At 58.7% G+C, this 94202-nt stretch carries 78 protein-coding genes and 3 pseudogenes; 50 read left to right on the top strand and 31 right to left on the bottom strand.

Going from position 1 to position 94202, the window contains the following annotated elements; all coding sequences use genetic code 11:
• Window positions 1–105 precede the first annotated feature (105 nt).
• The 9 genes from KDX37_RS19710 (at window position 106) to KDX37_RS19670 (ending at window position 5607) form a co-directional block, all read left to right on the top strand.
• On the top strand, window positions 106–552 hold the full coding sequence (locus KDX37_RS19710) for a hypothetical protein (RefSeq protein ID WP_231654380.1): 447 nt from the start codon (window positions 106–108) through the stop codon (window positions 550–552).
• A gap of 622 nt (window positions 553–1174) precedes the next feature.
• Window positions 1175–1510 carry an LbetaH domain-containing protein gene (locus KDX37_RS29815; RefSeq protein WP_406646041.1) on the top strand — a complete coding sequence of 112 codons (336 nt, stop codon included), beginning with the start codon at window positions 1175–1177 and terminating at the stop codon, window positions 1508–1510.
• 259 nt (window positions 1511–1769) lie between these two features.
• Window positions 1770–2471: a DUF3053 domain-containing protein gene (locus tag KDX37_RS19700; protein ID WP_231654378.1), complete on the top strand. Its 702-nt coding sequence runs from the start codon at window positions 1770–1772 to the stop codon at window positions 2469–2471.
• A gap of 170 nt (window positions 2472–2641) precedes the next feature.
• Window positions 2642–2839: a hypothetical protein gene (locus KDX37_RS19695; RefSeq protein ID WP_231654377.1), complete on the top strand. Its 198-nt coding sequence runs from the start codon at window positions 2642–2644 to the stop codon at window positions 2837–2839.
• A gap of 105 nt (window positions 2840–2944) precedes the next feature.
• A complete protein-coding gene (locus tag KDX37_RS19690; RefSeq protein WP_231654384.1) occupies window positions 2945–3511 on the top strand; it encodes a GNAT family N-acetyltransferase in 567 nt (188 codons plus the stop codon).
• 9 nt (window positions 3512–3520) lie between these two features.
• Entirely contained in the window at window positions 3521–4144 is a 624-nt protein-coding gene (locus KDX37_RS19685; protein WP_231654376.1) for a glutathione S-transferase family protein, read from the top strand.
• A gap of 64 nt (window positions 4145–4208) precedes the next feature.
• Complete coding sequence (locus KDX37_RS19680; protein ID WP_231654375.1) at window positions 4209–4634, top strand: DUF3830 family protein; 426 nt, start codon at window positions 4209–4211, stop codon at window positions 4632–4634.
• Window positions 4635–4758: 124 nt separating this feature from the next.
• Complete coding sequence (locus KDX37_RS19675; RefSeq protein WP_231654374.1) at window positions 4759–5202, top strand: hemerythrin domain-containing protein; 444 nt, start codon at window positions 4759–4761, stop codon at window positions 5200–5202.
• Window positions 5203–5250: 48 nt separating this feature from the next.
• On the top strand, window positions 5251–5607 hold the full coding sequence (locus KDX37_RS19670; RefSeq protein ID WP_231654373.1) for a 2-oxoacid ferredoxin oxidoreductase: 357 nt from the start codon (window positions 5251–5253) through the stop codon (window positions 5605–5607).
• Between the two features lie 86 nt (window positions 5608–5693).
• Here the strand turns inward: KDX37_RS19670 and KDX37_RS19665 are convergent, their stop codons facing one another.
• The gene (locus KDX37_RS19665) at window positions 5694–6281 is read right to left on the bottom strand and encodes a hypothetical protein (protein WP_231654372.1); all 588 of its coding nucleotides are present in this window, start codon (window positions 6279–6281) and stop codon (window positions 5694–5696) included.
• Window positions 6282–6629: 348 nt separating this feature from the next.
• On the opposite strand from KDX37_RS19665, the gene KDX37_RS19660 reads away from it, so the two are divergent.
• The 9 genes from KDX37_RS19660 (at window position 6630) to KDX37_RS19620 (ending at window position 15757) form a co-directional block, all read left to right on the top strand.
• Entirely contained in the window at window positions 6630–7481 is an 852-nt protein-coding gene (locus tag KDX37_RS19660; protein ID WP_231654371.1) for a transporter substrate-binding domain-containing protein, read from the top strand.
• A 64-nt stretch (window positions 7482–7545) separates the two neighbouring features.
• Window positions 7546–8208 carry an amino acid ABC transporter permease gene (locus tag KDX37_RS19655; protein WP_231654370.1) on the top strand — a complete coding sequence of 221 codons (663 nt, stop codon included), beginning with the start codon at window positions 7546–7548 and terminating at the stop codon, window positions 8206–8208.
• Window positions 8209–8220: 12 nt separating this feature from the next.
• Entirely contained in the window at window positions 8221–8883 is a 663-nt protein-coding gene (locus KDX37_RS19650) for an amino acid ABC transporter permease (RefSeq protein ID WP_231654369.1), read from the top strand.
• Window positions 8880–9689, top strand: a complete 810-nt coding sequence (locus KDX37_RS19645) for an amino acid ABC transporter ATP-binding protein (RefSeq protein ID WP_231654368.1) — start codon at window positions 8880–8882, stop codon at window positions 9687–9689. Before KDX37_RS19650 ends, KDX37_RS19645 begins: the two co-directional genes overlap by 4 nt.
• A 22-nt stretch (window positions 9690–9711) precedes the next feature.
• A complete protein-coding gene (locus KDX37_RS19640; protein ID WP_231654367.1) occupies window positions 9712–10098 on the top strand; it encodes a RidA family protein in 387 nt (128 codons plus the stop codon).
• 73 nt (window positions 10099–10171) lie between these two features.
• Window positions 10172–10936 (top strand): IclR family transcriptional regulator, encoded by a 765-nt coding sequence (locus tag KDX37_RS19635; protein WP_231654366.1) that lies wholly within the window; start codon window positions 10172–10174, stop codon window positions 10934–10936.
• A 15-nt stretch (window positions 10937–10951) separates the two neighbouring features.
• Window positions 10952–12157: an amino acid deaminase gene (locus KDX37_RS19630; protein ID WP_231654365.1), complete on the top strand. Its 1206-nt coding sequence runs from the start codon at window positions 10952–10954 to the stop codon at window positions 12155–12157.
• 28 nt (window positions 12158–12185) lie between these two features.
• Window positions 12186–13109 carry a 2-dehydro-3-deoxygluconokinase gene (locus KDX37_RS19625; protein ID WP_231654364.1) on the top strand — a complete coding sequence of 308 codons (924 nt, stop codon included), beginning with the start codon at window positions 12186–12188 and terminating at the stop codon, window positions 13107–13109.
• A gap of 128 nt (window positions 13110–13237) precedes the next feature.
• On the top strand, window positions 13238–15757 hold the full coding sequence (locus KDX37_RS19620) for a UvrD-helicase domain-containing protein (protein ID WP_231654363.1): 2520 nt from the start codon (window positions 13238–13240) through the stop codon (window positions 15755–15757).
• On the opposite strand, the gene KDX37_RS19615 is transcribed toward KDX37_RS19620, so the two are convergent.
• Entirely contained in the window at window positions 15736–15996 is a 261-nt protein-coding gene (locus KDX37_RS19615; protein WP_231654362.1) for a DUF1652 domain-containing protein, read from the bottom strand. The genes KDX37_RS19620 and KDX37_RS19615 overlap by 22 nt on opposite strands.
• A gap of 337 nt (window positions 15997–16333) precedes the next feature.
• On the opposite strand from KDX37_RS19615, the gene KDX37_RS19610 reads away from it, so the two are divergent.
• Entirely contained in the window at window positions 16334–17413 is a 1080-nt protein-coding gene (locus tag KDX37_RS19610; protein WP_231654361.1) for a polyamine ABC transporter substrate-binding protein, read from the top strand.
• A 23-nt stretch (window positions 17414–17436) separates the two neighbouring features.
• On the opposite strand, the gene KDX37_RS19605 is transcribed toward KDX37_RS19610, so the two are convergent.
• Genes KDX37_RS19605 through KDX37_RS19595 form a run of 3 tightly spaced genes read right to left on the bottom strand, consistent with a single transcriptional unit; the run spans window position 17437 to window position 20009 of the window.
• The gene (locus tag KDX37_RS19605; RefSeq protein WP_231654360.1) at window positions 17437–18150 is read right to left on the bottom strand and encodes an ABC transporter ATP-binding protein; all 714 of its coding nucleotides are present in this window, start codon (window positions 18148–18150) and stop codon (window positions 17437–17439) included.
• A 3-nt stretch (window positions 18151–18153) separates the two neighbouring features.
• Window positions 18154–19002 (bottom strand): ABC transporter permease, encoded by an 849-nt coding sequence (locus tag KDX37_RS19600; RefSeq protein ID WP_231654359.1) that lies wholly within the window; start codon window positions 19000–19002, stop codon window positions 18154–18156.
• Window positions 18999–20009 carry an aliphatic sulfonate ABC transporter substrate-binding protein gene (locus tag KDX37_RS19595; RefSeq protein ID WP_231654358.1) on the bottom strand — a complete coding sequence of 337 codons (1011 nt, stop codon included), beginning with the start codon at window positions 20007–20009 and terminating at the stop codon, window positions 18999–19001. Before KDX37_RS19595 ends, KDX37_RS19600 begins: the two co-directional genes overlap by 4 nt.
• A 486-nt stretch (window positions 20010–20495) precedes the next feature.
• On the opposite strand from KDX37_RS19595, the gene KDX37_RS19590 reads away from it, so the two are divergent.
• The 3 genes from KDX37_RS19590 (at window position 20496) to KDX37_RS19580 (ending at window position 26269) form a co-directional block, all read left to right on the top strand.
• Window positions 20496–21182, top strand: coding sequence for a hypothetical protein (locus KDX37_RS19590; RefSeq protein ID WP_231654357.1), 687 nt, complete (start codon window positions 20496–20498; stop codon window positions 21180–21182).
• Window positions 21183–21640: 458 nt separating this feature from the next.
• Window positions 21641–25681, top strand: a complete 4041-nt coding sequence (locus KDX37_RS19585) for a Pls/PosA family non-ribosomal peptide synthetase (RefSeq protein ID WP_231654356.1) — start codon at window positions 21641–21643, stop codon at window positions 25679–25681.
• A 6-nt stretch (window positions 25682–25687) separates the two neighbouring features.
• Window positions 25688–26269: a 4'-phosphopantetheinyl transferase family protein gene (locus tag KDX37_RS19580; protein WP_231654355.1), complete on the top strand. Its 582-nt coding sequence runs from the start codon at window positions 25688–25690 to the stop codon at window positions 26267–26269.
• Between the two features lie 61 nt (window positions 26270–26330).
• Here KDX37_RS19580 and KDX37_RS19575 read toward each other — a convergent pair whose 3' ends face one another.
• Window positions 26331–27326, bottom strand: coding sequence for an aldo/keto reductase (locus tag KDX37_RS19575; protein ID WP_231654383.1), 996 nt, complete (start codon window positions 27324–27326; stop codon window positions 26331–26333).
• A 207-nt stretch (window positions 27327–27533) separates the two neighbouring features.
• On the opposite strand from KDX37_RS19575, the gene lexA reads away from it, so the two are divergent.
• The 5 genes and pseudogenes from lexA to KDX37_RS19550 all read left to right on the top strand — a co-directional run bounded on the left by lexA (window position 27534) and on the right by KDX37_RS19550 (window position 34216).
• Entirely contained in the window at window positions 27534–28151 is a 618-nt protein-coding gene (lexA, locus tag KDX37_RS19570) for a transcriptional repressor LexA (protein ID WP_231654354.1), read from the top strand.
• On the top strand, window positions 28151–28768 hold the full coding sequence (gene imuA / locus KDX37_RS19565; RefSeq protein WP_231654353.1) for a translesion DNA synthesis-associated protein ImuA: 618 nt from the start codon (window positions 28151–28153) through the stop codon (window positions 28766–28768). Before lexA ends, imuA begins: the two co-directional genes overlap by 1 nt.
• A gap of 7 nt (window positions 28769–28775) precedes the next feature.
• Window positions 28776–30191: pseudogene (locus tag KDX37_RS19560) on the top strand (Y-family DNA polymerase).
• Window positions 30188–33283 carry an error-prone DNA polymerase gene (locus KDX37_RS19555; protein ID WP_231654352.1) on the top strand — a complete coding sequence of 1032 codons (3096 nt, stop codon included), beginning with the start codon at window positions 30188–30190 and terminating at the stop codon, window positions 33281–33283. The pseudogene KDX37_RS19560 and the gene KDX37_RS19555 overlap by 4 nt, the downstream one beginning before the upstream one ends.
• A gap of 81 nt (window positions 33284–33364) precedes the next feature.
• Window positions 33365–34216: an urea carboxylase-associated family protein gene (locus tag KDX37_RS19550; RefSeq protein ID WP_231654351.1), complete on the top strand. Its 852-nt coding sequence runs from the start codon at window positions 33365–33367 to the stop codon at window positions 34214–34216.
• A gap of 4 nt (window positions 34217–34220) precedes the next feature.
• On the opposite strand, the gene KDX37_RS19545 is transcribed toward KDX37_RS19550, so the two are convergent.
• Both KDX37_RS19545 and KDX37_RS19540 read right to left on the bottom strand, forming a co-directional pair.
• Complete coding sequence (locus KDX37_RS19545) at window positions 34221–35150, bottom strand: magnesium transporter CorA family protein (protein ID WP_231654350.1); 930 nt, start codon at window positions 35148–35150, stop codon at window positions 34221–34223.
• Between the two features lie 4 nt (window positions 35151–35154).
• A complete protein-coding gene (locus KDX37_RS19540) occupies window positions 35155–36741 on the bottom strand; it encodes a RimK family protein (protein WP_231654349.1) in 1587 nt (528 codons plus the stop codon).
• Window positions 36742–36833: 92 nt separating this feature from the next.
• Here KDX37_RS19540 and KDX37_RS19535 point away from each other — a divergent pair, with 92 nt between their 5' ends.
• Both KDX37_RS19535 and KDX37_RS19530 read left to right on the top strand, forming a co-directional pair.
• Window positions 36834–37937 carry a GNAT family N-acetyltransferase/peptidase C39 family protein gene (locus KDX37_RS19535; RefSeq protein ID WP_231654348.1) on the top strand — a complete coding sequence of 368 codons (1104 nt, stop codon included), beginning with the start codon at window positions 36834–36836 and terminating at the stop codon, window positions 37935–37937.
• 114 nt (window positions 37938–38051) lie between these two features.
• Window positions 38052–38951, top strand: a complete 900-nt coding sequence (locus KDX37_RS19530; protein WP_231654347.1) for a polysaccharide deacetylase family protein — start codon at window positions 38052–38054, stop codon at window positions 38949–38951.
• Between the two features lie 12 nt (window positions 38952–38963).
• Here KDX37_RS19530 and KDX37_RS19525 read toward each other — a convergent pair whose 3' ends face one another.
• The 4 genes from KDX37_RS19525 to KDX37_RS19510 form a co-directional block, all read right to left on the bottom strand.
• Window positions 38964–40223, bottom strand: a complete 1260-nt coding sequence (locus KDX37_RS19525; protein ID WP_231654346.1) for a metal-dependent hydrolase family protein — start codon at window positions 40221–40223, stop codon at window positions 38964–38966.
• Window positions 40220–41530: an MFS transporter gene (locus KDX37_RS19520; protein WP_231654345.1), complete on the bottom strand. Its 1311-nt coding sequence runs from the start codon at window positions 41528–41530 to the stop codon at window positions 40220–40222. The genes KDX37_RS19525 and KDX37_RS19520 overlap by 4 nt, the downstream gene beginning before the upstream one ends.
• A gap of 188 nt (window positions 41531–41718) precedes the next feature.
• Window positions 41719–42621, bottom strand: coding sequence for a LysR substrate-binding domain-containing protein (locus tag KDX37_RS19515; RefSeq protein WP_231654344.1), 903 nt, complete (start codon window positions 42619–42621; stop codon window positions 41719–41721).
• 12 nt (window positions 42622–42633) lie between these two features.
• On the bottom strand, window positions 42634–43539 hold the full coding sequence (locus KDX37_RS19510; RefSeq protein WP_231654343.1) for a LysR substrate-binding domain-containing protein: 906 nt from the start codon (window positions 43537–43539) through the stop codon (window positions 42634–42636).
• A 153-nt stretch (window positions 43540–43692) separates the two neighbouring features.
• Between KDX37_RS19510 and ydiJ the strand changes: the two genes are divergently transcribed.
• Entirely contained in the window at window positions 43693–46740 is a 3048-nt protein-coding gene (ydiJ, locus tag KDX37_RS19505) for a D-2-hydroxyglutarate dehydrogenase YdiJ (protein WP_231654342.1), read from the top strand.
• Window positions 46741–46826: 86 nt separating this feature from the next.
• Here the strand turns inward: ydiJ and KDX37_RS19500 are convergent, their stop codons facing one another.
• Entirely contained in the window at window positions 46827–47417 is a 591-nt protein-coding gene (locus KDX37_RS19500; RefSeq protein ID WP_231654341.1) for a TetR/AcrR family transcriptional regulator, read from the bottom strand.
• 166 nt (window positions 47418–47583) lie between these two features.
• Here KDX37_RS19500 and KDX37_RS19495 point away from each other — a divergent pair.
• Window positions 47584–48654: pseudogene (locus KDX37_RS19495) on the top strand (alkene reductase); the annotation flags it as partial.
• Between the two features lie 141 nt (window positions 48655–48795).
• Window positions 48796–49020, top strand: coding sequence for a hypothetical protein (locus KDX37_RS19490; RefSeq protein ID WP_231654340.1), 225 nt, complete (start codon window positions 48796–48798; stop codon window positions 49018–49020).
• 127 nt (window positions 49021–49147) lie between these two features.
• Here the strand turns inward: KDX37_RS19490 and yghX are convergent, their stop codons facing one another.
• Complete coding sequence (gene yghX / locus KDX37_RS19485) at window positions 49148–50035, bottom strand: YghX family hydrolase (protein ID WP_231654339.1); 888 nt, start codon at window positions 50033–50035, stop codon at window positions 49148–49150.
• 207 nt (window positions 50036–50242) lie between these two features.
• On the opposite strand from yghX, the gene KDX37_RS19480 reads away from it, so the two are divergent.
• Window positions 50243–51316 (top strand): GGDEF domain-containing protein, encoded by a 1074-nt coding sequence (locus tag KDX37_RS19480; RefSeq protein WP_231654338.1) that lies wholly within the window; start codon window positions 50243–50245, stop codon window positions 51314–51316.
• A gap of 29 nt (window positions 51317–51345) precedes the next feature.
• On the opposite strand, the gene KDX37_RS19475 is transcribed toward KDX37_RS19480, so the two are convergent.
• Window positions 51346–52272 carry a polyprenyl synthetase family protein gene (locus tag KDX37_RS19475; protein WP_231654337.1) on the bottom strand — a complete coding sequence of 309 codons (927 nt, stop codon included), beginning with the start codon at window positions 52270–52272 and terminating at the stop codon, window positions 51346–51348.
• Between the two features lie 158 nt (window positions 52273–52430).
• Here KDX37_RS19475 and fni point away from each other — a divergent pair, with 158 nt between their 5' ends.
• The 5 genes from fni to KDX37_RS19450 are packed head-to-tail and all read left to right on the top strand — an operon-like array spanning window position 52431 to window position 58350.
• The gene (fni, locus tag KDX37_RS19470) at window positions 52431–53480 is read left to right on the top strand and encodes a type 2 isopentenyl-diphosphate Delta-isomerase (RefSeq protein WP_231654336.1); all 1050 of its coding nucleotides are present in this window, start codon (window positions 52431–52433) and stop codon (window positions 53478–53480) included.
• On the top strand, window positions 53477–54757 hold the full coding sequence (locus KDX37_RS19465) for a glycosyltransferase (protein WP_231654335.1): 1281 nt from the start codon (window positions 53477–53479) through the stop codon (window positions 54755–54757). The genes fni and KDX37_RS19465 overlap by 4 nt, the downstream gene beginning before the upstream one ends.
• Window positions 54747–55913 (top strand): lycopene beta-cyclase CrtY, encoded by a 1167-nt coding sequence (gene crtY / locus KDX37_RS19460; protein ID WP_231654334.1) that lies wholly within the window; start codon window positions 54747–54749, stop codon window positions 55911–55913. Before KDX37_RS19465 ends, crtY begins: the two co-directional genes overlap by 11 nt.
• Entirely contained in the window at window positions 55910–57400 is a 1491-nt protein-coding gene (locus KDX37_RS19455) for a phytoene desaturase (protein ID WP_231654333.1), read from the top strand. The genes crtY and KDX37_RS19455 overlap by 4 nt, the downstream gene beginning before the upstream one ends.
• A gap of 11 nt (window positions 57401–57411) precedes the next feature.
• Window positions 57412–58350 (top strand): phytoene/squalene synthase family protein, encoded by a 939-nt coding sequence (locus KDX37_RS19450; protein WP_231654382.1) that lies wholly within the window; start codon window positions 57412–57414, stop codon window positions 58348–58350.
• On the opposite strand, the gene KDX37_RS19445 is transcribed toward KDX37_RS19450, so the two are convergent.
• From KDX37_RS19445 to KDX37_RS19395, 11 genes are all read right to left on the bottom strand, one after another.
• Window positions 58280–58816, bottom strand: coding sequence for a sterol desaturase family protein (locus tag KDX37_RS19445; protein ID WP_231654332.1), 537 nt, complete (start codon window positions 58814–58816; stop codon window positions 58280–58282). The two genes, KDX37_RS19450 and KDX37_RS19445, sit on opposite strands and share 71 nt — an antisense overlap.
• A gap of 129 nt (window positions 58817–58945) precedes the next feature.
• Complete coding sequence (gene codA / locus KDX37_RS19440) at window positions 58946–60196, bottom strand: cytosine deaminase (protein ID WP_231654331.1); 1251 nt, start codon at window positions 60194–60196, stop codon at window positions 58946–58948.
• A gap of 3 nt (window positions 60197–60199) precedes the next feature.
• Entirely contained in the window at window positions 60200–61417 is a 1218-nt protein-coding gene (locus KDX37_RS19435) for a PucR family transcriptional regulator (protein WP_231654330.1), read from the bottom strand.
• Window positions 61414–62679, bottom strand: coding sequence for a cytosine permease (gene codB, locus KDX37_RS19430; RefSeq protein ID WP_231654329.1), 1266 nt, complete (start codon window positions 62677–62679; stop codon window positions 61414–61416). The genes KDX37_RS19435 and codB overlap by 4 nt, the downstream gene beginning before the upstream one ends.
• An 834-nt stretch (window positions 62680–63513) precedes the next feature.
• Window positions 63514–64164, bottom strand: a complete 651-nt coding sequence (gene dhaL / locus KDX37_RS19425) for a dihydroxyacetone kinase subunit DhaL (RefSeq protein WP_231654328.1) — start codon at window positions 64162–64164, stop codon at window positions 63514–63516.
• Between the two features lie 3 nt (window positions 64165–64167).
• Window positions 64168–65169: a dihydroxyacetone kinase subunit DhaK gene (locus KDX37_RS19420; RefSeq protein ID WP_231654327.1), complete on the bottom strand. Its 1002-nt coding sequence runs from the start codon at window positions 65167–65169 to the stop codon at window positions 64168–64170.
• A 51-nt stretch (window positions 65170–65220) separates the two neighbouring features.
• Window positions 65221–66336, bottom strand: a complete 1116-nt coding sequence (locus KDX37_RS19415) for an MDR/zinc-dependent alcohol dehydrogenase-like family protein (protein ID WP_231654326.1) — start codon at window positions 66334–66336, stop codon at window positions 65221–65223.
• A gap of 29 nt (window positions 66337–66365) precedes the next feature.
• Window positions 66366–67121 (bottom strand): SDR family oxidoreductase, encoded by a 756-nt coding sequence (locus tag KDX37_RS19410; RefSeq protein WP_231654325.1) that lies wholly within the window; start codon window positions 67119–67121, stop codon window positions 66366–66368.
• 91 nt (window positions 67122–67212) lie between these two features.
• On the bottom strand, window positions 67213–68223 hold the full coding sequence (locus tag KDX37_RS19405) for a substrate-binding domain-containing protein (protein WP_231654324.1): 1011 nt from the start codon (window positions 68221–68223) through the stop codon (window positions 67213–67215).
• Between the two features lie 63 nt (window positions 68224–68286).
• Window positions 68287–69264 (bottom strand): ABC transporter permease, encoded by a 978-nt coding sequence (locus tag KDX37_RS19400; RefSeq protein ID WP_231654323.1) that lies wholly within the window; start codon window positions 69262–69264, stop codon window positions 68287–68289.
• The gene (locus tag KDX37_RS19395) at window positions 69261–70748 is read right to left on the bottom strand and encodes a sugar ABC transporter ATP-binding protein (RefSeq protein WP_231654322.1); all 1488 of its coding nucleotides are present in this window, start codon (window positions 70746–70748) and stop codon (window positions 69261–69263) included. Before KDX37_RS19395 ends, KDX37_RS19400 begins: the two co-directional genes overlap by 4 nt.
• 282 nt (window positions 70749–71030) lie before the next feature.
• Here KDX37_RS19395 and rpiB point away from each other — a divergent pair, with 282 nt between their 5' ends.
• From rpiB to KDX37_RS19360, 7 genes are all read left to right on the top strand, one after another.
• Window positions 71031–71492 carry a ribose 5-phosphate isomerase B gene (rpiB, locus tag KDX37_RS19390; protein ID WP_231654321.1) on the top strand — a complete coding sequence of 154 codons (462 nt, stop codon included), beginning with the start codon at window positions 71031–71033 and terminating at the stop codon, window positions 71490–71492.
• Window positions 71493–71555: 63 nt separating this feature from the next.
• Entirely contained in the window at window positions 71556–72536 is a 981-nt protein-coding gene (locus KDX37_RS19385) for a sugar-binding transcriptional regulator (protein ID WP_231654320.1), read from the top strand.
• A 255-nt stretch (window positions 72537–72791) separates the two neighbouring features.
• The gene (locus tag KDX37_RS19380; RefSeq protein WP_231654319.1) at window positions 72792–75158 is read left to right on the top strand and encodes a membrane-bound PQQ-dependent dehydrogenase, glucose/quinate/shikimate family; all 2367 of its coding nucleotides are present in this window, start codon (window positions 72792–72794) and stop codon (window positions 75156–75158) included.
• Window positions 75159–75389: 231 nt separating this feature from the next.
• Window positions 75390–76955, top strand: a complete 1566-nt coding sequence (locus KDX37_RS19375; protein WP_231654318.1) for a sugar ABC transporter ATP-binding protein — start codon at window positions 75390–75392, stop codon at window positions 76953–76955.
• 1 nt (window position 76956) lies between these two features.
• Window positions 76957–77973, top strand: a complete 1017-nt coding sequence (locus KDX37_RS19370; protein ID WP_231654381.1) for an ABC transporter permease — start codon at window positions 76957–76959, stop codon at window positions 77971–77973.
• Between the two features lie 32 nt (window positions 77974–78005).
• Entirely contained in the window at window positions 78006–79079 is a 1074-nt protein-coding gene (locus KDX37_RS19365; RefSeq protein WP_231654317.1) for a substrate-binding domain-containing protein, read from the top strand.
• A 524-nt stretch (window positions 79080–79603) separates the two neighbouring features.
• On the top strand, window positions 79604–81991 hold the full coding sequence (locus tag KDX37_RS19360) for a TonB-dependent receptor plug domain-containing protein (RefSeq protein ID WP_231654316.1): 2388 nt from the start codon (window positions 79604–79606) through the stop codon (window positions 81989–81991).
• A 67-nt stretch (window positions 81992–82058) separates the two neighbouring features.
• On the opposite strand, the gene KDX37_RS19355 is transcribed toward KDX37_RS19360, so the two are convergent.
• The 3 genes from KDX37_RS19355 to KDX37_RS19345 all read right to left on the bottom strand — a co-directional run bounded on the left by KDX37_RS19355 (window position 82059) and on the right by KDX37_RS19345 (window position 85963).
• Window positions 82059–82523 (bottom strand): DUF3574 domain-containing protein, encoded by a 465-nt coding sequence (locus KDX37_RS19355; RefSeq protein WP_231654315.1) that lies wholly within the window; start codon window positions 82521–82523, stop codon window positions 82059–82061.
• A gap of 126 nt (window positions 82524–82649) precedes the next feature.
• Window positions 82650–84728 (bottom strand): hybrid sensor histidine kinase/response regulator, encoded by a 2079-nt coding sequence (locus tag KDX37_RS19350; RefSeq protein WP_231654314.1) that lies wholly within the window; start codon window positions 84726–84728, stop codon window positions 82650–82652.
• 173 nt (window positions 84729–84901) lie between these two features.
• A complete protein-coding gene (locus KDX37_RS19345) occupies window positions 84902–85963 on the bottom strand; it encodes an SDR family oxidoreductase (protein WP_231654313.1) in 1062 nt (353 codons plus the stop codon).
• Window positions 85964–86252: 289 nt separating this feature from the next.
• On the opposite strand from KDX37_RS19345, the gene KDX37_RS19340 reads away from it, so the two are divergent.
• From KDX37_RS19340 to KDX37_RS19330, 3 genes are all read left to right on the top strand, one after another.
• Complete coding sequence (locus tag KDX37_RS19340; protein ID WP_231654312.1) at window positions 86253–86762, top strand: sigma-70 family RNA polymerase sigma factor; 510 nt, start codon at window positions 86253–86255, stop codon at window positions 86760–86762.
• The gene (locus KDX37_RS19335) at window positions 86759–87724 is read left to right on the top strand and encodes a FecR domain-containing protein (RefSeq protein WP_231654311.1); all 966 of its coding nucleotides are present in this window, start codon (window positions 86759–86761) and stop codon (window positions 87722–87724) included. The genes KDX37_RS19340 and KDX37_RS19335 overlap by 4 nt, the downstream gene beginning before the upstream one ends.
• A 68-nt stretch (window positions 87725–87792) precedes the next feature.
• Entirely contained in the window at window positions 87793–90195 is a 2403-nt protein-coding gene (locus KDX37_RS19330; protein ID WP_231654310.1) for a TonB-dependent receptor, read from the top strand.
• 70 nt (window positions 90196–90265) lie between these two features.
• Here KDX37_RS19330 and KDX37_RS19325 read toward each other — a convergent pair whose 3' ends face one another.
• Window positions 90266–90703 carry a response regulator gene (locus KDX37_RS19325; protein WP_231654309.1) on the bottom strand — a complete coding sequence of 146 codons (438 nt, stop codon included), beginning with the start codon at window positions 90701–90703 and terminating at the stop codon, window positions 90266–90268.
• 607 nt (window positions 90704–91310) lie between these two features.
• Here KDX37_RS19325 and KDX37_RS19320 point away from each other — a divergent pair.
• Window positions 91311–92711: an LLM class flavin-dependent oxidoreductase gene (locus tag KDX37_RS19320; RefSeq protein WP_231654308.1), complete on the top strand. Its 1401-nt coding sequence runs from the start codon at window positions 91311–91313 to the stop codon at window positions 92709–92711.
• On the opposite strand, the gene KDX37_RS19315 is transcribed toward KDX37_RS19320, so the two are convergent.
• Window positions 92678–93223, bottom strand: coding sequence for an ATP-binding protein (locus tag KDX37_RS19315; RefSeq protein ID WP_231654307.1), 546 nt, complete (start codon window positions 93221–93223; stop codon window positions 92678–92680). The genes KDX37_RS19320 and KDX37_RS19315 overlap by 34 nt on opposite strands.
• Before the next feature lie 321 nt (window positions 93224–93544).
• Here KDX37_RS19315 and KDX37_RS19310 point away from each other — a divergent pair.
• Window positions 93545–94102, top strand: a pseudogene (locus KDX37_RS19310) (ABC transporter substrate-binding protein); the annotation flags it as partial.
• Between the last annotated feature and the right edge of the window lie 100 nt (window positions 94103–94202).

Below are 94202 nucleotides of genomic sequence, written 5' to 3'. Positions count from 1 at the left end.
GAGGATTACGAAGCCTTGCTGCCGTGGAACTGCGAACCTCGACTTCACAGCTAAGCGCTTTACCTATCTTTTGCCAGGTGGGGTTTATGGAGCGCTTACAATGTAATGAGCTATCGCGAGCAAAGCGACGAACATGAAGAGCAATTCCAGCAGGCAATTGCAGCTCAGCTTGGTCTTACTGTGGAAGAACTGGACGAGTGGGTGATATCGGAGGAAGAGGAGTTTACTGATGACGGCGTGTTGGTCAGTCATTTCGTTGAATTCGACAAGAAGACCCCCTCGAGTATTCTGGCTCGGGTTGGCTTGGCGCCGGATGGCCCGAAAGTGAAGTACTTGGCACCCTGCATTATTCCGGATGATAACGTTCCTCGCCCGCGAACTGCAGAGGCCCCAGCACCTTTGAAAGAAAACAGCGTAACGCAGCAGTATCCCTCGTCGTTTCCCAAAATCATGAAGTGGCTGCTGGTCAGTTTGTTAGTCGCCGTGGGGGCAGGCGTGGCAACGGTTGCATGGATCATGCATACGTTGGGGCCGATGCCTTCTTTTGGCTGACTGTATGTGGCAGTAAGGCAACGTGTTATGCCGCTTCCTGATCTGACCAGCAGCAGATCCATCTCGTTACTGCTGTCACTGAAAGAGCAGCGAGACTTCATCGGGCAGGTATTAGCGTCCATGAAGCGGTTGGGACAGGAATAAAAAGCCTGACGTTTGGCCGGGTTGTTCTTACTTGCAGGTTCCGCCTTTATGGTGGGAACCGGTGCCCCCGGTCGGATGTGTGCCCTTCGGGCATGCCGAAGCAGAAACTGAAACGATCGAAAGCAGTGCGACAAGTCCAGCGATAGCTATCTTTTTCATGGAGCCTCCTTGCGCTGCGGGATGCAGATACCAGGCTATCGGCTACAAGCTGGCCCTCTTTAGGGAGGCGAAGCCAATCACCAATGGCTGCGCTACCAGAGAGCACGTCGTCACTCGACGGTTCAGTACCATTGGCGATTGATTTCTATGTCCATACGGCGAAGTTGTCTACACAGTTAAATGCATCCAGGCATGCATTAGCTGCGTGGACCCACCCGCAACTTAATGGTGCCGGGAGAATTCAATGAACTCACCTGAGCTCAGCACGTTTGTTGCTCGGTAGCCCTTGCCGGGGCTGTTACCCGATGCCGCATGGTGGATGTATCGAGACTGCGAAAACCAAACTTTGAGCTTGCTGTCAGGCCTGGGTGCGGATTATCGACGCCATGGAAACTGTGCCGTCCACGAAAGTGCGTTGTGGAGCATGGAACTGTATCGAAGGGGTACGATTATCACTGGAGATGGACCATTTGTGGCAGCGGGAGCGTACCTGCGTGGAGGGCTTTATCTCGGAACCAATTGCATCGTGGGCCCAAACTGCGAAATAAAGAACAGCGTCATACTCAGCGAAAGCAAGCTGGAACACGTTGATTTTGTAGGCGAGTCCTTGATTGGCCATATTTCCTCCTCAGCCTTGTGGCTTACCTGCAGCTAAACACTTCTAGATAACCTCGGATCGTTCCCATTGTAGCTGCGCGCACCCACAAACGTTTTTCTTCAAAACGATGCATCGGTTTTTCCAGCCTTGCCTGATAACTGTTACTCATGTGTCGGTCTGAACGATACCTGCTGACTGTCCGCAGTTTTCCATCCCCATCACGGAACTACACGATGTCATTACGAGCCTATAAGGCCTCGTTCAGCACGGCTCGGCCGGTGAACGTGCATCCCTATGGTTTTTGGAGTTTTATGACATGAAGTCTTTTTTTCATCCTGGCTTGCTGCTGGCGATTGCTTTTCCCTTGGTGTTGGCCGGTTGCGGTGACAAGGAGCCGGAGCAGCGCGCTGCGTTTACCCAGTTTCTGCAGACTCGTATCGTCGACAAGCCTGGCGTGCGCGTTCCGACGCTCACGGACGACGAGAAAAAGTCGTTTGGCGACTACACCACGCATTACGCAGTGATCTCCGATTTCAATTCAGGTATGGACGCTTCGGTTCAGCCGTTGAACGGGCTGATGCAGAAGGGCTCTATTCGCTCCCTGAATGATGTCATTCAACATCGTGCAGACCTCAAGGCGGTGCAGGTCGGGCTTGACGAGATGGGCGCGAAACTGACCACCGAACAGGCCAAGGCGGACGCTGCACACGGTCAATTGAAGCAGCCTGATGATCTGAAAACTGTTTACGACAAGGCCTATGACAAGACGGTCAGTGTGCCAGCCAATACCTTTCGTGAAGTGCTGCCGCAGATCAACAGCACCTTCGAAAGCAGTTTGAAAATTGCGGACTACGTGGAAGCCCACAAGACGCAGATTGATATCTCGGGCTCTGTGGTGACCGTGAAAGACCCGGTCGTGCAGACTGAGCTCAACAAGATGCTGCAAGACCTGAACACTCAGGCCAGGAATCTGCAGCAGGCCCAGACCCGTCTGCAGTCTGTGATGTTGGGTCGATAACGCCAGCCGGCGAGCCCAATCGTCTGACAGCGCTGGTCTCAGGCCAGTGCTTCAGGCTAGGCCTGACGCGTTGCCTTGCTCTCAGATGGGGCACCGGTTGCGATTTCCTTTCTTCGGCCTAGTCTTCTTGTGGTGCTGACGTCTGTGTCAGGCCCTGAAGGAGGTGTGAAATGTCGAACGTCCCCCCGTTGTTTATTGATGAAGTGCTTGCCTGGGACAGCTTTGCTGCTGCAGCGCTGGGTGCGGCGATCAAGCAGGCCTCGTCGCCGGAGCAGGCGGTTGAAGCGGCTGCTGACATGGCTGACAAGCTGGTCAAGGAACGTGCGAAGCGTATCAAAGCAGCGAAAGAGCAGCTTTTTCAGCATTGAGCGGGGCGCTGGCCGGGCCAGGTTGATGGGCTGTCACCATCACGACCGGTGTAGGGTATGATCCGCCTCCCATTCTGGCGCACCCCGAGCGCCTGGCCGAATAAAATGACGGACCCTGACGCGCTGATAGTCGTGCTTCGCGACGCCTTGCCCGAAGATGCTTTGTGTCTGGGAGCGCTGGGTGCCCAGGTTTTTCTCGACACGTACGCGACGCAAGGTATTCGCGAAGCCATTGCGCATGAAGTGTTCGATGTGTTTTCGCCACAGGCGATGACACAGGCCATCACTCGACCCGCATGCATCCTGCTGATCGCCGAGTCGCGTGGGCATCTGCTGGGTTTCGCGCAGGTTGCGTTGGATACGGACCACGATATGCTGTGCACGCCCGGCGCAGCAGAGTTGCAGCGCCTCTATGTACAGGAACGCTTTACCGGAAAGGGCATAGGCCATCGCTTGCTTGAGGCCGCTGAACGACGTGCGGCCGACGCAGGTGCGATTGGTCTTTGGGCAACGGTCTGGGAGGACAACGTCAGGGCACTGGAATTTTATCCTCGTAAAGGCTACGTACTGAAAGGCGTGCCCCAGTATCTGTTTCAGGGCGAAATAGTTGGGAACTGTTTATTTTTCAAAACGCTGGTTGGCTCCGGCGCAAAAGACGTTGCTCTGCTATAAGGACGCTGAATGCTGCGCATACTTGGAAGAAGCTCATCAATCAACGTCAGAAAAGTGCTGTGGGCGTGTGAGGAGTTGTCGGTAACTTTCGATCAGGAAAACTGGGGCAGCGGCTTCAGGCCAACCGACTCTGCCGAGTTTGTCGGGTTGAATCCCAATACCATGGTCCCGGTAATCGTCGACGGCGGGTTTGTGCTCTGGGAGTCGAACAGCATCATTCGCTACTTGGCGAATCGCTATGATGGCGGTCATCTTTACCCGGTCGAGCCTCGCGCCAGAGCGCAAGTCGATCAGTGGATCGACTGGCAGAGCACCGAGCTGAATCGCTCGTGGAGTTATGCCTTCATGTCGCTGGTCCGCCGTTCCGTCGACTTCCAAGACCCTGGGGCGCTGGCCGAATCGTGTGCCGGCTGGACGCAAAACATGCAGATTCTGGATCGACAGCTAGAGCGCACTGGCGGGTACGTGAGTGCCGAGCACTTTACGCTGGCGGATATACCCATTGGGCTTTCGGTCAATCGCTGGTTTGAAACGCCGCTTGAACATCCTGATCTACCTGCTGTGAATGCCTATTACGAGCGCCTTAGCAACCGGCCTGGCTATTTGCTTTATGGCAGAAACGGAACCCCGTGACTTCTCCCGGTCCGCCCCAGTCTGTTTCACCATCCATTCCTGAATACCCGTAGGAGTCGTTGCCTTGACCACGATCAGAATTACCGCTGGCGGATACACGTTTCTGGCCGAAACCAACCCTGAAGCTCCGAAGACAGTCGCAGCTTTTCTGACGTTGTTGCCTTATCGGCAGAAGTTCATCCATGTTCGGTGGAGCGGAGAGGGCTGTTGGGTGCCGCTGGACGACTATCAACTGAAATTGGACGACATCTTGATCGGGTTCGAAAACGCGACCAGTCACCCTTCAGTGGGTGACATCCTGTTTTATCCGGGCGGTTACAGCGAAACCGAGATCATTCTGGCCTATGGTTCATGCTGCTTCGCCAGCAAGATGGGGCAACTGGCAGGCAATCACTTCCTGACCATCACCGAGGGTAAGGAGAACCTTCGCAAGCTGGGGGTCAAGACCTTGTGGGAAGGCGCTCAGGATGTGGTCTTCGACCTGGCGTGACTGTGCAGACAGCGGGCACTGATCAGGCAGTAGTAGTTTGCCAGTATTTTGGAACTGCTGATCTCCGTCGCGGGTCTAGTCAACAATGCTTCCAGCTCCTGGAAGCCGATCTGGAGACCCGTCCTTGAATATTTTCGAAGCATTACGCGAAAGTCATGACCGTCAACGCGGCTATGCCGATGCGTTGATCAAGACCAGCGGTGACTCAGAAGAACGCGCGCAGGCTTACAAACAGCTCAAGGAGGAGTTGCAGGCGCACGAGACTGCCGAAGAGCGCTTTTTCTACATTCCGTTGATGGCGCACGACAATGGCGTCGATTTGAGCCGCCATGCCATTTCCGAGCATCACGAAATGGACGAGATGATGGAAACGCTGGACGAAACCGAAATGTCGAGCCCGGCCTGGTTGGCCACGGCGAAGAAACTGTCGGAAAAAGTGCATCACCATTTGAAAGAAGAGGAACAAAAGTTCTTTCAGATGGCAGGCAAGCTGCTTGATGAAAAACAGAAGCAGGCGTTGGCCAGCGATTACGTCAAGGAATACGAAGAGCAATTGGCTGAGGGATGACATGCTGCGGCAATGCTAGAATCGAATTTTTATCGGCGAAGGCATGACATGAAGGTTCCGTTCTGGTTGATCGCAGCAGGGGTTTCGACAGCATTGGTGGGTTGCGCTGCACCCTCCAGTTCGGCCAGGTCGGCCGGGCCATTCAAGGTGCTGTCCAGCGCCAAGCAGGACGCTGCCGTTGCTCAATGCATCCAGGTGACCTGGCAGAACGAAGCCATGTTTGGCACGACTTCGGATGTGTTCATGCACAAGCTGTCGGGCGGTGGGTTTACTGTATTCACCACCGAAGCGCGTTACTTCGTCGACGTACACCAGCAAGGCCCGGCAACTGCCGTTGAGTTCTACGCGCCGCAGGGTGATCCGCAATCGTCGTTGCGCTCAGCGGCCATTGCAACCTGTCTTTGATGCATGATTGCTGATGCACGACAAAAGGCCCCGATCATTCGGGGCCTTTTGCCTTTCGGCGGTGATGTTCTATGGCACATGGGTGATCAAGGATTGGCAGTCAATGCTCTGATGATCTGCGGAGAGGCCAGCAAGTCTTTCAGGGCCTGCTTCCCGGAATCCTGAAAGTTTTGAATCTGCTCATCGTTCCTGGCGTGCTGCGTGCCCAGTACCTTGCCGTTCTCGTCGATGACCGAGGCATTCATGTCATAAACGAACTGCGTACTGAAGTAGGTATCGGTTTTCCATTCGTTGATCTTCAGCACCAGCAAGCGCTGGTTAGAGCTGCCGGCCTTGAGGGGCGGGTCGAACGTTTTGGCGCTGGCGACGATGTTGGAGTTGGCCAGCGCACTCAGCACTGAACGTTGAAGATCTGTTGCCAGTGCACTGCCGCTGACAGTACTCATGTCGAACGAGTTGTAGTAGGTGCCGCGCGTTACGCCAACGAAGGTGTTTTTCTTTTCTTCGGAGAGAACATAAGGGCGCATGTCATACACGGCAACGGCAACCGACTTGTCAGTCTTGATGTGCAGTTCTGGGCCCAGGGATGAGTAATCGACCTTGTTGCGTCCAAACGTACAGCCCGTAAGCGTCAGCACCAGAGCGGTGAGCAGAAGGGTTTTGATCTTGAACATCGTGTCTTCCTTGAGTGCTTGAAAGATGCCTCGTGCGAACGAGCGAATGCCCGCCTATCGGCTGTGATGCTGAAAACTGAAGATTCGTGTACCGGTATGGTTCAGCAATGTGCGCGTACGCACACTGTTGAGGCTTTGGCACCCATATGAGGTGATCCTTGGCTGCGATCCCGCAACTGCAAAGCGTTTTGGCAGATTCGCTGATTTTTCAGTTCATTGATTTGAATCGTCTTTTTTGGCCGGTGTTTTTCACTTGGCTTCTGTGGCACACTTTCTGCTGTCTATTCCGCTGTTACAAACCATTATCCGCTATAGCGGAATAACGAAAATATCAGCGGGGTTTATGTCATGCATCGCGGACCGTCTTTTCTGAAAATGTGTGCGTTTGTTCTTGCCGCTACTGCCGCGTTGGCCACTGCTGCGCAGGCGGCCGATGCGAGCAAGCTGGACGCCGTATTGAAACGTGGAAATCTCGTGGTAGGGACGGGTAGCACCAACGCGCCTTGGCACTTTCAGGGTGCCGACGGCAAATTGCAGGGTTTTGATATCGACATCGGCAGAATCATTGCCAAGGGGCTCTTCAACGATCCAGGCAAGGTTGAGTTCGTGGTGCAGTCTTCAGACGCCCGTATTCCCAACCTGCTGACTGACAAGGTCGACATCAGTTGCCAGTTCATCACGGTCACTGCCAGCCGCGCACAACAGGTTGCGTTTACCTTGCCGTACTACCGTGAAGGTGTTGCGCTGTTGTTGCCCGCCAACAGCAAGTACAAGGAAATCGACGACATCAAGGCCGCAGGCGACGGCGTTACCGTGGCAGTGCTGCAGAACGTGTACGCCGAAGAATTGGTGCATCAGGCGCTGCCCAAGGCCAAGGTCGATCAGTACGACAGCGTTGACCTGATGTATCAGGCCATTAACTCAGGCCGCGCCGACACCGCTGCGACCGATCAATCGTCCGTCAAATACCTGATGGTGCAGAACCCGGGCCGCTATCGTTCGCCGGCCTTTGCCTGGAGCCCGCAGACATACGCCTGCGCCGTCAAACGAGGCGACCAGGATTGGCTGAACTTCGTCAACACCGCTTTGCACGAGGCAATGACCGGCGTCGAGTTCCCCACCTATGCAGCCTCGTTCAAGCAATGGTTCGGTGTGGACCTGCCGGTGCCGTCGATTGGTTTCCCGATGGAATACAAGTAAGTCGAATCTGGCCTCTTCAAGGGCAGGGCAGGTCGAGAGGCCAGCCTTGCCAGGTACGCGAATCATGAATTATCAGCTGAACTTTGATGCCGTGTGGCGCGATTTTCCCAGTTTGCTGGCCGGGCTGGGCCTGGGACTTGAGCTGGCGTTGTTCTCGATTGCCATCGGTTGCGTAATCGGTTTGATGAATGCGTTTGCCTTGTTGTCGCGTTACAAAGCACTGCGCATCGTTGCGTCAATTTACGTGACGGTTGTACGTAACACGCCGATTCTGGTGCTTATCCTGTTGATCTATTTTGCGTTGCCCAGTCTGGGTATCCGCATGGACAAGCTGGCGTCATTCGTCGTCACACTGTCGTTATACGCTGGCGCTTATCTGACAGAAGTCTTCCGCGCCGGTCTGTTGAGTATTCACAAGGGGCAGCGAGAGGCCGGCCTGGCCATTGGTCTGGGCGAGTGGCAGGTCAGGGCGTACATCATCGTGCCGGTCATGCTGCGCAACGTATTACCTGCGCTGTCCAACAACTTCATCTCACTGTTCAAGGACACCTCGCTGGCGGCCGCGATTGCTGTGCCGGAGCTGACCTATTACGCACGCAAGATCAACGTCGAGAGCTACCGGGTGATCGAAACCTGGCTGGCGACCACCGCGCTGTATGTGGTCGCCTGTTATTTGATCGCCATGTTCTTGCGTGCCCTCGAACAACGTTTGGCCATTCGCCGCTAGGAGTTTGCCCCTATGTATCAAGCCCCTGGCTGGTTTCAGGAACTGTGGACGGCCCGTGAAGTGCTGTGGTCCGGTTTTTTGACCAGCATCCAGTGTTCGGCGCTGGCGATCGTGTTCGGCACGCTGATCGGTATGCTGGCCGGTCTGGTTCTGACCTATGGCGGATTTTTCGCCCGTCTGCCGATCCGGCTCTACGTTGATCTGATTCGTGGCACACCGGTGTTCGTGCTGGTGCTTGCAGTGTTTTACATGGTGCCGGCGCTGGGTTGGCAGATTAGTGCCTTTCAAGCAGGCGCCGTTAGCCTGACGCTGTTCTGTGGTTCTCACGTGTCGGAGATCGTGCGAGGTGCGCTGCAGGCCATTCCCAGCGGTCAGCTGGAAGCTGGCAAGGCCATCGGCTTGCGGTTCGGGCAGTCACTGCGCTACGTGCTGCTGCCACAGGCAATGCGCCAGATTCTGCCGACCTGGGTCAATTCGTCGACCGAGATCGTCAAGGCGTCGACACTGCTCTCGGTGATTGGCGTCGCGGAGCTGTTGCTCAGCACTCAGCAGGTCATTGCGCGTACGTTCATGACGCTGGAGTTCTACCTGTTTGCCGGTTTTCTGTTCTTTCTCATCAACTACGCCATTGAGCTGCTTGGGCGTCAAATCGAAAAACGGGTGGCCCTGCCATGACATCGACTCACACTGCGACCTCAACCCAGACCCGCACCGCAGGCCCTGCGCTGCTCAGCATTGAAGGGCTGCACAAGTCCTACGGCGCGGTAGAGGTGCTCAAAGGCGTCGATTTGCGCATGCAAAAGGGCAATGTCGTGACGCTGATCGGCTCAAGCGGATCAGGCAAGACCACCTTGCTGCGTTGCGTGAACCTGCTGGAAGAGTTTCAGGGCGGGCACATACGCCTTGACGGTCAGGACATCGGTTACAGCGATATCGATGGCAAGCGTACACGGCATCCTGAGCGCTTGATCGCTCAGCACCGCGCGATGACGGGCATGGCGTTTCAGCAGTTCAATCTGTTCCCGCACCTCAGTGCGCTGCAGAATGTCACGCTCGGCCTGTTGAAGGTCAAAAAAATGCCTAGGCATCAGGCGGTTGCACTGGCTGAAAAATGGCTGGAGCGGGTCGGTCTGTTGGCACGGCGCGACCACTTCCCCGGTCAGTTGTCAGGCGGGCAGCAGCAACGCGTAGCGATCGCACGGGCCATTGCCATGAACCCCAGCCTGATGTTGTTCGATGAAGTCACGTCGGCTCTTGATCCGGAACTGGTCGGTGAAGTGCTCAACGTGATCAAGGACCTCGCAGAAGAAGGCATGACTATGTTGCTGGTGACCCACGAGATGCGCTTCGCCTACGAGGTGTCCGACCAGATCGTGTTCATGAATCAGGGGCGTATAGAAGAGCAGGGCGCTCCCAAAACCCTGTTCGAGCAGCCGAAATCGGCGCGTTTGAGTGAATTTCTCAAAAACATTCGTTTCTAGATTTTTTCAAAAGGAGAACCCCATGAGTATTACCCGTTATGGCGCAGGCAGCACCGCTGGTGGTGGTCAGCCACGTCCATTTGCCCGTGCAGTCGAGGCCGATGGCTGGTTGCACGTGTCAGGTCAGGTACCGGCGCAGGACGGCGAGATCATCGTCGGCGGTATTGTCGAACAGACCCATCAGACGATGCGCAACCTGGTTGCGATTCTCGAAGAGGCCGGTTACGAGCTCAAGGACGTGGTGCGTGTAGGCGTGTGGCTTGAAGACCCTCGCGACTTCTGGAGTTTCAATAAGGTGTTCGGCGAATACTTCATGCCCGAGCACGCACCGGCGCGTGCTTGCGTGCAGGCCAGCATGATGGTCGACTGCAAGGTAGAAATCGACTGTATTGCTTACCGACGCAAGTAGCCGTTTCAGGCAATCCTGCGACAGCAGAGGGGTAAGCGTGCGGCGTGCAGTTTTCAACCAAGGACAGCATCACATGACTGAAGACACGATCAAGCGCCGGGCGCGTGGTCTGGACCGGGCGTTCGATATTCTGGATTTCCTCAAGGAAAAGGCCACGCCCATGCGGCCCAACGAAATTGCCAGCGGCATCGGCAGCCCCAAATCGACGGTGTATGAACTGGTCGCCTCGTTGCTGGAACGCAGGATTCTGGAGTCAGTGGGCAAGGACGGGCATGTCTATCTGGGCCGTCAGTTGTACTTTCTGGGCCAGGCGCATTTGCGGCATTTCGACTTTACCCGCGAGGCGGAAATCTGCCTGGGCGATATCGTCAGCCAAACGCGGGAAACCGCGCAGATGTGTCTGCTCAACGGGCGCAAGTATACGGTCGCGCTGATGAAGGAAGGCGAGCGGCATTTCCGGATTTCTTCGGACATTGGTGAAAACGCCCCGATTCCCTGGACGGCTTCCGGACGGCTGTTGCTCAGTCACCTGAGCGATCAGGAAATCGTCGACCTTATCGATCCCGAGGACTTCATCCTGCCAGGCGGCGAGCGTTTGCCGCTGGATACTTTCCTCCGCGAAATCCGCAACGCTGGCGAAGAGGGCTTCTTTTCCTTCGACAGTGTGGCGGACACCTTTACCCATTGCTTTGCCGCGCCGGTCAAGGACGAGCAGGGACGCTGTATTGCAACGCTGTGCATTGTCGCTCCGCGCGCCGATGCCAAGGCTCATTACTGCGACTATCGCCGAGTGCTGATCAACAGTGCCAATGGCCTGGCTCGCCGAATCAACGAATAACAGCTGGAGGTACTGATGAGTATTGCCGTCATGGACAAGGGATCTGCACAGCCGGGTGACAGCCTGGTCAGTGAGGTGAGCCTGCCCGCCCTGGTCATTCACCGCAAGGCGCTGGACCACAACATTCGCTGGATGCAGAGGTTCGTCACCCAGAGTGGCGCCGAGCTGGCTCCGCATGGCAAGACCAGCATGGTGCCAGCACTGTTTCGGCGTCAGCTGGAAGAGGGCGCATGGGGCATGACGCTGGCTACTGCCGTACAAACCCAGGCAGCTTATGCCTATGGCGTTCGACGGGTGTTGATGGCCAATCAGCTGGTGGGTGCGCCGAACATGGCTGTGATTGCCGGTCTTCTGGCTGATCCCATGTTCGAGTTCCACTGCATGGTCGACCACCCTGACAACGTCGCTGCATTGGGTGAATATTTCGGTGCTCGCGGGTTGCGCCTTAACGTGATGATCGAATATGGCGTGCCCGGCGGGCGTTGTGGCTGCCGTACAGAGGCTCAGGTGCTGTCCCTGGCGGACGCCGTGCTGGCACAGCCCGCCCTGGCGCTGACCGGCATTGAAGGCTACGAGGGCGTTATCCACGGCGACCACGCCGTCGACGGCATCAAGGCGTTTGCGGCTTCTCTGGTGCGACTGGCAGTCGAATTGCAGGACAAAGGCTCCTTTGCGCTTGAAAGGCCTATCGTCACGGCCTCGGGTTCAGCGTGGTACGACCTGATTGCCGAGGCGTTCGACGCGCAGGCAGTACGTGAGCGTTTTCTCAGCGTCCTGCGGCCCGGCAGCTATGTGGTTCATGACCACGGTATCTACAAGGACGCGCAATGCTGCGTACTGGATCGGCGTGCCGAGCTCAGCGAGGGCCTGCGCCCGGCGCTGGAGGTCTGGGCACACGTGCAGTCCATGCCCGAGCCCGGGTTTGCGGTGATCGCGATGGGCAAACGTGATGTGGCCTATGACGCTGGTCTGCCCAATCCGCTGCTGCGTTACAAAGCGGGCGTGTTGCCAGCCGCAGGCAAGGACGTCAGCGCCTGCAAGGTCACGGCGGTCATGGACCAGCACGCGTTCATGACGGTGGCACCTGATTGTGAATTGAACGTTGGCGACATTATCTCGTTCGGCACTTCGCACCCGTGCCTGACGTTCGACAAGTGGCGCTCAGGCTGTCTGGTGGATGATGAGCTGCACGTGATCGAGTCATTCAATACCTGTTTCTAGGCTTTGCCCCCCCCAGAGGAAATCCCCCATGAGCCTTCCACGTATCGCCCTGATCGGCGAATGCATGATCGAATTACAGCAGGCTGCTGACGGCAGCCTGCGTCAGGCTTTCGGCGGTGACACGCTGAACACGGCGGTCTATCTGTCCCGTCTGCTGGGCGATGCCGGTCAAGTGGATTACGTCACGGCGTTGGGCGACGACAGTTTCAGCGATGCCATGTGCCAGGCCTGGTCAGACGAAGGCATCGGCCTTGGCAACGTGCAGCGCTTGCCGGGCCGATTGCCGGGGCTGTACTGCATACAGACGGATGCCAGTGGCGAACGGCGCTTTCTGTACTGGCGCAACGAAGCGGCGGTGCGCGCTTGCTTCACGACGCCTGCAGCTGAACCCATTCTTGCGGCGCTTATGGGCTACGACGTACTGTATTTCAGTGGCATCACGCTGGCGGTGCTGGGTGAGCAGGGGCGCGCCAGGCTGTTTGAAGTGCTCAAGGGCGCCCGTGACCGAGGCGCAATGATTGCTTTTGACAATAACTATCGGCCCAGGCTTTGGGGCAGTGTCGAGCAGGCGCGGGAGGCCTATCTGGAGTGTCTGCCTTATGTGACGCTGGCATTGCTGACTGAAGACGATGAACAAGCGCTGTATGGGTACACCGACAGCGAGCAATTGCTCAGTGCTTATCGCCAGCGTGGTATCGAGGAAGTGGTGATCAAGCGCGGCGCGCAAAGTTGCCTGATAGAAACCGGTGGTGAGCGCTTCGAGGTTGCGGCGCAACCCGTGAAACGCGTGGTTGACACCACTGCTGCCGGGGATTCATTCAGCGCCGCCTATCTCGCTGCCAGGCTCAAGAGCAAGCTGGCGCAGCAGGCCGCTGAGGCTGCTCACCGACTGGCCAGTGTGGTCATTCAACATCCCGGCGCGCTGGTACCAAAATCGGTCATGCCGCGTTGATATCATCTTCCAGATAACATGCAGTGATCGGCTAACGTCCTGACAGCAAAGCATTTCGCTGGAACCCGGACGAGAATCCGGCCACCATAGGCGTCTTTTATGCCTGCGAGCTACTTTCCGGAGTCTGCGTGCCTGACGACCTGCCTTCTGCGCTTCCTCATGACCTGGATGTCGACCTCAATCCGCCTGACCAGCTACCGTTTTTCAAACGTGTGCTTGCACGCCTGATCGCAAAAAGCTTGAACGCGCTGGGTTCGCAGCATACGCCGTCGTGGTTTCAGGGGCATGCCGATGGCTACCTGAACGGGCACATCGAGGGCGTCAGGGAGGGCTATGCCGACGGCTATCTGGACGGTCAGGAGCAAGGTCGTCAGGTTCTGCTGATCAACGATACTCGCCCGGCACAGCACCGTGGCCCGAAGGTTGATGACCATCTGTTCGATGACTGGCGCCTGGCATTGACGCCAGAACTCAAGAAGCGCATCAAGGCCGACGTCGCCGAGAAACTGCCCGCTCACTCGCAGCCCAGCGCGGCGCAGTGGAAGATGATCTTCAGCGATACGCCGTCCACCTATGTCATTGCCGGGGCCGGAGCAGGCAAGTCAACCTCGCTGGTGCTGCGCATATTGTTGTTGCATCACTATCTGGGCCATGAGCTGGATGCCATGACTGTGGTGACCTTCACTCGTGAATCGCGCAAGGACTTCATCAGCAAACTGATCGATGTCATGGCTCTGTGGGGGCATACCCTCGGCGCCAGACAGGCCAGAGAACTGGTCCGTACCTTCCACTCACGCATTTTGCCACTGGTGCGCAGCCTGCCGGGCTACGAGCAATTGCGTGCTTTCGAGAACCTGACCAGTCAGACGCTCGTTCCGGACGACCCTGACAGCAACCCGTTTGATTTGCGCATCAACGATGCGCAGCGCGAGCAACTGAATTTCTGCTATCGCGATCTTTACGCCAGCAACGAACGCTTTCGTGAAGTCATGATGCCGTTGTACCGGCATGCGTTGCAGCTCAAGGAGCTGGACCGTGACCATCCGGATGTGCAAAAGCGCGTCGCTGTCACCGAGTTATCCTCGAAACGGGATGAAGAGTGGTGCGACACCGTCGAGGATTTGTGGATACGCGCCGGTGCCTGGCCTATAAAAGGCATTGAGCCTATGCGCCAAGCCATTGAAATAAATGGTTTTTCTTTTAACTTTCATGGCTATATTGCCGAGCTGGACGCCTGGGTTGTCTTGGGTCTCGACCCCAGCGAAGACCAGCAGCTCAAACGTCCCGGTGCGAAACTGCCGGTCTGGGCCGAAGGAGTCATAAAGCGCACCCTGTTTCAAGCTTTCTGCAATAAGCCTTTGATATGGATGGATAATTACTCAAAATCCAAGGGGCTTCTGCAATCGTTGGCTGGCACATCTGCAGCCGGTCCCGGCTTTGAATATCGGGTCAAGGGTGAGCTGGGCGCAGCGCCTCTGCTGGACGGTTTCGTCACAGCAGCCAGCTTCATCGAGAACCTTGGCCTGGACGTTCCGAGTGCCGTCGCCGAAATGAGCTTTGCCAGCGACGACCCGGATCGGTATTTCTTCGAAGCGCTGAGCCTGTTCTGGAAAGCGTTCGAGCATCACCTGTTGGCTCAGTCACCTCCCATCATGACCTACAACCGGATGTTCGCCCTGTTTGGCGAAACCAGCCCGGAAAACCTCAGGCATGTCAGTGATCCGATGTTGCGGCCTTTGTCCCACTTGATGATCGACGAGTTTCAAGATGTTTCACCGCAGATCGTTTCGTGGCTGCGCGCCAGTCTGCGCGAGATCAGGCGCCGTGGCCCGGCCATGCATGTCGGTCGGATCGCCCAGCATTCATCGCTGCTGTGCGTGGGCGATGACTGGCAGTCGATCTACGGCTGGCGTGGCAGTTCGCCCAAGTATTTCATGGAGTTTGCCAAGGAATTCTCGTCGCCTGCTACGACCAAAGTCATGCTCAGCGAAAACTTCCGCAGCCATCAACACATCATTGATGCAGCCGAGCACATCGTGCGTGCAGCACCCGCCATCCCCGGTAAAAAAGCCAGGGCCGGCGGTGCACCTCAAGAACTGTTGCCTGTGACAGTGCTTGATCGCGACGAGGATGAATTGGCTGCGCGTGTGGCCGAGCATTACAACGACGGTGATTCGATCCTGTTGCTCTATAGAAAGGGCAGCGAAAAGGCCAGGTTTTCGGAGCGACTGCAGGCACTCATCGAGGCTGATGGGGCCTCTCAGGCCCGACGCATCAAGACGCTGACGTATCACAGTTCGAAAGGCTTGCAGGCGGACGCTGTGTTTTTGCTGGGTGACTGCCAGCATCTGACAGTCTCGCCCTACAAGAATCAGGTCTATCGCCTGGCAGAACTTGGGGATGCAAACGATCTTCAGCCGTTCGATACGGCGCAGAAAGACGAGGTGCTGCGTCTGGCTTACGTTGCGATCACTCGTGCTGCTCGGCACTGCCATTGGTACATTGATGAAAATACCTCAGGCGGGGATGCGGCGAGCCAGCCCAGGGCTTCTGACCGCGTCGCGTCAGACAAGCCGTTCTTTGAAGACCTGCGCAAACAGCCACAACGAGGGCGGGCAGACGTGGTTCAGGAAAAGCTGACCACCTGACCGCGAGTGCCAAACAGCTCCAGTTCGTCTTCGATGGCCTCGATGATCCGCTCGACGTCAGTGGCGTTCATGACGGTTGCACAGGGGAGCCCGGCAATGGCCAGGACGGTTTCACCACTGGCTCGGTCGAACAGGCGCGCGATCATGCTGCTGGGCGCATCCATGCTGGCTTCGAAGCCTACCGGATGAAAGTGCCAGCGCATCAATTGGCATGCGTTCGGGAACGTGACTTTGTTCATAGAGATGGCCCACCTTGTTCAAACGAGCACTTGCCTGCTCCAAGAGGTAGGGAGACCTTCGAGACGCGACCGACAAAAGCCAGTGACACTGACCAAGAGTGGGCTAAAACTCTTTTGTGCCGTGGTGCTTTCCTGCGATGTTATCCGAGCGGTCTGACCAAGTTTAAAAATAGCACCGGGCAACGCCGAGCTGGAAAAATTTTTCATGACAGCGAAAGAAAATATCAATTATTTGATCTGCGTCATGATCGTGTATTTGTTAAGCGCATTCTGTGCAGGTATTGATGCCTTGTCATGGACTAGGGCAAGCTGCGGTCATTGACCTGAGGAAATAACAATGCTTAAAAAATCCCTTGCTGCGCTGATGTTGCTGGCCACCACCAGCCATGCAGCAGAGACGGTCAATATCTACAACTGGACGGACTATATTGCTGCCGACACGTTGAAGAATTTCGAGGCGACGACGGGTATTAAAACCAGCTACAAGACCTACGAGGACAACGAGAATCTCAACGAAACGCTCATTGCGGGTCATTCAGGCAACGATATTGTCTTTCCTTCGGTGCACTTCATGGGGCGGCAGATTGAAAAGGGCCTGCTCAAGCCCCTGGACAGGAGCCAGTTACCGAACTGGAAGAACCTGAATCCGGTACTGCTCAAGGCGCTTGAGGCCAGCGACCCCGGTAATGAGCATGGTTTTCCCTATCTGTGGGGGAGCACCGGGATTGGCTATAACGTCGGTCAGGTCAAGGCACTGCTTGGGAATGATGTGCGGCTGGACTCATGGGACCTTGTCCTGAAGCCTGAGAACATGAAAAAACTCGCGCAGTGTGGTGTTGCGTTTTTGGACAGTGCACCAGCTTTGCTGCCCATTACCCTGAATTATATGGGGCTGGCGCCGCACAGCGAGCAGCCGGAAGACTATACCAAGGCGCAGGCAGTCTTGAGCGCGGTGCGCCCTTACGTTCGCTATTTCAGTTCAACACGCTATATCGAGGACTTGGCCTCGGGCAAGATTTGTGTGGCTGTCGGCTATTCGGGAGATATTTCCCAGGCAAAAGCGCTGGCCGAGAAAGCGGGCAAGGGCGTCAATATCGGTTATACCGTCCCGATGGAAGGCGCGCCAATGTGGTTCGACATGGTAGCCATGCCTGTTGATACTCCAGATCCGAAAGCGGCGTACGCCTTCATGAATTACCTGTTGCGGCCAGAAGTCATCGCGGGCATTACCAACGAGGTTCATTATGCCAATGGCAACGAGAAGGCCGACGCACTGATCAACCCGGGGCTGTGGTCCGACACGAATATCTACCCCGATGCTGACATGCTGGGTCGTTTGTTCGCGATGACGCCGGTTCCGGTAAAGATTGACGAACTGCGCATTGGGATCTGGAACGCTATCAAGGCAGGAAAGTAACCTGCCTGCCGGTCACTGGTTTCTCAGATAATGTGCGCCTGATGCAACTCGGTCAGAGCCTCAGCCTTGAGTCTGGCCAGAACCGGATCACGCCGGTCCCTTGGGCGTGGGACGTCCACAGCCACCTCATGCACGACCGTGCCGGGCCGGCTGCCCATCACCAGCACGCGGTCGCTCAAATATAACGCCTCGTCCACGTCATGCGTCACCAGCAACAGGGTGATTGCGTGGTGTGCGGCAAGTTGCAGCAGCAGGTCCTGAAGCTTCATGCGCGTGAAGGCGTCGACAGCGCTGAACGGCTCGTCCAGCAGGAGCACCGTCGGGTGGGAATACAGCCCGCGCGCGATTGCCACGCGTTGTGCCATGCCGCCTGAAAGAGCCTTGGGCAGCGCACCGGAAAAGCCTGACAGGCCTACCTCGTCAATCAGTTGGCCCACCCACTTGCGGTCAAAGGCCTGATCGTCGCCAAACCCTATATTCTGCTCGACTCTTAGCCAAGGCATCAGACGCGGCTCTTGAAAAACGAAGGCAATTTCACCTTCAGGCCGCTGTACTTCGCCTCGGAAGTCCTGCTCAAGACCGGCGGCGATTCTCAGCAAAGTACTTTTGCCGCAGCCACTCGGACCCAGCAGGCTGACGATTTCGCCAGGCTGCAGCGTCAGTTCGATACCCTGCAACACGGTACTTTCAGCGAAAGCCTTGTGCTCTACACGAATACTCATCAATGGCGCTGACATCTATCAATCCTCACGACTCTGGCCGTTGAACGTGTCCCGCCAGGCCAGACATCTTCTTTCGAGTGCGGCCAGCACGCCGTCGCTCAACTTGCCAAGTGTGGCCAATACAATGATTGCGGCCAGTACGATGTCTGGCCGCGAGGTTTCCCGTCCATCACTGAGCAGATAGCCCAGGCCCTTGGTGGCGGCGATCAGTTCGGCGGCCACCAGAAACATCCACGAAAGGCTCATGCCGCTGCGCAAACCGGTAAACAGGCCGGGCAGGGCGGCTGGCAGCAGAATGCGGCGGGTCAGTCGGTAGCGACTGAAACCGTACATCTGGCCAACTTCAACCAGCTTGCGGTCAATGCCTCGAATCGCGGCCACACCGTTCAGGTAGACCGGGAAGAATGCGCCTATGGCGATCAACACGACCTTGGAGGTTTCACCGATCCCCAGCCACAGCAGCAGAAGCGGTACCCAGGCCAGGCTCGGAATAGAGCGAAGCCCGGCAAAGGTGGGCTCCAGATAAGCTTCGGCTTCGCGGCTGAGCCCCACCCATGCCGCGAACACAAGCGCCAGGCTTGCACCGATCACAAAGCCACTGAGCACGCGTAACAGGCTGGCGCTGATGTGTTTCCACAGGGCGCCGTCCGCAAGGTCGCGCAGGGTGAGCACGATTTCACTCGGGGCTGGCATCTGATAGGAAGGCAACCAGCCGATGCGGACCACGAACTCCAGGAGGACAATGATCAGGACGGGTAATACCAACCCTTTGATTGGCGTTTTATAACGTACCCACACATTGCGTTCGGCCTTGGCGGACAGGAGAGGCTGCGCACCAGCAGAAGCAGTCTTGTCAGACACTGTCATGGATGGGCAATCACGGCTGCGGAGAACTCAGGGGTGATCAACTGATCAACCACCTGCTCGACATTTACGCCCTTGCGGACCAGTTCCTCAGACACCAGGATCGGCGCCGCAGCCTTGGACGCATCTACATCTTTCGCAGTGAGTTGCGGGCTGCTCAGGTCAGTGCGCGTCAACTGCAGCCTGGCAACCTCCAGCGGCAGGCCGGATTCAGTGGCCAACAATTTGGCCAACTCGTCAGGGTTCTGCAACGCCCAGTTGCGTGCCTTCTCATAGGCGGTCAGCACGGTCTTGATCGCTTGAGGGTGTTCCTTGGCGTAAGCCTCGGTGACACTGATCACGCCATAGCTGTTGAAGTCCTTGTTGCGGTATAGCAGGCGCGAGCCAGCCTGGATCTGGCTTGCGGCCATGTGCGGGTCAAGACCGGCCCAGGCGTCGACATCGCCTTTTTCCAAGGCTATACGACCGTCAGGATGCTGCAGGTGCAACAGTTCGACGTCATCCTTTTTCAGACCTGCCTGCTGCAAGGCGCGCAAGGTGAACAGGTAAGGATCAGTGCCCTTGGTGGCCGAGATTTTCTTGCCTTTGAGGTCGGCGACCGTTTGCAGCGTTGAATCTTTGCGCACCACCAGGGCCGTCCATTCAGCCCGGCTGTAGACGTAGACCGATTTGATCGGGCTGCCGTTGGCGCGTGCCAGTACGGCGGACAGGCTGGCTGACGAAGCGAAATCGGCGCTGCCGCTGTTCAGATATTCCAGCGAGCGATTACTGCCTTGGCTAAGTACCCAGGTGACTCTGGATTCAGGCAAGGCCTTTTCCAGCCAGCCGAAATGCCTGAGCGCCAGACTCACGGGTGAATAGTAGGCATAGTCCAGACGTACTTCAGCAGGTACGGTTTCTGCGGCCTGCACAGTCGTTTGCAGGCTCAATGCCGGCGCGCAGGAAGTGAGCAGCCATTTGGCAAGTGTGACCGGCGTCTGCAACCGAAACGAAACGAGAGGTTGTGGCATAGTGGGCGATTCCAGATCAGGGGTAGGCTGCGAAGGCTGGTTTTATATTTCCAAATCAGCGGTTCAAAGCGTTGAAAATGCATAAATGGAATATGCATGCTCTGTGCCATTACGGTCTGGGGGTTGTTTTGAGAGAGGGCGCTGTCCGATGGACAGGTTTTGAATGTTGCATGAGCAACAGAATTGTCGCGTGACTGTTGCGCTGGCAACATCTGGCAGGTGCCAGATGCGACACATTTGTTGACAGCTTATTGCATGAATCCAAAGGTATTTTGGCCTCAAAATGCAACAGAACGGCTTTTTTGGACTCCTACCGTCGGTGTTCTTCATTCCGAAACATAACTTTACTAGTCTTCATGCGTGATCAAGGGACACGTATTCGACTGATCCGAAAGGAGCTACAGGGTCGCGAGCCCGCTACGGCAAGCCTACTCGCAGCAGCGTAATGCTGACTTTCCCCTAACCGCGTACCGGACTCAGAAAACAATGAATATTCCCAAATTACCTTTGAGCAGCCGAATTCGGCGTCGCATCGCTTGGGTGTCTTTTCCCTCGCTTGCAATCGTTTTAGCAGTGTTGATGTTTTCCATGGGGGAGGGCGTGTATGCCGACCCGAAAAATGGCACGCAAACCTTGATTTTCCTGAGGCATGCCGAAAAGCCCTCAATGGGGCTGGGCCAGTTGAATTGTCAGGGCCTGAATCGAGCCATCGAGCTTTCCGAGCTGTTGCCAAAGGAATATGGCAAGGCCGACTTCATTTTTGCTGCCAACCCGACGCGTCATGTGGAAGAGGGTGATGGTGATCTGTCGTACAGCTATGTCCGTCCGCTGATGACGGTCGGTCCGAGCGCTATCAAGCTGGGGCTGCCGATCAACATTGATTTCGGTGCCAATGACACCAGCGATCTGGCCGACGAATTGATGCACGACAAGTACCACAACGCGACCATCTACACCGCCTGGTCACACGGTTATCTACCCGAACTGATCAACAAGGTTGCCAGGGAAGCTTCCGGCAAGGACATGCACCTGGTCGATGACTGGACGGGTGATGACTTTGATTCAGTGGTCGTCGTGACGCTCAAATGGGTCGACGGCAAGGCAACTCTGGATTACCAGAATCACAAGCAGGGCCTTAACAACGGTACCGAGTCCTGCCCGACCTCTACCTGATCCAGCCATGCGCGTCGGTGGTTCAGACAGCCCGGGCGTACGCCCTTCTTTTCCGCCGCAACGGCCTCTCAACCAAGGGTATCAGCGACCTGTTCGCATGACCCGGGAAAGCGCCCGACGACGTTGACGTCTCGGGCTCTGTCAGCTTGTGTAACCTCTTGATATTTCCCCGCATACCTCACTGCTGCTCAGTGCGATGGTTGAGCCCTGCTCGAAATGACGGTTTCGTTTGTATCTGCTTTGTACAGGTCGCGTACAGCCGTCCTCTGCCACATTTCCCACACCAGCCCGCTGTGGCGCCCGTGGGAGCGAAGCTTTTCATGTCAAAAGTTTATTGGTCCGCAAACAAGTCAGACACATTTCTGTGTCGCAATGGCGCACCGTCCGGCGGGCTGAAATGCTTGCCAACAGTCCGAATCTTTCTGGTTACTCCTTCATACGAGTGAGCGCTGGCTGCCATGAATAGTCTTACTCCGCTGAAATCCTCCCCGAGCGCCCACCTGTCAAACGTGCTGTATGGCCCGATCCAGCCTGAGCTCATGCAGGAAGAAGTGTTGGCCGATCTGCTGGAGGCAAGCGCACGTCGCTTTCCCAAGCAGGTCGCATTGATCTTTGGTGAGCGTCAGCTCAGTTACGAAGAACTGGATCGGCAGGTTGATCAGGTCGCATCTGCCTTGATCCACGCCGGTGTGCGGCCAGGTCATATCGTCGGCCTGTGGTTGCCACGGGGGATCGAGCTGTTGGTAATGCAGGCGGGCATTGCCAAGACTGGCGCGGCCTGGCTGCCGCTTGACCAGGATACGCCGGTGGAGCGTCTGCAAATCTGCATGGAAGATGCGGATGCGGTGGGCGTGGTGTGCTGCGCTACTTCGCAGCCAATGCTGAGCGCGACCGGACTGCAGACGTGGACTGCCCAAGCGCTGCAGACACCGACAGGCGAGGTATTGATACGTCGTAACGGCGCCTTGCCCGAGCATCCTGCTTACGTGATTTATACTTCGGGCTCGACCGGCAAGCCCAAGGGCATCCTGATTTCTCAGCGCAGCATCTGCCACTTCCTGCGCAGCGAAAACGCAATACTTGGCATACGCGCAAGCGACCGGGTCTACCAGGGCTTTTCGGTGGCGTTCGATATATCCTTCGAAGAGATCTGGATTGCCTATCTGGTCGGCGCCACGCTCTGGATCGGCCCGAAGGAAACCAGTGGTGATCCCGAAGTCCTGCCTCGCCTGTTGACCGAACAGCGCATCAGCGTTCTGCACGCGGTGCCCACACTGCTGGCGTTGTTCAGTGAAGACGTGCCAAGCCTGCGTCTGATCAACCTGGGCGGTGAAATGTGCCCCGAGTCCCTGGTTGAGCGCTGGTCCAGGCCAAATCGTCAGATGTTCAATACTTATGGCCCGACTGAGGCGACAGTGTCAGCCAGCCTGGCGCGTTTATCGCCTGGCGCTCCGGTCAACATTGGCACGCCGTTGCCCAATTACGGCTTGCTGGTGATTGCCAGCGATGGCCAGACCGGCAGTGAGCAGCAACCTGTGTTGTTGCCGCGCGGTGAAACCGGTGAGCTTTGCATCATTGGCCCGGGTGTTGCCGAGGGCTACTTGGGACGCCCGGACCTGACCCTGGAAAAATTTGTGTCCAACCCGTGGTCTACGGGTTATCACGATGCCCGTCTTTACCGCACAGGCGATCTGGCGCGCATCAATCATGACGGGCAAGTGCAGTGTCTCGGGCGCGCCGACGATCAAGTGAAAATCCGTGGTTTCAGGGTCGAACTGGGTGAGATAGAAGCGCTGCTGGCTCAACAGCCTGGCGTCGGCACCGTGGCCGTTCTGCTGCGCAATGACGACGGTGTAGACCGTCTGGTGGCTTATGTGGTCTGTGACGACGCGCCTCCTTCGGCCTTTACTGGCCAATTACGCAGAGCCTTGCAGGCCAGGCTGGCGCCCTACATGGTGCCGGGGCATTTTGAATTGCTCGACACCATGCCTCGACTGACGTCGGGCAAAATTGATCGCAAGGCGCTCAAGGCACGTCCCCTGGTCAATGAAGTAGCTGGCCCTGGCGCGGAGTCGGATGTGCCTGAGACAGTCGGGGAAACGGCACTCTTCGCAACGTTGACCATGCTGTTTCCGGGCCAGCCGATCCGTCGCGATGCCGATTTTTTCACCGACTTGGGCGGTCACTCCTTTTTTGCTGCGCGAGTAGCTTCGGCCTTGCGTGCCGACCCGAGATTTGCGCACTTCACGGTCCGCGATATCTATGTTCAGCGACGTATTGGCGCTATTGCGGCGGTGCTGGAGCAGACGCCGGAAACAGCCGACGAGCCGGTTCAGTGGACGCCGCCTTCGGCATGGCACCGCTGGCGTTGCGGTATGGCGCAGGCGCTGGTGTTGCCGATTATGGTCAGTTTGCGAATGGTCCAATGGCTGGCGCCTTTCTTCATGTACCATTTTCTTACTGGCGCACCCGGCGATTCAGTCCCGGTGGCGACACTCGCTTCAATCGCCGTGTTCCTGTTGGCGACGGTGCTGCAGTTCGGCCTCGCGATCGCTGGAAAATGGCTTATCGCCGGTCGCCTCAAGCCAGGCGTCTATCCGCTGTGGGGGCTCACCTATTTCCGTTGGTGGGCCGCGGATCGCCTGGTTGAATCAGCGCCGGTTTATCTGCTCAATGGCTCTTCGCTTTATCCGCTCTGGCTGCGTGCGCTGGGTGCTCGTGTCGGAGAGAAGGTCATTATTGGCAGTGCCAGCGTTCGGGCGCCTGACCTTCTGGACATTGGTGATGAAGTCAGCGTCGGCAATGGCGTCAGCTTCGAGAACGCGCGCGTCGAACGTGGCCAGTTGCACTTGGGGTGTGTCAGCCTGCAGGACAACGCTTGCGTCGGTTCTTACGTGATCATGGAGGGTGACACCTGCGTTGGTCCGTTCGGACATCTCGATAGTCAGTCGGCCCTCCCGGACAACCATGCAGTGCCCGCCGGACGCGTCTGGCAGGGTTCGCCAGCGCAGGATGTCATGGCGTTCGACACCTTGAGCCAGCCCGCGCGTCCACAGGTAACAAAAGCACGTTCGCGAGCCGAAACGCTGTTTTTCGTGGTCGGGATGCTAATGGTCGCTACGCTGTTCTTCATTCCGGTATTCCCGACCTTTTACCTGATCGACGGGTTCGATGCGCACCATGTCCTTCCATGGCTGCAGGGCGACAGCGTGGCAGGGCAGTTGGTCCGCTACGTTCTGCTGGCATTCCCAGCCAGCGCCGTGTTGATTGTCATCACGATGCTGGTGGCGGCCGCACTGCGCTGGATCGCGTTGCCTCGGCTCAAGCCTGGCAGCTATCCGGTGCACAGCAATACCTATTGCGCCAAATGGCTTGTCGGCCATATTCAGGAAGCGAGTCTTAACGTGCTGTCGGGTATTTACGCGACGGTGTATGCGCCGCTCTGGTTCCGTCTGTTGGGGGCCAGGATCGGCCGTGATGCCGAAATATCCAGTGCGCAGGGAGTGATTCCCGACCTGCTCACGCTGGGCGACGAAACGTTTATTGCCGATGCGGTGATGCTGGGCGATGAGCGTATTGATGGAGGCTGGATGACATTGCAGCCTACAGTGGTCTCCAACCGCAGTTTCGTCGGTAATGGCAGCTACATCCCGGACGGCACGGTACTGCCGGAAAATGTCCTGATCGGCGTGCATTCCAGTGCACCGCCAAACAGTGTGGTCAAGGACGGCGATACCTGGCTTGGCTCGCCACCGATCAATCTGCCTGCTCGTGAGCAGGTCAAGGGGTATCCCGACTCACTGACATTCCGTCCTTCACCACTACGCCGCCTGGCTCGTGGCCTGATAGAAGGTGTGCGCATCGTGACCCCCCACGCAGTGGTTATTGCAGTGGGCTATACGGTCATGCTTGACCTCATGCCGATGGTGGATCAGGACCGCTGGGGGGCTGTCCTGGGTTACCTGGTGCTGATCGGCCTGGCCTACAGCGCGGGTAACTTCCTGTTGGTGGCAGCCTTGAAATGGCTGGTTATCGGCCGCTATCGCAAACGCTCCGATCCGATGTGGACGCCTTTTGTCTGGTTGTCCGAAGGCATCACCAGTCTTTACGAAGGCATGGCCGCACCCAATTTCATGCGCTACTTGCGAGGTACGCCATGGTTGCCACTGGCCTTCAATCTGCTGGGCTGCAAGATCGGTAAGGGCGTGTACATGGACACCACCGATATCACCGAATTCGACTGCGTGACCGTCGGCGCAGACAGTGAACTGAACGCCAATGCCTGCCCCCAGACGCACCTGTTCGAGGATCGGGTGATGAAGATCGATCAAGTGATCATTGGCGAACGGGTTTACATGGGGCCTCGCAGTGCCGTGCTGTACAGCGCTGTGGTGGGTGATGGCGCTTATCTGGGGCCGCTGACGCTGGTCATGAAGGGCGAACATATTCCCGATAACAGTCGCTGGGCAGGTTGTCCGGCACAGCCCGGCAGGGCGTGAGCAGCCTTGTCGGTCCCGCAGTCAGTGGAACAGGTGTGGAGCGCTTCGTCGGGCTTGCAACCGAAATTGCCTGACGGCGTTTTGCTGGTCAGCGCCGTCACTGGCCACAACACCTCCCGAATCGATGCGCGAGCCTTGATCCGGGCACGCCTGTGCGCTGCACTGGCCTGTGCACTGCAGGTGCCGCCTGTTCATGTCACATTCATCAGCACGGCGGGGTGCCGGCCACGCGTATTGATCGAGGGATGGCCGGAGCCGGGGTTGTCCATCAGCCACGATGCCGGGCTGTCGCTGGCAGCGGTAAACCTGCACGGGACGGTCGGGGTTGATCTGATGCGGGTGCAATGTGTGCCGGACTGGCAGCAGGTCGCGCGGGACTATCTGGGCGATGAGGTGGCGGGCCGATTGCTTGAAACTTGCGATGCTTTACGTCCACAAGCGTTCAGCAGTGCATGGTGTCAGCGGGAAGCCGTCCTGAAGTTGTCGGGGCAGCCACTGGCTGAATGGACGCACGCAGCGGCCCCGGCGTGTTCTGTGTTTCAGATTGCCTTGCCCAACCCGTTCGTGGGCGCACTGGCGCTGATGTGATCTTGCGCAGATCAGCGTCAGTTCGGCCGCAAACGGACGTCAGCTCTCATAACCGCAAACCTTAACCTTTCAAGAACCTCATTGACTCGGCACTGTAGCGCTCACCGGCTACTGCGCTTGCGGCCGGGAAAATGGCATCCAGTTGCGCCAGGTCATCCGCGGTTAGCTCAAGCGTGGCCGCTGCTACGTTGCTTTCAAGGTATTTGCGTTGTTTGGTGCCCGGGATGGGAATGATGTTATCGCCTTGTGCCAATACCCACGCCAGAGCCAGTTGCGAGGCACTGACGCCTTTGGACGCGGCCAGCGTTCTGACCTTTTCCACCAGCACAAGATTGCGATTGAAGTTCTCGCCCTGAAAGCGTGGACTGAAGCGGCGGTAGTCATCAGCAGCGAAATCGTCAGGCGTGCGCAGAGCGCCGGTCAGAAAGCCACGACCCAGAGGGCTGTAAGCCACGAAGGCGATGCCAAGCCGCTTGCAGGTGGCGAGCACGTCATCATGCTCAGGGTCGCGTGACCACAGCGAGTACTCGCTTTGCACGGCGGCGAGTGGATGCACCTTGTGCGCGCGTTCGATGGTTTGCGCACTGGCCTCGCAAATGCCGATATGACGTACCTTGCCAGCCTTTACCAGTTCAGCCATGGCGCCGATGGTTTCCTCAATGGGGACATTCGGGTCTACGCGATGCTGATAGTAAAGGTCCAGATGATCGGTCTTCAGGCGCTGGAGACTGCCATCGATGGCGTTGCGGATGTAAGCCGGGGAACCGTCGACACCACGAGCGTGCGGGTCATCGCTGCGCACAATGCCGAACTTGCTGGCCAGATAAATCCCTTCACGTTTGCCTTGAAAGGCTTTGCCAAGCAGGGTTTCGTTGGTATGTGGGCCGTACATGTCGGCCGTGTCGAAAAAGGTAACGCCCAGCTCCAGTGCGCGGTGCAGTGTGGCGATGGATTCCTGCTCGTCGATGCCGGTGGTGTAGAAGTCCGACATACCCATGCAGCCCAGACCCAGCGCTGAAACCTGCGGGCCCTGATAACCCAGTTGGCGCGTAATCATCATGAATCTCCTTGAAGTGAAAAGACCGGCTAAGTCTCTGCTCAGTGTTTATCTTAATAAACAGTCATTCCTGGAATCACTGTTATTAAAATCCGAATAATAAACAACTCTGAATGAAGCTTTTCAGTTAGAGGCGATATGCCATTTGTCAGGCTTTGAGTCCGTCCGGCAAAACAGACTGTTCAGATAACTCTCGATGGAGTACAAATGTACTCCATGAGCCTATTATCTCCCCGTCGTAGCGCAATCCTTACCTTCATTCGCGATCGCATCGCGCAGCAAGGGCAATCGCCGAGCCTGGCGGAAATATCCGAGGCCTTTGGTTTTGCCTCACGCAGCGTGGCGCGCAAACACATCGTTGCCCTCACTGACGCCGGTCTGATCGAGGTGATACCGCATCAGGCGAGGGGTATTCGCCTGGTGCAGAGCACGCCACGCCCAGAACTGCTGGAAATACCGGTACTGGGACGTGTGGCTGCCGGTGCGCCGATCGGGCCGGACGTCGATGTGCACAGCACGTTGCATCTGGATCGCGGGACCTTCATCCGCGTTCCCGATTATTTGTTACGGGTGCAAGGTGACTCGATGATCGAAGACGGCATCCTCGATGGCGATCTGGTGGGTGTGCATCGCAACCCGCAGGCCAGTGACGGGCAGATAGTCGTGGCGCGTCTGGACGGCGAAGTCACCATCAAGCGTCTACAGCGCAGCGCCAACGAGTTGCGGTTGCTGCCGCGTAACCCGGCTTACCAGCCTATCGTCGTGACGCCGGATCGGGACTTCGCCATCGAGGGCGTGTTCTGTGGCCTGGTCAGGCGCGAATGATGGGCGCGGTGGTCAGTCTGGATGCCTTGCTCGATGAGCGCAGGGTCTGGAAAGGGCGTCAGACCGCGCCGCAGATCAGTCCGCAGCCCAGCGGCCATGCAACACTGGACAGTGCTTTGCCAACCGGCGGCTGGCCCGCCTCGGCACTGACCGAAATTCTGGTCCCGGCCAATGGCAGTGGTGAATTGCGCCTGCTGTGGCCAAGCCTGGCGCGGCTGTCGGAAAAGGGCGAGCGCATTGTGCTGGTCGCGCCGCCATACATTCCTTATCCGCAGGCTTGGCTGGCGGCCGGGGTTGACCTTCGTCAACTGGTGGTGATCGAGGCAGATGCGCGCAATGCCCTCTGGGCCGCCGAGCAGTGCCTGCGTTCGGGCAGTTGTGGCGCCGTGGTGTGCTGGCCCGGCATGGTCGATGACCGCGCGCTGCGCCGTTTGCAGGTGGCCGCTGAGACCGGGCAGACCCTGGCCTTTGCCTGTCGCCCACAGCAGGCCGCTGCCAACCCTTCACCGGCTGCACTGCGCATCGTTGTCGATACCCGTCCCGCACAATTGCGGGTGCTCAAGTGTCGGGGCGGGCTTGCGCCGTCCTGGCCTATCCCATTCCCGACCGACGCTTGAGGTTGCCATGTTGTGGGCCTGTATTCTGCTGCCCCAGTTGGCGCTCGATGGCGTCATGCGCCGTCGCGACGACCCCGATGAGCCATTGGCGTTGGTCACTGGCAGCGCTCAGCGGCGCGTGCTGCAAGCCGTCAATCCTGCTGCGCGCGCCCTTGGGCTCAAGCCCGGCCAGTCACTGACTGCGGCGCAGGCACTGGTACCGCATTTCGCGACGGTCGAGCACGACCCGGCGGATACCGAGCGTTTGCAGCAATTGCTGGCGGCCTGGGCGTACGGTTTCAGCTCCAATGTAAGCCTCAAGTACCCACGGGTGCTGCTGATGGAGATCGAGTCCAGCCTGAAACTGTTCGGGCCATGGCCGGTGTTCGAGGCGCGCCTGCGTGAAGAGCTGACAGGGCTGGGGTTCAGGCATCGCATCGTCGTGGCGCCCAATCCGGTGGCGGCGCGCATGCTGGCCAACGCTCATGACGGGTTGACCGTTGAGTGCCGCGAGGATCTGCGCAGCACGCTGGAACAGATGCCGCTGGATCGCATCGGTCTGAGTCGCGAAGTGGCGACCGCTCTGTCGCGCATGGGGCTGCGCAGCCTGCGCCAGGTGCTGGCATTGCCCCGCGATACCTTGGCGCGGCGCTTTCCGGCCAGCGTGCTGCAACACCTCGACACGCTGTTGGGCGAGCGTCCCGTGGCGCTGGAATGCTATATGCCGCCGGATTTTTTCGACGTACGTATCGAGCTGAATTTCGACGTCGAATCGCATCAGGCGTTGTTGTTTCCCCTTAAACGCCTTATTGCCGACCTGGCTCTGTTTCTGGCCGGGCGTGACAGTGGCGTACAGCGTTTCGCCCTGCATCTGGAACACAACGAAGGGCCGGACAGCGTTGTGTCAGTCGGGTAGCTGAGTGCCGAGCGTGAGGCTTCCATGCTATTCGAACTGGCCCGTGGACGCCTGGAGCAGGTACTGGTGAAGTCGCCGGTTAATGCGGTGCGGCTATTGGCGAAGGATTTGCCGGTTTTCGTCCCGGCTCACCGCGAGCTGTTTGATGAACGGGTGCAGCAAACCTTGCCGTGGGAGCAACTGCGCGAGCGGCTGCGTGCAAGGCTTGGCGATGAATCGGTCAATGGTCTGCGTGCGCTGGCTGATCATCGTCCCGAATGTGCCTGGCACTCGCAAAGTACCAGCAAGCCAGCGCCGGCCATGCGCGGTTTTGCACGCCCTGGCTGGCTGTTGCGAGAGCCGCAATCGTTGCCTGCCCACGCTGCGCGTATCGTGGCCGGGCCTGAACGCATCGAATCGGGCTGGTGGGACGGCGGGGATGTACGCCGTGACTATTACCTGATTGAAACCACCAACGGCCAGCGTGCCTGGGCGTATCGCAGCGTGGGTGAAAACGGCGATCTGTTGTTGCACGGCTGGTTCGCGTGAACAGCGAGTACGCCGAGCTGCATTGCCTGTCGAACTTCAGCTTCCAGCGAGGGGCTTCCAGCGCGCGCGAGCTGTTCGACCGTGCGCTACGCCATGGCTATACGGGGCTGGCGATTACTGACGAATGCACCCTGGCCGGTATCGTCCGCGCATGGCAGGCCTCGATAGACACCGGGCTTGCGTTGATCATCGGCAGCGAAATGCAGGTCGAGAACGGCCCGAAGATCGTGCTGCTGGTCGAAGACCTGTCGGGCTATCAGGCCTTGTGCGGTTTGATTACCGTGGCGCGGCGCAGGGCGCAAAAAGGCGCCTACCGGTTGTTGCGGGAAGACTTCGATCACAGGGTGGGTGGTCTGCTGTGTCTTTGGATGCCAGAGATCGAAGGCGACCAACAGGATTGTGCAGCTCAGGGTGAGTGGTTGCGCGACCACTTTGCCGAACGGCTGTGGCTGGGTGTCGAACTGCATTGCGGAGCGGATGATGAGCAACGCCTGGCTGACCTGCTGGCACTGGCGCAATCCCAGGGTATCCCGGCGGTAGCCTGTGGTGACGTGCACATGCATGCCCGAGGGCGTCGCGCTCTGCAGGACACAATGACCGCGATTCGGCACCACACGACTGTCGCTGATGCCGGACACCTGTTGTTCGCCAACGGTGAACGCCATTTGCGGCCAATGGATGCTCTGTCCGTGCTGTATCCGGACTGGCTGCTGGCCGAGTCGGTGCGAATTGCCCGGCGCTGCATCTTCAATCTTGATCAGTTGAAATACGAATACCCTCATGAGCTGGTGCCCAAACAGCACACACCCTCATCGTGGTTGCGCGAGCTTACCGAGCGGGGCGCGCGCAAGCGTTGGCCAGACGGCCCAAGTGCTGCGACACGGGCCCAGATCGAGAAAGAGCTGTTGTTGATCGCGACAATGAAATTCGACAGCTACTTCCTGACCGTGCATGACATTGTCGAATTTGCCCGCAGCCAGCACATTCTCTGCCAGGGGCGCGGGTCTGCCGCCAACTCGGTGGTCTGTTTTGCACTGGGTATCACCGAGCTGAACCCGGAAAAGAGCAACCTGCTGTTTGAGCGGTTCATTTCCGAAGAGCGCAACGAGCCGCCAGACATTGACGTGGACTTCGAGCACGACCGGCGTGAGGAAGTCATTCAATATGTGTTCCGGCGTTATGGTCGGGGCAGGGCGGCGCTCACGGCGGTCGCCAGCACCTATCACGGTTCAGGTGCGGTGCGCGATGTCGCCAAGGTGCTGGGCCTGCCGCCCGACCAGATCAATGCCCTGGCCGAGGCGATCAGCCGATGGAGTGACACACTGCCATCGCCAGAACGGCTGCGTGAATACGGTTTCAACCCAGACACACCTATCCTGCGTCGGGTGTTGACCCTTGCGGGCGAACTGATCGGCTTTCCCCGGCATCTGTCGCAGCATCCCGGCGGGTTTGTAATTTCCGAACATCCGCTGGAGACGCTGGTGCCGGTCGAAAACGCAGCCATGGCCGACCGTACGATCATTCAGTGGGACAAGGACGATCTGGATCTGGTGGGCCTGCTCAAGGTCGACATTCTGGCGTTGGGCATGCTCAGTGCGCTACGCAGGACATTCGATCTGGTCCACTTGCACAGAAACAAGCGCTGGACGCTGGCCGACCTTCCTGGCGATGACCGCAAAACCTACGAGATGATCAGCCGCGCCGACACCATCGGCGTGTTCCAGATCGAATCCCGTGCGCAGATGGCCATGCTGCCGCGCCTGCGGCCGGAAAAATTCTATGACCTGGTGATTGAAGTCGCCATCGTCAGGCCGGGGCCGATTCAGGGCGACATGGTCCATCCCTACCTGCGTCGGCGTAACCATGAAGAGGAAGTGACGTATCCACCGCGGCTCAAAGAAGTCTTCGAACGCACCCTGGGCGTGCCGCTGTTTCAGGAGCAGGTGATGCAAGTGGCGATCATCGCTGCCGATTACTCACCCGGCGAAGCTGACCAGTTACGCCGCTCGATGGCCGCCTGGAAACGCCATGGTGGTCTGGAACCGCATCGCGAGCGGCTGACCAAAGGCATGTTGGCGAATGGCTACGAGAAAGCCTTCGCTGAACGGATTTTCGAGCAGATAAAGGGTTTTGGCAGCTATGGTTTTCCAGAGTCCCATGCCGCCAGTTTTGCCCTGCTGACCTATGCCAGTTGCTGGCTCAAATGCCATGAACCGGCGGCGTTTACCTGCGCGCTGATCAACAGTTGGCCCATGGGGTTTTACAATCCTGATCAATTGTTGCAGGACGCGCGTCGGCATCAAATCGAAATCCGTCCGGTGGATGTGCGCTACAGCGATTGGGACTGTTCGCTGGAGCCTGTCGAACACGCCGATTACACACGAAACCTGGCCATTCGTCTGGGCATGCGCATGGTGCGTGGCTTTCGTGAGGAGGACGCATTGCGTATCGAGGCCGCCCGATCAACGCGGATGTTTGTCGATGCCACCGACCTGACGTTGCGAGCCGGGCTGGACAATCGTGCCGCAGAAGCACTGGCCGATTCCGGGGCATTGCGTGGCCTGATCGGGCACCGGCATCGTGCGCGCTGGGAAGTGGCAGGTGTCGAACCTCAGCGTCCGTTGTTTGATGATCTGCCCATTGACGAACGTCAGGTGACGCTGCCATTGCCAAGCGTGGCTGAAGATCTGGTCGCCGATTACGCCACGTTGGGCACCACGTTGGGGCCCCATCCGCTGGCTCTGTTGCGTCGGCAACTGGCTGCCAAGCGCTTTCGCAGCTCCAGGGATTTACTCACTCTGGAAAATGACCGGACCCTGAGCGTCGCAGGGCTGGTTATTGGTCGGCAGCGGCCTGGCACCGCCAGCGGGGTGACGTTTGTGACCCTGGAGGACGAGTTCGGGATGGTCAATGTCGTTGTCTGGCGCGATCTGGCCGAGCGCCAGCGTAAAGTACTGGTGGGTTCGCAACTGCTGCAGGTGTTTGGGCGGCTGGAATCCAGGAGCGGAGTGCGACACCTGATCGCCCAGCGTCTTTATGACCTTACGCCGCTGCTGACCGGCCTGGATGTGCGCAGTCGCGACTTTCAGTAGGTGACGTGGCGGCAGGCCCGCAACTTGCAGTGCAACAGCAACGCTGAAGCCATTCCCCTCCTGCCCCACGAGAGTCTTTTTATGTACAAGGATTACCCTGCCGCTTATCAAATGAGTAAAGGCGCAGCCCTGCAAGTGGACACCGGCTTCTACGCGCGTATCCGCGACGCTGCACAGCAACGCACGCTGGTCGAGCACTTCGAAGTTCCGATCCGTACGGGGCGGGCCTGGAAGGTCAAGGCGGGTCAGGTGTTTCGTGTCACCACACCGGTCGGGCCACAAGTGGGTGATTTCAACGTCTGGAACGCCAATGATCCGCGTGAACGCTTGTGGGCTGCGCGTACCCGGCAATTGCAGGGCGCGCATGTCAGCATTCATGACCGGTTGTGGTCGAACCTGCCGTTTCTGCGTCCGATGGTCACCATTACCGACGACAGCCTCGCCAGCTACGGCATCGATGAGCACGGCGGCCGCTTGCATGACTTGCTCGGTACGCGCTGTGACCCCTACGTCAACAAGATGCTCACCGGTGAAGACTTTCACCATCACTGCCATTCGAACCTGACTCGCGCTGTGCTCCCGCACGGGCTGACCGAATTCGACGTGCATGATGTGCTAAACATCTTTCAGTGCACCGGCCTCAACCATGACGACATGTACTTCATGAAAGCCTGTCCGGCCCAGAAGGGCGATTATCTCGAGTTCTTCGCCGAAATCGACTTGCTGTGCGCGTTGTCGACATGCCCGGGCGGCGACCTGTCGTTGCCCATGTGGGGCCCGGAAGCCCAGGACCCGTTGAGTGTCTGCAGGCCGCTGGGTGTCGAAATCTACAGCCTTGATCCTGAGTTGCTCGACGGCTGGCAACAGCCCCAGCGTGCAGCCTATAACGGGTTGCACGGTCTGCAGATCGGCAAGGCTGACTGGGAGCCGTAACCGCTCAGGCTGAGCGGGCCATCTTGCGCAGCCCCCAGACCATGGCGCCGCCCAGCGCCAGCATGCCCAGGAGCAGCGCTGAATAGGACACCCACCAGTGCAAGGGCGCGGTCATCATGCTGAACTCGGACATGCCGCCGATCCCTGCGATCAGGTTCAAGGGCAGGAACACCACGTTGATCAGGGTCAGTTTGCGCAACAGGTTGTTGGTGCTGTTGTTGACCAGATTGCCCCGGGCGTCCATCAGTCCGGCGAACACAGTCGAGTAGATTTCGGCCTGTTTGTAGCACTGGTCGTTCTCGATGATCATGTCGTCGATCAGTGCCAGGCTGTCGGCGCCGTACTGTTTGCCTTGGGCATGGTTGCGCAAGCGGGTCAGGACTGCGCCGTTGCTGTGGATAGCGTTGATGTAATAGACAAGGCTTTCGCTGAGATTGAACATTTGCAGCAGATGGCGGTTTTCCAGGGACGAGTTGAATTTCTGCTGCAGTTCTCGGGCAACCATCTTGATGACCTTCAAGTGGCCAAGGTAGTGATGGATATTGTTGAAGAGCAGCTCCAGCAGAATATCAACTGGCTGATTGAGCGGACGATTAGCACCCAGTGAGCTCAGTGGCTGGTCGTCGTCACAGATCATCAGCAACTGGTCATCGCTGAGCAGCATGCCGAACGACGACACATCGAATGAGAAGCTGTCCTTGCCCGAATAGTTCTCGGGTCGCTTCCAGATCAGGAACAGCGCATCTGGGTGGAATTCGATACGTGAAATTTCGTCCGGGTCCAGAGCGGAGGCAACTGCGTGTTCGTCCAGATGAAAACGCTTCAGCAGCAGCGTCCGCTCGCTGGCATCCGGCCTGCTGAACCACAACACTTGCGCGCCTTGCGGATCGCACGGCTGTAACTGACTGTTTTCAAGTTTCAGGCCCTGGATCATCGCTTCACCATACCTGGCCGAGGCGCTTGAGTTCCAGGCGGCGCACAAACTCTTCCAGCACCAGACTGTAAAGGTCGTCCTGCAAATAGGCGTCTTCGATCCCGGCGTCCAGGTTGGGGTTGTCGTTGACTTCAATGACCACCACTTGATCACCCGACTGCTTGAGGTCCACGCCGTATAGCCCGTCACCGATCAGGTTGGCGGTTTTCAGGGCCAGCTCGACCACGGCGCGCGGCGCTTCGTGCACCGCCAGGGTCCGGCATTCGCCATTGATCTCCGCCCCCACGGCCTTGTGGTTGTAGATCTGCCAATGCCCCTTGGACATGAAGTATTGGCAGGCGAAGATCGGCTTGCGATTGAGAATCCCGATGCGCCAGTCGTACTCGGTATAGAAAAACTCCTGTGCCAGCAAGAGCACCGAATGTTCGAACAACTGGGCCGTTGCCTGATGCATTTCCTCGGCTGTGCTGACCTTGATCACGCCCCTTGAAAAGCAACCGTCGGGGATTTTCAGTACCAGCGGAAAGCCCAGTCGACGGGCGACGCCCTCCAGTTCTTCAGGCCGATCCTTGTAGAGAATTTCGGTACGCGGCATGCCCAGACCGTGACTCTTGAGCAGGTCGGTCAGGTACACCTTGTTGGTGCAGCGCAGAATGGATGTAGAGTCATCCATGACCACCAGGCCCTCGCTTTCGGCTTTTTTGGCAAACCGGTAGGTGTGGTTGTCGACGCTGGTGGTTTCGCGAATCAACAGCGCGTCGTATTCGGCGAGACGGGCGTAGTCCTTCTTTTCGATCAGCTCGACATCAATCCCCAGACGTTGACCGACCCTGATGAAATTGGCCAGCGCCTGAGCATTGGACGGCGGCAGTTGCTCTTGCGGGTCGTGCAGAATGGCCAGGTCATAGCGGGCCAGTCGACGTGAGCGCGGCTGACGCCAGATCTTGCGGCTGAAACCATCCAGGGCAATGGCAAATTCATCCTGCTGATCGTCGCGCAATTTGGGAAGCGCGCCTGCCTTGATGCCCGCGATGTGCCAATTGTCACGCTTGCGGAATTCCACCATCAGAAGGGGGCACGGGAAGGCTTCGAACAATTGTCGGGCCAAGTCTTTTAACGGTTCGAGTGTGGTCTGGCCAAAGTACAGCGTGAGGGTAAACCCTTCGGTGTCATCATACGGGTGATCCTGAAGTGCATGTTCCAGTGTCTTGTCGAGGTCGTCGAGTGCCAACCCATAGAGCGACTTTCGCGTCAGTTCGCTGATAGTGCGTACGGAAGGAATGACATTGTGCTGACGAGCTTCGGCTAATAAGGAACAGTAATAACCGTGCCCCAGGTATTTGTAGCTGCGGCATAGGTTGATGACCTGTACACGCTTGCCTGCGGTGGCTTTCAGCGGATTTTCCAGGTAGTCCTGCGCACTGATCAAGTCTTCACTGGGGAAGTAAGATGCCCAGTCTTCAAGCCGCTCGACAATGATCACCAGTTGGCTCCGTGCTGCAAAAGGTATTTCGCTATACGCCTGTTTTGCTGTTGCTGAACGTTCGAGTTGAGCCGATACTTCGTTCATCTTCACCTGCGCCGCTGACATGTGTAATCGATCCGATGGGAAACAGTCCTTTCTATTAAGCATGTGCTTATTGAAATGTCCCGTTTCGTTACACAACTTTTACGGCGGTGAAGATGGGCTTTATATTTCGTGATGCAGTGCAAGCCGATGTCGACGCATTACTCTTGCTGGAGAACCGTTGTTTTGAAAGCGACCGACTGACAGCGCGCAGTTTTCACTGGATGATCAGCCGGGCCAACGCCTGTCTTATTGTTGCTGAGCAAGCCGGCCAACTCGCAGGCTATGCGCTGGTGCTGTTCCATCGAGGCACTTCACTGGGGCGCTTGTATTCACTTGCCATTGCCGAGGTGGCACGTGGCAAAGGGCTGGGCAGACAGCTTTTACAGCGGGCCGAAGAGCAGGCGGTACAGCGCGATTGCGCTTACCTGCGTCTGGAGGTCCGTCCAGACAACCTCACCGCTATCGGGCTCTACGAGCACAGCGGCTATCGCCGTTTCGCGCAGGTCGACGATTACTACCAGGATCATGCGCCGGCCTTGCGCTATGAAAAACGTATCGTCGAGCATGCCCGTCCTGATAGCCGCTCGGTGCCGTATTACCAGCAAACGCTGGAGTTTACCTGTGGCCCGGCGTGCCTGCTCATGGCCTTGAAAGCCTTGCAGCCGGCACGTTCAATGGAGCGCGCCGAAGAGCTGCAAATCTGGCGTGAAGCGACCACCGTGTTCATGACCTCCGGCCATGGAGGATGCAGCCCACACGGTCTGGCCCTGGCCGCGTGGCGACGTGGCTTTGCAGTCGAGTTACAGGTATCAATGCCTGGCCCATTGTTTTTGGGAGGGGTACGCAGCGAGGCGAAAAAACAGGTGATTCGCCTGGTTCACGAGCAGTTCTGTCGTGAGCTTGAAGCGGCGCAGGTGCAGATACGGCCTAATCGCTCACTGGACCTGCAGAGTCTGCTGGACAAGGGCGGCAGGCCTCTGGTCTTGATCAGCAGCTACCGTCTTACGCGCTCCAAGGCGCCGCATTGGGTGATGGTGACTGACTGCGACCGCGATTTTGTTTACCTGCACGACCCTGATATCGACCACAGCCTGCACCGTCAGGCCATTGACTGCCAACATTTGCCGGTGAGCCATGCTGACTTCAACCGCATGAGCTGTTTCGGTGCGGACAAGCTGCGGGCGGCCGTGATTGTCTTTGCAGGAGCGGCCAGCTAGTGTGTGCCACCGCTGCACTTTGCGTGTACACCGTTACAGGAGCCGGACAGGGAGGAATGGCAGAGCGCCCATCATGGGCATTGCATTGGCTGGTCATCCGGAACAGACATACCTATGAAATTCGTTTTTGCCGCGCTTTGGGCCATGGTGATTGCGTTGGGCCTGACTGCCTGCATCAGTGCACCGATTACGCTGACCCAACAAACCCGTGACAAGCTGCTCAAGCAGCCACCGGTTCGTTTCCTGTTGACCTTCGATGACGGGCCCAGCGCATCGGGTTTCTATAACCCGACCATCACTGTGCTCGACAGCCTGGCCGATAATCCTGTGCAGCCGCATATCAAGGCCGTGTTTTTCGTGCAGACCGGTGCAACCGGCGCAGGCAACAGCGACCAAGGGCGGGCGCTCATGCATCGCGAGCACGAAGAAGGTCATATTCTGGGCTTTCATACCGCCACGCCGCACCACACCAATCACCGCTCGTTGAGCCCCGAGGAACTGGAGCAATCCCTGACCCAGGGCAGCGCCATCATGGCTTCGATTACAGGGTCGCCAACCACATTGCTGCGTCCGCCTTTCTGGAACTACGACAAACGGGTGTTCAGCGCCTATCAGCAGCACGGCCTGCATGTGCTGCTGACCGATCTGAGTGCCAATGACGGCAAGATATGGGGTTACAACTTCAGTCTGCGTCGTCGCTCGAACATGGTCAGTCAGTTGTCACAGGTGCGTGAACGCATCGCGGTTGGCGCGTTGCCGGTTGTGGATGGGGTTGTTCCGGTAGTCGTGACCTTTCATGATCTGAACCGTTACACGGCGCGGCATGTACGGGAATACCTGCAGATACTGGTCGACAGCGCCGAACAGACGGGTGTGCGCCTCGACGCCAGGCCGTTCTACGACGACAGCACGCAGTTGCAGCGTGCTGCCATGGCCCGAACCGTCAAGGACGGTGCCGAGCCTGTGCAGTTACCGGGCATCTGGAACTGGATCTGGGATCACAACGCTCACTGATGCCTTGTCAGGTCAAATCAGGGTGTTCTTGCGCACATGACCACCCTGAACGATCATCGCCAACTGCTCGCCCTGGCCTACCAGGCAGTTGATGTCGGTCAGTGGATCACCGTCCACCACCAGCAGGTCGGCCAGCGCGCCGGGCGCAATGCAGCCCAGTTCGCCTTCACGCTGAAGAATCTGTGCGGCCACGCTGGTGGCACTGCGCAGGGCCGCGAGGTTGCCCAGCAGCTCAGCACGGATTTTCAGTTCGTGGGTCTGGTACTCGTGCATCTCGCCCAACAGGTCCGAACCGTAACCCATTGGTACGCCAGCTTCAGCGAACAGCAGCAGGGCGTTACGTCCGGCCTGACGCACATCCTCGATCTTGGCCACGGAATCGGCTGGCAGCCCGAAGCGCTCGCCGTACTCGGCCAGCATTTCGTAGGTAACTTGTGTAGGCACAGCAAAAGCGCCTTTTTCCGCCATCAATCGTGCGGTATCGGCGTCCACCAGATTGCCGTGCTCGATGGTGCGCACGCCGCATTCAACGGCGCGGCGAATGGCGCGCGCGGTATAGGCATGAGCCATCACGTAGGTATTGGCTGCTGCAGCTTCGTCGACGATGGCGCGGATTTCCGCCTCGCTGTATTGCGTATTGGCAATCGGGTCAGTGGGCGACGAAACGCCGCCTGATGCCATGATCTTGATCTGGTTGGCGCCCTGTTGCAGCTCTTCGCGCACTGCCAGCCGGACATTGTCGACGCCGTCCACCACACGGGCAATCGCCCCGGCCCGGAAGCAGCATGAGCAAGGCTCATTGAGCAGCAGCTCGCCACGCGCGCGCATGTCACCATGGCCACCGGTCTGTGACAGTGCCTTGCCCGACGCAAAGATTCTTGGGCCAGGAATCAATCCCATCTGAATGGAACGGGCCAGCGCCCAGTCAGCACCGCCTGCGTCGCGCACAGTGGTGAAGCCGCGCTGCAGCATCGCCGACAGGATTGGCAAGGCGCGGTACATGATGATTGCATTGGGTTGCAGGGCGTTCATGCCCAGATTGGCGTTGGACGCCAGCACGTGAACATGACAGTCGATCAGGCCCGGCATCAGGGTTCGGCCACCCAGATCAATAACTTGAGCATCAGCCGGAGCTGGCTCGCCTTCGGCGCGGACCGCAACGATGCGCTCACCTTCGATGACTACTTCCTGCCCTGAAATCAAGGCGCCCTGTTGCAGGTCCAGCAGCCGGCCGTTGCGCAGGATCAGGCGTGAAGTTTCAGCGGTACTCATTGATAAGCTCCAGTCAGAGGGCGATGGGCAGCAGGCGCTCGGTCGCGATAGAGCGTCGCGCCGATGCCGCTGACGATGGCGGCAAACATGATGTAGAAGGCCGGTGCGAGGTTGCTGCCGGTCGAGGCGATCAGCCAGGTGATGGTAAACGTGGCGAAACCGCCGAAGATGGTCACCGCAAAGTTGTACGCCACGGACAGACCAGTCGAAAGCACATGCGTGGGCAGCAACTCACCGAACGCGGCCAGGATCGAGCCGATGTAGCCTGAAATCAGCAGGCCGAGAACCAGTTCGAAAATCAGCAGTGAAAACAGCCCGGGCATCTGGTTGATGAACAGGAACATCGGGTACGCACTGAAAAAGATCGCGATAGCGGAACCGAGCAGCCAAGGCCTGTGACCGCTGCGGTCTGCCAGAGCGCCCACCAGCGGCGTAGCGACGATCAGCACAGCGCCACCCATCATGCCGGCGCTGAAACCCATCCATGATGGAAGTCCCAGTACACGCTGAGCGTAGGAAGGAATGTAAAACAGGATCGCGTAAGTGCAGACGGTCCATAGCACCACCAGCGAAAAGCTGATCAGGGTCTGGCGCGGATAGGTCTTGATCACTTCACGCAGTGGCGATTCGACGGGTTTGGCTGCTGTATAGGCCGGTGTTTCATCGACGCGGCTACGAATATAGAAACCGACCGGCCCGATCAGCGTGCCGATCAGGAACGGCACACGCCAGCCCCAGCTTTCCAGTTGCGCCTGAGTCAGGTAGCTGGACAGAATGGCGCCCAGTGCCGAGCCGAGCAGCACCGCGACGCCGATGCTCGCTTGAATCCAGCTGGAATAGAACGCCTTCTTGCCTTCAGGCGCGTGTTCGGTGAGAAAGGCCGTCGCGCTGCCCATTTCGCCGCCTGCAGAGAAGCCTTGCAGCAGGCGCGCCAGCACGATCATCACCGGGGCAAAATAGCCGATCTGCGCAAAGCCTGGAGTAAGGGCAATGATCAGGGTGCCCAGTGCCATGAGCAGAATGGTCAACGATAGCGCCGCCTTGCGACCGCGCTTGTCACTGTAGATACCCAGCACGATGCCACCGACCGGGCGCATGAAAAAGCCCACGCCGAAGGTCGCCAGCGCCAACAGGTATGAGGTCAATTCGCTGCCGGTGGGGAAGAATACCTTGGCGATGATCACCGAGAAAAAGCTGTAGACCGTGAAGTCGAACCACTCAAGGCCGTTGCCGATAACCGTGGCGGTCACGGCGCGGCGTGCCTTCTTGTGATCGGGGTGCGAAGCGGATTGTTGTGTAATGCTCATGTTGTTGGCTCCTGCATGCGACACACGCAGGGAACAACCCTGCATTGATAAGGGGGCAGAGTCGAGAAGATGAAGCGGGGTGAAGCAGGATCAGGTCTTGTGCCCGTTGGGTCCGAGAGTAGGCTCTGACTGCTGAATGAGAAAACGCTTATTACGCAGGTTTGCATGCGTGTTGCGCATGCAAGACTTCAAGCCTGGCGCGCGATTTCTTCGGTCAGCCATTTCTCGAACGCACGCGCTGCACGGCGAGGCATCTTGCCGCTGGGCGTCAGCAGGTAGTAGCCGCCGACAGCACCGACTTTAGCGTTGCACGCGGGCACCAGCGCACCGGACTGCACATGCCGATCAATCATCGGCTGCCAGCCCAGCACAATGCCGTGCCCGGCAATCGCCAAGACAACCAGCACCGGGTACAGGTTGACCGTCATGCGCTGGCGAATCAGAGATGCGTCGACACCCTGACGCCCGAACCAGTCGTTCCAGGACAGCCATTGACGCTGACCGTCCTCCAGCATCAGCAGGCAGTGATCGAGCAGCTGCTCAGGCGCCAGCACTTGCCCGTTCAGATAGCTGGGCGCGCAGTAGGCGTTGACCGATTCGGCGAACAACAGGCGGCTGTCCAGCCCGGCGGGCGAGGCTTCACGCAGGAAGTACAACGCCAGATCAAACTCGGCACGGATCAGCGAATCCAGGCCGTCCACCACGCGCAAGCGAACATCGACCGCTGGAAACGCATCACGGTAACGTCCCAGTAACGGGCCCAGCCACAGCGCGGCGACGCCGCTCGAGCAGGCGAGCGTCAACTGCTGCTCGCCGCTATGGGTAATGACCTGTGCCGTGGCTTCGGCACACAGGGTCAGCACGCGATGAATCTGTTCGGCGTAAATCTGCCCGGCAACGGTCAGGTGGATGCGTTTGTGTTCCCGGCGAAACAGCGCTCGCCCCAGAAACTCTTCCAGTTGCGCCACCTGACGACTGATCGCACTTTGCGTCAAGTGCAGCTCGGCGGCCGCCCGGGTAAAGCTGCCGTGGCGCACGGTTGCTTCGAAAGCAATCAGGTTTTGCAGCGGTGGAAGGGGTTCGATACGCACACAGGCTCCGATTTACAAACGGTCAGGGAAGGGCATCGACAACAGCCAGTCCCTGAACACGCACAGCGAGGGCAGGTTCTGGAAGCGCGTGGCGTACGCCAGGTAATAATTGCGACCGCTGTCCAGAGGCTCGAACAGTGTGACCAGCTCACCATTGCTGATCTCGTCCTGCACCAGAATGCGCGGCACCAGGGCGATACCAATGCCGGCCGCAACGGCTTGTATCAGATGTGAGGTCAGCTCGAAGCTGGGGCCGGGTCGCATGATGTGATGGTCCAGCCCGTTTCTGTCGAACCAGTCTGACCAGGCATTGGGGCGCGATACCACGCTGAGCAGCGAATACTGGGCAATCTGCGTCGGCGTCATCGAGGCATAGCCTGTCAGCGCGGCAGGGCTGGCGATGAGCACCAGTTTTTCGCTGACCAGCGGGTGCGCCACGTAACCGGGCCAGTTGCCGTTGCCGGCGCAGATGATTGCGTTCATTTCGCTGGCTGCGGGCGTGAGGTCGGCATGCACGATGCGCGAATGCACATGCACTACATAGCCAGGATGCCGAACGTAGAACTCGTTCATGCGTGGCAACAGCCACTTTGAACCGAAAGTGGGCAACACCGCGAGGTGCAAAGTACCGCCCTCGGCCTTGTGGGCAATGGTCTGCAGGGTTGCGCTGCGGATTCGTCCCAGTGCGGCGGCCAGCTCGTGCTGATACAGCGCGCCTGCGGTTGTCAGTTCGATTCGCCTGCCGTCACGCTTGAACAGCTCGACTTCCAGCTGCGCTTCCAGTGCCTGAACCTGACGGCTGACCGCGCTCTGGGTCAGCGCCAGTTCATCAGCCGCTTTGGTGAAGCTGCCATGCCTCGCAGCCGCTTCGAAAGCGATCAACAGTGACATCGAGGGCGTCAGTCTTCTGGGGTTCATTCATGGAGCTCATGGAAAAACGGCAGGTTTTACGTTTGCACTGGCACGCAACAGGCCGGAGAATCAGGCCAACCGTTGATTACGTCATGCTCGGCAACGTTTCGAAGCATACGTGTTTTACCTATAAAAAGCCTAGCCAGCCAGGAAACCACCATGATTGCGCTGTTGAACCCCATGTCCGAACAGGTCAGCCATTACGACCGGTTTCTCACTGCTCTGGTCGAGGGTGGCTTTCGGGGTGAAATCGCCCGTGACCATGGCTCACGCACCGTGCTGGCCACGGATAACTCCATCTACCAGCGTCTGCCTCAGGCGGCAGTGTTCCCGCTCGACAGCCATGATGTCGCAGTGGTGGCCCGGCTGGCGGCTCGGCCTGAGCACAAACAGGTCGTGCTGACCCCACGCGGCGGCGGAACCGGCACCAACGGTCAGTCATTGACCGATGGTGTGGTGGTGGACCTTTCGCGGCACATGAACCAGATCCTCGAAATCAACGTCGAGGAACGCTGGGTTCGAGTCCAGACCGGCGTGGTCAAGGACCAGTTGAACGCCGCGCTCAGACCCCACGGGCTGTTTTTCGCACCGGAGCTGTCGACGTCCAACCGGGCAACGGTGGGCGGCATGATCAATACCGACGCCAGCGGGCAGGGCAGTTGTACCTACGGCAAGACTCGCGACCACGTGCTTGAGCTGTCGACAGTGCTGCTGGGTGGCTCTTACGTGCACAGCCAGGCCATGGCGGATGAGCAATTGCTGGGCGAACAGGCGCGTGTCGACCGTGCGGGTGATGTCTACCGCTGTGCGCAACAGATCGCCGATACCCAGGCGCAACTGATCAAGGATGTCTTCCCGCCACTCAACCGCTGCCTGACCGGCTACGACCTTGCGCACTTGAGAGAAGCCGACGGGCGTTTCAATCTCAACAGCGTGCTGTGTGGCTCGGAAGGTTCGCTGGGCTTCATTGTCGAAGCCAAACTCAATGTGCTGCCCATCCCCAAACACTCGATTCTGGTCAACGTCCGTTACGCCGGATTCATGGACGCCCTGCGTGACGCAAAGGCCCTGATGGCCCACAAGCCATTGTCAATCGAAACCGTGGATTCCAAAGTTCTGATGCTGGCCATGCAGGACATTGTCTGGCATGGCGTGGCCGAGTATTTCCCCCAGGACCCCGTGACGCCGACGCTGGGTATCAACCTGATCGAATTCAGCGGCGATGAGCTCAACGAAGTGGAGCAACGCGTCCACGCCTTTGTCGAGCACCTGCAGACCGACACCTCGGTGGTGCGTCTCGGCCACACACTGGCCACCGGCAGTGCGGCCGTGAGTCGCGTGTACACCATGCGCAAGCGGTCGGTGGGCCTGCTCGGCAACGTCAAGGGCGAGGCACGCCCGCAGCCATTCGTGGAAGACACGGCCGTGCCGCCGGAAAACCTTGCGGATTACATTCAGGAGTTTCGTGCGCTGCTGGACAGCCATGGCCTGCAATACGGCATGTTCGGTCACGTGGATGCGGGTGTCTTGCATGTGCGGCCGATTCTGGACATGAAAGACCCTGCGCAGGCCGCCTTGATCCGTCCTATATCCGACGCGGTGGCTGCGCTGACCAAACGCTACGGCGGTCTGCTATGGGGTGAGCACGGCAAAGGGTTGCGTTCACAGTACGTGCCCGAGTATTTCGGCGAGCTGTACCCGGCGCTGCAAGCCCTCAAGGCCGCCTGTGACCCGTTCAATCAGCTCAACCCGGGCAAGATTGCCACGCCCGCCAGCGTGCCGGATGCACGTCTGACGCGGGTGGATGAAGTCACCCTGCGCGGTGACCTGGATCGTCGTATCGATGAGCGTGTCTGGCAGAGCTACGACACCGCTCTGCATTGCAATGGTAACGGCGCCTGTTACAACTACGACACTGACGACGCCATGTGTCCGTCCTGGAAAGCCACCCGTGACCGCATCCATTCGCCCAAGGGCCGCGCCTCGCTGGTGCGTGAATGGCTGCGGCTGCAAGGCGAGCAGGACGTCAACGTACTGACCGCCAGCGCCCGTGCGCGTGCGGCAAATGTGCTGAAAAGCCTGGCCGAACGCACCGTCAACAGCGTCGCCAAAGTGGCGGGGCAGAAGGATTTCTCGCACGAGGTGTACGATGCCATGGCCGGTTGTCTGGCCTGCAAATCCTGCGCAGGGCAATGCCCGGTCAAGGTCAATGTGCCGGAGTTTCGCTCACGGTTTCTGGAGCTGTACCACAGTCGCTACCTGCGCCCGCTCAAGGATTACCTGATCGGCTCACTGGAATTCAGCATTCCGCATCTGGCGCGGTTCCCCAGGCTGTACAACGCCGTCATGGGTGCAAAACCGGTGCGTTACCTGCTGGAACACGTGGCGGGCATGGTCGACAGCCCGCTGTTGAGCCTGACGGATTTTCGTGCCGCATGCGCACGCTGGAACGTTGGTATCGCCACGCCGCAACGATTGGCCGCACTGACCGAGCAGGAACGCAAGCGCACCGTGGTGCTGGTCCAGGATGCATTTACCCGTTATTTCGAAACGCCTCTGGCAGCGGACTGGCTGGAGTTGATCTCGCGTCTCGGCTACCAGGTGTATCTGGCGCCTTTCGCGCCCAATGGCAAGCCGCTACAGGTCCAGGGCTTTCTCGCGGCGTTCGAGAAAGCGGCCAGTTTCAACAGCCAGTCGCTGCGCAAACTTGAGGATTACGGTATCCCGCTGGTAGGCCTGGACCCGGCCATGACGCTGGTCTATCGCCAGGAGTACAGCAAAACGCTGGGCAGCGAGCGGGTGCCGACCGTTCTGTTGGCGCAGGAGTGGCTGGCATCAGAACTGGAAGACCAAAGCTCGGAATTCCCTGGTGAAACCTATTACTTCCTGCCGCACTGCACCGAAAAAACCAACGAGCCGGCCAGCGTTGGTTTGTGGCAGAAAGTCTTCGCCCGCACCGGTCTGACTCTGGAAGTATTGGCCAGCGGTTGCTGTGGCATGTCCGGTACTTATGGTCACGAAACCAAAAATGCCAGGACCAGCGACACCATCTATCGTCAGTCGTGGCAGCCCCTGGTAGCCCGCCATGGTGGCGACGGTCGTCTGGTTGCAGACGGTTATTCCTGCCGCAGTCAGGTCAAGCGTCAGGACGGCAAAGTCGTCCGGCATCCGTTGCAAATCCTGCTGGAGCAGGTCAGGGCGATGTAACTCGTGTCGACCTGCGCAGTAAACCTTGGCGGCGCTGCGTCTGCCCGATGAAGGGCGGGTGCGGCACCGTCACTGCATGCGAGTGCTCACACGCTGGTATGTTCGCCGCTGGGCGAGCACGACGCCAGGATCTGCGCTCGGCAAACCTCCAGCACCTCGTCGGCAAGCGACGAGTCGTCCGGGCAAGCCCGTGAAAGGATGATCGCTCCCACCGCTTGCGCCAGCAGGCTTATTACTTCGGCGCGCGCATTCTGGCGATGCGGGTCCTGACTCTTTTTATGCGCTTGTTCAAGCGCTGACAGCGTATTTTCGATACCGCCCGCAAAGATCGACTTCAGCTCATCCGAGTGCCGTGAGGCGTCACCGCACAATGCGGCCATGGTGCAGCCGTCTCTTCTGCCATTGCGGTGATTTTTCGACACGTACACCTGAAAAAGGGTGGGTATATCCAGGCCTGCGGCGCCGTTCAGCGACTTCTGCAGACTGTACTCAGCCGCTTCAGCCATCAGATCCGCCTTGGAACCGAAATGTTTGTAGAAGCCGCCCTGGGTAAAACCCGCCGTGGTCATAAGCTCTGCGATTCCTACGCCGTCGTAGCCACGCTCGCGGAACAGCTCTGAGGCGGTCTCGACGATGTGGGCGCGATTGGCCAGTGATTGCGCTTTGGTGATCTTCATTGGATGTCTCCCTGCATCGCTGAACAACGCCGCAATCTTACTATGATGTTGATCGCAATCAAAAGCGTTGACAGTTATGAGTTCGACCGACATCATTAAATTGCTTTCGCGAATCCTCGCGGGTACGGCGCTGTCGCCGTCGTTGCTCAAACATGATGAAACCGCTATGAACGATAAAACCCTGTTTGAACCTTATCACCTCGGCTCCCTCACGCTCTCGAACAGGGTCGTGATGGCGCCGCTGACCCGCAACCGTGCCGGGGAGGGCTTTGTGCCCAGCGAATTTGCTGCGACGTATTACAGTCAGAGAGCAAGCGCCGGCCTGCTGATTTCAGAGGCTTCGCAGATTTCGCAGCAAGGGCAGGGCTATCAGGACACGCCGGGGATCTATACCCAGGCGCAGGTGCAAGCATGGCGTAAAGTCACAGATGCAGTGCATGCAAAAGGTGGGCATATCTTCCTGCAACTCTGGCATGTCGGGCGCGTCTCCCACGTTGACCTCCAGGAAAACGGCGCTGCGCCGGTGGCACCCTCGGCGCTGCGACCGGCCACCAAAGTGTTCGTCAACAACAGCTTCGAAGACGTCTCAGAGCCCAGAGCGCTGGAAATCAGCGAGCTACCTGGCATCGTCAATGATTTTCGCCAGGCTGCAGCGAATGCCATCGAGGCCGGGTTTGATGGCGTGGAAATCCATGGTGCCAATGGTTATCTGCTCGATCAGTTCCTCAAGGACAGCGCCAATGTGCGCGATGATGCGTATGGCGGCTCAGTTGAAAACCGCGCTCGTTTGCTGCTGGAAGTCACTGCGGCGGTAGTCAAGGAGATCGGTGCCGAACGAACCGGCATCCGCCTGTCGCCAATTTCTCCTGCCAATGGCGTTTCAAGCAGCGCACCGCAAGCTCAATTCGATTACGTCGTCGATCAGCTCGATACGCTGGGTCTGGTGTATCTCCACGTAGTGGAAGGTGCCACCGGCGGGCCGCGTGATATTGCGCCGTTTGACTACGGCTCGCTGCGCCAACGCTTCAAAAATACTTACATCGCCAACAATGGTTACGACCTGGATCTTGCCAGCTCGCGCCTCAACGAAGACAAGGCGGATCTGATTGCTTTTGGCCGCCCGTTCATTGGTAACCCGGATCTGGTGGCGCGCCTGGAAAACGCCGCACCCCTTTCTGCGTTCAACCCTTCGACTCTTTATGGCGGCGGCGCAGCGGGTTACACCGACTATCCGACCTTTGTCCGAATCTGCTTCACGTCAGGGCTGAGACAGCTTGGATGGGGCATTCTTGCCGTAAATGCGCGTGCTTGCCCCATATTTCATGTGCAAGCCGTCCTTCTTGCCATCACGCGCACAGCAGACTTATGCAGGTGACCTATGCCCGACGATGAGAAAAGAGCTGATGCGCTCAGGAGACAGCGTATTTACCGAGAAGCTCGACGTGCTGAAGGATTCAAGCAAAACACAATATGGATTCATGCCGAGTGCGAAGCCGAAGGGAAAATGGCCGCGCGAGAAGGGAAGCCGCTTATGCCATATTCCTCGATCCATCCGCTCAGTTGGACGGTGGGGTGGATCAACGAAACATTAAGACCGCGCTGATGAGCTGATTACCAGGCTCTGACTGCCTCACAAAGTCTATAGACCGATGAAGGCCGACGGATCGGCCAACCGGTAAGACAGCATCGAACGAATGCTGGGCCTCAGAGCGATTTTGTTGTGATCTGCCTCAGGCCAGATATTTCCTGAACCAGCCCAGTGTGCGGTCCCAGGCGAGTTTTGCGGCGGCTTCGTCGTAGCGTGGCGTGGAATCATTATGGAAGCCGTGGTTGGCTCCCGGGTAGATAAACGTCTCGTAGGTGGTTCCCGCTGCCTTCAATGCCTGTTCGTAAGCAGGCCAGCCTTCATTGATGCGAGTGTCCAGTTCACCGTAGTGAATCATGATTGGCGCTTTGATCTTCACCACATCTTCCGACTTTGGCTGGCGCCCATAGAACGACACGGCTGCGCCCAGCTCCGGGTAGGCGACCGCAGCAGCATTGGTTACGCCACCACCGTAGCAGAAGCCCGTGATCCCGACCTTGCCAGTGGCTGCATCGTGCTTCATCAGCCATTCGATGGCGGCGAAGAAGTCGTCCATGAGCTTTTCCGGGTTGACCGTTTGCTGGAGCTCGCGACCCTTGTCGTCATTGCCGGGGTAGCCGCCCACCGATGACAGGCCATCGGGAGCCAGTGCGATGAAACCGGCCTTGGCGACGCGGCGTGCAACGTCTTCGATGTAAGGGTTCAACCCACGGTTTTCGTGGGCCACGACAATGGCAGGTACCTTGCCAGTGACTTTCGCGGGACGTACCAGATAACCCCGCACCTGCCCATGGCCCTTGGGCGAGGGATAGGAAATGTACTCGGCGATGATGTCCGGGTCTGTGAATTCCACCTGCTCGGCCAGTGCGTAATTGGGGCTCAGCGAAGCGAGCAGGGCGCTGGCGGTTAGGCCCCCAAACGTGAACAGCGCCGCGCGGTCCAGAAACTCCCGCCGGTTGATCTTGCCATGTGCGTAGCAGTCGTAGAGTTCGAGCAGTTCAGGGGCAAAATCTTTTGCAGTAAGACGTTCCATCAGCACGCTTCCTTCTGAATCATTCGGGGCCAGCCACGCCAGCTGACGAGCACCGCGACATTAAAGCAGCGTTTGGCAACGATGGCATCGGTCGTTTGTCCATTAGAATGATCAAGCGTTGCAGGTTCGTGCCGACAACCCGGCATGAGCCGCTGTATTCTCGCGGCCCAGGGTCATGACCAACCTGTATTTTCGAGACCAAACGCAATGATGACCCTCTCGAGCGAAGACCGCTCACAGCTGTTCAAGGACACTGCCGTCCAGTTCTGGAAGCACATCATTCCGATTGTGTACTTCGCGCTGGCGATCCATGTCGTGCTCGTCGTCCTGTTTTTTCTGCTGGACTTGAAGATCCTCTGGATTGCAAATGTGTTCAGCACGCTGATCTACATCAATTGCCTGTATTTGATTCGAGGCAGTCGCTACCGGCAGGCGGGGCAACTGATGAGCGCCGAGATCATCGCTCACGCAGTGCTGGCATCCTGGGTAATTGGCTGGGAAAGCAATTTCAGTCTTTATATGTTCTGCGTGATTCCCATCATCGCATTCACCTTCCAGTTGGCGACCTTCAAGCGGATTGCATTCAGCCTGGCAATCATGCTGGCCGTGGTCGGCTGCTTCGCGCTTCGTCGCCAGATGGGCCTGGAATCGGTCCTGAGCAACGGGGTGCTGGACGCGTTCGGCATTGTGAACGCGTTGGCTGCGACCAGCCTCTCGATTTACTCCACTGCGTTATCAGTACGCTTCACGTCCTCAATGCAGATGACACTGTTTCAACTGGCCAACCGCGACAGCCTGACCAACCTCTACACCCGCCGACGGATCCAGCACCGTGTCCGCCAGATGGAGTCACAGTGTCACGGGCTTTCGGCTGCCCTGATACTGCTGGATATCGACCACTTCAAAAAGATCAATGACGTGCACGGGCATGAGACCGGTGACTTGATACTACAAAATGTCTCCAAAATGATCAGTTCAAGTGTCAGAGCCGCCGACATGGCTGCGCGCTGGGGTGGCGAAGAGTTCCTGGTGTTGATGCCCGACACCTCGCTGGCCGTCGCGGTGCAGGTCGCCGAACGTATTTCGCAACGCATTCGCGACGACGCAGGCCAGATCCCCGGCCAGAAGCTGGAGGTCACGGCCACACTGGCAGTGACACAGATCGGTAACGACGAGGGCTTTCAAATGGCACTGAATCGCGCCGACGCCCTGCTGTACCAGGGCAAGGAGCAAGGCCGAAACCGGGTCATGGGGGTAGCGCTTGCGGCCGAAGCAGGCTGAGTCTTCCAGCACGCCTCGGCTTGGAAGGCTTATGAGCAGGCGGCGGTTGCCTGGGGCTGCAGCGCTTTGCGAAAGATCAGCTTGAGGTATTCGCCAACGGTGTGAGTGCTGCCGTACGCCTCATGCAAGTGCTGCTCTGCAGTTACCAGATGCGCGTGCAACAGCTCGGTAGTTTTTTGTGTGCCGTAGAGCGAGACAAAAGTCGACTTCCCGTTATCCTTGCCTTGGTCCTTGGCGTTGTCCGCGCAGTTGTCCTGAAGGTCATCGTACAGCTGAAATGCCTGGCCCAGCTCGACGGCAAAGCTTTGCAAGGCCGCGCGGGCGCGTTCATCAGCGCCGCTTATCAGGCATGCCATGTCCATGATTGCGCCAAACAGCACCCCGGTTTTCAAACGGTTGGTCAGGGCGATTTCTTCTGCGCAGCGATCACGCTTACCGTCATGCAGGTCCTGAAACTGGCCGCGCACCAAGCCTTGCATACCGACCGTGTTGGCCATGATTTCGACCAGTTGGGTTCGAATGGCCGGGGGAATATCGTTTATGCCCGCGACAACTCCAAAAGCCCGGCTCAACAATGCGACTGCGGACAGAATCGCTACGTCCTGACCGAACTTCAGGTGTGCCGTTGGACGGCCGCGTCTGAGTGTCGCGTTGTCCATGCATGGCATATCGTCCAGCACCAGCGACGCGGCGTGCACCATTTCTACAGCGCATCCCAGTTCCAGCGCCTCGCTGCCTGTGTGACCCCACCCTTGCGCGGCCAGCATCAGCAACATCGGACGCATGCGCTTGCCCGGTGCCAGGGTGCTTTCGCGCATGGCGGCTGCTACCAGGTCGCGCTCATTGCAGCCCTCGGGCAATAACTCGCCCAGCCGCCTTTCGATCTGGGCGCGCATCTGCTCCATGCGTTCAACAAAGCTGTGATCGTCGATCCGTGCGTCCAAGTCCATTTTCATCGTCAGTTTTACCTTGGCTGTAAAGATTCAGCGAATGGGCTGGTTCTTCTCAGGTTCTTTTGCTGGCCTAAAAAAACGGAACGACCTCCGTTAATGAGTGCCTCAAGACTCAACAGACCGCGTATACAGAAAAATGATCCACGTAAAACGGAGCCGTCATGGACAAAAGCGACCTGAGCCGACGCAAGGACGACCACCTGAATATTGTTTTGAACCAAAAGTGCACAGGCTCTGGCGCGGGCTTTGATGCTGTGCAGTTCGAACACTGCGCGTTACCTGAGCTTAACCTCGACGACATCGACCTGCGCAGTTCTCTGCTCGGCATTACGCTGCGGGCACCCTTGCTGATCAGCTCGATGACCGGAGGTACTGAGCGCGCTTCTGCCATCAACAGGCACTTGGCCGAGGCCGCACAAGCCCTGGGCATTGCCATGGGCGTCGGGTCTCAACGGGTCGGACTGCGCAGTGCCAATGATCAGGGGCTGACCCGGGAATTGCGTCGTCTGGCACCTGACATTCCGTTGCTGGGCAATATCGGTGCCGCGCAATTACTGGAGTCCGACGGGCTTGAATTGGCTTGCCGCGCTGTAGACGCGCTGCAGGCCGACGCGCTGATCATTCACCTCAACCCGTTGCAAGAGGCAGTTCAAGCCGAAGGCGACCGGGATTGGCGGGGGGTGCTTGATGCGATAGCGCGCACGGTCGACAGTGTCGGTGTGCCGGTGGTGGTCAAGGAAGTGGGCGCGGGGCTCTCGGCATCAGTGGCCCAAATGCTGGTCTCGGCGGGCGTACAGGTGATCGACGTAGCCGGGCAGGGTGGCACGAGTTGGGCAGCCGTTGAGGCCGAGCGCGCGACCCGTCAGGCAGATCGAGACGTTGCCATGGCATTCGCCAATTGGGGCATCCCGACGGCTACCAGCCTTTTAAACGTGCGCCGGGCCCTGCCTGATGTGGTATTGATTGCATCGGGCGGGATCCGCAACGGTATTGATGCAGCTCGCGCCATACGCCTTGGCGCAGATCTGGTTGGGCAGGCGGCCGGCGTGCTGCATGACGCCATGGCATCTAGCGCTGCAGTCATCGAACATTTTGAAACAATAATCCGGCAGCTACGGATCGTCTGTTTTTGCACCGGCTCGCAGAATCTGGCCGCGTTGCGTAATGCGCAACTGATGGTTCCATTGCCGATGGGTGAAGCTCGCCCATGAGTCATTTTGCCGTTGTGTCACCCGCCTTTTACAGTCACTTTCAGGCCTTTCAGGTGTTAGCGCTGGAACTGATAGAGCGCGGTCACCGAGTCACTTTCTTTCATCAGGCCGACGCTCGCCGCTGGCTGAGCGACCCGCGTATCGGCTTTTACACGCTCGGCGCAATCAGTCATCCGCCCGGGAGCCTCGCCAAACCGTTGCGCCGGGCGGCAGCGCCACACGGGCCGCTGGGTCTCCTGCGGGTTATCCGCGATCTGAGCGCGACCACTGCGATGTTCTGCGCCGAACTGCCCGCTGCATTGGCCCATGAGGCCGTGGACGCGATGCTGTGCGACCAGATGGAAGCGGGTGGCGGGCTGGTGGCCGAGGCATTGGGGCTGCCATTCATCTCGGTGGCCTGTGCCTTGCCGGTCAACCGGGAACCCGGATTGCCGCTGCCGGTCATGCCGTTCGCTTACGGCACCGACGCGCGTAGCGTGCGTCTTTATGAAGCCAGCAGCCGGGTCTATGACTGGTTGATGAAACCGTTGCGCAAAGTGCTGCACGAAGCGTCTGGACGTCTGGGTGTCGCACCGCGTGGCAGCTTTCACGAATACCTGTCACCGTTCGCGCAGATCAGCCAGACCGTCGACGGTTTTGACTTGCCACGCGAACATCGGCCCGCGCACTTTCATACCGTAGGTCCGCTGCGTGCACCCAGGGTAACGACCCAATGGGAATGGTCGATCGACCCTGATCGACCGTTCATCTTCGCCAGTCTGGGTACGCTGCAAGGTTCGCGCATGGGCATGTTCAAACAGATCGCCATGGCGTGTCAGCGTCTTGATGCGCAGTTGTTCATTGCCCATTGCGGCGGTCTGGATTCGGCGCAGGAGCAGACACTCAAACAAATGGGTGCCACGTGGGTAACGGCTTTCGTGCCGCAGCTGGAAGTCTTGCAGCGCGCCGACGCGGTGATTACCCATGGCGGTTTGAATACAGTGCTGGACGCGATTGCCGCGCAGACACCCATGCTGGTCATGCCCATTGCCTTCGATCAGCCGGGCGTCGCTGCCCGCGTCAGCTACCGTCAACTGGGCGTACAACTCAATCGTCGTGCCCGAGCGGCCAAGATACATGCGCAGTTGCAACCGTTGCTTGCCCAGCCTCGGGAACCGCTCCAGCATCTGGCTGCAGAGCTGCGAGAGGCTGGCGGTGTGAGCCGTGCGGCGGACATCGTGGAGGAGGTGGTGTGCACTCATCAGCCGGTCTACACAGGGGATGTTCATGCGTTATGACGTGATTCTGGCCGGTGGCGGTCTGGCGAACGGGCTGATTGCCTGGCGTCTGAAGCAGCGGCGTCCGGAATTGAATGTCCTGTGTGTTGAAGAGCAGGACGCGCTTGGCGGCAACCACACCTGGTCGTTTCACGACGGTGATCTCAATGCCGAGCAGCATCAGTGGATAGAACCCTTGGTCGTGAAACAATGGCCCGCCTACGATGTGCATTTTCCAGAACGCTCGCGGCGGATGCACAGTGGTTACGCCAGCATCACCTCCGAGCGCTTCAGCGAAGTGATCTCGGCGGCGCTGGGTGACAGCGTCTGGACAGGCCGACGGATTGCCAGCCTGGCGCCCCATGAACTGTTGCTTGCAGACGGCACACGGCTTGAAGCCAATGCGGTCATTGACGGTCGCGGCGTGCAGCCCAGCGCGCACATGGTATTGGGTCAACAGGCTTTTCTCGGCCAATTGCTGCGCCTGCGTGTGCCTCATGGGCTGGACGCGCCAATTATCATGGACGCCAGGGTCACGCAACGCGATGGCTACCGTTTCGTCTATGTGCTGCCGTTCAGCGCCGACACGCTGTTGATCGAAGACACCCATTACGTGGATCAGCACTCATTGTCGGCAGACCAGTTGCGTGAACACATTGCCGAGTATGCGCAGCAGCAAGGCTGGCAGATTGATGCCTGTCTGCGTGAAGAGCAGGGCGTATTGCCCATCACTCTGGCCGGCGATTTCGAAGCTTTCTGGCACGAGGCCCAAGGGCAGCCACGTTCAGGCCTGCGCGCCGGTCTGTTTCACTGCACCACGGGCTATTCGCTGCCTCAGGCGGTGAAACTCGCAGACTGGATTGCCAGTCAAACGCAGCCTGATGCGCAAGTGTTGGGTAAGGGTATTCGCGACTTTGCTCGCCATCAGTGGCAGCAGCAGGGTTTCTACCGTTTGCTCAACCGTATGCTGTTTCTGGCCGGGCGCCCTGAGAACCGCTGGCAAGTGATGCAACGTTTTTATGGATTGTCCGATGGCCTTATCAGTCGGTTTTATGCAGGCGACAGCCTGTTGCGTGACAAGGCGCGCGTGCTGGTGGGCAAACCGCCAGTGCCTGTAGGTGAGGCCATGCGCGCCGCACTCCGATACCGGCCTCGACATTATGGAAATTCTTTATGACTCAAACAAAAAGCGCAGTAGTGATTGGCGCCGGTTTCGGTGGCCTTGCGCTGGCTATCCGGCTGCAGGCAGCAGGCGTAAAGACGACCCTGCTTGAAAAACGCGACAAACCCGGCGGCCGGGCCTATGTGTATCAGGACGAAGGTTTTACCTTTGACGCAGGCCCCACTGTCATCACCGACCCGACCGCCATCGAAGAGTTGTTCACCGTCGCAGGAAAATCGATCACGGATTACATCGAATTATTACCGGTTTCGCCGTTTTATCGCTTGTGCTGGGAAGACGGCACTCAGTTCGATTACGCCAATGACCAGGCATCCCTTGATCGTCAGATTGGTGCGCTAAATCCCAAGGACGTGGCAGGCTACCAGCGGTTTCTGGCTTATTCGAAAGCAGTCTTCAAGGAAGGTTATCTGAAGTTGGGTGCAGTGCCGTTTCTGTCGTTTCGTGACATGGTCCAGGCCGGGCCGCAACTGGCTCGCCTGCAGGCCTGGCGAAGCGTGTACTCCAAGGTTTCGGAGTTCATCGAAGACGAAAAGCTGCGTCAGGCGTTCTCGTTTCACTCACTGCTGGTGGGTGGTAATCCGTTTGCCACGTCGTCGATCTACACCTTGATTCATGCACTGGAACGGCAGTGGGGCGTCTGGTTTCCCAAAGGCGGGACAGGTGCGCTGGTGCAGGCAATGGTCAAGCTGTTCGAAGACATTGGCGGGCGCATCGAGCTGAACGCCGAGGTTTCCAGCATCGAGGTGACTGGCGCCCGGGCCAGCGGTGTCCGGTTGCACGACGGTCGACACTTTCCGGCTGACTGTGTTGCATCCAACGCAGACGTGGTGCACACCTACGACAACCTGCTGGGTCATCATCCGCGTGGCGTGAAAGAGGGCCGACGGTTGAAAGGCAAGCGGTTCAGTAACTCGCTGTTCGTCATTCACTTCGGTCTCAAGCGGCCGCAGCCGCAGTTGCAGCACCACACGGTCTGTTTCGGTCCGCGTTATCGCGAGCTGATTCAGGAGATTTTCAAAGGCGAGGCGCTGGCTGACGATTTTTCCTTGTACCTGCACGCACCCTGCATCACCGACCCAAGTCTCGCGCCACCCGGTTGCTCCAGTCATTACGTGCTTTCGCCAGTTCCGCATCTGGGGAACGCGCCCATTGACTGGAAGGTGGAAGGGCCGCGGTACCGCGACCGGATTTTCGACTATCTGGAGATGTACTACATGCCGGGCCTGCGTGAAGACCTGGTGACCAGTCGGATTTTCACCCCCAACGATTTTCGCGACGAGCTGAATGCCCATCTGGGGTCGGCTTTTTCGCTCGAACCGATCCTGCAGCAAAGTGCCTGGTTCCGTCCGCATAACCGTGACGCCAACCTGGCCAACGTGTATCTGGTCGGCGCAGGCACCCATCCTGGCGCGGGAGTGCCCGGCGTGATTGGTTCCGCCAAGGCCACGGCAGGGCTGATGCTGGAGCACGTGCACGCATGATGGTGACCAATATGAACGATCAAGCGCTCATGGATCACGCTACGCAAAGCATCACTGTCGGTTCGAAGAGCTTCGCGGCGGCCTCGCAACTGTTTGATCCGGTTACCCGGCGCAGCGCTGTCATGCTGTACGCCTGGAGTCGCCATTGCGACGACGTCATCGATGGTCAGGAAGCCGGACATGACGCTACTGTGCTCAGCGAAGCAGAAACCCTTGAACGCCTTGAAGCATTGATCGCGCAGACGCATGCGGTCTACGCAGGGCTGCCGGTGGAGGACCCAGCTTTCGCGGCGTTCAAGGACGTGGTGTATCGCCATCGGATTCGTCAGGACTATGCGCTGGCGCATCTCGCCGGCTTTGCCATGGATGTGAGTCAGCGTGAATACCGCAGCATCGGGGACACGCTGGAGTACTGTTATCACGTGGCGGGCGTGGTCGGGCTGATGATGGCGCAGGTCATGGATGTCAGCGATGAAAAGACCCTGGACCGCGCCTGCGATCTGGGTCTGGCCTTTCAATTGACCAATATTGCGCGCGACATCGTCGAGGATGCTGCTGTTGGCCGGTGTTATCTGCCCGCGGACTGGCTGGCCGAGATGGGCATCCCGCGTGATCAGCTTGCTTCACCGCAATACCGCCCACAGCTGGCGATCCTGGCGCAGCGACTGGTTGATCTGGCTGAGCCTTATTACGTCAGTGCGCAAGCCGGGCTTGCTTCGCTTCGCTGGCGATCCGCCTGGGCCGTCGCCACAGCGAGGGCTGTTTACCGGGAAATCGGGGTCAAGGTGCGTGACGCCGGGCCACGCGCCTGGGATTCGCGCCAGTCCACTTCAAAACTGGACAAGCTGCGGCTGGTCATCAGCGGAGCGTGGCATGCCACTACTTCGCGGGTTCGACGCTATCCCGAGCGTCCAAAGGAGTTGTGGCACCGTCCTCGTCGTTTTTATTGAGCGGTCCGCCGTGAAGTTCACGCAGTTGTGCCTTCAGTCGGGCGGTTGAAGGCGCATACAGAAAGCCGAATGACACGCAACGCTCCTTGCCTGATACCGCATGGTGCATCAGGTGCGCCTGATAAAGGCGTTTGGAATAACCGCTTCTCGGGACCATTTTGAATGGCCAGCGTCGATGCACCAACCCGTCATGGGCGATGAAGTACAGCAGGCCATAACCGGTCATACCCGCGCCAATCCATTCCAGCGGGTGCATGCCCTGGGTTCCTAGGGCAATCAGCACGATAGCTACGCCTGCGGATACCACGGCATATAAATCGTTTTTCTCGAACCAGCCAGTCCGGGGTTCGTGATGAGAGCGATGCCAGCCCCAGCCCCAGCCGTGCATGACGTATTTGTGGGCAAGGAACGCGAAGCCTTCCATGCCGATGAGCGTGGCCAGAAACACCAGCGTGTTGAATAACATCCGTTTGTCCTCAAGAGTCCTTGCCATCGGACTGTCAAAAGCCTGCGAGCGTTCGATCCGGTTCACAGGCTCTGATCATCAGCCGGTCGCAACCCGCTGATGCCATTCAGTGCAAACGATCAAGACCTGTTACGCCTGACGATCAAAGCGTTCTGTTCGAGCCGGCGTACGTTGCATCAGCACCTTGCCAGCGCGTATCGAAACCAGTGCCTGCCCCTGGCTGCGTACCATCTCGTAATCGTCGGGCGCTGAGAGTATCAGCAGGTTGGCCGGGCGTCCCACCTCGATACCATAACGCTCACCCAGGTTCAGGGTGCGCGCCGCGTTATCGGTGATCAGGTCCAGCGAGCGCTTGAGGTCTTCGTAGCCCAGCATGTGGCAAATGTGCAGGCCGGCTTCCAGTATGCGCAGAATATTGCCATTGCCGAGCGGATACCAAGGATCGACGATGGAGTCCTGACCAAAGCAAATGTTCATCCCCGCGCGGTCAATTTCGGCGACGCGCGTCAGACCGCGTCGTTTTGGGTAGCTGTCAAAACGGCCTTGCAGATGAATGCTTTCGGTCGGGCATGAAATGAAATTGATGCCGGAAAGCTTGAGCAGGCGAAACAGTTTGTAGCAGTAAGCATTGTCGTAGGAGCCCATCGCGACTGTGTGGCTGGCGGTCACGCGTGCGCCCATGTCCCGCACCCGCGCTTCTTCGGCGAGCACCTCCAGAAAGCGCGACTGAGGGTCATCGGTCTCGTCACAATGCACATCCACCAGACAGCCCGTACGCTCGGCCAGGTCCATCAGAAACTTCACCGAAGAGACCCCTTGATCGCGGGTGTTCTCGAAGTGCGGGATGCCGCCGACCACATCGGCGCCCATGGCGATGGCTTCGGTCATCAGCGCCCGACCATTGGCGAAGGATTCGATGCCTTCCTGAGGAAAGGCGACAATCTGCATATCGATCAGATGCCGGGTTTCATCACGCACCTCCAGCATCGCCTTGAGCGCAGCAAGCGACGGGTCGGTGACATCTACGTGAGTCCGCACATGCTGAATGCCATGATCGACCAGCATGTCGATGGTTTTGCGGGCACGGTTCTTGGTGTCCTCATGGGTGGTGAGCTCCTTTCGCTCTGCCCAGCGCTCGATACCTTCGAACAGCGTGCCGCTCATGTTCCACTTCGGCTCACCGGCCGTGAGGGTGGCGTCCAGATGGATGTGCGGTTCCACGAAAGGCGCGACCACCAGATTCTGCTCAGCATCCCTGTCGTTCGGGCCAGTGAGTGTGGCGACGTGAGGCTGCGCCTTGATGGCTTTGATGTAAGCACCGTCCAGTTCGATTCGGTACAGACCCTGTTTGCCACGCAGGCGGGCGTTGATGATGTGCATGATTTATTCCTTGCCTTGGGCTTCGGTCATACGCCATATCAGCAGGGCGACCGAAGCGTTCATACGAAACAGGGGATCATCGAGCGACTGTCTGCTTTGCTGCTCGATGCGCTGGATCCGTTGGTTGAGGGTGTTGCGATGAATGTTCAGACGTTGTGCGGCCTTGATGGCGTTGCCGTTCTCGCGTAACAGCGCGTCCAGGGTTTCGATCAGTGTGTGGGGACGCTTGCGGCCGGTTTCGACCATCGGCGTCAGGGTCTGGCTGACAAACGCGTCGATGATCGAGCGGTCACCGATCCCCTGCAGCAGGCGTAGCACGCCCAGCTCACTGAAATCACACAGCCCGGTCGCCGGGCGCAGGTTTTCCGCAACCTCCAGTGCCTGGCGGGCTTCATTGAGCGCTCGACGATAGTGGCCGCAATCCTGCACTGGCTGGGACAGGCCCATGAACACTGACAGGTCGCCCGTCAGCGCCCTCAGTGACCGGTGCAATTGCGCCAGTTCAATCCGTAACGCAGAGAGGTCGGGCAGCAGCAGAACGAACAGGTCACCCTGGGCGATGACAGGCAGCGGCGCCGGGAAATTTTGGCACCAGGCATCCAGTTGGTCCTGCACGCGTTGGCGGGTGAGCTGCAAAAGCCGCTCGGCCTCGGCTGCGCTGTGACGGTCGAATAACACGCCGACCTGGGACATGCGCAGGGCTACTGCGCAGCGGGGTTGGTCGACCGGCAGTTGCAACAGTGCGGCGCGCTGGCGTGTGGTCGCAAGGCTTGGATAATCGCCGGTCAGCAATTGGCCGATGATGTCGTGGCGCGAACGCCGTGTATGAGCCATTTGCACCAGCGCCGTACCGATCAGGTGCGTGACGATCACCATCTTCAACAGGTAAGGCTGCTCGATCAATGGCAGTCCCAACTGCTCTGCAAGCTCGACGACGGCTTGTGGTATGTGCTGAATGAACGCGCCACCCGTGAGAATGACCAGCCCGGCAATACCGCAGGCATCTCCATCACTGACCAGACTCAGCAAGTTGGCTTCTTCGCGCGCATGATTGATCCCAGTGATGAACACCAGCTCGCCGCCCATCACCCATTCGGCAATGCCCTCATTTTCCGCCACGTAAGACCAGCGCACGCTTCGGTGAAGGTTGCGCGCACCGGCGCGCACGGTCATTTCTTCCAGGCCCGCAAGCTGGAGGATTTCTTCGACGGTCAGGCTCAATGGTCCCCCTGCGCGGTGATACTGACCGAGCGGCGTGCCGTGATCTGAAGCAGCACGATGTAGGTAATGCCCGACGCCACGATCCCGACCAGAGGCGCGATCCAGGGTGAAAAATAAGCCAGCAGCGCGCCAACTGCGTAGGCAGACAGTCCGCGCACGTTGTAGCGTGGCAATGTCACGCTGGCCAGCGCCGGGTACTTGCCACGATGGCGATACCAGAAATCAGCCATGATCACGCCGCCGACCGGGGGAATGATCGACCCCAGCAGGACCAGAAACGGGATGAGCATCTCGTACATGCCGCCAATGGCCAGCACCACACCCACTGCGGCCGCGCCCAGGGTCATGGTGCGCCGACGCTCGCTGCGTACCAGATGACAGGCGGCGGCCGAAACGTTGTAGATCGTCGGCCCCTGGATGGTCCACAGGTTGAGGCAAAGCATGATGACCGCCGCAAACGACAAACCTTGCAGCATCATCACTTCAACGATATCGGCCTGCTGATACACGATGGCACACCAGGCGCCTGCGACGACCATCAGGCCGTTGCCCAGCAGGAAACTGACCAGGCTGGCAGTGACCGCGACCCGGCCGGAACGCGACAGACGCGTCCAGTTGGTGGCTTGCGTGGCGCCGCTGGCAAAGGTCCCGAACACCATGGTGATGGCAGCGGACACGCTCATCGTTTCCTGTGGAATCACTGCCGCCAGCTTCTGGAAACCGCCGATGTCTCGCGTGGCGAGGTACATCGAGACGATCAGCAGCACGAACATGAGCGGTACCGATAACCGCGACAGCACGTCCAGCCCTTTGTAGCCGATGATGGCGGTAACGCTGAAGCCGAGACCGAAGAGCACCATGAGCGGGAAGGTAAAACCGCTCGCCAGATCGAGCATCTTGACCAGAACGATGGCCACGGTGGCGGTACCCCAGGCGTACCAGCCCAGTTCTGCAAAACCAAGCAGCGAGTCTGACAGCCGGCTGCCCGCTTCGCCAAAGCAGAAGCGGCCCATCAGTACCGTGTTCAGACCACTGCGCGAGGCAATGAACGCCAGCGCCGCGGCATACAAAGCCAGCAGGCTGTTGCCGATGACGGCTATCCAGAGCATGTCAACGAACTCGAACGCCAGCCCCAGCTTGCCGCCTGCGAACATCGTGCCGGTAAAGAAGGTGAAACTGAACAGCACCATCGAGATAGACAGCAGCCCTCTGCGCGCCTCCCTGGGGGCTTCAGTCAACGGAAATTCTCCAGGTGAACTCATGTCTATTCTCCAGATCGCCAGCGTGGTTCGGTTTGAGTGTCTGACTGGAGTCACAGCAATAACCACGCCCGTTTTACGAGGCTGAAAAAACAGCGAAAAAGCGAGCGTTCTTCACAGACATGAATGTGCAGACAGCACATTTCTGAATGTATGGCTGGGTCGGGACTGTGCTGAATGATTTATTCTGGGGCGCTAATGCACCATCGGGGCCGGTTCGCGGAGCCGGCCCCGAGCGAAATTCAGGCCGACAGCGTGTAGACTTTTGCGCTTGTCACCGGGAGTCTGGTGTTCTGATTTTCCTTCAGTCTCTGTGTTTATCAAGGCGTGTTTATGGATTTGCGTCAGCTCGAAGCCTTCGGTCACGCGGGTCATTCAGGAGCTTGAGCAGGAGCTGGTCTTTGCGCTGTTGTTTGCTGACGAACAGGCAAGTATGTTCCCTGAAAATGTCGGCTCCCTATCGGCTCAGCGATCAGAATCGAAAAAGCCCCGCCACGGCAGAGCCAAAACCAAACAGCGCCTTTCTACCCCGATAGCTGCCACACCGCAGAACGCGACGTAAGGTGCAGGCTGAGTTCTGACGCTGATCCGTTGCAGCGACCGCCGGATCAGGGTCAGGACGAAGGGCTCCGCCGCGGGCGGACCCAACCGGAGCCTGGGGCTTTGCCCACTCTGGCCCCATCAAAGTGGGTCGCCGAGGGGCGAGAAGGTGACCTGAACCGAGCGCACATCCAGCTGAATCCACGGTCCCGAACGGCCAAAACAAAAACCATACTGGTCAGCTTGCTGACGAAGGGGGCGGCAGGTCCAGTATTCACAGGACATTTGATGAAGGCCTCAGGCCTGGACCAGCCTTGGCTGCACGGAGTCGGCCAGGCGGGTCAGGATCAGGCAGCACGAAACCGCACCGGCATCCAGCACCCCCAGGGACCGCTCGCCCAGGCGGCTGGCGCGGCCGATCTTTGCCACCAGATCCCGCGTGGAGTCGCGGCCTTGCGAGGCGGCGGCTTTCATGGCGACCAGTGCTTCGGCAAATGATGCACCGGCTGCATGGACTTTCTCGAAGGCTTCCACAGCCGGGATCAGCGTGTCCATAAGACACTTGTCGCCAACGCCGGCTTCGGTGATGTCCTGCAACGAGGTCAGACCGCCGCGCAGCAAATGGGCGAAGGTGGCGGCGTCGATTTCCTCACTGGCACGGACTTCGTCGGCCATGCCGATGAACAGGCTGCCGTACAACGGACCCATCGAACCGCCGATACCTTCCATCAGGCTCAGGGTCAGTTCATCCAGGGCTTGCGCCAGGGTCAGTTGCTTGCCCTCGATGGTCCGGCCGCAATGCGCGAACCCTTTGGCCATGTTGATGCCGTGGTCACCATCACCAATGGCGCCGTCGACTTCGCTGAGGTATTCGCGGTTGGCGACAATCACGCTGACCAGATCTGCAACGATGGCGCTGCCGTCACGGGAAGAAAAATGCTGACTCATGATTTACTCCGCCTGGGTCATGCCGATAGAGCGGCAAGGTTGATCGATCAGGGTTTGAAGCTCTTCGTCCAGGCCCAGCAGAGTCAGGGTCACGCCCATCATCTCCAGCGAGGTGAAGTAATTGCCGACGTAGCAGCGATGGATCTTCAGCCCTTTGGCCTGCAACTGACGCTCGACTTCGGCGTAGAAAATGTAAAGCTCCATGACTGGCGTTGCGCCGAGGCCCGACACCAGCACCACCACGCTGTTGTCCTGACTGAAGTCACGGTCGGCCAGAATCGGCGCCAGCATACGTTCGGCCATGGCCGCCGCAGGTTCTATGGGTACGACTTCGATGCCCGGTTCGCCGTGGTGGCCGATACCCAGCTCCATCTGGCCGTCCGGGATCTGGAAGTTGGGTTTACCGACAGCCGCAATGGTGCAAGGGGTCAGACCAATGCCGATCGAGCGGCAATGATCGACAGCTTTTTGTGCCACGCGAATGACACCGTCCAGATCGTAGCCCTGCGCGGACGCAGCACCGCCGACTTTCCACATGAAGATTTCACCGGCGACGCCATGGCGTTTGGCGATATCAGCCTTGGGGGCGGACGCGACGTCATCATTGGCGACCACGGTACGGATCTGCATGCCCTTGCTGGCCGCCATCTTCATGGCCAGCTTCACGTTCATGTTGTCGCCTGCATAATTGCCGTACAAGCAGGCCAAGCCTGCACCATGGTCGGCTGCGCGAAATGCGTCAAAGAAACTCTTGGCCGTCGGTGAGGAGAAAATCTCGCCCACCGCCACGGCATCCACCAGACCGGGGCCGACATAGCCGAGAAACGCCGGTTCGTGGCCGGAACCGCCGCCGGTAACGATGCCCACATGCCCTTGGGCAGAAGGCCTCGTTTTGCTGATGACGCGCGGGTTGGTGTCGCTCTGGCGCAGCTCGGGGTGCGCGACCAGAATGCCGCGCAGCATGTCTTCGACCACCTGATCCGGATCGTTTATCACTCGATTCATAACGCGGTTTCCTGTTTTCTTTTTATAAGGATCGGGCGGGTACGGTTCCGTTTACGGTTCAAGTACCACTTTCAGCGACTTGTCGCCACGTTCCATCACCGCGAAGGCTTCCTTGAAGTCCGCCAGCGCAAACTTGTGGGTCACCACGTCGCGCATGTCGATCTTGCGGTTGCCGATGAAATCAATCGCTCGCGGATACATGTACGGGCCAAGGTGGGAACCCAGCACGTCCAGCTCTTTGCGGTCGCCGATGATCGACCAGTCGACGGTCGCCTCATCGTTGAATACGCTGAACTCCACAAAACGGCCCAGCTTGCGCAACATCGCCAGACCCTGATTGACGGCCTTGTGATGCCCGGTGGCTTCGATGTAGATGTCGCAGCCATAGCCTTCGGTGATGTCCTTGATCTTGGCCAGCACATCGACTTCGGCGGGGTTCCACACTTCATCGGCACCCATGCGCAGGGCGAGGGCTGCACGTTCGGGTTTCATGTCGAGCACGATCAGCTTTTTAGGGTTGCGCATGCGGACCGCGCCGATGATCCCGAGGCCCAGCGTACCGGCGCCGGCGACGACGACCACATCGTCAAAATCGACATTGGCGCGTTCAGCCGCGTGCAGCGAGCAGGCAAGGGGTTCGATGAGGATCGCTTCATCGGGTGCGATGGAGTCCGGCACCTTGTGGATGATGCCTTCCTTGGTGAAGATCATGTACTGCGCCATGGCGCCCTGCACGTTGTTTTGGAAGCCATAAAGATCGTGCTTTTGACACATCCAGTACTGACCGTGGTTGCAGAAACGGCAGCCCCAGCACGGCACGATCTGTTCCGAAATTACGCGGTCGCCGACTTTAACGCCGCGCTTTTCGGCACCAGGGCCGAGTGCGACGACGCGGCATACAAACTCATGCCCCGGAATCATTGGCGGTTTGACGTAACGGGGCTGCTCGGCATCGCCCCAGAAGGACGGGGCGCCGCGATAGGTCTTGATGTCGCCCATGCAGATACCGCACAGCTCGACCTTGGTAAGGATTTCGTCGGGGCCCGGTGTTGGCACGTCGACGGTTTCCAGTCGGTAATCTTCAGGGCCGTGGCACACCACCGCCTGCATGGTGGCCGGAATGACCGGCGAGAGTTGTTCAGCGGTGCGTGCGGTATCGGTGGACATGATGATGAACCTCGCGACAGATAGATGAATTACTGAATGCTGTAGCCGCCGTCGATCACCACGTTTTCACCGGTGATCATGCTGGCGACGTCGCTGAGCAGGTACAACGCGAGCCCGGCGATTTCTTCCGGCTGGGCAAAGCGGCCCGCCGGGATCTGCAATTTGGCCCGTTCGCCCAACTCACCGGCCCAGGCTTTCTTGCCCAGTGCGGTTTCAACAATGGTCGGGGAAATGGCGTTGACGGTAATGTGCGGCGCCCATTCCATGGCCAGCACTTTGGTCATGCCGACAACGGCCGCCTTGCTCGCGCAGTAGGCGACATGGCGATCAAGCCCGATGACGGCGGCCTGCGAAGCGAGATTGACGATGCGCCCGCTGCCTTGCGCCAAAATGTGCCGTGCGCAGGCCTGTGCGACGAAAAAGCTGGCCTTGAGATTGATGTCGAGGGTGGTGTCCCAGGCGCTTTCGGTCACCTCAAGAGCCTTGTCGAGCAGTGCGACGCCCGCGCTGTTGACCAGATAGTCCAGGCGCTTGAAGTGCTCGAATACGCTATCAATGGTGCTTGCGATCTGATCGACCTGACCCAGATCGACGGCAATGCCGATGTGGCCTTGTCCCAGACTGGCGGCGATGTCGACCACGGCAGGATCGCGGTCGAGCAATGCAACACGTGCGCCACGCTCCACCAGCAGGCTGGCACAGGCCAGACCGATCCCGGCGGCCCCGCCCGTGATCACGGCGCAGCGCCCAGTGAGGTCGAACGCCTGATTCCAGAATCCAGACATGAACATGACTCCTGTGTTGGGCTTGAATGGGTAGACGTCCAGGGAGCGGCTTGCTCAAAAACACGCTCGCACCCTGAGCGGTGGTCCAGTGTTACTTGCCGCCGCTGACCTGCTGGTACAGTGCGTCGGCGTTGGCATTGGTGACGGGCACCCAAGGCAGGATGTAGTTCTTGTCGGTGCCGTCACCCCATTTCACGTCCTTGGCGTAACGTTCCCAGATTACCGATTGAGGCTTGTAATCCTTGCCGGCGAGCGCACGCAGGGCAACGTCAAGTGCGCCCTGGGATTGGGCCTGGGCATCCTGAAGGAAGGTGGTGACTTCGTTTTTCTTGGCGGCCTGAATGGCGTCTGGCATGCCGTCGATGGAGGTGACCGGAACCTCGGCAGGCGTCAGGCCTCGGGATTTCACTGCTTGCAGCGCACCGAGCGCCATGTCGTCGTTTTGCGCAATGATCCCCGAAATGCCGCCATTGGGGTGCGCGTTCAGCCAGTCTTCGGTCAGCGCCAAGGCCTCGGCGCGCGACCAGTTGGCGGTTTTCATTTCAATGATCTTGATATCGGGATTTTTCTTCAGGACTTCCATCTCGCCCTTTTCCCGATCGATCTGTGCTGACTGACCAATTGGCCCCTGAATGATCACCACATTGCCTTTGCCCTTGAGCTTGTCGACCATGGCCTGGGCTTGCAGGCGACCGCCTTCGACGTCGTCGTTGTCCACGTACGGCACCTTGGCGCTGGCAACACGGGTGTTGGAGGCGATCACCGGAATGTCATTCTCCATCGCTCGCGCCACGGTACCGATCCCGGCCTTGGTATCGATAGGTACGAACAGGATTGCATCGTAATGCTGGGTGATCATGGTTTCGATCTGGTTGTTCTGGGTCAACGCGTCATAGTTGCCGTCAAACACGGTGATCTGCACGGTGCCGTTCTTGACCGCTGGATGCTGTTTGAGCTCACGAACCCAGTTCTGCATGAACTGACCCTTGAGGCCGTAAACCGCCGCGCCAATCTTGTAGGTCTTGCCATCGGCGGCCAGCGCGATGCTGCTGGCGAGCAGGGAGAGCGCCGCGACAGCGGCCAGGGATGTACCGAATTTCATGATGAGACTCCGTTATTGTTGTTGGTCAGTCGTTCATTCAGAGGAAAAGCACAGAAACAGCTGCTAGCGTTTTTTCTTGCGCCACACATCGATCAGTACCGCGAACACGATGATCAGGCCCTTGGCGACCTGCTGGTAATAAGAGGAAACCCCGAGCAGGTTGAGCCCGTTATTGATCACGCCGATCAGCAAGGCGCCGAACAGCGTGCCCACGATGCTGCCGGTGCCACCAGAAAGGCTCGTGCCACCGATGACCACCGCAGCAATGGCATCGAGCTCGTAGGACATGCCAGCCTGGGGCAGGGCGGAGGTGGTCCTGGCAGAGAGAACCACCCCTGCAAGACCGGCGAGCAGTCCGGACACCACGTACACCGAGAACATCACCTTGCGTACGCCGATCCCCGAGGTGCGCGCGCTTTTTTCGTTGCCACCGACTGCGTACACATAGCGGCCGTAAGTGGTGTAACGCAGCACCATCCAGAAAATCAGCGCGACCACGGCGAAAATGATGATGGGCACGCCAATCGGGCCTATCTTGCCAATGCCCAGCGCCAGATATTCCTCAGGCAAGTCGGTAACCGGGCTGCCGTCGTTGAGAATGAAGGTCATGCCACGGGCGATGCTGAGCATGCCCAGCGTGGCGACAAAGGGCGGTATCGACAGGTTGGCAACCATGAACCCGTTGACGACGCCGAGCATGGCGCCGGCAAACATCCCAGCGCTGACTGCTGCCAAAAGGCCATACCCTTGAGTCGCGACCAGCGCACTGCAGAGGCCGGCAAATGCGAGAATCGAACCGACCGAGAGGTCGATGCCCTTGGTCAGGATCACGTAGGTCATGCCCACGGCCAGAATGCCGTTGATAGACGTCTGCCGGAGGATGTCCATCCAGTTGCGCCAGGTCATGAAATATTCGCTGGCAAAGGCCATGACCAGACACAAAAGAATGAAGACCAGCGGCAGGCCGAAGCGGTCGAGGGAAAGGCGAAGTCGGCTGCGCGGGGCTGCGGTGGCAGGCGCGGTAATGGTTTTGGCATTCATGAGGCAAGACTCAACAAGGCTTCCTGGGAAAGGTCGGTGTCGCTGCTGATAGTGACCAGCCGTCCGGCTTTGAACACCGCAATGCGGTCACTCAGGCGCAGCAACTCCGGCGCTTCGGACGACACGACGATAGCTGCACCGCCGGAACGCACGAACTGATCCAGCAGGTGATAGATTTCCTGCTTGGCACCTTCATCGATGCCGCGAGTCGGTTCGTCGCACAACAGGCAGACCGGCTCTGTGGACAGGCATTTGGCGAGCACCACCTTTTGCTGGTTGCCGCCACTCATCGACGCCACGGGCAGGTCCAGGGAAGTGGTCTTGATCTGCAGACGTCTGACCATGTCTTCAGCCAGCTCTGTTTCCTTGCGGGCATTGATCAGCGACCAACTGGACAGGCGTTTGTAAGCCGACAATGCAATGTTGGTGATAATACTGCTGCTGAGCACCAGCCCACTGTCCTTGCGGTCTTCAGTCACCAGTGACATGCCGGCGCGAATGGTCGCCTTGGGCAGACCCACCGGCATGGGCTTGCCTTGCAGAGTGATGCTGCCGGCGTCCGGAGTGGTCAAGCCATAGATGCAGTTGAGGAATTCGCTGCGACCCGAACCCATCAAACCATAGATGCCGAGGATCTCACCCTGGCGCACTTGCAGGCTGATGTCCTGGAACTCGCCATTGCGGCTCAGACCTTCGACGTCCAGGCAGCAGGTGGCGGCGCATTCCCGGCCAACCTTGTGATCGATGCGTTGCAGTTCCTGGCCGACGATACCCTTGACCAGATGCGCGCGGTCGATGTCAGCCATGCGCCCGGTTTCAACGAAAGCTCCGTCGCGGAAGATGCTGTAGTCATCGGCGATCTGTGCCAGTTCGCTGAGGCGATGTGACACATAGACGATTCCGGCGCCCCGTTCAGTCAGGCGGCGGATGGCTTTGAACAGGGTTTGTGCCTCGCGCTCACCGATGGCCGAGGTGGGCTCGTCCATGATCATCACCTGGCAGTCGTGGCTGAACGCCTTGGCGATTTCCACCAGTTGAATCTGCGCGACGCTCAGACGGTGCATGGGGCTGGTGGCGGCCACATCGAATTCCAGGCTTTCCAGCAAGTCGCGGGTGCGTCGGTTCAACTCTTTGGTGTCGACGATGCAACCCGCGCGACGCGGTTCGCGTCCCAGCCAGATATTTTCGGCGACGGTCATGAAGGGGATGGGTTCAAGTTCCTGCGTGATCATCGCGATCCCCGCTGCCAAGGCTTCACCGGGACGGTTGAATTGCACCGGTTCGCCATTGAGCAGAATGGTGCCGGCATCACGCTGGGTGATGCCCATGAGAATGCTGAGGAACGTTGATTTGCCTGCGCCATTGCCGCCGCACAAGGCATGCACGCTGCCGGCACGCAACGAAAGTCGGCCATCACGCAGGGCAGGAATGCCCGCATAAGCCTTGGTGACGTGTTCAGCCTGGAGCAGTAATGGCGTGGCCATTGGCGTGTCCTCGTGCTGTGAATTCTTATTAGGTGCACCGTGGTGTCGCTCGGTGAGCATATGTGTATCAAATGAAATTCTGATCAGTCAATCTCTTTCATGGAAAAGTTGTAAATGCGGTCATTTGCGCAAATAGACGCTCCATTTGGCACGTTTATCTCAAGGTCAGTTAAATCCTGCTTGACAGAAAACGCGGAATACCCGAGAAATGACTGATCGGAATTTCACTGGCTGATCATATGATCGGTCTCGGGCCGGACCACGGCAGCGGAGTCAAACGCCATGAACACACCTTTCCCGGTGGCTATCGGATGCGATGAGGCGGGTTACGAGCTTAAGGAATTGTTGAAACATCACATTGAGGCGCTGGGCTATCCAGTGACCGACTTTGGTACTCATTCCACGGCGCCGGTGCTCTACCCGGACATTGCCCTGGCGGTTGCCACCGCCATCAAGGCCGGTGAGCAGCGGCTGGGCGTGCTGGTCTGCGGCACCGGAATCGGCATGGCAATCTCTGCCAACAAGGTGTTGGGGATCCGCGCGGCTCAGGCGCACGACACCTATTCCGCCGAGCGTGCGCGCAAAAGCAACGACGCGCAGATTCTGTCCATCGGGGCGCGGGTGATCGGCGCTGAGCTGGCCAAGAGCATCGTCAAGTCGTTTCTGGAGTCGGAATTCGAAGCCGCACGCTCCGGTGCCAAGGTCGATCGAATCAACGCGATAGAGCGTGACGGGCATCAATAGTGGACGGGAAGGGCTGGCAGTAGGGAGAATGCGCCTTTGACGTCGAAACGGAAGCCCGTCCACATGAGTGACAGTAGCCAGCGCATTGCCAGCGACATCGATCTGATGACCGAAGTCGCGATGCTCTATTACCTTGAGAACGTCACTCAGGAAGCCATCGCCAAACGCTTTGACCTGTCCCGGGCAAAGGTCAGCCGACTGCTCAAACGCGCACGCGATGAAGGCATTGTCGAGGTTCGGGTGTTGCAGCATCCGGCCATGAACAACGAGCTGGAACAGGCGCTGGTAGAGCGCTTCAAGCTTGATCGTGCCCTGATCGCGGTCGACCACAGCGATCCCGATACCCAGCGTTCGGCCGTTGCCAGCCTGGTCGCCAACTACCTGAACAGAACGCTGGGCGACGGCATGATTGTCGCGGTGGGCATGGGGCGCAACGTGGGCGCAGTCGCGGACAACGTATTTTTGCCCGTGACGCGCAACTGCACTTTTGTCTGCGCCATCGGTGGTTCGCTCAAGGCGGGCGAATACATGAACCCTGATCACATCTGTCGACGCCTTGCCCTGCGCTTCGGCGGCGAGAGTGAAAGCCTTTATGCGCCTGCGCTGGTGGCCAATCCGGAGCTGCGCGGCGTGCTGATCAGCAATGACACCGTACGCTCTACGCTGGACCGTGCCCGCCGTGCCGATATTGCCCTGATCGGTATCGGTGACATGAGTGAGAACAGCAATATGGTGCGCATGGGCTGGTTCTCGCCCCAGGAAATCGCGCAGGCGCGCCTGTCCGGCACGGTGGGTGACATGATGGGTTACGACTTCATCGACATTCATGGCCAGCCTGCGGTCAACGCCATTCAGGGCCGGATCATCGGGCTGACCGTGCAGGAGCTGTTCCGTATTCCTGATGTGGTGGCGATTGCCAGCGAAAACACCAAGGCTGCCGCCACGCTGGGAGCGTTGCGCTCCGGCGTGATCAACACGCTGGCGACCACCGTGACCAATGCTCACACCATCCTCGCCCTGGATGATGCAACTCGCAAGGCTTGAGTCTGCGCCGTTTCAAGCGCCTTCCCCCAGAGGCACGATGAACCCGTATCGTGCCGCTTTTATGGCTTTACTGCGTATTGCGCATCGAGCGGGCCGTCGATGAAGCCTCTCCATTGCTGCCAGGCCGCCAATTTTAGCCATCCCCTGTGGTCCAACTTCGAATCGGCGTAGCGACACGCCTGTTGCAGCGGTGCCCGCGTGCACGAGCGCTCGGCATCGCAGACTTTTTTGTTCAATAAACACAGGGCAGGGACGATGGTTCTAAAACTGACAAGTATCGTGATGGCGATACTGAGCATTATCTTGCTGGTCATGGGAGCGCAACTGGTGGCGGTCGGTGGCTCGCCCGCCTATTCGGTAATTGCCCTCGGCATTCTGGTCACAGCCGTGCTGCTGTTTCTGCGAAAGAAATCGGCATTGACGCTTTACGCGCTGATCCTCTGGGGTGTGCTGATCTGGATCGTTTACGAAGTCGGCTTTGATAAATGGCAGTGGGTGCCTCGCGGCGATCTGTTTGCGCTCATCGGTCTGTGGCTGGCACTGCCGTGGGTAGTGCGCCCGCTTTACCGGGCGCAGGTGCCTGCCGAAGGCCGTGCGTTTCATCCGTTTCTGGGCGGCACCCTGGGCGTGATGCTGGCCATCGTGATTGCCGTGATGTTTTACGATCCTTATCCTGTACAGGGCACGCTGGGCAATACCGCTGCTTTGCGCACTACCGATACCGCGGGCGACGATTGGGTCGCGTACGGCGGGACCAACAGCGGTCAACGCTTTTCGAACCTGAACCAGATCACGCCGCAAACCATCAAAACGCTGTCGGTTGCCTGGGAATATCACACGGGGGATCTGCGTGACGCCGACAAGGACGCCAGCGAATACACCTTTGAGGCCACCCCTCTGAAGGTCAACGGCAAAGTGTATCTGTGCACGCCACATAACGAAGTACATGCACTGAACCCTGAGACCGGAAAGGCTGACTGGACCTATACGCCGGACAAAAACCGTTCTTACCTGCAACAGCATCAGACCTGCCGGGGCGTGAGCTATTACCAAGCGCCACCGTCCAGCCTTCAACGTCCCGCGCAGTGCAGCAAACGGATCATCACCGCCACTGCCGATGCCCGCCTGCTGGCGCTGGATGCCGACAGTGGCAAGCTCTGCGCCGACTTTGGCAATGCCGGAGTCATCGACCTCAGCGTAAACATGGGCAAGCTGCGCCCGCATGCTCTCATGCAGACGGCTGCGCCGTTGATTGCGGGAGATCTGATCATTATCGGCAGCTCGGTCATGGACAACGGCTACGACCAGGGCAACCCTTCAGGCGTGATCCGGGCTTACAACGTGATGACCGGCGAGCTGGTGTGGAATTTCGATCCCGCCAACCCACAAAACACCCAGCCATTGGCTGGTGATGCCATCTACCCGCAAGACACGCCGGTGGCGTGGGCCACGCTGAGTGCTGACGTGAAAAACGGTCTGGTCTACGTGCCGTTCGGCAACGCTTCACCGGACGAAACCGGCACGCGTCGCGAGCCGGGCAGCAACACCGAGAAATTCCGCGACGCCCTGGCTGCGCTGGACCTCAAAACAGGCGCACTGCGCTGGACATTTCAGACTTCGAACAATGACCTCTGGGACCGTGATAACCCGTCACAGCCGTCGTTGATTGAACTGGGCAAAGAGGGCAGCCAGCAACCTGCTCTGGTGCTGCCCACCAAGGTCGGCAATCTGTTTGTGCTCAACCGGTTGACCGGCGAGCCGATACTGCCGGTCGACCAGGTCAGCGTATCGACCAAGGGCGGCATTGCGGGCGAGCGTTTTGCTGCGACGCAACCGGTATCCCGGCTCAATTTTATTCCCGAACCCCTTACCGAAAAGTCCATGTGGGGCGTCAGCCCGTTTGATCAGATGGCCTGTCGCACCACGTTCAATACCTTGCGCTACGACGGCAATCCGTGGACACCTGCGACTGAGTCGGGCTCGGTGATCTACCCCGGCAATATTGGTGTGTTCAACTGGGGCTCGGTGGCGGTCGATCCCGATCGGCAGCTTCTGGTCGCTGCGCCGGTGCGGCTGGCTTACGTCTATAACCTGATCAAGCGCACTGAACATGAACAGGAAAAGCGCCTGTTCACGCAGGATGGCAAGCCGTACTGGAACGAAAACTTCAACGGTGACTATGCCATTCGTATCACTCGACTAGCCTCAGGTCTGGGCATTCCGTGCACCGCGCCACCTTGGGGGACCATGGTCGGTGTTGACCTGAACACCGGCAAGACCAAATGGAAACGCAGGGTAGGCACCACTAAAAATCTGAAAACCACGTTCATGGAGCCACGCTTCCCGATTGGTTTCCCGGTGGGCATGGTGGCCCATGGTGGACCGCTGGTCACGGCAGGTGGTGTGGTCTTTCATGGTTCGACAGCGGATGACTTCTTTCGCGCTTACGACGTAAATACCGGCGAGCTGCTTTGGCAGTATCAGTTGCCAGCAGGCGGACAGGCGACACCGTCTACCTACCTCGGCGCTGACGGCAAGCAGTACGTGATCATTGCCGCAGGCGGTCATGGATCGTTGGGCACGACCTTGGGCGACAGCGTGATCGCGTTTCGCCTGAACTGATCGAGTCATTCACACCCGATGGGGCCGGACGCTTATGCGTTACGGCCCTTTTTTCATTCCGAACTGTATTCAAGTGCCAATAAAAACAGGCAGAGCTGGATTCTTATAACCAAAAAACATTTTCTATTCGATAGTGCTATTGGAATGTTTATAAGCAAGCGCTTTTAATCCCCGCCTCAACGTCCTGTCATCGTGGTCGTTTCAGCGATGGGTTTTGCCTGGAATCTGCTTATGAATGAACGTGCCACCCAAGCCATCGAACCCTTGATCGAGGTGCGTGGCCTGAGCAAGCACTTTGGTGTCAGTCGGGCGCTCGACGAAGTGGATCTGGCTATTTTTGCCGGGGAAGTCGTGGCCTTGCTGGGTGCCAATGGCGCTGGAAAGTCGACGCTGGTAAAGATACTTGCGGGCAGCTTGCCCCACGATGGTGGTGAGTTACGGGTTCAGGGCCAGCTTCAGCACTTTGCTTCGCCGATGTCGGCGAGGCGGGCCGGGATTGTGACCGTGCACCAACAGGTGGGCGACGGGATCGCACCCGGGCTGAGTGTGGCCGAGAACCTGGTGCTCGACGAACTGTGTTTGCCGGGAGCCGACTTCTGGGTCAACCGCAAACGCCTGCTGAGCCGGGCAGCACAAATTGCTGCGGGGCTGGGTCTGGATCTGCCGCTGCAGCAGCCGGTAGAACGACTCAGCCAGGCAGAGCAACAACTGATCGTCCTCGCCAGGGCTCTGGCGTTGCAGCCGCGCCTGCTGATTCTCGATGAACCAACAGCGGCGCTCTCGGATACCGAGGCACAGCGCCTGTTCACGCTGATCGACAGCTTGCGTGAGCGCGGGGTCGCCATTCTTTACATTTCTCATCGTTTGTCAGACTTGCAACGTATTGCGCAGCGCGCCGTGGTACTGCGGGACGGCAGGCTGGTGGGGCAATTCCCTGCGTCGCAATTGCGGCAGGCTATCCACGCCATGCTCGGTGAAGCACTGGACCGACAACCTTTTGTTCCGCGCTTGCCGGGCAGGCCGGTACTCAGCCTGCATGCAGCGCGGGTTGCGCAACACACGCCGCTTTTCGATCTGGTGTTGCACGAGCACCAGGTGGTCGCCATGACCGGTCTGCTTGGGGCAGGCAAAAGTGAAATTGCTGAAATGCTGTTCGGCTTGCGTGATCCGGCAGCCGGCCATCTACAGCTGGACAATGCTGACTGGCGCCCCGGCTCGCCACATGAGGCGATCAAGGCTGGCGTTTTCTACGCAGCAGAAGGGCGGGCCACTCATTCGCTGGTGCCAGACTTTTCGCTACGCAAGACCCTGACCCTGCCTTTTTTGGAGCGCTTCTCGCGCGGCGGTTTCATTCAGACCCGGCTCGAGGCTCAGGCGGTGAACGATCAGGTATTGGCGCTTGGGATCAAAAACCCTGGCATCGACCAGCCCATGAGCGCGCTGTCGGGCGGCAATCAGCAGAAAGTCATTATCGGTCGCTGGCTGATGGGCGGCGGGCGGGTGTTGATTCTTGACGAGCCGTTTCAAGGGGTCGATGTACGGGCCAGACGTGAAATTGGCCAGTTGTTACGCAACAACGCCGAAGGGCGCGCCACGCTGGTCATCTGCGCCGACATCGACGAAGCGCTGGACATTGCCGACCGTATTCTGGTGGTGAAGGACTACGCAGTGGTGGCCGATTACGATCGTGAAGACCTCACCCGTGCCGTGCTTTTGGCCAGGCTGACCCAAAGCGCAGACGCCGAGCATGGACATTTCCCGGATAGCGAATCGCCAAGGAGTAGAGCAATTGGCTGAAGTGATAACCCCCTTGAACCATGAGACTGCGCCATCCCATCGTTGGCGTGAGCCGTTGATTCGCTATGGGCTGTTGCTGGTGCTGGCCTTGATCGTGATCTTTTTCAGTGTCGCGGAGCCGGCTTTTCTGCGGGTCAACAACCTGTTCATCATTCTGCAGTCGGTCTCGATCGTCGCCTTGCTGGCGCTGGGCGTTACGTTGACCATGGCGGTAGGCGGGCTCGACCTGTCGATTGGCGCCGTCGCGGCGATGAGCCTGATGATTGCGAGTTATGTGATGGTCGTGCTCGGCTGGGGTGCCGTGCCAGCCGTACTGATCAGCCTGGCAGGAGGCGCGCTGGTCGGGCTTCTGAATGGCTGGCTGATCGTCAAACTCAAGATTCCGGACATTCTGGCGACACTTGGTAGCATGTTTCTGGTGATTGGCGTTCAGTTGATCCCGACTGGCGGGCGTTCGATTGCGGTGGGCATGACCCTGCCGAACGGGCGAGAAACAGAAGGCGTTTTCAGCAGTACCTTTCTGGCGCTGGGGCGAGGTCGCGTGTGGGATACCGTACCGATTCCAGTGCTGGTGACCAGCATCGCGGCAATAACGGTCTGGCTGTTTCTGGAACGTGCGCGCATCGGTCGGCTGTTCTACGCCATCGGTGGCAATGAGCAGGCCGCGCGTCTCGCTGGTGTACCGGTGCAGCGTTACAAGCTGCTGGCGTACGTGCTTTCGGCCGTGCTGGCTTCAGTCGGTGGTTTATTGCTGGCGGCCCGGCTGGGGCGGGGCGATGTCAGCTCCGGCAATGGGCTGGTGCTCGATGCGCTGGGCGCCGCGCTGATCGGTTTTGCCGTGCTCGGCGCTAAAAAACCCAACGCATTCGGCACCCTTGTCGGTGCGTTGCTGGTGGCCACGCTGCTCAACGGCCTGACCATGCTCAACGCGCCTTATTACGCTCAGGATTTCGTCAAGGGGCTGGTGTTGGTATTGGCCCTGATGTTCACCTTTGGTCTCGATCGGCGAACACGGTGATGACCCGTTTCAACCACTCACAAGGAGCATTCATGCAGGCATTCTTCAAGGGTCACACATTGTTAAGCACGGTCGTTCGCCGCTGCGTCGCCGGTGTCTTGCTGTCGGGTCTGGCGTGGCATGCTCAAGCTGACGTATTGCCGGGCGCGCCTGCGCCGTTCGACAAGGGCAAGGTGCAGATCGCCCTGGTGGGCTATTTGTCATCGGGCGACTTCCCTGAAGCCTATCTGCAAGGCGTGGAAAAACAGACTGCCGCGCTGGGCGCCACGTTGCGTGTGTTCGATGCCCGGCAGCAGGCGGCAACGCAACGGGAAATGATCGAACAGGCGATTGACCTGGGTGTGGACGGCATCATCGTGCAGCTCGGCCTGGCTGAAACCCTGCGGGACTCGGTCGATAAAGCCATCGCCAAAGGCATCAAGGTGGTCGCGTTCGACGTTGACCTGCAAAACCCCAAGGTCACGCAGGTCGAGCAGGATCATCACGCGCTCGCACGTCTTGCACTGGAGCAGGCACTGAAAGACAACGGCACCACGTTTGAAGCCGGTTACGTTTACATCAGTGGATTCACGCCGATGGAACGTCGCAATGAAATCTGGAATCAGGTCAAGGCCGCGAACCCAGGCATCGTGGAAAAGGCCCGCTTTGGCACGCTCAACCCGCCGATTGCCAATTCGGTGGCAGACCAGGCCAGCGCTGTGCTGCGGGCCAACCCAGGCATCAGCGTCATTTTTGCGCCGTTCGACGAGTTCGCCAAAGGCGCGAAAATTGCCGTGGATGAGGCTGGGCTGGGCTCGAAAATCAAGATTTACAGCGCAGACATTTCCACCGCTGATATTCAGATCATGAAAGAACCCGACAGTGCCTGGGTGGCGACCGCCGCGGTCAATCCGCAAGTGCTGGGCGCCATCAGCGTGCGCAGTCTGGCGATGCTGATTGCGGGAGAAAATCCAGGCCAGCGCGTGCTGGTGCCGCCGACGCTGATCACTCGTCAGCAGTTGCTGGACCTGGACGTGAAAAACGTTCGTGACCTGGCGCAGAAGGTACCGGCGTTCGGCGACGCGGCATCTATCGCCAGCCCGGCATGGATTCCCCAGAGCAAATAGGCGGATCCGCTCAACGCGTAACGAGTTTGCGCGTGCGTCTTTATCCTGGAGCATGGCAGGTGCCAGTCTCCGGGATTATTTAGACTAATTGCCCAATGCTTTACTGAGTCTGCTGAAAGATATCGGTATCAAAGGCAATCGCGGAACTGTACTTTCAGCCTTATTGTTATTACTCCTTGAGCTGGCTGTATTTGAGGATGCTCTCCCATTTACTGTTTGATAAACAACAGTTCTGTTGCCTGTCAAACAGTGATTAAGCACAGTTAATAGTTATGTTGTCAGCGATATATCCTAAGGCTTATTGGTTATTTTGCGCGGCGAACTGCTTTGTATAGTCTCGCCTTCAGGATTTATACACTTGCACGGAATGCCCACACGGCAAGGGCTGCAAGCCAGGCAACGCCGTTTCGCACTTTGATGTCCATTGATTTACTAAAAATTACAGCACGCCCAACGGTTGCGGTGTGCCGCGCAATCACGCCCGGCCCCGCAATAGTATGAGCGGCAACAAAAGGAGCTGCTTCATGTATCAGCGTTCACTTTCTTTGATTGCTGTGGCAGTTATTTCTGCGCTCACACAACTTCCGGCGCAGGCCGAAGAAGTGGCCGCAGCGGCCGACGACGGTAAACGTCTGGACACCGTTCTGGTGACCGGAACGCGAGGCAAGGCCCGTACGGTGCTGGACTCACCCGTACCGGTCGATGTATTGACCGCAGAGGACTTGAAGTCGGCCGGTGCCAGCAATGGTGAACTCGGGCAGGCATTACAGACGCTGTTGCCGTCGTTCAGTTTCCCTCGCCAGTCGAACTCCGGCGGTGCTGACCACGTGCGTGCTGCGCAACTGCGCGGCATGAGCCCTGATCAGGTGTTGGTGTTGGTCAACGGCAAGCGTCGACATACTTCGGCACTGGTCAATGATTCATCGAAAATCGGCCGTGGCACGGCGCCGGTGGACTTCAACTCGATCCCGATCAGCGCAATCAAACGCATCGAAGTACTGCGTGACGGCGCCGGTGCGCAGTACGGTTCGGATGCCATCGCCGGGGTGATCAATATCATCCTTGATGACGCACCGGAAGGTGGCGAGGTCTCGACGACTTACGGGGCTTATCACACGCATCAGGATGCCATCGGCAAGACTGTCACCGATGGTCAAAACAGCCTGACCACTGCCAAAGTCGGCACCCGGCTGGGTGAGGACGGCGGTTTCATTCGCGCAGGCACTGAGTACAAGGATCGTAACCCGACCAACCGTGCCGGCTTCGATGGTTTTGCCGATACCCCCGGCCAGCGCAATTACGTGATGGGCGACGGGCTGGCGAGGGACGTCAACGCCTGGTTCAACTCTGAACTGCCGATGGGCGAGGGGAAGGCCTATTCTTTCGGTACCTTCAATGAGCGCCACACGACCGGCGCGCAGTTCTATCGTTACCCCACGGATCAGCCACAGTTCTACCCCAACGGTTACCTTCCGCAATCGCTGGGCACCAACCGGGACTTATCGGCCACAGCGGGCTTCAAGGGCATGGCTGGCGAGGACTGGGACTTCGACAGCAGCATCACCCATGGTCGCAACCGCTTTGAGTCAGCCACACGACGCACCCTGAATGTCAGCCTGGGAAGCGACTCACCGACGCGTTTCGACACCGGAGACTACGAGCTGCGTCAGACCACTGGCAACCTCGACTTTACCCGTGAACTGCGTCTGGCTGGCCGTTCCTTCGTGCTGGCGCTGGGTGGCGAATACCGTTATGAGAATTACCTGACCACTGCCGGCGATGCAGCATCTTACGTGGGCAGCGGTGCCGAGGGTGCCAACGGGCTGAGACCCGGCGAAGAGGCAGACCTGGATCGTAATGTGTTTGGTACGTATGCCGAGTTGTCTGGCGACCTGACCGACCGCCTGTTTGTCGATGCGGCCACCCGCTGGGAGCGTTACGACGACGCAGGCAGCAAGCTCACCGGCAAGCTCAGTGGCCGTTATCGCCTGAACGATCAGTGGGCGCTGCGCGGCGCTGTCTCCAACAACTTTCGCGCACCGTCGCTGGCCCAGGTGGGTTTCCAGCACACCACCAGCAACTTCGGTACCGGCGGTGCGCTGACCGATATTCGTGTTCTGTCGGTCAATGACCCTATCGCCCGCTCGCTGGGTGCCGAGCAACTGAAACCGGAAACCTCGAAAAACTTCAGCCTGGGGCTCACCGCCCAGTTGAGCGAGCGCTTCGATGCCTCGTTTGATGTTTTTCATATCGACGTCAAGGATCGCATTACCCTGTCGCAGCGCATCGGCAGCGATGCGCTGGAGCAATACGTCAACGACAACTTTGGGGTTGCTGGTGTCCATGACGTCAACTTTTTCACCAACGCTGCCGACACCCGCACCAATGGCGCAGAACTGGTGCTCAACTACCACCAGCCGCTGTATCAGGGGCAGTTGGGGTTGACCAGCGCCTACACCTACAACCACACGCAGGTCACCAGGACCAAGGGCACGCCCTCGCAACTGACGCCTTTGGGGATAGGCAGCGACGCGCTGGTCGGTGTCGAGGAGCGCAACACGCTGACGGATGCTGCGCCACGGGATCGAATTGTGTTTTCGACCAACTGGGCCAGTGATCACTGGGGGTTGCTCGGACGATTGACACGGCAGGGCAAGACCACGCGGGTGTTTGATTTTGGTGACTCCCAGCCCGAGCAGACCTACGACCCGGTCTGGCAGCTGGACGCCGAGGTGCAGTACAAATTCACCCCACAGTTCGACGTTGCAGTGGGCGGTAACAACCTGACCGACCAGTACCCGGAACGCTCAAGTTCGGCCATCAACTACGGCGGCAATCTGCCGTACGATGTGCTGTCACCGATCGGCACCAACGGTGCGTATTACTACGCACGGGTCACTTACGGTTTCTGACGAGTACCGCTGCCTTCAGGGGCAGCGGTTACCGGTGACGGTGGTCAGGCTTAAGGACTCAGCGTATTCAGAACGAGACGTCGGCAGGCTGCGACAGACGCAATACCGAAAGATCACCGGTGATGCGCTTCCAGGCCAGGCGTATCGCCTCAATGTCCTTTTCGCGCTGGGCGCTGCTTTCGTGAAGGATCACGATGACTTTGGTGCCCAGACGCTCAGGTTCTTTGGCACCGTGATCACGCCACTGCCCATAGGCGTCCAGCACGCTGAAACCATCCGGAAAGCGCGGCGTGACCTCTTGATCAAGGAATTCACGCCAGCGCGCCGGGCTGATCGTGCCTTCCTGATTGCCATCGATTCTTCCCGTGGAAAAGTACAGCTCGGTGCGCAGCCACTGCGCTTGTGCCGGTCGGCTAGGATCGCCTTGCAGCGTCGAGCTGGCCGGGTCTTTGGTGTGCACGGCTGCGGGTGGTGCAAGGGCACAGCCGGTCAGCGCGAGAACCAGTGCGAGCGGCAGAAAATATGGGGGCATGTAACGTCCTTGATAGAGAAGGAAAGGGCAACGCGACCTGCACTATAACGGTCGCGTCCCGTCTCTATGAAAGACCTGAAAGGCAGCTTGATATAACTGTCACATCGGTACGAAAGGGGGCAGGTGTCAGGAACCAATGATTTCGCGAATCCGCGCGGCCATGGTGTCTACCGCGAAAGGCTTGGTCAGTACCTGCATGCCGACCGGCAGTTGCCCTTCACCAATGACTGCGTGCTCCGCATAGCCGGTAATGAACAGTACTTTAAGGTCGGGACGCAACATGCGCGCCGCTTCGGCCATTTGCCGACCGTTCATGCCGCCGGGCAAGCCGACGTCGGTGACCAGCAGATCTATCTGCACATTCGACTGCAGTACTTTCAAGCCAGCGATGCTGTCTTCTGCCTGAATGGCGGCGTAGCCCATGTCCTTGAGAATATCCGTCACCAGCATGCGCACGGTAGGCTCGTCATCGACCACTACCACTGTTTTTCCATGCTCGGCACGCAGGATCGGCCTTGCATTCACAGACCCTTCATCGGTCAGGCTTTCTCCGTAATGACGGGGCATATACAGGCAGACTGTGGTGCCCTCCGAAACCTGCGAGCGGATACGCACCTGTCCACCGGACTGGCGAGCAAACCCGTAGACCATGGACAAGCCCAGGCCAGTGCCTGAGCCAATGGGTTTGGTGGTGAAGAACGGCTCGTACACCCGCGCCATGACTGCGGGGGTCATGCCTGTGCCGTTATCGGTGATAGAAATCGAGAGGTATTGGCCTTCGGGGACGTCATACGTTTTGGATGTGTCCTGATCGAGGCGTACGTTGGAGAGCGCGATGGTGATCCTGCCACCGTCGGGCATCGCATCCTTCGCGTTCAGGCAGAGATTGAGCACCGAGTTCTCAAGCTGCGACGAGTCAACCAGCACCGGCCACACGTCATGCGCATCGATGATCTGCAGCGCGATGGCCGGACCTATCGACTGCCGAACAAGGCCTTCCATGCCACGGATCAATCGGTCAGCATCCACAGGTTTGGGGTCCAGCGTCTGACGCCGTGAAAACGCCAGCAGCCGGTGAGTCAACGCCGCCGCACGCTTGGCCGCGCCCTGTGCCGCCGTCATGTAGCGACTGACATCTTCCATTCGGCCCTGATTGATGCGGGCCTGCATCATCTCCAGACTGCCCGATATGCCGGCCAACAGGTTATTGAAGTCGTGTGCGAGCCCGCCCGTAAGCTGGCCCACAGCTTCCATTTTCTGCGACTGACGCAATGCTTCTTCGGTGATTTTCAGGGTTTCGAGCCGCTCGCGCTCCAGGGTGAAGTCGCGGCCTACGGCGTTGATCACCCCTCTGCCGGGCCGGGTCGACCAGGTGATCCAACGGTACGTACCGTCCTTGCGACGATAACGGTTATCGAAACGTGAGTATGAGCGCCCCTCGGCAGACAGCTGCGCGCCCTCGAGCGTGGTGTTCAGATCGCCGGGGTGAATGAAATCGAAGATCGTGTTGCCGACCAGTTCCGCTTCCGTCCAGCCCAGCACGTCAAACCATGCGGGATTGACCGACAGGATTTCGCCATCGAAACCGCAGCGCAGCATGATGTCCGAGGACAGTTCCCAGAGATCGTTTCGGTCACGGGTACGCTCCCGGACGCGTTGTTCCAGCGTCTCGTTGAGGGTTCGCAGCTGGTTTTCTGCACGGGTGCGCTCACGCTCGCTGATGATCCGGTCGGTGCTTTCGAAGCCTTGATTGAATAACCCCGCGATGCGGCCATCTTCGCCGCGAACAGGTGCGGCGCTGAAGTCCCAGTAAGTCATCTCAGGCTTGCCGCGCCGAATCATCGGCAGTTCGACGTCGCGCTGCGAAAAGCCTTCGCCAGTTTCCATGCAACGATAGAAGGGTGGCGAGACAACGTCCCATGCGGTGTCCCACACATCGGCAACCGGGCGGCCAAGAGCGCTCGGATGACGATCAGCCATGGATGCGATGTAGGCGTCGTTGTAGAGCATGATCAAGTCCGGCCCCCACAGCACCGTGCCCAGAACGGAGGAATTCAGGCACGTCGAGACAACCGAGCGAAGCGATTGAGGCCATGTATCCGGCGAGCCCAATGCCGTCGACCCCCAGTCATGAGCACGCATCCGGGCACCCATCTCACCCCCGCCACTGAGGAAGGGGTATGCAATATCCGTATCTTCAATCATTGGAGCAGGCTCATTATGCGGTTGGTGCAGCAGACGTCTGGCGAAGCCGTGCAGTTTATCCTGCAACTACCGGCAAAGCGCCAGCATCTTCCGACAGCGTGCCCTGGTGTTTCGGTTCAGCACCGACGGAATCGCTGGCGCTCTCAGCGCCACAGCAGGCTTGAGCAATGTGCTCAGGGTATCAGGCGGTCACGCTTCAACTGATCGAACACGTTGAAAAACGCCTCGTCGCTGGCCTGAAATGCCGTGAAGCCAAGCTTGCGGCTCTTGGACATGTCCGTTACCACCTCGATCGGACGCCCCAGGTCGGCGTCGGTGTGCCAAGGCGACGTGAGGCGGCTGATGTCACTTTCCTTGAGTTGGTGCTCGCGTGCGATGTCAGTCCAGACCGTTTGATCGTTGGCCATTTGTGACTCGAGCGGCGTCACCTCATCAGGGAAAGGCGCAGCGCTGATACCGAAATAATCGGCAATCTGTTCCCACATCCAGCTCCAGCGAAAGACGTCACCGTTAGTGATATTGAACGCCTGATTGGCAGCAGCAGGCGTGGTGGCCGCCCACAGTTGTTGTTGGGCCAGTTGCCTGGCATCGGTCATGTCAGTAAGGCTGTTCCACTGCACGCGCGAACCGGGGAACACGAACGGACGCCCGGTGGCCTTGCAGATTGTGGCGTAGACCGCGAGGGTGGTTGCCATGTTCATCGCGTTGCCAACCGCCACACCGGTCACGGTATGCGGACGGTGCACACTCCAGGTGAAGCCGTCTTTCTCTGCGGCAGCGAACACCTCGTCTTCCTGGGCGTAGTAGAAGTTTTCGATGTCCAGGCGCGGTTGAGTTTCACGAAACGGTGTATGGGGCAGGGTGCCTTTGCCGTACGCCTCGAATGGGCCGAGGTAGTGTTTCAAGCCGGTGACCAGGGCCACATGCTTCACGCTGCCAGCAGGCCGAACCGCGTCCAGCACGTTGCGCACCATGGCGGCGTTGACGCGAATATTTTCGGCTTCAGTGGCCTGGCGCGACCAGGTGGTAATGAAGACGTGGGTCGGTTTCAGTTCAGCCAGCGCAGTGTTCACAGACGCTGGATCCTGCAGGTCTGCAGCCACCGGAATTACGCCTTCCGCCTTCGAAGGGCTGCGCGAAAGGGCCGCGACCTGCCAGTTATTCTCCAGCAGCAACTGAGTGATTGCGCTGCCGACGATGCCGCTGGCTCCTACAACCAAAGCGGTCTGAGTCATGGGGTATCTCCTTTAAAGGCATGAAAATGAATGAAACGTCGTGGAGTTTCAGACCGTACAGGGCGTGAGGGTTCAACCGGATCGCTCTGGCGTGGCACTTGTGGTCTTTGTCAGGCGGAACGTGGAAGGGCGCGCTGAAGGGCATCTGTCAGCAGAGTTTTGGCGGTCCCCAGCCGACCTGCCAGTCAACTCATTGCCAGCACATGCAAGAGAAATAGCTTGGTTTCTGCATAAGACACTAATTAGAATCAGTCTCATTTACTGCATCCAACGCCCAAGGCTCTTTGACATGAATGAAGCAGTGACGCCAGCGGGGTACTCGCTCAATGCCCTTTACCGCGACCATCATGGTTGGCTGGAGAGCTGGCTGCGCAGGCGTATGGGTAACGCATGGGATGCTGCGGACCTGAGTCAGGATACCTTCCTGCGAGTGCTATCCAGCTCTCAGCAGATCGCCGATCTGCAGGAGCCTCGGGCCTATCTGCTGACCGTTGGCAAACGGCTGCTGAGCAACTTCTACGCGCGTCGCAGCCTGGAGCACGCCTACCTTGCTGCGTTGGCACAGTTGCCGGAAGAACATGTTCCGTCGCCTGAACAGCGCTGGTTGTTGCTGGAGACGCTGCAGGCCCTTGATGAACTGCTTGATGGTCTTTCTGCGGTAGTGCGCCGCGCGTTTCTATTGAGTCAGCTCGAAGGGCTCGGGTACCGGGAGATTGCCGAACGCCTGCGCGTGTCCGAGCGCACCATCAAGCGTTACATGACGCAAGCCTACGAGCATTGCCTGCTGGTGGACTGGTGATTCGCTCGGCACCTTCCAGTGAAGAGCGTGAGGTGCTGCGCAGCGCTGCACAATGGCTGGCGCTGCTGGAGTCGGCAGACGCGAACGATGAGGACCACGTCAGGCTGCAGCACTGGCGCGACAGCTGCCCTCGCCATGAGCGCGCCTGGCAAAAGGCGCAACAATTGCGCCAGCGGTTTTCCGGTTTGCCTTCTCAGTTGGCGATGGCCACGCTTGACCGCCCTGACAAATCCCGCCGCGCTGCGCTAAAAACTGCGCTTGGCCTTGCGACGCTGGTCCCGGCAGTCTGGCTGCTGGGACGCCAGATGCCGCTGGACAGTTGGCGTGCCGACCTTTCGACGTCCATTGGCGAGCATAAAAATATCACGCTTGCCGACGGCAGCACGCTGCAATTGAACACCGACAGTGCCGTCAACGTGGATCTTGCAACTCGCACGCTCGCGCTGCTACGCGGTGAAATTTCGCTCAAGGTGCCGGGTAACGCGCCGCTGGCGATCGCCAGCCCATATGGTCGTATCGTCGTCAGTCAGGGCGAAGTCTGCGTGCGCCTCAGCGAGAGTGATTGTCGTGTTTCGGTGGTCAACGGTACGGTCAGATTGCAGCCTCGACAAGGACCTTCAATAGATCTGCGTGGGCAACAACAAATCGCGTTGCAAGCAACCGGTGCAGGCGCGATCAGTGGGTTCGACGCCCAACTGCCTGGCTGGCGCGAAGGCGTACTGTCCGCGCAGAACCAGCCTCTCGGCAGTTTCTTGCGTGAACTGGGTCGTTACCGGTCCGGCTTGCTGCGTTGGGAGCCCGAGCTGGAAGCGCTAAGGGTCACAGGCAGTTTTCGCCTCGACGATACCGACCGTGTGCTATCGCTGTTGGCTGCCACGCTGCCGTTGGAGGTGCATACACGAACCCGTTATTGGGTGACGCTGGTACCGCGCAATAACAACCGACCAAAAAATAATGCATGAAGCGTGTCCCTTTTTTTCGCCTCGCTGGTCATTCCAGGCAAGTGAACAAAATACGAGAGCTTCCCTTCATGTCCGCAGTTCCTCCCTATCGTTTGCGCCCGCTGCTGCACATCAGCCTTTTGCTGACTCTGGGTTCCAGTCCGCTGTTCATCGCGCCGAGTTGGGCCGAAACCTCGGAGCGTCGTGCCTATGAAATCCCAGCGGGCAGTCTCAGTGCTGCCCTGACACGTTTCGCCGGGCAGGCAGGTGTCAATCTGTCGTTGGATCCCGCGCTGGTGAACGGCCGCAGCAGTGCCGGATTGTCCGGAGACTTTGCGGTCAAAGAGGGCTTTGCGCGCCTGCTGCAAGGCTCTGGTCTGCAATTGATGTCAGTGGGTGAGCAGGCCTATACCCTCATGCCTGCGCCGGAGAACGGCAGTCTGCAACTGGCGCCCACTTCGATTCTCGGTGACAGTGCGTCAACCGACGGCCAGGCGTACGCCGGTGGTCAGGTCGCTCGGCGAGGTTCTCAGGGCATGCTCGGTTCGCGGGATTTCATGGATACGCCGTTCAGCATGACCACCTACACCCGCGAAACGGTGAAAAACCAACAGGCCCGTACGCTAGGCGATCTGATCGCCAGCGACCCCTCGGTGCGTGCCACGAACCCTGCCGGCGGGCGCTATGAGCAGTTCACTATTCGTGGGTTCAGCCTGTTCAACAGCGATGTGTCCTACAACGGCCTGTACGGCATCTTGCCTACTTATACGATCGACATGGAAATGGCCGAGCGAGTGGACATTCTCAAAGGCCCGAGCCAGATGATCAATGGCATCTCGCCACGCGGAAGCGTTGGCGGCGGGATCAACGTAGTGCCCAAACGCGCCCCGGACAAGCCACTCACCGAGTTCACCGGCAGTTACGCTTCGGACAGCCAGGTTGGCAGTGCCGTGGACATTGCCCGCCGCTTTGGCGACGAGGACAAGTTCGGCATCCGTTTCAATGGCGTGAAGCAGTCCGGTGACACGGCGTGGGATCACCAGAATGTGAACCGGGAAATGGCAGTGCTGGGGCTGGACTTTCGTGGCGAGCGACTGCGCCTGTCGACAGATATCGGCCACACCGAACGGGACACCGATGCGCCGCAGGAGCGGGTGCAGATTGGTGCAAGCGCCAAGGTGCCGAACGCCAACGACGTGCGCAAGAACTACGCCCAGTCCTGGAGTTACGCACACACCAAAGACACCTTCGGCACGGTAAACGCCGAATACGACCTCAACGATTCAACCCTGCTCTACGGCAGTGTGGGTGCACGCAAGAGTAATCACGATTTCCTGCGCCACGCGGTGTCCATCACCAACGACGCGGGCGACTTCAGCGTTCAGCCACGCGACTTCACCCGCGACGAAAATGTCCGCACGGCGACGGCTGGGGTGCGCAATTGGTTTCATACCGGTCCGGTCAGCCATGAGGTCAATCTGGCTGCCAGCTATTTCTACATGGACTTCGAAAATGGCGGGGCGCGCTACGCAGCGGCGCCCAGTAATCTGTTCAATCCGGTGCCGACGCCGACGCCGGGCAACCCGACCCGCATTGACTCCGAGGTGTACACGGAAAACAGATTCAGCGGCCTGGCTTTGACCGATACACTGGGCTTTTTCGATGACCAGCTGCTGGTGACCCTGGGCGCACGCTGGCAACGTGTGAAAGTCGATGACTGGACAGACAACGTCAAAGGCGCAACGGCCTACGATGAGGAGAAAGTTTCGCCTTCCGGTGGCGTTCTGTACAAGGTCAGCGATGAGCTGTCGGTTTACGCCAACTACATGGAAGGCCTCAGCCAGGGCAAGATTGCACCTTCGACGTCGGTCAACGAAGATCAGATCTTTCCGCCTTTCGTCAGCCGTCAGATAGAAGTCGGCACCAAGTACGATCTGGGCTCCTTCGCCCTGACCGCCAGTGTGTTCCGCATCAAGCAGCCTGCGTACGAAACCAACGCCACAACCCGGCTCTTTGGTCCCAACGGCAAGCGGCAGAATGACGGCGTTGAGCTAAGCGTTTTCGGTGAGCCGCTCAAGGGCTTCCGTCTGCTTGGCGGTGTGATGTACATCGACAGTGAGCTCAAAGAAACCGTCAATGGCGCATTCGATGGCAACCGTGCGCCCGCCACACCCAAATACAACGTCAATCTGGGTGCGGAATGGGACGTACCGAACGTTCAGGGCCTGACGTTGACCGGCCGGGGCATTTACACCAGTTCGCAATACCTGGATCAGGCCAACACCAAAGACATCGACTCATCGGAGCGCTTCGACGTAGGCGCACGCTACGCGTTCAAGGTCGATCAGAAGGATGTCACGCTACGCGCCAGTGTCGAGAATGTAATGAACAAGCATTACTGGAGTTCCGCCGGTGCCTCCGACGACAGCGAGCCAGGGCTGACACTGTCGACCCCGAGGACCTATCTGATGTCCGCGACTGTCGGCTTCTGACGCTGGCCGACACGTTCGTGCCGGTTCAGCATGATGCGCGCGATCAGCGCTGGATTGGGCGAGCAGGCGGTCAGCTGGGTTTTTCAGCCGAAAGATTGTCCATGTATTCGGAGCCCAGGCTGTTCATCACCCCGGAAACCAATTGAGTGATAGTCCACGGCTTGGCGATGAACAGCACGTCCTTTTTCAACTGGTCACTGCCAGGCGTGCCGTGACCGGACATCACCACAATAGGGATGTGCGACCATTGCTCGCCCACGCGATTGGCCAGCCCGATACCGTCCATGCTGCCAGGCATGCGCACGTCGGTCAGCAGCAAGGCGACCTGATTGGTGTGCTGCTGGAGGTAGGTCATCGCTTCGTCGGCGTTTTCCACGGCCTTGGTCCGCAACCCCGCGTCCGTCTCCAGGATTTCACAGACGAAGTCGCGGATCATCTGCTCGTCTTCCACGACCAATACCACGCTCTGGTCTGACGGAGAGTTTCCATACTGCTGTGATTGAGCCATTTCGTGTTCCCTCAGCCTTGCATTCAACTAACTAAAAGCCTTGCAACGTCCTGTGAGATCGTTGCTCCTGCCCATCTGAACAAAACGAGGTGGGAAAAATTCATATTTTTCTGAAAACAATGGATTAAGCGCGACTGGTACGCAGAAAAGGGTTTGACTGATTGCGCTTCGCTATCATCTTCACGACTTGAATAGCGCAGCCAAACAGACCGCGCAACAGCGGTCTTGAACCCATCGGCATCGGCAGCCTGAACACTGTTCAAATGGCAACAGCGAATGGGCAGATTGCAGCCATGTAGACAGCGGCCGGCTATGACGCTTCGCGAATTCAATGCCAGTGCGAGGGCATTTGTGCGTGGCATGGTCGCTGCATAGTTGCCTGTCAGCGCACCAAGGCCCGCGCAAGACCGGCTTCATGAGTCAACCCGGTCATCAGGTCGCGTGCGGCCATTCATGGATGCCTGCTTATCCTCGCGACACCTCAACCCATCCGCCTGCCACCTTTCTGCGTAACCCGGGTCATTACGGATCACACGCCGGCCAAGGCTTTCGTTGGTGGACCGTGCGTCAAGGCGTTGCGAACAATGTTCACAAAGGAGTGTTTTCAGTGCCCAAGCAACTGCACGTGAATCTGTTTGAAATGAATTGCGTCAGCCATATCGTTCATGGCCTTTGGGTGCATCCCGATAATAACCGGCACCGCTTCAATGACCTGGAATACTGGACCGAACTGGCCCAGCTGCTGGAGTACGGCACATTTGATGGTGTGTTCCTTGCCGACGTGATCGGTACCTATGACCGGTACCGTGACGGGCCGGAAACTGCGCTCCGTGAAGCGATGCAGATTCCCAGCAACGACCCGCTGCTGGTGATTCCGGCAATGGCGGCCGTGACGAAGAATCTGGGGTTTGGTGCGACATTCTCCACCACCTATGAGCCACCCTTTGCCTTTGCCAGGCGCATGAGCACACTCGACCACCTGACCAAGGGTCGGATCGGCTGGAATATCGTCACGTCTTATCTGCCCAACGCCGCTCGCAACTTTGGACACGATACCGAAGTAGTTCACGACCATCGTTACGAAATCGCCGACGAGTACCTCGACGTGCTCTACAAATTGTGGGAGGGCTCGTGGGATGACGATGCGGTGATTCAGGACCGCGAGCAGCGTATCTACACCGATCCGGAAAAAGTGCGCTACATCGATCATGTCGGTGAGCACTTCAAGGTGGCAGGCCCGCATCTGTGCCAGCCTTCGCGGCAGCGCACGCCGGTCCTGTTTCAAGCCACAGGATCGCCCGCCGGGATCGAATTTGCCGGACGCCATGCCGAGGTGGTCTTTACCGGCGGCGTGGACACGGCGGCAGTCCGCGCTGGCATCCATGCAATGCGTCAAAAGGCGATAGCCCATGAGCGCGATCCGTCTGGCCTGAAGTTCATTGTCATGGCCGGGGTCATTGTCGGTCGTACTGATGAGGAAGTCAGCAACAAGCTCGACAGCTACCGCAAGCTGATGAGCGTCGAGGCCTCACTGGCTCACGCTCAATCGGCGGTTGACCTGACCGCCTATCCGCGGGACACCCTGATCAGCGAGCTGATCATCCGACAGGTGAAAGGCTGGCAGAGTCTGAAGCGTCATCCTGAAGGGGCAACGGTCGGCTCGGTACTCGCGCAACTGGAAGGTTTCAATCGGGAACGGTTTTTTGTGGCGGGCACGCCAACGGTCGTGGCCGATGCGATTGAAAAATGGCTGGACGTGGACGGCATTGACGGCATCAATCTGCGTCAGTATCTGTCCTTTGAGACAGCCCGGGATTTCATCGAGCTGGTGATCCCGGAGCTGCGTCGAAGAGGTCGTTTCCGCGAGCGCTACAATGAAGGTGAAACACTGCGTGAACGGCTGTTTGGGGCCGGGCAGGCGCGCTTGCCCCACGACCACTTCGGCGCCCGTTATCGCGACCCCGCAGCGCTGCGTCAACCCGCATCGCCGTTGCGCTTTCCGTCCTGAACCGTTGATGGGTGGCCTTGAGCGCATGTGTCGACGTATTCAATGTTCGCGAAGCCCTCATCAGTATGTGGCGGCTCAAGCATGTTGAATACGTTGCGCACCGCGTCTTCAGGCACCACCTTGTCAGCTGAGCGGCAGTTGTTCCGAAAAAGCGCAATCTCAAGGCTCGCCTGAATCAGTACGCCGGTTACAGGTACGCTGTGCTGCATGGCCAACGCCATGATTTTCTCCCGGTGCTGCGCCTTGGGCAACGCAGCGTCGAAGATAATGGCGCGGTTCCCCAGTCGCTCGATATTGTTACGAATCCACGTGGATTTTCCGGCCCCTTGCACGCCTATGACGAGGTAAAGCCTGGTGCCCGGTTCGGCCTTGCTCAAGGCCGTATCCAGTTCGGCATAGGCATGCTGCCAGGCTCGCTGATTCCGCTCGGGAGTAAATACTCGGCCATCTGGTGTCTCGAGGTAATCATCCGGATTGATCACGATTGGCTGTAGAAAATCAGGCGTCCGCATTTTTTCTCCACGGGCATCAAATGCTGTATTCAAACGCCCGGAGCCTTGTTGCGCAACCAGACTCGTTCATCCATGCCATGAAAAAAACCCCCTGTTGCCACACCAACAGCACCTGCGCACATTGTCGTTTTTTGAAAGCGGAGATGGCCGCTCCTCCGCGGTTTTGCTGCCCGAAAAACCCGGCATGTCTTGTGCAATGGCCCTGTTTCCGAACTAAAGGCATCAGGACCCATGCGAAAAGACGACCTGTATGTACGGCGTGATAGCCGGCTCAACGGCCAGCCATCCACGCTGCTGATCCACCTCAAGCCCTTGGTCGGCATGGTTGCTTTGTGCGGCGTTCTGCTGGGCTGCAACCAGACCGAGTCCACCACAGCCCGTAGCGACAAGCCTGTCAGCGGCGGCACGCTGGTATACGCCACGGACCGCGAACCCACGTGCCTCGACCCCCATGTGGCCGGTGACATGCCGCAGGTGTTCGTCGCGCAACAGTACCTCGACTCACTGGTGTCGATGGATGCTGAAGGACACATCGGTCCATGGCTCGCCAAGCGTTGGGAAGTGTCTGACGACGGTCTGTCGTACACCTTCCACTTGCGCGAAGACGTGCGCTTTACCGACGGCACGCCGTTCACGGCGGCTGCCGTTAAAGCCAACCTTGATCACATGGCCAACCCGAAGACCCAGTCCAGCACCGCGGGAGGCTACATTCGGCAATACCGCAGCACGGATGTGCTGGATGACTACACGGCTGTCGTGCACCTGGCGACGCCGTATGCCGCATTTCTCGAGGTTCTGGCTCAAGGCTTTCTCGGCATTCAGTCACCTGCGGCGTTGCTGCGCTCGCGAGACGTGAATTGCGAAAGCCCGGTCGGCAGTGTAATACTGTTCACTTAAGCATTTGAGTCCAGGCCGGGCTTTATAGAGAATCCGATGTCAGACCTCTGGCATCGGATTTTTTATGCCCATTCAGCAGCAA

It is taken from the genome of Pseudomonas californiensis (assembly GCF_021147775.1).
Taxonomy (GTDB): domain Bacteria; phylum Pseudomonadota; class Gammaproteobacteria; order Pseudomonadales; family Pseudomonadaceae; genus Aquipseudomonas; species Aquipseudomonas californiensis.
The sequence above is the reverse complement of the archived record's forward strand: the minus strand, read 5'-3'. Positions and strand labels throughout refer to the sequence as shown.

What these genes read in the sequence shown, in the direction of transcription:
- KDX37_RS19710 (WP_231654380.1), top strand. Translation starts at nt 106, where the DNA reads ATGAGCTATCGCGAGCAAAGCGACGAACATGAAGAGCAATTCCAGCAG.
- KDX37_RS29815 (WP_406646041.1), top strand. Translation starts at nt 1,175, where the DNA reads ATGTATCGAGACTGCGAAAACCAAACTTTGAGCTTGCTGTCAGGCCTG.
- KDX37_RS19700 (WP_231654378.1), top strand. Translation starts at nt 1,770, where the DNA reads ATGAAGTCTTTTTTTCATCCTGGCTTGCTGCTGGCGATTGCTTTTCCC.
- KDX37_RS19695 (WP_231654377.1), top strand. Translation starts at nt 2,642, where the DNA reads ATGTCGAACGTCCCCCCGTTGTTTATTGATGAAGTGCTTGCCTGGGAC.
- KDX37_RS19690 (WP_231654384.1), top strand. Translation starts at nt 2,945, where the DNA reads ATGACGGACCCTGACGCGCTGATAGTCGTGCTTCGCGACGCCTTGCCC.
- KDX37_RS19685 (WP_231654376.1), top strand. Translation starts at nt 3,521, where the DNA reads ATGCTGCGCATACTTGGAAGAAGCTCATCAATCAACGTCAGAAAAGTG.
- KDX37_RS19670 (WP_231654373.1), top strand. Translation starts at nt 5,251, where the DNA reads ATGAAGGTTCCGTTCTGGTTGATCGCAGCAGGGGTTTCGACAGCATTG.
- KDX37_RS19665 (WP_231654372.1), bottom strand. Translation starts at nt 6,281, where the DNA reads ATGTTCAAGATCAAAACCCTTCTGCTCACCGCTCTGGTGCTGACGCTT.
- KDX37_RS19660 (WP_231654371.1), top strand. Translation starts at nt 6,630, where the DNA reads ATGCATCGCGGACCGTCTTTTCTGAAAATGTGTGCGTTTGTTCTTGCC.
- KDX37_RS19655 (WP_231654370.1), top strand. Translation starts at nt 7,546, where the DNA reads ATGAATTATCAGCTGAACTTTGATGCCGTGTGGCGCGATTTTCCCAGT.
- KDX37_RS19650 (WP_231654369.1), top strand. Translation starts at nt 8,221, where the DNA reads ATGTATCAAGCCCCTGGCTGGTTTCAGGAACTGTGGACGGCCCGTGAA.
- KDX37_RS19645 (WP_231654368.1), top strand. Translation starts at nt 8,880, where the DNA reads ATGACATCGACTCACACTGCGACCTCAACCCAGACCCGCACCGCAGGC.
- KDX37_RS19640 (WP_231654367.1), top strand. Translation starts at nt 9,712, where the DNA reads ATGAGTATTACCCGTTATGGCGCAGGCAGCACCGCTGGTGGTGGTCAG.
- KDX37_RS19635 (WP_231654366.1), top strand. Translation starts at nt 10,172, where the DNA reads ATGACTGAAGACACGATCAAGCGCCGGGCGCGTGGTCTGGACCGGGCG.
- KDX37_RS19630 (WP_231654365.1), top strand. Translation starts at nt 10,952, where the DNA reads ATGAGTATTGCCGTCATGGACAAGGGATCTGCACAGCCGGGTGACAGC.
- KDX37_RS19625 (WP_231654364.1), top strand. Translation starts at nt 12,186, where the DNA reads ATGAGCCTTCCACGTATCGCCCTGATCGGCGAATGCATGATCGAATTA.
- KDX37_RS19615 (WP_231654362.1), bottom strand. Translation starts at nt 15,996, where the DNA reads ATGAACAAAGTCACGTTCCCGAACGCATGCCAATTGATGCGCTGGCAC.
- KDX37_RS19610 (WP_231654361.1), top strand. Translation starts at nt 16,334, where the DNA reads ATGCTTAAAAAATCCCTTGCTGCGCTGATGTTGCTGGCCACCACCAGC.
- KDX37_RS19605 (WP_231654360.1), bottom strand. Translation starts at nt 18,150, where the DNA reads ATGTCAGCGCCATTGATGAGTATTCGTGTAGAGCACAAGGCTTTCGCT.
- KDX37_RS19600 (WP_231654359.1), bottom strand. Translation starts at nt 19,002, where the DNA reads ATGACAGTGTCTGACAAGACTGCTTCTGCTGGTGCGCAGCCTCTCCTG.
- KDX37_RS19595 (WP_231654358.1), bottom strand. Translation starts at nt 20,009, where the DNA reads ATGCCACAACCTCTCGTTTCGTTTCGGTTGCAGACGCCGGTCACACTT.
- KDX37_RS19590 (WP_231654357.1), top strand. Translation starts at nt 20,496, where the DNA reads ATGAATATTCCCAAATTACCTTTGAGCAGCCGAATTCGGCGTCGCATC.
- KDX37_RS19585 (WP_231654356.1), top strand. Translation starts at nt 21,641, where the DNA reads ATGAATAGTCTTACTCCGCTGAAATCCTCCCCGAGCGCCCACCTGTCA.
- KDX37_RS19575 (WP_231654383.1), bottom strand. Translation starts at nt 27,326, where the DNA reads ATGATTACGCGCCAACTGGGTTATCAGGGCCCGCAGGTTTCAGCGCTG.
- lexA (WP_231654354.1), top strand. Translation starts at nt 27,534, where the DNA reads ATGTACTCCATGAGCCTATTATCTCCCCGTCGTAGCGCAATCCTTACC.
- imuA (WP_231654353.1), top strand. Translation starts at nt 28,151, where the DNA reads ATGGGCGCGGTGGTCAGTCTGGATGCCTTGCTCGATGAGCGCAGGGTC.
- KDX37_RS19550 (WP_231654351.1), top strand. Translation starts at nt 33,365, where the DNA reads ATGTACAAGGATTACCCTGCCGCTTATCAAATGAGTAAAGGCGCAGCC.
- KDX37_RS19545 (WP_231654350.1), bottom strand. Translation starts at nt 35,150, where the DNA reads ATGATCCAGGGCCTGAAACTTGAAAACAGTCAGTTACAGCCGTGCGAT.
- KDX37_RS19540 (WP_231654349.1), bottom strand. Translation starts at nt 36,741, where the DNA reads ATGTCAGCGGCGCAGGTGAAGATGAACGAAGTATCGGCTCAACTCGAA.
- KDX37_RS19535 (WP_231654348.1), top strand. Translation starts at nt 36,834, where the DNA reads ATGGGCTTTATATTTCGTGATGCAGTGCAAGCCGATGTCGACGCATTA.
- KDX37_RS19530 (WP_231654347.1), top strand. Translation starts at nt 38,052, where the DNA reads ATGAAATTCGTTTTTGCCGCGCTTTGGGCCATGGTGATTGCGTTGGGC.
- KDX37_RS19525 (WP_231654346.1), bottom strand. Translation starts at nt 40,223, where the DNA reads ATGAGTACCGCTGAAACTTCACGCCTGATCCTGCGCAACGGCCGGCTG.
- KDX37_RS19520 (WP_231654345.1), bottom strand. Translation starts at nt 41,530, where the DNA reads ATGAGCATTACACAACAATCCGCTTCGCACCCCGATCACAAGAAGGCA.
- KDX37_RS19510 (WP_231654343.1), bottom strand. Translation starts at nt 43,539, where the DNA reads ATGAACCCCAGAAGACTGACGCCCTCGATGTCACTGTTGATCGCTTTC.
- ydiJ (WP_231654342.1), top strand. Translation starts at nt 43,693, where the DNA reads ATGATTGCGCTGTTGAACCCCATGTCCGAACAGGTCAGCCATTACGAC.
- KDX37_RS19500 (WP_231654341.1), bottom strand. Translation starts at nt 47,417, where the DNA reads ATGAAGATCACCAAAGCGCAATCACTGGCCAATCGCGCCCACATCGTC.
- KDX37_RS19490 (WP_231654340.1), top strand. Translation starts at nt 48,796, where the DNA reads ATGCCCGACGATGAGAAAAGAGCTGATGCGCTCAGGAGACAGCGTATT.
- yghX (WP_231654339.1), bottom strand. Translation starts at nt 50,035, where the DNA reads ATGGAACGTCTTACTGCAAAAGATTTTGCCCCTGAACTGCTCGAACTC.
- KDX37_RS19480 (WP_231654338.1), top strand. Translation starts at nt 50,243, where the DNA reads ATGATGACCCTCTCGAGCGAAGACCGCTCACAGCTGTTCAAGGACACT.
- KDX37_RS19475 (WP_231654337.1), bottom strand. Translation starts at nt 52,272, where the DNA reads ATGAAAATGGACTTGGACGCACGGATCGACGATCACAGCTTTGTTGAA.
- fni (WP_231654336.1), top strand. Translation starts at nt 52,431, where the DNA reads ATGGACAAAAGCGACCTGAGCCGACGCAAGGACGACCACCTGAATATT.
- KDX37_RS19465 (WP_231654335.1), top strand. Translation starts at nt 53,477, where the DNA reads ATGAGTCATTTTGCCGTTGTGTCACCCGCCTTTTACAGTCACTTTCAG.
- crtY (WP_231654334.1), top strand. Translation starts at nt 54,747, where the DNA reads ATGCGTTATGACGTGATTCTGGCCGGTGGCGGTCTGGCGAACGGGCTG.
- KDX37_RS19455 (WP_231654333.1), top strand. Translation starts at nt 55,910, where the DNA reads ATGACTCAAACAAAAAGCGCAGTAGTGATTGGCGCCGGTTTCGGTGGC.
- KDX37_RS19450 (WP_231654382.1), top strand. Translation starts at nt 57,412, where the DNA reads ATGAACGATCAAGCGCTCATGGATCACGCTACGCAAAGCATCACTGTC.
- KDX37_RS19445 (WP_231654332.1), bottom strand. Translation starts at nt 58,816, where the DNA reads ATGTTATTCAACACGCTGGTGTTTCTGGCCACGCTCATCGGCATGGAA.
- codA (WP_231654331.1), bottom strand. Translation starts at nt 60,196, where the DNA reads ATGCACATCATCAACGCCCGCCTGCGTGGCAAACAGGGTCTGTACCGA.
- codB (WP_231654329.1), bottom strand. Translation starts at nt 62,679, where the DNA reads ATGAGTTCACCTGGAGAATTTCCGTTGACTGAAGCCCCCAGGGAGGCG.
- dhaL (WP_231654328.1), bottom strand. Translation starts at nt 64,164, where the DNA reads ATGAGTCAGCATTTTTCTTCCCGTGACGGCAGCGCCATCGTTGCAGAT.
- KDX37_RS19420 (WP_231654327.1), bottom strand. Translation starts at nt 65,169, where the DNA reads ATGAATCGAGTGATAAACGATCCGGATCAGGTGGTCGAAGACATGCTG.
- KDX37_RS19415 (WP_231654326.1), bottom strand. Translation starts at nt 66,336, where the DNA reads ATGTCCACCGATACCGCACGCACCGCTGAACAACTCTCGCCGGTCATT.
- KDX37_RS19410 (WP_231654325.1), bottom strand. Translation starts at nt 67,121, where the DNA reads ATGTCTGGATTCTGGAATCAGGCGTTCGACCTCACTGGGCGCTGCGCC.
- KDX37_RS19405 (WP_231654324.1), bottom strand. Translation starts at nt 68,223, where the DNA reads ATGAAATTCGGTACATCCCTGGCCGCTGTCGCGGCGCTCTCCCTGCTC.
- KDX37_RS19400 (WP_231654323.1), bottom strand. Translation starts at nt 69,264, where the DNA reads ATGAATGCCAAAACCATTACCGCGCCTGCCACCGCAGCCCCGCGCAGC.
- KDX37_RS19395 (WP_231654322.1), bottom strand. Translation starts at nt 70,748, where the DNA reads ATGGCCACGCCATTACTGCTCCAGGCTGAACACGTCACCAAGGCTTAT.
- rpiB (WP_231654321.1), top strand. Translation starts at nt 71,031, where the DNA reads ATGAACACACCTTTCCCGGTGGCTATCGGATGCGATGAGGCGGGTTAC.
- KDX37_RS19385 (WP_231654320.1), top strand. Translation starts at nt 71,556, where the DNA reads ATGAGTGACAGTAGCCAGCGCATTGCCAGCGACATCGATCTGATGACC.
- KDX37_RS19380 (WP_231654319.1), top strand. Translation starts at nt 72,792, where the DNA reads ATGGTTCTAAAACTGACAAGTATCGTGATGGCGATACTGAGCATTATC.
- KDX37_RS19375 (WP_231654318.1), top strand. Translation starts at nt 75,390, where the DNA reads ATGAATGAACGTGCCACCCAAGCCATCGAACCCTTGATCGAGGTGCGT.
- KDX37_RS19365 (WP_231654317.1), top strand. Translation starts at nt 78,006, where the DNA reads ATGCAGGCATTCTTCAAGGGTCACACATTGTTAAGCACGGTCGTTCGC.
- KDX37_RS19360 (WP_231654316.1), top strand. Translation starts at nt 79,604, where the DNA reads ATGTATCAGCGTTCACTTTCTTTGATTGCTGTGGCAGTTATTTCTGCG.
- KDX37_RS19355 (WP_231654315.1), bottom strand. Translation starts at nt 82,523, where the DNA reads ATGCCCCCATATTTTCTGCCGCTCGCACTGGTTCTCGCGCTGACCGGC.
- KDX37_RS19350 (WP_231654314.1), bottom strand. Translation starts at nt 84,728, where the DNA reads ATGATTGAAGATACGGATATTGCATACCCCTTCCTCAGTGGCGGGGGT.
- KDX37_RS19345 (WP_231654313.1), bottom strand. Translation starts at nt 85,963, where the DNA reads ATGACTCAGACCGCTTTGGTTGTAGGAGCCAGCGGCATCGTCGGCAGC.
- KDX37_RS19340 (WP_231654312.1), top strand. Translation starts at nt 86,253, where the DNA reads ATGAATGAAGCAGTGACGCCAGCGGGGTACTCGCTCAATGCCCTTTAC.
- KDX37_RS19330 (WP_231654310.1), top strand. Translation starts at nt 87,793, where the DNA reads ATGTCCGCAGTTCCTCCCTATCGTTTGCGCCCGCTGCTGCACATCAGC.
- KDX37_RS19325 (WP_231654309.1), bottom strand. Translation starts at nt 90,703, where the DNA reads ATGGCTCAATCACAGCAGTATGGAAACTCTCCGTCAGACCAGAGCGTG.
- KDX37_RS19315 (WP_231654307.1), bottom strand. Translation starts at nt 93,223, where the DNA reads ATGCGGACGCCTGATTTTCTACAGCCAATCGTGATCAATCCGGATGAT.